This window comes from Pseudomonas fluorescens (assembly GCF_902497785.1).
In the GTDB taxonomy this organism is placed as follows: domain Bacteria; phylum Pseudomonadota; class Gammaproteobacteria; order Pseudomonadales; family Pseudomonadaceae; genus Aquipseudomonas; species Aquipseudomonas fluorescens_BO.
Genome location: NZ_CABVHK010000008.1, coordinates 1 through 114,645, shown reverse-complemented (window position 1 = coordinate 114,645; position 114,645 = coordinate 1). Strand labels below are relative to the sequence as shown.

Sequence of the window (114,645 nt, the reverse complement as noted above, 5' to 3'; positions counted from 1 at the left end):
ACGGCCTTTAAAATAGATAAATCAGCATTTCTAATTGAGATGTCTGTGGGTAACAGCGCGATAACGCCGGCGGCCAGCAAGAACAGTGCGCCGCACAGCGCGATGCTGGTTGCGAAACCCAGTACGGTCGCCGCCGAACCGAGCGCCAGAGGCGCAAAAGCGGAGATTCCTCGCCCGACGTTAAAGCAGAATCCCGTGCCTGTTGCGCGAAGGTGTGTAGGAAACATTTCGGCGAAATAAGCGGCTGCCAATCCGACAAAAGCCAGAAAAAAGGCGAAGACCGGGCCGATGATCAGCAGACTCGCATGGTCCGTCGCAACGGTATAAACAGGCAGCATCAGACCGCTGCCCGTCAGCGAGATAATAATGGTGCGTTTTTTACCGATGAAGTCGGCGAGCAAACCGAATGCGTTGTAGCCCAGAAATGCGCCTGCATTAAGCAGAACCATGAAGCCAGCCATGGTGGCGGCGTCGAGCCCGCGTTCCGCGACGAGGAATGTTGGCAGCCAGGTCATGGAGCCCCAATAAGCGGTGAGTACCAGCGCAGAGGCGAGGGTTCCGAGCAAAGTCTTACGTCGCAAAACCGGTGAAAACAGCTCGGAAAGGTTTGCTGCGGATTGCTGTCGGTCCGCTCTTTGCGCCAGCCATGCTTTTGATTCCGGGACACAAAACCACACGTAGACCATCGCAATGGATACCATCGCCCCGCTGATGAAGAACAACACTCTCCATCCATACAACGGCAACAGGTAAGCGGCCATGGCGGCAGCCAGGGCTGCCCCTAGCGAAAAGGCGCTGAGCACGAACGAGGTGGCCCGGGCGCGCTGATGAGACGGCCAGGTTTCATTGACGTAGGCTGCGGCGATACTCCAGACCCCGCCAAGCCCCAGTCCAGCCAGAAACCGCAACGTCAGGAATTGATACCACTCGCTAGCGCCAGCGGTGGCCATGGTCAGCAGTCCGAAGCTCGCCAGGGAAAGCAACAGGGCCGGTCTGCGCCCCAAAGTGTCGGCGACTTTCCCCATTATGATGCTGCTGAATCCGATCCCCAGTAGCGTCGCCGTGACCAGTAATCCCGCTTGGGTTTGAGTGATTTGCAGGGATTGAGTGATGTCAGGAAGGGCGATGACCAGCACAATGATTTCGAGCGCATCGAACAGGTAGCTGAGAAAGCAGCCAACCAGGACATGCCACTTCAATACCGAAGGGTTACGGTTCATGGTGTAGACGGACTCTGAAATCGGTCAGGACGGCTGAACATCCGTTGTTCCTTTTCTGCAGTGAAGGGGAGCGGGCTCGATTCGACCAAGGCTAACAAGTCGTCGAAACTATCGATGTAGGAAACTTCAGAAGATTCAGGGGAAACTTCGTCGTGCAACGTCAAGCCCCAGCCAAGCGCGGCCAACGGTAATTGCTTACCCGCGCCCGAAAATGAACCTTTGCACAGGAGCAGATGGTGGACCGATTCCAGGAAATGCAGGTCTTCGCCGCGGTCGCCCAGGAGCAAGGCTTCTCCACGGCGGCGCGGCGTTTAGGCTTGTCCGCGGCGAGCGTGACCCGTGCGGTGGCGGCACTGGAAAAACGCATCGGCACACAGCTGCTGACGCGCACCACTCGCAGCGTGCATGTGAGCGAAGCGGGTCAGCGGTATCTTGAAGATTGTCGGAGAATTCTCGCCGAGGTGCAGGAAGCGGAGGATTCCGCGGCGGGCAGTCACGCAGAGCCTCGTGGGCAACTGACGATCACGGCGCCGGTGTTGTTTGGCGAGTTGTTCGTGACCCCGGTGGTGGTGAGTTATCTGACGCAGTTTCCGCAAGTCTGCATCAATGGGGTGCTGGTCGACCGTGTGGTGAGCATGGTCGAGGAGGGGATTGATGTTGCCGTGCGGATTGGCGAGTTGCCGGACAGCAATCAGCATGCGATTCGCGTGGGTGAAGTGCGGCGGGTGATCTGTGGCGCTCCGCAAGTTTTGGCGGCGCATGGCAGGCCCCTGCACCCGCAAGATCTGGCGGGGGCACCGGTTATTGCAACGTCCGCGATCGGTCAGTTAAAGAGCTGGCCATTCCTGGAGGCCGGCCAGCCCATCAGTGTTCGGCCTGAGCCGCGGCTGGTGGTGACGGCGAATCAATCTGCCATCAGTGCGGCGTGTCTGGGGTTGGGATTTACCCGGGTGCTCTCTTATCAAGTGGCGAAAAAAGTCGCTGCCGGTGAACTGGAAATTGTACTGGCCGACTTTGAATTGCCGCCGTTGCCTATTCATGTGGTGTATCAGGGCGGGCGCAATGCCCCGGCGCGGATTCGCAGTTTTGTAGACTTTACGGTGAACGCCCTGCGGGAACATCCGGAATTGAACGGATGATGGTTTATTGCGCTGGTTGAAATAATTGATTGCGTTTGCTGGGTATTCTGTTGTTTTGGCTGCGGGTGGAAGATAGCGCCCCATCGGTGCTGATCTCTCCTGAACGGCGCCACCCTCAGCGGAGTCGACCATGCAAGCGATCAAACTCTACAACTTCCCGCGTTCCGGCCATGCGCACCGTGTGCAACTGATGCTGTCCCTGCTGCAGTTGCCGACCGAGTTGATCCTGGTCGACATGGCCAAGGGCGCGCACAAACAGCCGGAGTACCTGGCGATCAACCCTTTCGGTCAGATTCCAGCCATCGACGATGAGGGCGTGGTGCTGGCTGATTCCAACGCCATTCTGGTGTATCTCGCACAAAAGTACGGTAACGGCCGCTGGCTCCCGACCGACCCGGTGGGCGCGGCCAAGGTTCAGCGCTGGTTGTCGGTGGCGGCCGGGCCCATTGCTTTCGGTCCGGGCCGCGCTCGGCTGATTACGGTGTTTGGTGCACCGTATAAGGCCGAAGAAGTGATCCCGTATGCCCACACCTGGCTCAAGCTGATCGATCAGGAACTGGCGAACACCACTTATCTGGCCGGCAGCGAGCCGACCATCGCCGACGTCGCGGCTTACAGCTACATCGCCCATGCACCCGAAGGCAATGTGTCGCTTGATGACTACGCGAACATTCGAGCCTGGCTGGCACGTGTCGAAGCCTTGCCAGGATTCGTCGGTATGCCGCGCACCGTCGCTGGCCTGCAAACAACGGCCTGATGCTTGCGGCCCGACAATCCCGGGCCGTCCATGCTGCACCCATCACGCGGGGAAACGCCGTTATGGACCGTTCACCTTGGCACGCTGGCGAACAACAGTTGCAGGCACATGTCGGCGTTGCCGAGCGAATGGAAGTGTTGGGGCGTAGGGTCATTCGCACCGAGATGCCGGATCAGCACCGCAAGTTTTATCAGCAACTGCCGTTCATGCTGTACGGCGCAGTGGACGCTGATGGCAACCTATGGGCCAGTATTCTCGAAGGGCCACCTGGTTTCGCCCACTCGCCCGAGTCGGATGCGTTGCAGTTCCAGAGACTGCCAGGGCCGGATGATCCTGCGCAATTGGTCGATGGCGCGGCGATCGGTTTGCTCGGCATCGAGCTGCATACCCGACGGCGCAACCGTCTCAACGGCCGAGTGGGAGCGATCACAGCAGATGGCTTCGAGGTAAGGGTCGAGCAATCCTTCGGCAACTGTCCGCAATACATTCAATTGCGTCAGTTTCGCTCGGTGCCGCTGGCGGATTCTGCGACGCGCATCGCGCAGCACTTGAGCAGCCTCGATGACGCGGCCAAAGCCATGATTGCCGGCGCGGATACCTTCTTTGTCGCCAGCTATGTGGATGTCGATGGCCGACGCTCAGTGGACGTTTCGCACCGTGGCGGGCAGACAGGTTTCGTACGAGTGGAGGGAAATCGCCTGACCATCCCGGACTTCGCCGGCAACCTGTTTTTCAATACGCTGGGCAACCTGTTGAGCAATCCTCGCGCGGGGCTGTTGTTTATCGACTTCAACTCCGGGGACTTGCTGCACCTGAGCGGTCGCACTGAAATCATTCTTGAAGGACCGCAGATTGGCGCGTTTCAAGGCGCTGAGCGTCTGTGGACATTCGAGGTGGAGCGTGTGGTACGTCGGCCCGCCGCATTGGCTTTGCGCTGGCGCTTCGACGGCGTTTCACCCACCAGTCTGCTGACCGGCACCTGGGAGCAGGCGAATGCACGGCTGCAAGCCCAGGCCCTGGGGGATCGTTGGCGGCCACTGCGAGTAGTGCGGATCGAAGCGCAAAGCCGCAACATCCGTTCGATTTATCTGGAGCCGGCCGACGGCGCCGGGTTGCCGCTGTTTCAGGCCGGGCAGCATTTACCGCTGCGATTCAACCTCGGCGGTGAAGTGCATATCCGCACCTACAGCCTGTCGAGCGCGCCGTCCGATGATTTTTTCCGCATCAGCGTGAAGCGTGAGGGTCGCGTGTCTTCGCACCTGCATGAACAGATTCGGGTCGGTGACCTGCTGGAAGCCCGCGCGCCGCAAGGGCATTTCACCGTGGCGCCGAATGAGCGTCGACCGCTGGTGCTGTTGGCGGCGGGCGTAGGCATCACGCCTTTGTTGTCGATGCTGCGGGAGGTGGTCTATCAAGGCCTGCGCACCCGGCACATTCGGCCTACCTGGTTTTTCCAGAGTTCACGCACGCTGTCGGATCAACCGTTCCGTGGCGAGCTGGATCAGTTGCTTGAAGAGGCCGGTGACGCGGTCAGGGTAGTGCGGCTGCTCAGTCAGCCGGAAGCCGATGCTCACGAGGGTGAGGACTATGACCTGACCGGACGAATCGACACGGCGTTGCTGCAGAACATCCTAGAAGTGGAGGACTACGATCAGCTGGATTTTGTGCTGTGCGGTCCCGGCAGTTTTACCCAAGGGCTGTACGACAGCCTGCGAGAATTGCACATCCGGGATGCGCGGATTCACGCCGAAACCTTCGGCCCGTCGACCTTGCGTCGTCAGCCTGACCCTGACGCGGTCGTCATCGAACAACCGCCCGCCGCCACCACGTCGGTGCCGGTGGTGTTTGAGCGCTCGGCGAAAGAAGCGCGCTGGCAACCCGACGGCGGCAGTTTGCTGGAGCTGGCTGAAAGCCGCGGCTTGCACCCGGAATTCAGCTGCCGCGGCGGTTCCTGCGGCACCTGCAAGACTCGCCTGATCAGTGGGCAGGTGAATTATCCACAGCCGCCAGCCGAAGTACCGGAGGCAGGACATGTGCTGATTTGTTGTGCGATTCCGGCGCAGGGCTCGCAGACTTTGGTGCTCGACCTGTAGCATCTTGCGCACGCTGCCTTCGGCAGCTTCAAAGGATGCTTTATGGTTTTGCTCGTTCGTCTGTCGGCCATGCTGGCGCTGGTTTTGTTACTCAACGGCTGCGACAGGCCAGACGTGCCGCCGCTCGATCAGCAACTGTATGTCTGGCAACGGCAATGGACGCCGGCTCACGAAGCTGCCCTGAAAGACAGCCGCGCGGATTTTTCGTCCCTGCGGGTGCTGGCGTTGCAGGCATTTCCCCAAGCGGGTTGGAGTCGCGCCCGAATCGATACGGCGCTGCTCAAACGCGATGCCCGGCCGCTGATCGCGGTGATTCGGCTAGATGGCCAGCTCAAGTCGCTGGATCAGGACGAGGTGAGCGCGCAGATCCAGCGATTACTCAGCGAGTGGCAGGCGCTAGGGCTGAACCTCGCCGGTGTGGAAATCGACCACGATGCCGGTAACGCTCGACTACCGGCCTATCGGAAATTCCTCACGGATTTGCGCGCGGTTCTGCCAGCCTCCTTGCCGCTGAGTATTACCGCGCTGCCGGCCTGGCTCGACAGTCCCGAATTGCCCGCCTTGTTATCCACAGCCGACAGCAGTGTGCTGCAAGTGCACGCGGTGAGCGATCCGCGTCGGGGTCTGTTTGATCCGGATCAGGCCAGGAAATGGGTCACTGCGTGGGCCCGCATCACCTCGAAACCATTTTATCTGGCCCTGCCGGCCTATGGTGTGGCGTTGTTGCCAGCCAACGGCGTACTTGAGGTTGAAAGCGAGGTGCCGATCAACCGCGGCGGCGAGCGTCGGGAACTGCTGGCCGACCCGCAACAATTGAGCACACTCGCCCTCGAATTGCGCAACGCTCCACCGCCTCATCTGGCCGGGCTGATCTGGTTTCGCCTGCCACTGCCCGATGATCGCCGGGCCTGGAGCCTGGCGACCTTGCGCGCCGTCGTCCGTGGCGATGCCCTCGACAGCCATCTGACGCTCAAGCTCTCGGCACACGATGGCCTCTATGACATCAGCGTCAGCAACCAGGGCAATCTCGACAGCGCATGGCCCGAACGCCTGACGCTCGCGGTGCAAGGCTGTGATGGCGCCGATGCGCTGGCCGGTTATGCGTTGCAACAGCGCCCCGATCTGCTTACCTTCACCCGCCTGCGCGACGGTCGGATTCCCGCCGGCGGGCAGCGCGCCATCGGTTGGGCGCGCTGCGCACACGTTGACCAAGGAGATTCACATGTTTACCCGTAACTGGCCGCGCCATTTGCTGTGTCTGAGCCTCAGCTTGCCGCTGGGTACGGCGTTGGCTTGTGGGCCGGATTTCCCCATGCGCCTGCTCGACAACCGGGGCCAGTCGCTGGCTGAATTGCCGGAGGGTAATTTCCAGTTCGAGATCAATCGCCTCGGGCATCTGATTGCGGGTCTCAAGCCAGTCACCGGCATCGCCTACAGCAGCATGGAGGCGCTCGATTATGCCGAGCAGCGGGACAACGCCGAACAGGCCGGTTTGACGGCTGAGCAGCAAACCCGGGTCAAACAGTTGCGCACGTTGACCGACGCTCATCAGGTTGAAACCGAGGGCGCGAGCCTGCCGACCGAACTCAGGCTTTATCTGGCGGGCGCCGTGGCGTTCAACGCCGGTGACTATGGCTTGGCCGCCGACTACTTCAACAAAGTGTTGGCATTGCCGGCGGATCAACGCGGCTTGCGCAGTACCTGGGCCGCTTATTCGCTCGGTCGGGCGCTGTTCGCCATGAGCGCTGAAGCCGACGCAAATCCGGACCTGTTGGCGCAATCGCGCACGGCCTTCAAGCAAGCTCGGCAATTGAGCATCGACGGCTTCAACGACCCGCTGGAACTGGGTGTCGCCAGCCTCGGCGAAGAAGCCCGGGTGGCGCGCGCGGCGGGGGACTGGAACAGCGCCATCGAACTGTATGCCACGCAAAACCTGCACGGTTCCGCAGTGGGCTATACCTCGTTGAAGATGCTGATGGCGGACCTGGCGGCTATGCCTGAGGCTCAACTGAGTACTTTGCTGAACGGTAAACCGGTGCAGCAATTGGTCACCGCGTCCCTGATCAGCCGGCTGGGCTGGTCCTTTGGGGATCAACCGCCCACCGAACAGAAGTTGATCAAATTGCTGCAAGCCAGCACTCGCGGCAGTCTGGAAAACGCCGACCGTCTGGCGGCGATGAATTATCAACAGGGCGATTACACCAGCGCCAAAGCGTTTCTCGATCATGCCGGCGACGGTGGTCTGGCGTGGTGGCTGCGGGCCAAACTGGCCCTGCGCGAGGGCGACAAAACTGCGGCGGCCGCCGCCTATGCCAAGGCCGCCCAGGCGTTCCCGCAGAATGAATCCTGGGGTGAGCGACGAACCCCGGATTGGGATTTCGAAACGCTCCAGCCCAAGTGTCGGGTCGAGGGTGAAAGCGCAATTCTGGCCCTGCAACGCGGGGATTATCTGCAAGCATTTGATCAGCTCTATCGCAGCAACGGCATTTACTGGTTCGACGCGGCAACTGTTGCCGAGCGTGTACTGACCGTCGAGGAGCTCAAGCAGTACGTCGACACCCAAGTGCCTGCGCCCGCGCCGCTGACCCAGCAGGAACGCGATAACTATGTGCCGCTTCCGGTGGCGGCGAAGCTGCGCAACCTGCTCGGGCGGCGGTTGCTGCGAGAAGAGCGTTATGACGAAGCACCGGCGTACTTCGACAGCTTTGCGCTGCAGCAACAGGCCAAGTCCTACGGGGAATTGCGTCACGACGCTGAATCGAAATGGTGGCCGAGCAAGCGTGCCTTCGCTTACTACAACGCTGCGACCCTGGCTCGTTTCCAGGGTATGGAATTGTTGGGGTACGAGATGTCCCCGGATTACGCGACCTTTGGTGGCAACTACAGCCTCGAAAGCGCTGCACTCAAGGTCGGTCCGCTGGTCGCTGAAGGGGAGGTTGAGCGCCAGCAGGCCAGCGTTGCTCGACCCGATCAGCGTTACCACTACCGCTACGTTGCGAATGAATTGGCCAGTCGCGCCGCCGACCACTTGCCTCATACCAGTCAGGCCTTCGCGGCCGTGCTGTGTGCGGCGACGGGGTGGAACAGCGGTCAGGAAGAGAAAACTGCGTTTTATCAGCGTTACGTCAAAGAAGGTCCCTACGTGGGTTGGGCATTATTCTTCGGCGAGCGCTGCCCTTATCCGGACTTTCAGAATGCCGATAAGCGTTACGTTACCCAGGCATTGAGCCCGATTCGCGCAGTATTGCGGCCTTATAAAAAGTGGCTGGAGATGGGCTGCGTCGTGGTGTTTACCGCTGTCGCCCTGTTGCTGATCAATCGCCGCAAGCGTAAAGCGCGGAATTAATTACGCCTGTTGGACGAACGTCAGCCGCACCGCGAAACCGATCAACAGACTGCCAAATACCCATTGCTGCACGCGTTGGGCCGAGGGACTGCGTTGCAGCCACCGGCCCAGCGCGGCGCCGGCCAACGCGTAAGCACTGTCAAACAACAAACCAGTCCCCACCAACAACATGCCCAACGTCAGAAATTGGGCGAGCACCGGCCCCGCCTGCGGATCGATGAACTGCGGCAACAGCACCGAACAAAACAGCAGCGCCTTGGGGTTGAGCAGGTTAGTCAATAAACCGCGCTGAATCGCATCGCGCCAGCGTGGTTTTCCACAGGCCGAGTTGGCTCCGTTGATGTTCGGCAGCAGGGTGGTTCGCAGGCACTGGATGCCGATCCACAGCAGGTACGCAGCCCCGAGAAGACGTACCGCATCGAACGTCCAGGGCGCAGCCTTGAACAAGGCCGCCAAACCCAGCGCAGCCAATACCACGTGGCAACCCCGGGCAATGGCCAAACCCACGGCAGTCGCCAGCGCCGCCCCTTTGCCCTGCCGTGCGCCAGTCTGCAACAGCAGAATCATGTCCGGGCCCGGCAACAGGTAAACCACAGTCAGCGCCATGAAAAACAGCCAGAGTTCTGCCACGTTGCACCCCTTCGTCGTCGAATCGGAACGTTGATTCTAGGATGGGAAGGCAGGGCAGGTGGTTGCGTAGTTCGCTTCTATTGCGTCGAGGTTTGGCATAACCTGCCAAAAAATGGCGTCTCAACCATCAGGATATTTCAAATCATGAAACTGGATGCGTACGACCGCAAGATTCTCGCAGCCCTGCAACGTGATGGCCGGCTCAGTAATGTGCAACTGTCAGAGGAGATCGGTCTGTCGGCATCGCCCTGTTTGCGGCGGGTGCGGATGCTTGAGGAAACCGGGGTCATTCGTGGTTATCAGGCCAATCTGGATCGCGATGAAGTCGGGCTTGGGTTGACGGTGTTTGTCGGGGTCAAGGTCGAGCGCCATAACGACGAGCAGGCGGATGCCTTTCGCGTGGCGGTAATGGCGTTACCCGAAGTGATCTCGGCGTTTATGGTCTCCGGGGAGTCGGATTTTCTGTTGCAGGTGGTAGTCCCGGATTTGCGTGCGTACGACCGTTTTCTCACGGGTCGTTTGCTGAAGCTGCCGGGGGTGAGTGACATCCGTAGCAACTTTGCGATTCACACAGTGAAGGCGCCGGGAGCGTTGCCGTTGGAGCATCTCCCCGGCTGAAAGCAAAAGATCGCAGCCTCCGGCAGCTCCTACGGGCGTGATTGTGTAGGAGCTGCCGAAGGCTGCGATCTTTGATTTTTTTCTACATCTGCGTCGCCATCCCTTCGACATTCATTGCCGCCTGGCGCAAGGCCTCAGAGCGAGTCGGATGCGGATGACAGGTCAGGGCGATGTCTTCGGCCGAAGCGCTGAACTCCATAGCCACGCAGTATTCGCCAATCATTTCACTGACGCTTGGGCCCACCAAATGCACGCCGAGTATTTCGTCAGTGCGCTCATCGGCCAGCACTTTGGCGAAGCCTTCGGTCTCATGGTTGATTTTCGCCCGGCTGTTGGCGGTGAACGGAAATTTTCCGACCTTGTAAGCGCGTCCCTCAGCCTTCAACTGCTCCTCGGTTTTGCCGACGCTCGCCAGTTCCGGCCGGGTGTAAATCACGTTAGGGATCAGGTCGTAATTCACTTCACCCGCCTTGCCGACGATCTGCTCGATGCAGGCCATCGCTTCGTCTTCCGCCTTGTGCGCGAGCATCGGCCCGGACGTGACATCGCCGATCACCCACACGCCCGCGGCGTCTGTGCGATGGCCTTTATTGGCGAGCATGCCGCGTTTGTCGGGGGACAGGCCGACGTTCTCCAGGCCCAAACCCTGGGTGTAAGGCCGGCGTCCGATGGCGACCAACACGTAATCGGCTTCCAGCAACTCGGCAGTGCCGCCAGCGGCCGGTTCGACGCTCAGTTGAACGCCGTTAGCCGATGTCGTGGCGCTGGTGACTTTCGAACTCAACTTGAAGCTGATGCCTTGTTTGCTCAACGAACGTTGCAAGGCCTTGCCGGCTTCAGCGTCCACGCCAGGGCAGATGCGGTCGAGAAACTCGACTACCGTTACCTGTGCACCCAGTCGTCGCCACACCGAACCCAGTTCCAGGCCGATGACCCCGGCGCCAATCACCACCAAATGCTTGGGCACTTCGCTCAGCGATAGCGCGCCGGTGGAATCGAGGATGCGTTGGTTGTCGATGTCGACGCCGGGCAGGGGAGTGGGTTCGGAACCGGTGGCGATGATGATGTCCTTGGCGCTCAGTTCGATCTTGCCGCCCTCGCTGTCGGTTACCGTGACTTTGCCCGGGCCGTCGATATGGCCCCAACCCTTGATCCAGTCCACTTTGTTTTTACGAAACAGGAACTCGATACCCTTGGTCAGCCCGGTCACGCTCTCGTCTTTCTGCTTCATCATTTGCGCGAGGTTGAGCGTGGGTTTGACGTCGATGCCCAGGTTGGCGAATTCCGCGCCCATGGCAGCGTCGTACAATTCGGACGCGTGCAGCAACGCCTTCGATGGCATGCAACCGACGTTCAGGCAGGTGCCGCCGAGGGTGGCGCGACCTTCGACGCAAGCGGCTTTGAGGCCCAACTGACCTGCGCGGATCGCTGCGTTATAACCACCGGGGCCTGCGCCTAGAATTACGACGTCATAGCTGCTCATGGATTTGCTCCTGGATTGAATGGGAATCGGGCTGGATAAACGTAGTTCCTGGACAAAATTACCGACGAAATATGTGCGCCTTCCAGCCTTTCGGTCAAGGCTTCCCAGAAGTGAACATGATCAGCTGATCACGAATTAACCGACTTAAATGAATAGGTTCCACGTGGAACATATGGATTTAGCCAACCGTGAACTCAGGTCGGGGATCGCCTTTCCTCGCACTCCGTACGTTGACCGTTATAAATGAATCATAGAAATCGGTTATCAAATCGATAGCCAGCTATTTTTCAAGGATGGTCTAACCTCAAATCAGACGTCTGAAACAAGGGGGATATTCCATGCTCGCGCAACTTCCACCGGCCTTACAGAATCTGCAGCTACCGCTACGCCTGCGACTCTGGGACGGCCATGAATTTAATCTGGGGCCGACGCCCAGCGTTACGATTGTGGTCAAGGACCCACAAATGGTCACCCAGCTCACGCATCCCAGCCTGGAAGCGCTCGGGACGGCTTTTATCGAAGGAAAACTTGAGCTCGAAGGTTCCATCAGCGATGTGATCAGCGTCGTTGATAAGTGGAGTCAGGCGTTGCTGGGCGACATGGACAGTCAGCCTGTGCGCACCGCCCACGACAAGGAAACCGACGCCAAAGCGATTTCCTACCACTACGACCTTTCCAACGCGTTTTATCAGCTGTGGCTCGACAGCGACATGGCGTATTCCTGCGCCTATTTCGAGACCGGCAGCGAGACACTGGAACAAGCCCAGCAGGCAAAATTTCGGCACCTGTGTCGCAAGCTGCGGCTGCAACCGGGCGAGTACCTGCTGGATGTCGGTTGTGGCTGGGGCGGGTTGGCCCGCTACGCGGCACGTGAGTTCGGCGCGAAAGTATTCGGGATCACGCTGAGCAAAGAGCAACTGGCCTTGGCCCGTGAACGGGTGACAGCGGAAGGCCTGGATGATCTGGTCGAATTGCAATTGCTGGACTACCGCGATCTGCCTCAGGACGGGCGCTTCGACAAAGTAGTCAGCGTCGGTATGTTCGAACACGTTGGCCACGCCAACCTGGCCGAGTACTGCAAAACCCTCTTCGGCGCAGTGAAAGAGGGCGGCCTGGTGATGAACCACGGCATCACCGCCAAGCACACTGATGGTCGTCCGGTGGGGCGCGGTGCGGGTGAATTCATCGAGAAATATGTCTTCCCTAACGGCGAGTTGCCGCACCTGTCGATGATTTCTGCAGAGATCAGTGAAGCGGGGCTGGAAATCGTCGATGTCGAGAGTCTGCGCCTGCACTACGCGCGCACGCTGGATCACTGGAGCGAACGCCTCGAGGACAATCTGGAGGCCGCTGCCAAACAAGTACCGGAGCAGGCACTGCGTATCTGGCGGTTGTACCTGGCGGGATGCGCCTACGCGTTCGCCAAGGGCTGGATCAACCTGCACCAGATTCTCGCGGTGAAAGCCCATCCCGATGGCAGCCATGAACTGCCCTGGACCCGCGACGACATCTACAACCCTTAGAGAATTGGCGAAATGAGCCGGGCAATCCGCATGCCGACCTGTTGCAGGCGGCGGGTTTCCCGGCTTTCTTCTTTGGCGATTTCATGGGCTTGGGCGAAGTCGTCGTTGAGCATCTGTTCCACCTCGCCGGCGAACGCGCTGTCGACGGTCAACAACATCACTTCGAAATTCAGCCGGAACGAACGGTTGTCCATGTTGGCGCTGCCAATCGCGCTGATTTCGCTGTCGATCAACACCACTTTCTGATGCAGAAAACCCGGTTGGTAACGGAATACCCGCACGCCGGCGCGCACGGCTTCGAAGGCGTACAGGCTGGAGGCGGCGTAAACGATCCGGTGGTCTGGTCTCGACGGCAGCAGAATCCGAACATCTATACCGCGCAGTACCGCCAGGCGTAACGCCGCGAACACCGCTTCATCGGGGATGAAGTAGGGGCTGGTTATCCACACCCGCTCGGTCGCCGCGTGAATGGCTTCGACAAAGAACAGCGAACAGGTTTCGTAGGAATCTGCCGGGCCGCTGGCCAGCATTTGGCAGAGCACACCGTCGTCCGGGTACACATCAGGGAGGATTAACGGCGGCAACGATCGCGCGGCCCAGAACCAGTCCTCGGCGAAGGACTCCTGCATGCAGGCCACCACCGGACCGCGCACCCGCACGTGGGTATCGCGCCACGGTGCCAAGGGCGGTTTTTCGCCCATGTATTCGTCGCCTACGTTGTGCCCACCGACAAAGCCCAACACGCCATCCACCACGACGATTTTGCGGTGGTTACGGAAGTTGACCTGAAAGCGATTGAGCCAGCCGCTGCGCGTCGCAAACGCTTTGACCTCGACCCCGGCATCGCGCAATGGCTGCACGTAACTGTGGGGCAGGGAGTGGGAGCCGATGCGGTCGTATAACAGATAAACCGCGACGCCTTCGGCGGCTTTCTTCAGCATTAACGCTTGCAGCCGTTGACCCAGTCGATCGTCATGGATGATAAAGAACTGAATCAGCACCGCTTCTTTTGCGTGGCTGATGGCTTCGAAGATTGCTTCGAAAGTTGCCGGGCCATTGATCAACAGTCTGACTTCGTTATTCGCCAGGCACGGCATGCGTCCCAGCTTCGGCATTGCCCTCAAAGAGGCGTAGGCATTTGAGGCGCGGGCGGTCAGCGCTTCTTCCACCCAGGGTCGCCAATTCAACTCGGAAATGGCTTTGCGCATTTCCTCGTTGGCCTGCCGCCGTGCCTTGATGTAACCGTCGAACGTACTGCGGCCGAACACCAGGTAGGGAATGAGCGTCAGGTAAGGAATGAACAGCAACGACAAGGCCCAGGCGATCGAGCCTTGGGCGGTCCGAACGGTCAATACGGCATGGATGGCGGCGATCATGCCTAACGAGTGCAACAGCGCGATCAGATAACCGAAAACATGCGGTCCAAAATAATCCATGGGGCAGCCTTGCTCCTGAAGATTCAATGCTTAACAGACCATGTTCCGTGCAGAATGTCGCTATTTAATTGGCCCATGAACCGAAGCCCGAGGCTGACGTCTAACGGCCACTACTGATCAGGAGTTACACGATGAATGTTCGTCTGCTGGGTTTGGCCGTGGCTTTTGGTTTGGCACTTCCTGTGGCTGCTCAGGCGCAGATGCTTCAGCCGGGTTTGTGGGAATTGACCTCGAGCAACATGAAGGTCGATGACCAGAACCTGCCGGATCTACAACTGATCCTTGGGCAGATACAGAGCCAGATGACCCCTGAGCAGCGTGCGCAACTGGAGAAGCAGGGTATCACCATGGGCGGCAAGGGTATTCGCGCCTGCCTGACTCCGGAGCAGGTGAAGAGCGACAATATTCCGCTGACGGATCCGCAATCGGGCTGCAAGCAGGAAATCACCGAGCGTACCGGCAATCAATGGAAATTCCGCTTCAGCTGCCCGAAAGCGCAGGGTGCGGGTGTGGCGACCTTCCTCAGCGATCGTGAGTTCACCACTAAAGTAAACGGCACGTTCAACGCGACCGGCATCCAGCAGAAGGGCAGTCTTGATACGCGCGCCGTTTGGTTGGGCCAGGATTGCGGTACGGTAAAACCAAGAGCATAAGCAGCTTCGTCACCAGGCATGCTTCCACGGGGTGTAGTCAATTTCCTGTGGGAGCGAGCCTGCTCGCGAATGCGTCTGTGCAGACGCCGGCAATGCCTGTTGATTTCAGCCAGGCACCGACATCATCAACCGCCATCCTGCCGAAATCCTCCCCGGTGCAACTCCGCACACTCACAAACCCACCCGCTTGTTCTTTCTCCCCGATCACCACCAGATACGGCACTGCCTGACTGTGTTCGCGAATCTTGTGCCGGACTTTCTCATGGCGCAGATCAGCCCGGGCGCGCACGCCACTTCGGCGTATGGCATCGGTCACCGCCTGTGCATAATCCGCCTGTCGATCATCCATGCTGACAACGATCACGTGCGGCGGCGTCCTCCAGTCGTCCAGCTCCTGTTGGCACGACCAGCAGGTGCCATAGATCCGCTGCGGTGACGTACCGCTGATGTGTTCCAGCGCAAATGCCTGCAACACTCGAGTGGAGGGAATATGCGGACCCAGCGAAACACATTCAAAATCCGCGATGAGATAGAGCGATGAATTGTGCGGATTTGTCGCGAGTCGGCGGATCGAATGATTGGTCGCTGCCAGGGTTTTCATGCGGGCTTCGATGCCGGCCAAGTCGATCAGGTTTAATGCGCGCTCCAACTCGAATTCATAGAAGAAGCCATCACCGAGCGCCGATCCGTTCTGCAAATGCACAGTTGGGTGGAGCTGTTTCAAGGCCATTGCCAATAGCAACGCACAGGAGCGGCGAACGATCTCCAGGCCGTCGGGTTCTTGCGGCGTGACGATGCCGACACGGGCATCCGCCGCGATCATGAACTCACAATCCACCAACACGCCATCCACACGCCCGGCGACCGCCGCTTTGGCTAATCCTGGACCGATGCTCGCGGCGAACTCCTGCACCGACAGCGGTTGGTCGAATTCGCGTGATGAGCCGTCGCTCAGGGTGATGTGGATCATGAAGGTGTTCTCGTGTGTTAGCGCATGAACCGTAGAGGCAAACCCTGGCCGTTGTCATTAAGACATTTGTCGCCCCATGCGATATGTCCTTGCATCCCATGTTGCCGAGGGAAACGTCCAGCCGCTTTGACGCTTGTCAGTTACCAAGGATTGCGTGCAGCAACAGGGGCCGGAATTTGGCTAGATCATGACACCTGCCAATTCCATCGGCTTTCGGCGACGGCATCGTGGGCGTGGAGGCTTTCGGCATGGACGACTTTCAGGTGGAAAGCGTTGATGCCGGGCGAACGTCTCAACGCCTGGTTCAGGCGTCGAGCGGCGTCTTCGCAAAACATCAGATTTTGTCCGTTGGCGAGTGCGAAGGCCTGTTCGTCGGCGCGTTTAACGGCGGTCTGGACGGCAGTGCCAAGGGCAGCCTCTGCGTCGTTGATGAGCGCAATCAGTGGCAAGTGGTCCAGATAGTCATCGAGACGAAGTTTTAATTGTGCGGTGCTGCGTTGGCTATGGGGCGTTGCAACGATGCCTCGGGTTGAGCCAAGCCACGTCAGAACGTCGGCGTGTTGCAGTGACTGGTTGGCAAAGTCATCCACAAATTGCTGCTGGATTAACTGTCGGGCGAGAGCGGCCGAACAAGGGCACGTGGAGGAATAAGGCACATCGATTTTTAGTTCCACGTGGAACATCGCGTTTTTCAATCGAGTTTCAATGCTGACTGGATAGGTTTTCCAGCCGGACAATGAGCTGACAAGCGCAGGTCGATTGAGCAATAAACCCGTGTGAATTGTCAGGTACGCGCAGTTGGACAGACCTGCATGTGTGTCGAGAAATCGCTGCAAGACACGCCGCATCAGTGCGGGTGTGAGGTTCTCCCGTTCGAGCATTTCCAGGGCCAGGTACAGCCGTGACATGTGGATGCCCCGCGCTTCACCCTCATCAAGGCTCACGCCTGCGTCGGCCTTCGCACTCAGTCGTTGGTCATCGAATAAAACCGGAAGTGCAATGCCACACATGCCCACCCATTCAAGCGGCAAGGTTTGACGTGAGGCCTGCGCGGCGATGTCCGGCAGAGTCAGTGCATTCATGAACAAGTCCATCATGAGAGTTGGTTTTGCATGTTATGTTATTACATAAAACCCGACTATGATTTTTTCCTTGTGAGGAATACCTGATGCCCCATCGTCTCCCTGTAACCGTCCTGTCGGGCTTTCTCGGCGCCGGCAAAAGCACGCTGCTCAACTACGTGCTGCGCAATCGCGAAAACCTGCGAGTCGCGGTGATCGTCAACGACATGAGCGAAATCAACATTGATGGCAGCGACGTTCAGCGTGACGTCACCCTGAACCGTGCCGAAGAGAAGCTCGTGGAAATGAGCAACGGCTGCATTTGCTGCACCTTGCGTGAGGACCTGCTCGAAGAAGTCAGCAAACTCGCCAGGGACGGTCGCTTTGATTATTTGCTGATCGAATCCACCGGCATTTCCGAGCCGCTGCCCGTGGCCGAAACGTTCACCTTCCGCGACGAGGCCGGGCAGAGTCTGGCGGACATCGCAAGACTCGACACTATGGTCACCGTGGTCGACGGCATGAACTTCCTTCTCGATTATCAAGCCGCCGACAGTCTCGCCTCGCGTGGCGAAACGTTGGGCGAGGGCGACGAACGCTCGATCACCGACTTGCTGATCGAACAGGTCGAATTCGCCGATGTCATCCTGATCAGCAAGATCGATTTGATCAGCAGCCGCGAACGCCAGGAGCTGATCGCGATCCTTGAGCGACTGAACTCGCAGGCCGAAATTATCCCGATGGTCATGGGTGAAATCCCGCTGCAGAAGATCCTCGACACCGGGCGCTTCGACTTCGAAAAAGCCGCACAGGCCCCCGGCTGGTTGCAGGAATTGCGTGGCGAACACGTACCGGAAACCGAGGAATATGGCATCGCGTCCACGGCCTATCGAGCACGCAGGCCCTTTCATCCGCAGCGTTTTTTCAGCTTCATCGACCGACCTTGGGTGAATGGAAAACTGCTGCGCTCCAAGGGTTTTTTCTGGTTGGCCAGCAAGCCCATGGATGCGGGCAGTTGGTCCCAGGCGGGTGGTTTGATGCGCCACGGTTATGCGGGGCGCTGGTGGCGTTTCGTGCCGAAAACCCAGTGGCCGCAGGACGAAGAAAGCACCGTCGCGATTATGCAAAACTGGACAGCCAGCAGCGGCGATTGCCGGCAGGAATTGGTATTCATCGGCCAAAACATAGACTTCAGCCTGCTCGTCGAAGAGCTCGATGAATGCCTGCTGACGGATGATGAAATGGCCTCAGGTGAGGAGGGCTGGCGCCTGCTGCCCGACCCGTTCGGCCCTTGGTATGAAGAAGACTCGGCTTCGGTTGGCTGATCAGCGGGTCAGGGCTTGCGCCATTGGCCCTGACTCTGGCTTTCGCAAAACGGCTTCAGATACGCCGCGTCGGTGGCCACGCCGTAATAGTGAATATCCTGCCGGTAAGGCATATTGGCGACTTGAGCGTTGCTGCACAGACCGAATGCGCCACCGGGGCATTGGTCGACGTACTGCACGTCGACTTTCTGGCCGGGAAGGTTGGGCTGACAGAACCCGTCGGCGAAGAGCTTTTGCGGGATGTTACGGTTCTGTTGGCAGACTTTTATGTCGAGTCGTTCCGCCGTGCTATGTACCACACAAGCCTGGGCCAGCGCCTCGCCGGAAATGAGTGCGAAGAGCACTGACCATCCCATCAACCGCATCCTTACCTCCTCAGAAAATACCGACCATGTTGCAGAATATTCCCACTCACCTGATTGCCGGCCCGTTGGGCGCAGGCAAGACCAGTTTGATCAAGCATCTGATGACACAGCGGCCGGTTAACGAGCGCTGGGCGGTGCTGATTAATGAGTTCGGCCAGATCGGCATCGACGCCGCGTTGCTGACCCGGGACGCCGATGGTATCGCACTGGGTGAAGTGGCCGGGGGCTGTTTGTGTTGCGTCAATGGCGCGCCGTTTCAGATCGGGCTCGGTCGTTTGCTGCGCAAGTCACGCCCGGATCGGTTGTTCATCGAACCGTCCGGGCTGGGCCACCCGGCGCAGTTGCTCAGGCAATTGAGTGAGGCGCCGTGGGTCGGTGTGTTGGCGGTTCAACCCAGTGTGCTGGTGCTGGATGCCCAGGCGCTCGCGGCCGGCAGACCGCTGCCGACGTCGCAGCAGCAGGCGTTGAACAGCGCCGGATTGTTATTGCTGAACAAGTCGGAAAACCTCGACGACGTTGTTCGCCAGCGCATCATCGCGCAGTTGCCCGCACGATCGCTGTACTGGACGCAGCAGGCAATGTTGCCGCTCAGTGAGCTACCCGGTCTTGGAGCGCAAGCGGTGTCAGGTGTGGATAACTTCATCGCGCCCAAGGGGTTGGCGCAGCTGCCGGCTGTATGGACCGATCCCGCGCAGCCGATTTGTTTGAGTCAGGAACAAGAGAGCGGCTGGAGCGTTGGCTGGCGTTGGCATCCTGGCCAGGCTTTTGATTCAGCGCGCGTCAGCCGATGGCTCGAAAGCCTGACCTGGCGCCGGGCGAAGCTGGTTATCCACAGCAGCGAGGGTTGGGTTTCAGCCAATGCACTGGATAACTCGGCGCTGGTTTGGCAGCCGAGCGAATGGCGCAGGGATTCGCGGATCGAGCTGATTTTCAGTGAGCCGCAGGACGTTGAGTTGCTGCAAAAAGACTTGGCCGGGTGTCGGTCGGATTAAACATCAAAAGATCCCAGCCGATCAGATTTCAGACGTAGGAGCTGCCGAAGGCTGCGATCTTTTGAATTAAGGACGCCATTTCGTGTGTTCTTGTCGCCACTGGCTAAGCTCAATCACTTCAGCCCGCGGCTTCACCACGTCGACCACCGAAGCTGTGTCGTCGAACGGCATCGGGTAGGGCGCCAGTTCAATCTGCGCGCTGTGGGCGCCAAACTGGGTGATGGTGCCGTTGTGGCGCGTTTCGCCGGTCACCGTGAACTCGAAGTTATACACGCGGGCCAGCCGTCGCCGGCCGTTGGCGTCTTTGATAAAGGCGATTTTTTTCAGCGCCACGTTGCCGTCCAGCAACTCGATCTTCAGCTTGGCGCAATGCTGTTTGACCCGCTCCAGCGCACGCTCGCGCAAGCCATGGTTATGCCAAAGCCAAGCGCCGCCAGTGGCGAGCAGCATCAGCACGAGAATATTTCCAAGGGTCAGCATCAACAGGGTGCTCCAACTAGATAGTGTCAGCTTAACTGCGTCGCCGGTCTGTCGTACAGGCTGCGTTTAGTCGCATACTGCGCGGCTCGAATTTCAATCGTTTTACGGAAAACTCACCGCATGAAACGTACGCCCCATCTGCTCGCCATTCAGTCCCACGTGGTGTTCGGCCACGCCGGCAACAGCGCCGCTGTTTTCCCGATGCAGCGGGTCGGGGTGAATGTCTGGCCGCTCAATACCGTGCAGTTCTCCAACCACACCCAGTACGGCCAATGGGCCGGCGAAGTGCTGGCGCCGCACCAGATTCCCGACTTGGTCGAGGGCATTGCGGCGATTGGTGAGTTGGGCAATTGCGATGGCGTGTTATCCGGCTACCTGGGCAGTGCGGCTCAAGGCCGGGCAATCCTGACGGGCGTGGCGCGGATCAAGTCGATGAACCCCAAGGCGCTCTATCTGTGCGACCCGGTGATGGGCCATCCGGAGAAGGGTTGCAGCGTGCCGGCCGAGGTCAGCGATTTCCTGCTGGAGGAGGCGGCTGCCGTGGCAGATTTCATGTGCCCGAACCAGCTGGAACTGGACAGCTTCTCGGGGCGCAGACCCCAGTCGCTGTTTGATTGCCTTTCGATGGCGCGAGCGTTGCTGGCGCGGGGCCCGAAAGCGGTGTTGGTCAAACATCTGGCTTATCCGGGCAAACCGGCCGATGTGTTCGAGATGTTGTTGGTGACGGCCGAAGCGAGCTGGCATTTGCGCCGACCGCTGCTGGCGTTCCCGCGGCAGCCGGTGGGCGTAGGCGATCTGACGTCCGGTCTGTTCCTGGCGCGCGTGTTGTTGGGGGATAGCCTGGTGGCAGCGTTCGAGTTCGCGGCGTCGGCGGTGCATGAAGTGTTGCTGGAGACTCAGGCGTGCTCCAGCTATGAACTGGAGCTGGTGCGGGCACAGGACCGGATTGCGCATCCGCGGGTGCGGTTTGAAGCGACGGCAATCCACTTGTAACGGGTTTACGGGAAGAGATCGCAGCCTGCGGCAGCTCCTACAGGTCATGGGTACTCCTGTAGGAGCTGCCGAAGGCTGCGATCTTTTGCTTTAAGCGTCGCCCTTGATCTCCTGATACCGCTTTTCCAGTTCCTGCCGAATCTGCCGACGCTGTTGAGCCTGGATGAAGCGGCGCTTGTCTTCGCTGTTCTGCGGTTGCAGCGGCGGCACTGTGGCGGGTTTACGGTCGTCATCCACCGCCACCATCGTGAAAAAGCAGCTGTTGGTGTGGCGCACCGAGCGCTCGCGGATGTTCTCGGTCACCACCTTGATGCCGACCTCCATCGAGGTGTTGCCGGTGTAGTTGACCGAGGCGAGGAAGGTCACCAGTTCGCCGACATGGATCGGCTCGCGAAAAATCACCTGGTCCACGGACAGGGTCACCACGTAGCGGCCGGCATAGCGGCTGGCGCAGGCGTAGGCCACTTCGTCGAGGTACTTGAGCAGGGTGCCGCCGTGCACATTGCCAGAGAAGTTGGCCATGTCGGGGGTCATCAATACCGTCATCGACAGCTGGGCGTTTCCGGGTTCCATAGCGTTCTCACGGTTCAAGGCAGGTTTCGGAGGAGTGCACCTCTGCGGGTGCCCTGGTCGGTTTTTTCAAACCACAGTTATCGGGACGCCGGGCGGGTGGTCGCCGTCACGCCGGATCGATCTGTTTCCATATATTGCACCGCCTTTCTGGCGGAAGTCGCGGTGTTAACCTCCGAACGTCCCCCACAAGGAGCCCCACACCATGCATGCCATCAGTTTTATTCAGGATCTGGCAGTGATCATGTTGATCGCAGGTGTGGTGACCGTGCTGTTTCATCGGTTCAAACAGCCAGTGGTCCTGGGCTACATCGTCGCCGGCTTCATCATCGGCCCGCACACGCCGCCGTTCAGCCTGATTCACGACGAAGAAACCATCAAGACCCTCGCCGAACTCGGGGTGATTTTCCTGATGTTCTGCCTAGGCCTGGAGTTCAGCCTGCGCAAGCTGTTCAAGGTCGGCGCCACAGCGTTCATAGCGGCGTTTATGGAAATCGTGCTGATGATCTGGATCGGCTACGAAATAGGCCGCTGGTTCGACTGGAACACCATGGACTCGCTGTTCCTCGGCGCGATCCTGGCGATTTCCTCGACCACCATCATCGTCAAGGCACTCAACGACCTGAAGATGAAGAACGAGCGCTTTGCGCAGCTGATATTCGGCGTGCTGATTGTCGAGGACATCCTCGGCATCGGCATCATCGCCTTGCTGTCGAGCATTGCAGTCAGTGGCACGGTCAGTTCCGGCGAAGTGTTTTCCACGGTTGGCAAGCTGACGCTGTTCATGATCGTCGCGCTGGTCGTTGGCATTCTGCTGGTGCCGCGCCTGCTGGCCTATGTGGCCAAATTCGAAAGCAACGAAATGCTGTTGATCACCGTGTTGGGTCTTTGTTTCGGCTTCTGCCTGCTAGTGGTCAAACTCGAATACAGCATGGTGCTCGGTGCGTTCCTGATCGGCGCGATCATGGCTGAATCCCGGCAGTTGCTGAAGATCGAGCGCCTGATCGAGCCGGTTCGCGACCTGTTCAGTGCGATCTTCTTCGTCGCCATCGGGCTGATGCTCGACCCGATGATCCTGCTGCAATACGCCTGGCCGATCGCGGTGATCACCGTGGCCGTGGTGCTCGGCAAGATGCTGTCCTGCGGTCTCGGTGCTTTTATCGCCGGCAACGACGGACGCACCTCACTGCGCGTGGGGATGGGGCTTTCGCAGATCGGCGAATTTTCCTTCATCATTGCGGCACTGGGCATGACCTTGCAGGTCACCAGCAACTTCCTCTACCCGGTTGCCGTGGCGGTGTCGGTGATCACCACACTGCTGACGCCTTATCTCATTCGCGCCGCAGACCCACTGTCGATCAAGCTGGCTGGCGTCATGCCGCAGCGGCTGGGCCGCGTGTTGGGAATGTATGGCGAGTGGTTGCGCAGCATCCAGCCTCAGGGCGAGGGTGCGCTGTTGGCGTCGATGATCCGGCGGATTCTGCTGCAGGTGGGGGTGAACCTGGCGCTGGTGATCGCGATTTTCATTTCGGGCGCGTATTTCGCCGAGCGCATGTCCACTTACCTGCAAGACTGGATCAGTGACCCGAGCTGGCAGAAGGCATTGATTTGGGGTGGAGCGTTGCTGTTGTCGCTGCCCTTCCTGATCGCCGCCTATCGCAAGCTCAAGGCGCTTTCGATGCTGTTGGCGGAGATGGGCGTGAAGCCGGAAATGGCCGGTCGGCACACGCAGCGAGTGCGGCGGGTGATTTCCGAGGTCATCCCGATCCTCTCGCTGCTGGTGATCTTCCTGCTGTTGGCAGCCTTGTCGGCCAGTATTCTGCCGACCAACAAGTTGCTGGTACTGATCGCAGTGGTCGCGGCCGCCGTAGCGGCGTTGCTCTGGCGCTGGTTCATCCGCGTGCACACGCGGATGCAGGTGGCCTTGCTGGAAACCCTGGACAACCACAAGGAATCGTCCGGGCATTGACCCTGTGGCGCGTCAGACGACTCAGCTTTCCAGCCAGACGTCCCGCGCCCAGTGCCACACCGATTCCCAGGTTTCTTCGGCGATCAGCTCTTCCTCGGCCTGCCACAGCACCACGGTGCCGTCTTCTTCAACGAGGTAGTAGTCGTCGCCGTCCTGGCAGATCGGGATCATGCTGCGATCAACGCCGGCGTCCCAGGCGTTGGCGGCAACGTCCGGCAGGTAGGTGTGGGATTGCGGATCGGTGACGGTCACCGGCTCCAGGCTGCCGTAGACCACGTCGCTGACGGTCAGTAAAAATTCTCTGAAGACAAACGGAATGTCGATAAACAGTTGTTCTTCGATCTCGACGATCTGATCTTCGTCGGGCAACTCCAAGGGGACCGGTACCGGTTCGTTGGCTTCACGCAGTTGTTCGATGATTTCTTCCACGTCCGGGATCCTCTTGCTTGATGGCGCGGTTTAGTTGGGGCGGTTTATACAGTAGCTCGCTATGGATGTAACCGTGAAATAGAAAACCCCGGCGAGGCCGGGGTTTTCGTTACCGCATACTTAACGCAGGAGGGATCAGCCGTTCTGGCGGATACCGGCGACCAGCCAAGGCTGGTTTTCGCCCTGTGGACGTTCCATGTTCCAGCTTTCGCTGAACACTTCGCCCTGGTCGAAACGCGAGTTCTTCGACACACCGGTGAACGTCAGGGTGGCGATGGTCTTGTCGGCACGATCATCGACGCCATCCAGCTGAACATTGAGGTTATCAATGTAGGTGGACTGGAAGCTTTCACCCAGGTCGGCACGTTCGCGCTTGAGGAACTCCAGCAATTGCGGGGTCACGAACTCGGCGATCTTGTCCATTTCGTTGGCGTCCCAGTGTTGCTGCAGGGACTGGAAGTGGTTGCGGGCCGCTTCAATGAAGTTGTTTTCATTGAACCAGACCGGCGCGTTGATCACCGGACGAACGGCAGCAGGTGCAGCCGAACCACCGAAGATCGAACCCATGCCTGCCGGCTTCTGTTCGAACACTTCACGCTGCATCGGCGCGCCGGCTGGAGCCATGTGCTCCTGCTGTTTGCGACGACGGGCGGCGATGAAACGGAAGACCAGGAAGGCGATGACCGCCATGATCAGGATGTCGAAGATCTGCATGCCCTCGAAGCCGCCGCCCATGAACATGGACGCCAGCAGGCCACCGGCTGCGATGCCGGCCAGAGGGCCGAGCCAGCGTGAAGCACCGCCGGCCTTGGCGGCAGCGCCAGCGGCACCGGCCGCGCCCGCAGTGGCTGCAGCGCCGCCTGCAGCAGAAGAAGGAGCCATTTGGCTGGTCTGGTGAGTCGGCGCAGCGCCGGAGCTCTTGCCGCCACCAAAGCGCTTGGCGTTGGCGTCCAGGCTCATCGTCAGGCCGATGCACAACGCCATGGCGATGCTAAGAAAACGTTTCATATAGGGAATTCCCATTTGTGGAAGGCACGCGCGCCATGTTGCACAGCTGAAGTGTCACTGGCTAGCGGCAGAGTGTTTCGGGCTTTTGCCTGACAGTCGGGATTCAGCTTCAGTCAGCGCAATAAGGCTTGTTAACTTTGGTCTGTAGGAGGAGTGGATAAGTTCTGTAGGAAAAGGTGGGCCGCCCCGGTGTTCGCGGAGATTGATGGTGGCTTGGAAAAGATCGCAGCCTCCGGCAGCTCCTACGTGGATATGCCGATCCCTGTAGGAGCTGGCGAAGCCTGCGATCTTTTCAGCTTTAAATCGCTTCCAGCTTCGCGTACCCCAGCATCAGCCACTTGCTGCCTTCGCTGAAGTTCACCTGCACCCGCGCCTGAGCGCCGGCCCCTTCAAAGTTGAGGATCACGCCGTCGCCAAACACCGAGTGGCGTACTGTCTGGCCAAGGCTGAACCCGGTTTCCGGAATCTCGCTACCGGCGAACAGGCTGCTGGAGCTTTGCTGCTGACCACCGCCAAAAGGACGGCTGACGCTGTTGGACAACCGCACTTCCTGGATCAGGCCTTTGGGCACTTCACGTACGAAACGCGACACCTTGTTGTAGGTCTCGCTGCCGTAAAGGCGTCGGGTTTCCGCATAGGTCATCACCAGGTTCTGCATGGCCCGAGTGATGCCGACGTAAGCCAGACGCCGCTCTTCCTCAAGACGCCCGGGCTCTTCCAGGCTCATCTTGTGCGGGAACAGACCTTCTTCCATGCCCACCAGGAACACGTAGGGGAATTCCAGACCCTTGGCGCTGTGCAGCGTCATCAGCTGAATGCTGTCTTCGTGCTCGTCAGCCTGAGTGTCGCCGGCCTCCAGCGAGGCGTGACCGAGGAACGCCGCCAGCGGCGTCAAATCTTCGTCTTCCTCGGCGTTTTCGAAGTTGCGCGCAGCACTGACCAGTTCCTCAAGGTTTTCTACCCGGGCCTGGCCTTTCTCGCCTTTTTCCGCTTCGTGGTACGCGATCAGCCCGGACTGCTCGATGACGGTCTGGGTCATCAGGTGCAATGGCATCTCCATGCACTTGGCGGCGAGGTTTTCGATCAGTTCGATAAACGCCCCGAGCGCGCCGGCCGCCCGCCCCGTCACGCCTTTGTTGGCCACCAGCAGTCGCATGGCTTCCCACATCGACACATCGCTGTGGCGCGCGTGTTCGCGGATCGCTTCAACGGTTTTTTCGCCGATGCCGCGGGTCGGTACGTTGATCACCCGCTCCAGCGCTGCATCGTTGCCACGGCCTTCCAGCAACCGCAGGTAAGCCATGGCGTTCTTGATTTCAGCCCGCTCGAAGAAGCGCTGGCCGCCGTAGATGCGGTACGGAATGCGCTCGCGCAGCAAAGCTTCCTCCAACACCCGCGATTGGGCGTTGGAACGGTACAGAATCGCAATGTCGCTACGGGCCAGGCCGGTTTTCAGCGCACTTTCGATGGTTTCCACCACGTAGCGTGCTTCGTCGTGTTCGTTGAAGGCGGCGTAGAGATTGATCGCCTCGCCTTCACCGCCATCGGTCCACAGTTCTTTGCCCATGCGCCCGGTATTGTTGGCGATCAGGGCGTTGGCCGCTTTGAGGATGCCGGCGGTGGAGCGGTAGTTCTGTTCAAGACGAATGGTTTCAGCATCCGGAAAATCGTCGGAATACTGATAGATGTTCTCGATTTTCGCGCCGCGCCAGCCATAGATTGACTGATCGTCGTCGCCAACGACCATCAAGCTGTCGCCGCCCTTGGCCAGCAGTCGTAACCAGGCGTACTGCACGGCGTTGGTGTCCTGGAACTCGTCCACCAGAATGTGCCGGAAGCGCTTCTGATAATGCGCCAGCAACCCCGGGTGATCGCGCCACAGGTCGAGTGCGCGCAGCAGCAGCTCGGAGAAGTCGATGACGCCGGCGCGCAGGCACGCCGCTTCATAGGCTTCATAGATGCTGCGCATGGTGGCCAGGAACAGATCGCCGCTGGCTTGAATGTGTTGCGGACGCAGCCCTTCGTCTTTCTGCCCGTTGATAAACCACTGGGCCTGACGGGCGGGCCAGCGTTGCTCGTCCAGGCCCAACTCGCGGATCACCCGCTTGACCAGACGTTGCTGGTCGTCACTGTCGAGAATCTGGAAGGTCTGGCTCAGCCCGGCCTCCTGCCAGTGCGCCCGCAGCAAACGATGCGCCAGGCCGTGGAAGGTGCCGACCCACATGCCGGCCGGGTTGAGCCCCATCAGTTGCTCGATGCGGTGGCGCATCTCAGCTGCGGCCTTGTTAGTGAACGTCACCGACAGGATTGAATGGGGCGAAGCGTTTTCGACCTGGATCAACCAGGCGATACGGTGCACCAGCACTCGGGTTTTACCGGAACCAGCACCGGCCAGGACCAACTGACGACCCACGGAGGCAGCTACGGCCTGGCGTTGGGCATCGTTGAGGGAGTTCAGCAGAAGGGAGAGATCATCGCGCATCGGGGCATTCTAGGGGGCCGCGACACACCGGGCAAACTCCGCTTTGCTTTAGCCGATGAAAGATACGTGCAGGACGACCGGTCGGTCACTGGCTGCAGCCGTTGGCGGGGCTCGCTTGCAGGGTTTTGCGCGGGCAACGGGGCTTCGCGGTTTCGTCGAATTTATGATCTGGAGCAGTTTGGTAAGGGCATGGGCTTGTGTATGCTCCGTCCACGTTTCGGGCTCATGCTCATCATTATAAGAACAAGAACATTGTCTATGACCCTCAGCTCCGACCTGTCGGGCCCCACTGTGGAGCCCAGGGTTATCCGAAAACAGTACGCCCTCGAAATGGCGGTCGAGCGCACGCGCCTGCTTTATCAAGGCTCGCTGCTGCCAACGCTGTTCATGCTGATCAATGGTCTGGTGTGCGCCGGATTGCTCTGGAGCCCCCAGCGTTACTTCCTCGTCAGCGTCTGGCTGGTGTGGTTGCTGTCGCTGGTGGCGTTGCGGGTGATTCAGGTAGCGGCGTTCGATTCCGCAATCCCCAACCGCCAGGTCCATCCGGTCTGGCGACGCATGTTTCTGCTCGGTTCGGCCATGACCGGCCTGACCCTGGCTGGCGCCGGCATTGCTTTGGTGCCCGCCGACAATTTCATCCAGCAAGCCTGGGTGTTCGGCCTGATCGGCGCGGCAGCGCTCTCGGCCAGCGTGGCCTACGCGGTCAGCCTGCCGGCCTTCCTGTCCTTCACCTTGCCCTGTCTGCTGCCGGCCATCGCCTATTTATTCTGGGGCGGTGATGAACAGGGGTTGGGCTGGGGCTGGTTCGGTCTGATTCTGCTGGGGGCGTTGAGCGTGGTGGCCTGGCAGGTCAATCGGCTGATCGATCGCGGTTTGCTGCGCCGCTTCCAGAATCAGGCGTTGATCGAGCACTTGCAGCAGGCGCAAAGCCGCAGCGACCAGTTGAATCAGGAACTGGCCAGGGAAGTCGACCAGCGCCGACGTGCCGAAGACGAGTTGCGCGAAATCCAGATCGGCCTGCAAAGCAGCGTCGCCCAGCGCAGTCTGGAGCTGGACGTCGCCAATCAGGCGCTGAGCAAAAGCGAGGCGCGTCTGGCGCTGGCGTTGCAAGCCAGTGAGTTGGGGCTGTGGGACTGGAACCTGCAAACCGACGAAGTTCATCACACGCACATTCAGGAGTTGTTCGGCCTGGCGCCCGAGTTCGTGACGGCCATGCTGCGCCACCTCAAACCGCGCCTGCACCCCGACGACTTACCCGCGTTGAAGCGCGCACTGGTCGAGCATTTGAAGGGCCGCAGCGAGGACTATCAGATCGAATACCGCGTACGCCATGGCGATGGCCACTGGGTCTGGATCGAGGACCGTGGCCGGGCTGTCGAGCGCAGTGAGAATGGCCGGGTCATCCGTATGGTCGGCACCCGTCGCGACATCAGCATCAGCAAAAGCCTGGAAGTGCAGCAGCAATTGGCCGCCACCGTGTTCGAGGCGGCCAGCGAAGGCATTGTGATTTTCGATCCGAATTACGCGCTGATCGCGATCAATCAAGCCTTCAGTCGCGTGACGGGTTATGACATTGACGACATGCTCGGACGCAACATCGTGGAATTGCCGTGCAGTCGTGATGCCCGTCGCCACTACGGCGCGATTCATGAGGCGCTGGAACAGCACGGCAGTTGGCAGGGCGAACTGGTGGAAACCCGCAAGAACGGCGAGCTGTATCCGCAATGGCTGCAACTGAATGCCGTGCGCGATACGCGTGGGAATGTCAGCCATATCGTAGGATTCTTCGCCGATCTCTCGGCGCGGCGCGAATCCGAAGAGCGCATGCGCTACCTGACCCATTACGACGAACTGACCGGCCTGGCCAACCGTTCGTTGTTCCGCGAACGGCTGAACGAGGCCCATCAGCGAGTGCGTCAGGGTGGGCGTCGCAGTCTGGCGTTGCTGCACATCAACCTGGACCGCTTCAAGTTGCTCAATGACAGCCTCGGCCATGAAGTGGCCGATCAGCTGCTGCGCAAAATGGCCCGGCGGCTGGTCAATGCGCTGCCCGAGGCGGACACCATTGCGCGATTGTCCGGCGATGAGTTCGCGGTGCTGTTCGATGCGTATGTCAACCTCTCAAGCCTGGCGCGCGTGGCCACTCGCCTGTCGACCAAACTGCGCTTGCCGGTGACCGTCGACGGGCATGAGTTGGTGGTCAGCGCATCCATGGGCATCAGCATGCTCCCGGACAACGCGCGAGAAATTTCCGCGCTGGTGAGCCAGTCGAACATGGCCATGCAACATGCCAAACACCTGGGCGGCAACAACTTCCAGTTCTACACCGACAGCTTGCAAGCCAGCACGCTGGAGCGCCTGCAACTCGAAAACCAGCTGCGTAAAGCCATCGAAGAAAAACAGCTGAAAGTGTTTTACCAACCCAAGCTGTGTCTTGAAACGGGTCGGCTGAATGCCGCCGAGGCATTGGTACGCTGGGATCATCCGACCATGGGCAGCGTGCCGCCGGGAGACTTTATCGGCCTGGCCGAGGAAACCGGGCTGATCGGCCCAATTGGCGAATTCGTCTTGCGCCAGGCGTGCTGGCAGGCGTGCGAATGGCAGCGCCAGGGGCTGGAACCTATCCGCGTGTCGGTCAATCTGTCGGTGCATCAGTTGCGTCAGGGCAAGCTGGTGAGCCTGGTGCGTCAGGTACTGGAAGAAACCGGTCTGGCGCCGCGTTACCTCGAGCTGGAGCTCACGGAAAGCCAGTTGCTGGACAGCGTGGAACACATCATCGCGACCTTCCAGCAATTACGTGATCTCGGGGTAAAACTGGCCATCGACGATTTCGGCACCGGGTATTCGTCCCTGAGTTACCTAAAGCGCATCCCGGTGGATTACGTGAAGATTGATCAGGCGTTTATCCGCGGTCTGGGGGAGGGCAGTGTGGATGGGGCGATCACTCGAGCGATCATTGCGATGGCTCACGGGTTGTCGCTGAAGGTGGTCGCTGAAGGGGTTGAAAGGGCGGAACAGCTTGAGTTCCTGCAGGCTGAGCGCTGTGACGAAGTGCAGGGTTATCTGATCAGTCGACCGATCGAGGCGGATGGACTGGCGGCGCTACTACAGGCGCAAGGTAGCGAATGAGCCGAAGCGGGAGGCGTTTCCCGCCAGGCACAGTGTGCACGGCGGGAAACCCCGACGCATCAACTACCTGTTAGTCGGTAATCAAAACGTTATTAATGCTGTGCAGCAGTTTGTCGTTGTAGAAAATGCTGACACCTGAAACGCTGGAATTGCCCAGCGCTTTATATTCAACATATTTGTCCGTTTCAACTTGCAGCGCAACTTCGCTGGACTTTTCAAGTACCAACTCCAGGCGCAGATCAAAGGATTTATCCTGATGAACTGCCATCACCAGTTTTGGCGTGATGCCTGCGTGTGCAACGGTTACGGTGCCAAAGGTACGGAAAGAAGCTGCGCCAGGCATACGGTCAATTTGTGCGGTCCAGTTTTTGCTTTTAATGCTCATAGTGTGTAACTCCATTAGTTAAGTTAGATTGCGTCCTGCACGAGCAATATATATAAACCAATTTGGGCGCGGGAGAATTTGTTGGGTGTGATTGTAAGTCTGAATGTTGGGAGTGTTATTTGTTTTAAATAACTAACGGCCGTAACTTCTGATAGGTAGAGTTGTAGTCGTAGTCATCCTTTGAGAGGGGCTTGCAGCGCGATGAAGCTGCGCCAACGAGTGCTACATGGAGCACACACGCCTGAAAACGTGGGATTCGGTTACGCATTGAGCAGGCAAAAAGCCGATTCATGTAGTATAACTACAAGCTCGCTACATCCCCGGCGCCTGCCAATAACAAAGAGTCCAGCCCCTTGAATCTGCTGCAACACATCGCCCAGTCACGCCACCTGTTACGCAAGTCGGAGCTCAAGGTCGCCGACCACGTGCTGCTTGACCCAGCGGCGGTGATGCACAGTTCCATGGCCGACCTGGCCCACAGCGTGGGCATCAGTGAGCCGACCATCGTGCGGTTTTGTCGCGCCATCGGTTGCTCCGGTTTTCAGGATTTGAAACTGAAGCTGGCGCAGAGCCTGGCGGCCGGTGCGAGTTTCGGCCAGTTTGCGATCCATGAAGACGATTCGGTCGCTGACTACAGCCTGAAGATTTTCGACACTACCCTGCACACGCTGATGGAGGTTCGCGAGAATCTCGATCCGGTGGAGTTGCAGCGGGCGGTGTCGTTGATGTCCCAGGCTCAGCGAGTCGAGTTCTACGGCTTCGGTGCCTCGGGTGCGGTGGCGGCGGATGCTCAGCACAAGTTCTTCCGTTTATTGCTGACGGCCGCGGCGTATTCCGACCCGCACATGCAGGCGATGTCGGCGGTGACGTTGAAACCGACCGATGTGGCCATCTGCATTTCCCAGTCCGGGCGCTCAAAGGACCTGTTGATCACTGCGAATCTGGTGCGCGAAAGCGGCGCTTCGCTGATCACCTTGTGCCCCAGCCAGACGCCGCTGGCCGAGTTGTCGACCGTCAACCTTGCGATCGATGTGCATGAAGACACTGAAATCTATACACCGCTGACTTCGCGCATTGCTCACCTCGTCGTGATCGACGTATTGGCGATGGGCGTGGCCATGGCGCGCGGGCCGAGCCTGGTTAACCACCTCAAAAGCGTCAAGCGCAGCCTGCGCAGTTTGCGGTTGTCGCCCAAATCGGTGAAAGCGCTCGACGATTAAAAAATCAAGAGATCGCAGCCTTCGGCAGCTCCTACATTGGGACGAATTCCCAATGTAGGAGCTGCCGAAGGCTGCGATCTTTGCTTTTTCTACCGGCAAATTTCACATCCCTGTCACTCTCCCGCCCTCAAACCGTCATCCCCCGCGCCCATTCTGTAACTCCCGTACTTGCCTTGGGAGACTCGAAATGGCCCAGCCCTACGAAGAACGCAACAGCGCCGTCAAAACCCGCCGCCAGCAAGAAGACCAGCGCCGCATGGAGTTTCGCCGCGCCATTGAAGATCGCTGCGAACGCCGGCAGTTGCTGGCTGAGATCGGCGACTTTCCAGAGCTGGAACTCAACTACTGGCAGGCTGCTCCCGCAACTTCCCGTCGAAACGCTCAACCAGGGCGCTGATCTGCACGCGTTCGCTGCGGATAAACGCAAGGAATGCGTGGGCCACCGGCGATAGCCGCTTGGCCTTGGCCTGCACCAGGCACCAGCTGCGAAACAGCGGCAGTTCTTCGACCGGTAACTCGATCAGTCCGCCGGTCGCCAACTCCAGGTTCAGGGCGTGGCGCGTCAACAGCGCCACGCCCAGACCCGCCAGTACACACTCACGCTGAGCCTCGGCCGAAGCGACCTCCAGGGTCTGGTTGAAGTGCACGCGTTTCTCTTTGAAATACTCTTCGCACGCCAGTCGTGTACCCGAGCCGGATTCGCGCAGCAGCAGGGTGTACGGCTCAAGGTCCTGCAATCGCAGCGGGCCCATGTGGCACAGCGGATGGTCCGGCGGCGCCACGGCCACGATCGGATTGTTGAGAAACGGCAGAAACTCCAGGCCCATGTCCTGCGGCACCATGGACATGATCACCAAGTCATCGCGATTGTCGGAGAGTCGGCGGATCACCTGCCCGCGATTGACCACGGTCAGTTGCAAGTTCACTTCCGGATGCTGGCGCTTGAACGCGGCGAACAGGTGCGGGACGAAATACTTGGCGCTGGATTCCACCGCCAGTTTCAGCTGGCCTTGCAGTGATCCCTGCATGTCCGACAGTTGCATGTCGAGGTTTTCCAGGCGGCCAAAAATATCCCGGCTGGCCCGCTGAAGCGCTTCAGCGGCCTCGGTCATGTAGAGTTTTTTGCCGACGTAATCGAACAATGGCTGACCGATCAGCTCCTCAAGTTGACGAATCTGCAGGCTCACGGCAGGTTGTGTGAGCGACATTTCTTCTGCGGCGCGACTGTACGAACGCAAATCACACACCTCATTGAAGATCTGTAATTGACGCAATGTCATACGCATCAATGACTTACGCATATTTTGAAAGCTCCTGCCGCAGATTGATGGATCTACTATAAGTCTTTACTTATGTCTAACCCAATAATTAATCATTTTTGTTTATCCCTTGCGGGGACTAGTGTGGGGCTGCGACCAAATTGAAACATTTGGTCACGCGTCGACCTGGTCTAGCAGGTCGTGGGTACCACCGGCTCAAGGGAAACTCCAAGTGATAACAAAGATCCTGATCGCCAACCGTGGTGAGATTGCCGTGCGAATCGTGCGCGCTTGCGCCGAGATGGGCATTCGTTCGGTCGCGGTATATTCCGACGCCGACCGTCATGCCCTGCACGTGAAGCGTGCGGACGAGGCCCACAGCATCGGTGCCGACCCGCTGGCCGGTTACCTGAACCCGCGCAAGCTGGTGAATCTGGCGGTGGAAACCGGTTGCGATGCCTTGCACCCTGGCTACGGTTTTCTCTCGGAAAACGCCGAGCTGGCAGACATCTGCGCTGAACGCGGAATCAAATTCATTGGTCCATCGGCTGAAGTGATTCGCCGCATGGGCGACAAGACCGAAGCCCGCCGCAGCATGATCAAGGCCGGCGTGCCGGTGACGCCGGGTACCGAAGGCAACGTGGCGGACATCGCCGAAGCCCTGACCGAAGGCGACCGTATCGGTTACCCGGTGATGCTCAAGGCCACCTCCGGCGGTGGCGGCCGCGGTATCCGTCGCTGCAACAGTCGCGAAGAACTGGAACAGGCGTTCCCCCGAGTGATTTCCGAAGCCACCAAGGCTTTCGGTTCGGCGGAAGTGTTCCTTGAAAAATGCATCGTCAATCCAAAACACATCGAAGCGCAGATTCTCGGCGACAGCTTCGGCAATGTGGTGCATCTGTTCGAGCGCGACTGCTCGATCCAGCGCCGCAACCAGAAGCTCATCGAGATCGCCCCGAGCCCGCAACTGACCCCGGAACAGCGCGCCTACATCGGCGACCTGTCGGTGCGCGCAGCCAAGGCCGTGGGTTACGAGAACGCCGGCACCGTGGAGTTCCTGCTCGCCGAGGGCGAGGTGTACTTCATGGAGATGAACACCCGGGTGCAGGTGGAACACACCATCACCGAAGAAATCACCGGCATCGACATCGTGCGTGAGCAGATCCGCATCGCGTCCGGCCTGCCGCTTTCGGTGAAGCAGGAAGACATCCAGCACCGCGGTTTCGCGCTGCAGTTCCGGATCAATGCCGAAGACCCGAAAAACAATTTCCTGCCGAGCTTCGGCAAGATCACTCGTTACTACGCACCCGGCGGTCCTGGCGTGCGCACCGACACGGCGATCTACACCGGCTACACCATTCCGCCGTACTACGACTCCATGTGCCTGAAACTGGTGGTCTGGGCGCTCACCTGGGAAGAAGCGATGGACCGTGGCTTGCGCGCTCTGGACGACATGCGCCTGCAAGGGGTCAAGACCACCGCCGCGTACTACCAGGAGATTCTGCGTAACCCGGAATTCCGTAGCGGCCAGTTCAACACCAGCTTCGTTGAAAGCCACCCTGAACTGACCAACTACTCGATCAAGCGCAAACCCGAAGAGCTGGCCCTGGCCATCGCCGCCGCCATCGCCGCCCACGCAGGCCTGTGAGGAACACTACAATGTCCAAGAAAATTCACGTAACCGACACCATCCTGCGCGACGCCCACCAATCGCTGCTCGCCACCCGCATGCGCACCGAAGACATGCTGCCCATCTGCGACAAGCTCGACAAAGTCGGCTATTGGTCGCTGGAATGCTGGGGCGGCGCCACGTTCGACGCCTGCGTACGCTTTTTGAAAGAAGACCCATGGGAGCGTCTGCGCCAACTGCGTGCGGCGTTGCCTAATACCCGCCTGCAAATGCTCCTGCGTGGCCAGAACCTGCTGGGCTACCGCCATTACAGCGATGATGTGGTCCGAGCTTTCGTCGCCAAGGCTGCGGTCAACGGCATTGACGTGTTCCGCATCTTCGACGCGATGAACGACGTGCGTAACCTGCGCGTGGCCATCGAAGCAGTGAAAGCTGCCGGCAAACATGCCCAAGGCACCATCGCCTACACCACCAGCCCGGTGCACACCATCGATGCATTCGTGGCGCAAGCCAAGCAAATGGAAGCCATGGGTTGCGACTCGGTGGCGATCAAGGACATGGCCGGCTTGCTGACTCCATACGCCACCGGCGAACTGGTCAGGGCGTTGAAATCCGAGCAGTCGCTGCCAGTGTTCATCCACTCCCACGACACCGCTGGCCTGGCGACGATGTGCCAACTCAAGGCCATCGAAAACGGCGCCGACCACATCGACACCGCGATTTCGAGTTTTGCCTCGGGCACCAGCCACCCAGGCACCGAGTCGATGGTCGCCGCCCTCAAAGGCAGCGAGTACGACACCGGCCTGAATCTGGAACTGCTGCAAGAGATCGGCCTGTACTTCTACGCCGTGCGTAAGAAGTACCACCAGTTCGAAAGCGAATTCACCGCCGTCGACACCCGCGTGCAAGTGAACCAGGTGCCGGGCGGCATGATCTCCAACCTGGCCAACCAGCTCAAAGAGCAGGGCGCTCTGAACCGTATGGCCGAAGTACTGGCGGAAATCCCGCGCGTTCGCGAAGACCTCGGCTTCCCGCCGCTGGTGACGCCGACCTCGCAGATCGTCGGCACCCAGGCGTTCTTCAACGTGCTGGCCGGCGAGCGTTACAAGACCATTACCAACGAAGTGAAGCTCTACCTTCAAGGCGGCTACGGCAAGGCGCCGGGCACCGTGAACGAACAACTGCGTCGCCAGGCAATCGGCAGCGAAGAAGTGATCGACGTTCGACCTGCCGATTTGCTTAAGCCGGAAATGACCAAGCTGCGTGCCGAAATTGGCGCCGTGGCCAAGTCTGAAGAAGACGTGCTGACTTACGCCATGTTCCCGGACATCGGCCGTAAATTCCTCGAGGAGCGTGCTGCCGGCACCCTCACTCCGGAAGTGTTGCTGCCGATTCCAGAAGCGGGCGGCGTGGCCTCTGCCGGTGGCGAAGGTGTGCCAACCGAGTTCGTCATTGACGTTCACGGCGAAACCTACCGCGTCGACATCACCGGTGTCGGCGTCAAGGCTGAAGGCAAGCGTCACTTCTACCTGTCCATCGACGGCATGCCGGAAGAAGTGGTGTTCGAACCGCTCAACGAATTCGTCAGCGGCGGCAGCAGCAAACGCAAGCAAGCCACTGCGCCGGGCCACGTCAGCACCACCATGCCGGGCAACATCGTCGATGTGCTGGTCAAGGAAGGCGACGTAGTAAAAGCCGGCCAGGCCGTGCTGATCACCGAAGCGATGAAGATGGAGACCGAAGTTCAGGCTGCCATCGCCGGCAAAGTCACGGCCATCCATGTGGCCAAGGGCGACCGGGTAAATCCGGGCGAAATACTGATCGAGATCGAAGGCTGAGTTAACAGCCTCGATACACCGTTTTAAACCTCGGGGGGGCATGTGCTCCCCTTTTTTTTGTCTGATTTTTTGCAGAAAGATGTGGGAGCGAGCCTTGTGGTGAGGGGATTTATCCCCGTTCGGCTGCGAAGCAGTCGTATACGCGCACTAACTTTGAAATGCTGGGGCCGCTACGCGGCCCAACGGGGATAAATCCCCTCACCACAGGCCCGCTCCACAGGTACTGCGTTGTGTCAGTGGTGGGTTAGAACGCCATTCGCCACTGGCCCATTACGCCGTGATTGCGGCTGTCGCTACCGATGTCGCTGGTGAGGCCGACGCCCACGCTGTGGTGGGCCGAGACACCAAGATCCAGACCGGCATCCACCAGCAGGCTGTTGCGATCCAGTTCAACACCGTAAACGGTGTAGTCGCGGCCGCCAGTGACCAAGCGTTGGCTGGTTTTTGTGAAGACGTCACCGTACGTGTGTTTCCAGCCAGCGCTGAATCGAGGCGTGAGTCGCATGCCGTTACTCAGGGTGTCCACCATCGCCACCCGCAGTCCCAACGTGCTGTTCATGTTGGTTTTCGCCTGTTCGTTGACCTTAAGCGCCGCCGCCCCACCTTTTTCGGTGTAGCCGTCGCGTTGATAGCGTTGCACGCCAAGGCTGGCAAACGGCTCGATGCTGATGTTATTGCGGCCCAGGTTATAGCCGAGTTCAGCGAAGGCTTGCTGAGTGCTGGCGTCATAACGACCTTCAGGGCGATCACTAAACCCTGAGAAAGCTACCCGCCGTGCAGTGGTGCCATCGTGGTTGCTGTAAGTCGCGCCAAGCCTGATCGACAGCGGGCCGCTTTGAAGCAATGCGTAGGCGCCCAGGTGCCAGCTGTCGAGACCTCCCTCCAGTTCGCGACTGTCCAGCCGCGTCCGGGATTTGCCGCCCATGACGCCCAGGCGCCATTCCTCGTCGATGCTCCAGTCCGCGCCCATCAGCAGGCCTCGGGTCGAGTGTTGCAGCGGCTCTATATCGCGATCCAGCTTGCCTCCGTGCCCAAGTGCTTGCAGCCAGACCCTGCCGGTATCTGCATTGCCGGCCGCCTGACGAGGAGCATCGCGCATCGGGTTGGAACCGTGGGCGCTGTCCAGCTGGCGCATGGCCGAAAGCAGGCTGCCGCTGACGGGGGCGACACTGCTCAACGTCGTTTTGGCAAGGTTGGCGTTGCTGGAACCCGCCAATTGCTCGAGAGCCATAGAGGCTGTTGCCTTGTTGGAGACGAGCAGGGCGGTGATGGCCGCGTTCGTTGCAGTGGCTGGTATCGCTGCCGTGACGGGAATGTCAGCCGACGCGAGCGGTTCGGAATCGGCAGGCGACGAGCCAGAGGGAGTCGAGAGCGCTGTGTCGGTGCCGCCGGACATTGCACTGTCATCAGGCATTTGCGCATGGGTCGGCATCGGCGGCTCTGTGATGCTTTTGCCGAACTCCATTGCGTTATCGGATGTGGCGAGGCTCTCGATGGGAACATCGTTACGAGCGTAAATCAGGCCAACACTCTGTTCACGGTATTGCGGGGTAGCGTCCATGAAGGCCAGATCGTGGAGGATCTTGCCAAATTCGCCCTCGATCTTTTGTGCCTCAATCAGGGTGTACAGGCTGCTTTGCGGATAGTCGCCCGGTACTGTGTCGATCTTCAGCGTAGCGCCGCCCAAGCTGGCAGTGCCGGCGACTCTGATGGTTTCTGCGCTGCTGTCGGGATGCACCTCATAGGCCAGAACGGCCTTGCTGGAAAGGTTCATATCGCCGTTCACCGTTGGGGCGCCCGCCTTACGGTCGACCATAAGCTGCCCATGCACTTCAAGAGATCCCACGGCTCCCTTGCCACTGAACGTGCCTTTTTCATCCACGAAGACATGGCCGCCAATCGAGCCGTTATTGACCAAGGTGCCTTGCGTGATCGCTCCGCCGATGATGGTTCCATCATTAGTCAGGGTTGCATCGGGGCGTACCAACACGCCGACTTCGAAATCACCAGCGCCACTGGCCGTCCATTTACCCTTTGTGACGTCCAGTGCGTGGAAATTTCGAGTGTCACCAAATGAGCCCCCTTTGGCGGCATTGAGTTGCAAGACGTTCATGCCCCCGCCGCCATCCGCTGACTTTTTAGACGCCCCTTTACTGACTACCGAGACCAGATCATCGCGCTCGTCCAGTTTCAACTCGTTCCATTCAGCTGCTTTATTGATGGACGTTCGCTCGATGTCTACGCGGCTGATGAAAGCATCGAGTCGGGTGATGAGATCGTCTGGCGCCGCATCAGCGAGGGTTTCGGCGAACGCAGATTCAGCGCAGCCCAGCGAAAGCGCTATCGCCATGGCGAGGTGTTGCAGTCGGTATTTGTGTTGAACGGGCATCGAGTTCGGCCTCTTTTGACAGGAGGCCAAACTCTAAAAGACGGCTGATTTTGTTGATGTCAGCCCGTTCCGGCGGGCGGCGCGGGCATCTTCCGAGGGTTTTGCGGAAAAGACGCTGGCTGCAATGCAATCAGGGCTTCTGCCGATGCCTCAATGCTGCTTCTACCTACAACCCATCCGCGAACGAGCCCTTTTCATACAATCAAAAACTCATTTGCCACTGCGCGATCAAGCCATGATTACGGCTGTTGCTGCCGATTTCGCCACTGTACCCAAGCCCCACCGAATGCCGCGCCGAAATGCCCAGATCCAGCCCGGCCTCCAGCACCAGACTGTCGCGATCCAGCGAACTGCCCTCGACGCTGAACGCTGTGCCGCCCACCACGAAGGCCTGGCGGGTGGAGTTGCTGACATCGCCATAGGTGTGCTTCCAGCCCGCGGTTATGCGCGGCGTCAGGCTCATGCCGTTATCCAGGCTGCTCAAGTGCGCCAGCCGCAGGCCGAAGGTGCTGCTGAAGTTGTCTTGGGTTTGCCCGTCGACCTGCAACGCAGCGGCGCCACCTTTTTCCTGGTAGCTGTCGCGGTGATAACGCTGGTAGCCGAGGTTGGCAAAGGGTTCGGCGCTAAGTCGGCCGCTGCCCAGTGCGTAGCCCAATTCCGCGAACGCTTGCTGGCTGTCAGCGTCGTAATCGCCTTTGGGCCGGTCGTTGAAACCATTGAACGCGATGGTGCGTTTGCTTTCACCTTGATGGCCGCTGTAAGCCGCGCCGAGGCGCAACGCGATGGGTCCGCTTTGACGCAAGGCGTAGACCCCGGCGTGCCAGCTTTCGACATTGCCATCGACGCCGGTGGCATCCAGATCGGTCTTCGAGTAACCGCCGAGCACACCCAGGCGCCATTGCGGATTCAGCGCCCAGTCAGCACCCAGCACGCTGCCTTTGGTGCGTTGCTCAAGGCCGCTGCTGCCCTGTTCGCCGTCGAGCTTGCCGTAGCCGCCGATGGCTTGCAGCCAGAGTCGGCCCTGGGCGTTCGGGTCATTGAGATTGCGCGCCTGGGATGGAACGCCGCTGGCCGCCAGGACCGGTGTGTCGCGCTGATCGAGACCCACCAGCAAGCCTGCGCCGCCGCCCATTTGTTGCATGGCCGAGAGCATGCTGCCACCCACCTGGCTGCTGGCGCCGAGGGTAGCGCTGGTCAGATTGGCGTTGCTCGCGCCGGCCAGTTGCTCGATTGCCGCGCCTGCCGTGGCATGGGTGGTGTTGAGCAGTGCGTTGTAGAGCGCGCTGTTTTTGCCCATCGACGCCAGGCTGTTGGCGGCGCTGCCGCCGTTGCCGGTGGCGGCGAATTCGTTGAAAGCGATGTCGTTGCGCGTGTACGTCAGATCGACCTGAGTCGGGGTGTAAGCGAGCGTCGGGGTCAGGAATGCGTAGTCGCTGGTGACTTTGCCAAACGTGCCGTTGACGCTTGCGGCTTGCAGTACGGTGTATTGGCTTTGCCACGGGTAGGTGCCGCTGCCGGGATTCACGGCCAGGGTGGCGCCATTCAGGTGGGCGATGCCGCCGACCTTTATCGGGGCGCTGCTGCCGTCGGCATTGACGCCGTAGGCCAGCGTCGCTTCGTTGCCGAAGCTCAAATCATGAACGACCGTCGCGGTGCCCAGTTGCGTGTTGGTTTGCAGCGTGCCGTTGACCCGCAGATTGCCCACCGAACCACCGCCCGCATACACACCGCCTGCGTCCACCGTCAGACTGCCGGCGATGCCGCCCTGGTTGATCAGCATTGCGCCGTTGCGCACCGCGCCGCCATCGCTGAAATCACCGCTGCCGGTGAGCGTCCAGGCACCTTGTTTGACCTCCAGCCATTCGAAATTACGACTGGCGCCGAAGCTGCCGCCCGCCGTGTCGTCCATCACCACCCGGTCAATACCGGTGCCGCCGTCGACCGTGCCGATGAAGCGGCTGCCGTTGCGCAAGGTCAGGTTGTCGCTGCCGCCGCCGAGATCCAGCGCCAGGCCGTTGCTGGCGCTGATGGTGCCGCCGTTGATCACGCTGTCGGCGAACTCTCCGACGAATTTCACCCCGAAGCCGTCGAGCCCGCGAATGGTGCCGAAGTTTTCCAGCGTGGTTGCCGCCATGCCCGAACCGCCGCTGCCGTCGTCCACCAGGATGGCACTGCTGGCGCCGCTGATCAGCGCGTCTTTGGCGTTCAGCACATAACCGCCGCCGAGCGCGATGCCTTCACTGCCGTTGGCGAACCCGCCCTTGTCCACGCCGCCCGCGCCGACGCCCTGAATGGTGCCGTAGTTTTCGATGTGGGCGAGCTTGTCGATGTCCACCCCATCGCCATCCCCGTTGGGCTGCAACCCCGAGTAGGCGCCGGTAATCGTCCCGTGGTTGATCACCGTGCCGTCGCCATCGGAGCCGAAGCCCGAACCGTTGCGACCGGTGATTTGTCCGTAGTTGACCAGCGTGGCGCCAAGGTCGGTGGTGATGCCGTGGCGGCCGCCGGAAATCGTCCCGTAGTTGGTCACGTTGACGCCGGTGGCCGTATCAATGTCGATGCCGTCGAATTTCTGATCGGCGTTTAGAGCATCACCCGTGGAAATCTCGCCGTAGTTTGTGATCGTCGCGTTGGCGCCGGTCTTCATGCCGTCGCTGGCGTCCCCGCGAATCAGCCCGCCCGCGCGGTTGATAATGCTGGTCTGGACACCGGCGCTGCGCAGCGCGTCCAGGTCCAGCCCCTGGCCGGTGGTCGAGCGAATGAGGCCGCTGTTATCGATCAGCAAACGGCCGCTGACGAAGTTGCTGTCGACGCGTAGCGCATCGTTGAACCCGAGGATTTGCCCGCCGCTGCGGTTGTAGATGCGGGCCTGCGTAAGGTCGCCGTTGCTATCGATCGCCCGGCCACCGGTGGAAATGATCATGCCCGAGTTATCGATCACCACCCCCGCGCCGCTGGTGCTGTCCTTCAGGGATACGGTTTTGCCACTGTTGGAAATGCTGCCCGGCGCCGACACCGTCAACGTGTCGCTGCCACCGAGGGTTTGCGCAGCGGTGGTCGCGGTGTCGATCTGCACGGTTTTGGCGTGGACGGCGCTGGTGCTGATCAGCAGGGCGATAACAAGCGCCAGGCGCTGGGGCGAGAACGGCATGGGTGGACAGCCTTTTTGTTATAAGCGGGCCGTCTTGTATAGCGGAGGGTTTTTACAGAATGATGTCTGGAGGAGCAACCTCATGTGCAATGTAATGCGTGTGATCGTAATCAAATGGTGGTGAAATGCATTTTAATGCGTAATTAAGGGGTGTGAAGTGTTTATAACTGCACTATATTGCATCCAGAATTCGATTTATAAGTCTTGAAATGCAGTAAATTGCAGGTGGTGTCATGTACACATTAACGTTGCAGCTATACACCTCCGGTAACTGGCTGGATGCGATGACGCTGGTGTTCACCGATCCGGAAAAAGGTTTCGAAGGCCCGTGTCGGTTCGCTTATAAAACTGACTATGTGGCTAACAATCTTGAATCGATGCAATTGCCTTTTTCTAAAGCGGTCAGCGCCAGGCTGGCTTTGGATTGGGATAGTTTTTCGTTGAAAAAGGCACCTGCTTTTCTGTTCGATATCGCTCCGGCGGGAGCCGCCAAACGCTTTCTAATGGGACGTGTCGGTCAAGACAAACCTGACGGCATCAGCGCTGATTTGTTTCTATTGGGGCGCAGCACTCCGGCGCCTATCGGCCACCTGCGGGTCAAGGAGTCCGCTGAGTTTGCAGACGACAGGCCCGCCGTAGGTTTTCGTCGTGCGGAAGTAATCGCCCGCGACAATACCTTTCTGGAGTACGCCTATGAGCAAGGCGCAGCCATTGGGGGCGCAACGGGGGCGGGAGGCGAGGCTCCGAAGCTGCTGATGTCAGAAGGTCGCAATGGCCTGCTGTACCCAGATGCAGTGTTGAGCGACGACCAAGTCGTGCAGCACTGGTTTGTAAAGTTTGCCCGCAATAAAGCGGCTCATAATGATCAGGTCATTCTCAGAAGCGAGTTTCACTACTACAAGGCCTTGAATGTTCTGGGCATCGATACGATCGACGTAGAGGGGCTGGCGCTGGAAGAGGCGACTAAACCCAGTCTCTGGATGAAGCGCTTTGACCGTAAAGTGACCGCTCAAGGGGTTGAGCGGTCGGCAGTTGAATCCATCTATTCGCTGGCCGGCGTGACAGTGCCAGGCAGCTACATGAACCATCTTGAGGTGATTCAGCTACTTGTCGGACTGTGGACTCAAGCGGGCCAGGCCCACTTGGTTCCTGATCTGGTGTCCGATTATCTGCGCCGCGATTTGCTCAATAAAATTCTGGGCAACTCGGACAATCATGGACGGAACACATCAATCATTCGTGGTCCAGACTTCTTCCGCCTCGCGCCGATCTACGACCTGGCGCCTATGGTGATGGACGACGAGGGCGTTACACGCACCACAAAATGGCCCAAAGATCTGGAAGTGGCCGGCGAGGTCAAGTGGCGAGAAGTGTGTAATGCATTGGCAGTCATCGGCGACTCAGAGGGTCTGTATGAAAGATTGCGAGCGGATGCCGATCACTTGTCGGCTTTGCCGGACATTCTCACCGCCAGCGGTCTTCCCGAAGCCACGATGAATCACCCGGGGATTGCGTTGAAAAACCTGGAGCAGCGGTTGAAAAATTGGGGGCTGAAATGACCCTCTCCATTGATGTTCGGGCGCTTTTGATCGAAAGCATTCAACAGGGGCTTGGCGAAGGCACGATAGAAATAGGCGAAGCAGTGCGACGATTACGCGTGGAAGTAACGGGCCTGCACCAAACTCAATTCGCGAAGATGTGCAAAATTTCGGTGCGTACGCTGGTGCACATTGAACACGGGGAGGGGAATCAGACGCTGAAATCGCTGAACGCCGTGTTTCGCCCGTTCGGGCTTAAGATGGGTGTGGTGCGGATTCGACGGGATATTAGTTGAAATGGCACCGGTTAATGCGGAGCTAGCGTGCTCGCGATAAGAGCGTTTCCCCTCGAGAGGCCATTCGCGAGCAGGCTCGCTCCCACAGGTGTTTTGGGTTGGCCACAACATTTGGATCCACCCGAGCCACTGTGGGAGCGAGCCTGCTCGCGAAGGCGTCCGAACAGGCGCCGCTAATTTACCCGCGACACTCAGCCAGCGTTTTCACCTGCCCGTTCCCCGTCTGATTCTCCTCACTCAACCAGCGCTCAAACCCCGCGCCAATCGTCGGCCATTCCGAATCCAGAATCGAATACCACGCCGTATCCCGGTTCTGGCCCTTGACCACCATGTGCTGACGGAACACGCCCTCAAAACTGAATCCCAAGCGCTCCGCTGCATACTTCGAACGCGCGTTGCCGTTGTTGCACTTCCACTCCAGGCGCCGATAACCCAGGGCGAACGACTCCTTGGCCAACAGATAAACCGCTTCGGTACTTTTCGGCGAGCGCTGCATCGGTGCGCCAAACGTCACGTGGCCGATTTCTATGCGCCCCTGGGCCGGCACAATCGACATCAGACTCAAGATGCCCTGTACGTCGCCGCTGGCCCGGTCGATGACGCTGAAAAAATACGGGTCGCTGTTGGCTGCATGGTTGTTGAGCCAATCGTTGAAAGCGCTGCGCTCCGGGAATGGGCCGTAGGGCAAATAGTCCCAGAGTTTCGGGTCGGCGCCGGGGCCTTGTAGCGCCTGCCACAAACCGTCGCCATGACGCGCCGGGTCGAGTTTTTCCAGGCGGATGAAACGTCCTTCGAGGGTTTGAACCGAGGGCGCTGGAACACCTTTCCAGTCTGCGAGTGAAGTCGTCATGTCGTTCTCCTTGAACCTTAAATAGCTTTGCGAAACTGGATGTAACCAGGGCGTTCGGCGATGCGCTCGTAGAGCTGGATCGCGGTGGCGTTGGTTTCGTGGGTGAGCCAGTGGACCTTGTTGCAACCGTCAGCCTTGGCCGTGGTGTAAACGAACTCGATCAATTTGCGGCCGACGCCAGTGCCGCGTGTTTCGGGCGTCACCAGCAGGTCTTGCAGGTAGCAGGAATTTTCGATGGCCCAGTTCGAACGATGGTAGATGAAATGCACCATGCCCACTGCTTTGCCATTGGCCCAGGCCAACGCGGCGTGGGTCGGCTCGTGCGCATCGAGCATGCGCTGCCAGGAGCTTTCAGTCACCGCTTCGGGTAATTCGGTTTTGTAGAAGCGCAAGTAGGCTTGCCACAACGGCAGCCACGCGGCGTGATCGTCGGCAGTGACCTGGCGGATTTCAATCTGACTCATGTTGATTCCTTAACGCATCAGGTGGGCGAGGGCCCGGTCATGGGCATCGGGGCTGGCAGCTAGCCCCTCGCGCACGCCGGCGATGTCTGCGGCGCTGCGGTTCTGGCTGAGTTTGCGTTTGCCTTCCAGGCGCTGGATCGGCAGCGCAAATCCGACAATGGCCTTGAGCATGCCGTCGATGTAATCGGCAGGCGCGTCGGCGACTTTCCACGGTTGGTCACGGCCGGCTTCGTGACGATCAGTCAACGCGCTGACCAGGTTGAGCAAGCGCTCGGCTTCGGTGAACACTTCAGCGCTTCCGTAAGCGTGAACCGCGACGTAGTTCCAGGTCGGCACGACTTTGCCGTGCTCGGCTTTGCTCGGGTAAAACCCTGGGCTGATGTAGGCGTCGGCCCCGGCAAATATCACCAGCGCTTCAGCGCCGTTTTGCAGTTCTTTCCATTGCGGATTGGCCCGGGCGAAGTGCCCGTAAAGGGTGCCATTCGGACCTTGGTCAGGGCGCAGGAGGAGCGGCAAATGGCTGGCTTGCAGGCCGTGCTCACCGTGGGTGATCACAGTCGCGAGGCGCGTGGCGAGGATCTGCTCCTGCAGTTCATTCAATTCTTTAATGGCAAAGCTGCTGGGGTTGTACATGGAAATAGTCCTTGGCGAATGTCTCCATCCTAGGCAGGCTATTGGTCTGTTGTAAGAGCCATTAATGACCAATTTCATAGGTCCATTAGCATGAGCCAGGCGTCGCTTTCCCTCTCGTTCAACCCCGCCGGTATCGAACTCGATCGGCGACAGGGCCTGAGTCGTCAGCTTTATCAGGCGCTGCGCCTGCGGGTGCTGGATGGACGGCTGGCCAGCGGCACGCGATTACCGGCCAGTCGCGACCTTGCGGCAGCACTGGCGATTTCCCGCAACAGCGTGGTGCGGGCCTACGATCAGCTCTACGCCGAAGGGTTTATCGAAGGGCGCGTCGGCGACGGAACTTACATCGCTCAATTACCGCAAACCACGGCCGCATCCAAAAAACTATCCACAAATGTATCCACAGGGTTTTCAACAGGGTTACCCACAGCCTTATCCACAAATCGGCTGGATTTACCTGTGGTTTTATCCAGCAAGGTTATCCACAGCGGCGCTTTGGGGCGGGTGGAAAATAACCATTTGGCGCTGCCGCCGAGTGGTCCGCCGCGTGCTTTTCGCGTCGGCGTTCCGGCATTCGATCTCTTCCCTTTCGAGGTTTGGGCCAAGCTGAATGCGGCTTTCTGGCGTAAACCCGATTTACAGCAGCTGTGTTATGGCGATCCGGCGGGCGATGCGCGTTTGCGCGGGATGATCGCGGCGTATTTGCGCAGTTCTCGCGGCATGCAATGCACCGCTGAACAAATAGTGATCACCAGCGGCGCACAGCAGGGGATTAGCCTTTGTGCACAGCTGCTGGTGGAGCCGGGCGATGGCGTCGCGATTGAAAATCCGGGGTATCGGGCGGCCGGTCATGCGTTCGCGGTCGCGGGTGCGCGGCTGCATGGGGTGGCGGTCGACAGCGAGGGCATCGATTGTGCCGAATTGGCCGGGCTTGGCGATTGTCGTCTGGCCTATGTCACGCCGTCGCATCAGTACCCGACCGGGGTGGTGATGAGTCTGGCGAGACGCCTTGAATTACTCGCCTGGGCGGAGCGCACCCAAGGCTGGATCGTCGAGGACGACTACGATGGCGAATACCGTTACAGCGGCGCGCCCTTGGCACCGTTGGCGGCGCTTGACCGGCAGGGGCGGGTTTTATATGTCGGGACCTTTGGCAAAGTCGCTTTCCCGGCACTGCGTCTGGGGTATCTGGTGTTGCCGCCAGCACTGGTGCAGGCCTTCTCCCAACGGCGCGCGGTGGATGTCCGGCATTCGGAAGTCAGCACGCAAGCGGTGATGGCCGAGTTCATGGCGGCGGGGCATTTTCAGCGGCACATTCGTCGAATGCGCCGGGCCGCTCTGAGTCGGCGCAATTGTCTACTGGATGGTTGGCCGAAGAGTATTCCCGGCGTGGGCGACCTGCCTGCCGTCTCTGCCGGGTTGCACTTGACGGTGTCAGTGGACAGCGTTGCTCGAGAACGGCAATTGATCGAGCAGGCAGAAAAGGTCGGTGTGGAAATCAATGGCCTGAGCAGTTATTGGCTGCCGGATTCCCACACGCCGATCGATCAGCGTGCGGGTTTGGTGCTGGGTTTCGCCGCGGTGCCGGAGCCGGCGATCGAATCGGCTCTGGCACGTTTGCGACAGGTGTGGGGGGTTTTAACGAATCGCTGAGCCAGGAAAAAACAGACTGCTGGCGAGGGGGCGACTGATTTCACTGCGGTAGATGGCTATCAGTTCCTGATCACTTTCCCCGCGTACATCGAAGGCCCCTGCCAGCAGTCGCTGCGCTTTGGTCTTCAAATGTGCCGCAGTAAATGTTCCAACAGCGGCGGTTGCATCGGCGTAGTGAAAGTGGGCATACCACAGCACCTCGCGTGTTTTGAAGTCGAGCACCTCGTACTCATCCAGATAATCCTTGCGCGCCCCTTTAAGCCGTTTGCGTACAGGATTCTTTGAAATATCCACTTCTTTTTCACCCTTGAGCCATTCGATCCGGGCCGCCGTTGGAGGCTGTTGCTTGATCATCTGCACGCGAGTGCTATGGCCTTTTTCGTAAAGAGCGGTAGCGGCGGTGTCGAGACTCTTGCTCACGGTGCCGGCCGAGGTCACGGGATCATCGGTGAGATTGAGCGCGATCAACGCGGAATCAATCGCTCCAGCCGCCTCGCGCAGACGTGCGGCGTGCAGGTGGTACAGATCCTCAATTTCTACCGGGATGCGTTGGGTGCCGCTGACGTGGGTGTCGATGCGTCGGTTAAAAGCCGCCAGCCCATCGAGCAATGCCTGTCCGGCCCCAACGCTTTTGCCCAGGTCGGCTTTCACCTTGGCGGGTGGCGCTTTAGCCGTGTCTCTTACAACCCATACGCCTGGGGTCTTTTCGTGGAACGTGGTGATCTTTCCGGTGAGCGTCTCTTTTACATCGACCAGATCCTCCGCGTCTGTTCGCTGCTCGCCGATCAGTGTGCCTTTGTACCGGGTCTTGATGATCTTTTTGGCGGGCGCCTGTGGCCTGGACGGGCCCGCTACCGGTTCAACCAATCGCTGCTCGCGCAGCAGATTCGCCAGTTGGTCAACGGTGTCTTTGCTGAAGCTGGCAATACGGCTCTGTACCTGGTCAAGGCGTTCTTTAACGATCTGCTCTGGAAACTCTTCCACGATGTCGAGAAAGCGCTGGTCGATCACCGCAAACTGCTCCGCCAGATTACTCATTGTCTCGATTCGTTCGCCGAGATTAAGCAGGCTTTCATCATCGCTCACCAGGGAGCTCTGAATATTTAACGCCGCATCATTGATCAGGTTTTCAAGGGCCCGCTGTGCGTCCGGCGTTTGTGTCGGTTCGGCTTTGAGGCACAACTCCCGTCCCAAACTCACTTGCAGAAGTTTGAGGTCATTGAGCGAGTAATGCGGAAGCTTTTTCCGGTAGTGAAGGCTCACCTCGACAGCCTCTTTACCCAAGAAGCTCATTTGTTCGAAAAGTGAATGAGCGGTTTCGATCTTGTCGATCATTCCCCGGGTCAGGTCAGTCATCTTTTCGAAGGGCGCAATGCGCTCTGCCGATGGCGTAAAGTTTTCTTGGTCGACCAAGGCCAGCGTTGCCGACAGGCTACCTCGAAACTCCTCAGGACCCCGCCGAGCCACGCCTGCGTGAGGAACAGTTGGAGCGATAAGCGATCGATCATCGCCGTGCGGAAATTCGGAATCGGCTCCAGTGTGTTCAGTGCCTTGAGTTCCTGAATGTGCGCTTCATATTCCTTGAACTGTGAGTCCATCTTGTCCAGGAACTGTTTACGGGAGCTGGCGGCCGCCTCCGGAAGCGCATCGAGCATGAGCTTGTGGGCAGCAGTCCGCTCCTTTTGCATGGCATCCTGCCTCTGGTCGAACGCCGTGATCGCGGCCCTCTTTTCACTCAACTTCGCCCGGTTTTCCTGCTGCATTTTCTTCAGCCGCCCGCCCGGTCCGCCACCGCGCAAGCGTAATCGAAGATCGACAACCCACTGACCACTTGCGGTGTGGGTCAACAACGGTCCGATACGCGCAGGCTGCTGGCGTGAATCGATGATTTGTACCTGCTCGTTGTCGTTGATCACCACCTCGAACCAGCGTTCACCCACCTGCGCGTACCACTTGTGCTCATGAGCCTGAAGGTGCCGATAAGCCCCGACTTCGACGGGCTTGCCCAGTACTGCGGGTTTGGGGATCTTCAGGTTATCCAGTACCGAGGCCATCCCAGGTTGCGATCGATTCAACGCGTTGATCGCATTGAGCGACGTTTCATGGGCGGCGGAAAGTTCATGACCGGTGATGTCGGGCAGGCGCACGGTTTTGACGGTTTCAGGAATAACCTTTGTCGGGAGTTTTTCCGGGAGCGACACCGGCGTTTTTTCTGTCGCGGCCGTCGTTCGTGAGGGGGGGGCGCGGGTTGCCGCACGATGAGCGAGGACCATGCCCAACGTCATCAGGATATCGGTCAGCGCTGTCCAGTCGAGCCTGGCCTGCTCCTCGTTTGCGGCGTCGCTGAGGGCCTGCAAATCGTCCATCATCTGCCAGATCCACGCGGCAGCGCCGACAGTGCGCCCCAGGAACGGCAGCGCCGCATTGAACATCAACCAGCCGCCCTGTTTGAGCGTCGCCCAGCGTGCCTCCGCGTTGGAGACTGACTGGCGGTCTGCCTGGGTGATCATGGCTTGCACGGTTGCGTCGAACAGGGTGTCGAGCAGATCCTTTTCAATGGCCGTTGTCGACAGCGACACGGGCCCGCGCATGTCGAGCGCGACCGTGGGATCAACCAGCAACTGCGGCACTATCCAGATAGAGGGCAACTTCGCAGGAAACACGTACTGGCTGTAGTTGAAGCGCGCCTTGTCCGGCAACCAGGCCAACACCGATTCCCTGAGTGATCTGGAATGGGTGATCGCGTACAACACGTTGCTTCGGGACGGGTATTGAAGCAGTGGCGGGTTGAGCAACGGGCGATAGAGCAGGCAGGGGCCCTTGTCCGCGTCGCGTGGCCCGATGAGGAACATGTTTGCGACCTTGTCCGGCGTTGTGTCCGCACGATGGGGAGGGATGAAAGCCAGCGGCCGGATCACGATTTCCTGCCCGTCCACCTTTCGATCCGGGGCGGTGGCCGCGAACGCGGCGATCACGTACCGATACCCCTGTTCATCCAGCCCCGCCTGGCCGCGAATCTTGTGCTGCAAGGCCAGCAACGATAACTCCACCGGTAACTGCGCGGTGTAAAGCCGCTTGAGTTCACGCGCCTGGGTCAGGTTATCCAGCAGCCGGGTTTTGAGCATCTGGGGGTAGGTCGCGCCGATGTTGACCGTCGTGACCAGTTTCTCCAGGTAATCCGGTGTCATCCAGGCGGGCACCGGGGAATCGTCGGTGAAACGCACGGTTCTGATACCCCTTGGCAACCCCGCAAGGTTTTGCAGGGCCAGCTCGGTGAGCGATAACGTCAGGGTCTCGGTCTGGCCCGGCAAAACGAAGGTGCCCCAGACCACCAGGCTGGTGATTGTGATTTCGATGGTGTCGAGCTTGACGGTGCTTGCCTGCGGATGTTCCTTGCGCATCTGGTTGCCCAGCGTATCCAGGGTAAACGCATGAATGTCGGGGACTTCACCCTGGAACGTTTTGCCGCCGTTGCGGTGCTGTAAAAGGGTCAGATCCATCAGGTGCCGGCTGTAACTCGCCTGATCGGTGGGCGATGCTTGTTCCATCCATGACGGGAGCAAAGGTTGCATTCGGTCGAAATGGGGCTTGAGCCGCGCGGGCGGTTCGTCACTGGAACCGGCCGTGCCGAGGTGGGGGTAGGCATCGGCTTTGGCCGATGTCTGGAAAAAATTGATCGCCCCGATGGCATCCGCTTCCAGGGCAATGAGGGTGCAGGCCTGATGGTCGAAAAAGTTGCCTTCGGGTTCGACCAGTCGCCAGTTCAGGCTGCTGCCGGATGTGCCGGTCAGATGGGACTGCGACAAGGCCTGGCCCAATGCATCGAACGAGTCGAAGTGCAAAAATCCGCGAGTGACCGAGTGCGTGAGGATCAGCGTACGGTCGCCAAGGGAGCCCACCAGCACCGCGGTGTCGAGCACATCGAGGTGGGTGCGGCCGGCCCCGTCCGCCTGATCGATGTCGATAAGACAGGCCCGGGTTTTGAATGGGTCCGTGGCTTGGCGCTGCTGCTTGTCGGGTGTGGTGTAGACGGCCTTGGCCATCGCTTGCTGATCCGCGTCCCAGCCAACGGGCAGGTTGGCATTCCACAGTCCGCGCAGTGAGTCCGACAGTTGATACCAGCGCAGATCCCCGGCGCGAGTGGGCTCACTCCAGAAATCGACCTGTTGTTCCTGATAGGCCACAAACAGCAGGGGGGCGAGCTCATTGATCAGCAGTCCAATGGCATCGATTTTCACCGGCAGATGAGTCGCTGGTTCGACAGCCGGTTGCAGGGTCAGAAAGTGTTCGCCATCGATGAAGGTTACGCTGGTACCGGAGAGTCCGAGGCGCACAAGGATGTCGGTGAGTGATTCAATTTGCAGGGGGCCGGGAACGACTCGATCATCTTCGATCCACCAACTGGGTGTCATGACCATGGCCAGTTGCGGGTCGATCTCCAGGTCGGGGTACAGTTTTTTCAGCGCCGGGCGTAATGCTTTCGAGGCCACCTCTGTGAGTGAGGGGCCGGCCACCAGCTGGGACAGTACATCGACAGCGCTGGGGGCGGTGTTTTCGGACATGAGCCATTTCCTTCTCTAACCATTGAGGCGCTCGCAAGTGCGCCGGGAAGAGGCAAGGTAGAGGGCTCGGCAGCTCGCCCGGCGGTACATAAATATCGCGGGTAAAAAAAGACCCGCGAGTGCGGGCCTTGGGTCACAGTGCTTGCATCAGGTCCCGGACTTGATCTTGGTCCACGCCCGCGTCCGCGCTCGTTCGGCGTCGCGCGGCAACGGTTGCAGGGTGTAAAGCGTGCCCATCGCCGTTTCCGTCGGATACAGATTCGGGTTGTTGCGGATCGTTGGATCGACCCGTTCTGTGGCGTCCTTGTTCGGGTTTGGGTAGCCGACGAAGTCGCTGACCGGCGCGATCACCTGCGGCTGCAGCAAGTAGTTGATGAAGGTGTAGGCGTCCTCCGGATTCTTCGCACCTTTCGGAATCGCGAGCATGTCGAACCAGATCGGCGCGCCTTCCTTGGGCAGGCGCATGTCCACGGTCACGCCGTTTTTGGCTTCCTTGGCGCGGTTGGCGGCCTGGGAAAAACTGCCGGAATAACCGACGGCCACACAGATGTCGCCATTGGCGATGTCGGCCATGTACTTGGAGGAATGGAAGTAGGTGACGTACGGCCGGATCTTCATCAACAGCGCTTCAGCCTTGGCGTAGTCGGCCGGTGTCTTGCTGTTGGGGTCCAGGCCCAGGTGTTGCAGGGCCAGCGGCAGGATCTCCGACGGCGAGTCGAGCAGGGCAACACCGCACTGCTTGAGTTTGCTGAGGTTCTCTTCCTTGAAGATCAGGTCCCAACTGTCCACCGGCGCGTTGTCGCCCAATGCGGCTTTGATCTTGTCCGGGTTAAAGCCGATCAGAATGGTGCCGTACATGTAGGGCACGGCGAACTTGTTGCCGGGGTCATTGGTTTCGATCAACTTCATCAGCTTCGGATCGAGATGGTTCCAGTTCGGCAATTTGCTGCGATCCAGCGGTTGAAACACCCCGGCCTCGATCTGCTTGGCCAGGAACACGTTGGACGGCACCACCACGTCGTAGCCGGAGTTGCCGGTCAGCAGTTTGGCTTCCAGCGCTTCGTTGGTATCGAAGATGTCGTAGACCAGTTTGGTCTGTGCGTTCTGCACCTTGAAATCTTCGAGCGCTTTGGGGGTGATGTAGTCGAACCAGTTGTAGACGCGCAACGTTCGCTCTTCGGCGTGGGCGGCAGCGCTGAGCACCGTGGCGCACAGGGCTGGCGCGATAAACCGATTGAGTGTGTTCATTGTGGTTATTTCCCCTGAGCGCTTTCGAAACCTTCGAGCACGTTGACGGCATTGATGCCGATTTCTTCCACCGCGTAACCGCCTTCCATCACGAACAGCGTCGGCACGCCGAGCCTGGCGATGCGCTCGCCCATCGCCAGGTAATCCGGGCTGTCGAGCTTGAACTGGGAGATGGGATCGTCCTTGAACGTATCGACGCCCAGGGATACCACGACGATGTCGGCGCCGTACCTTTCGATCTCTTTGCAGGCGTGTTCCAGCGCTGCACTCCAGGTGTCCCAGCCGCTGCCGGCGGGCAACGGGTAGTTGAAGTTGAAGCCTTCGCCGGCGCCTTCACCAAGTTCATCGTCATAACCGAGGAAGAAGGGAAACTCGGCTTCCGGATGGCCGTGGATCGAGGTGAAGAGCACGTCGTTGCGCTCATAGAAAATCGATTGCGTGCCGTTGCCGTGGTGGTAATCGACGTCGAGGATCGCGACTTTTTTGTGGCCCTGATCGAGGAAGGCCTGGGCGGCGATGGCGGCGTTGTTGAGGTAGCAATAACCGCCCATCAAGTCACCGGCAGCGTGGTGTCCCGGTGGACGGCACAACGCGAAGGCACTGCGCGCGCCGCGCTGAATTTCTGCCTGAGCGGTCAATGCCACCTGCGCCGCGCTGTAGGCCGCTTGCCAGGTACCGGCAGTAATCGGGGCCCCGCCGTCGAAGCTGTAATAGCCGAGCTGACCGTGCAGGCTGGTCGGCTTGATGGCGCGCAAGGTGCGGGCGGGCCAGGTGTAGGGCAGCAAGTCACCGTCGGTGTTGAATTCGGTCCAGCGCGCCCACGCACCTTTGAAAAAGTCGAGGTAGTCGCGGCTGTGGATGCGTGCGATCGGGTCGAGGCCGAAATCCTTTGGCGCTTCAACGGCGCCAAGGTTTTGATGTTGCACCCGAGCCAACACGTGGTCGGCGCGCGAGGGCATTTCGAAACAGGGCTTGAGTTGGCCGTCGATCAATTCGCAGCGGCCGTGGTGCAGGTGGTGATCGTCCGAGTAGATAGTCAGCATTTTCTTGTTCTCCGCAGGCTGATTCGCTTGAACACAGTTTTGCGGTGGATGGCGATTCAGAGAACGGCAGGAAAGGCCAAAAGGGGATTGATATGGCCAAAAAATTTGACCGAAATTCGCCCCTTGTTGTGCATACAGGCCCAAAAGATCGCAGCCTTCGGCAGCGCCTACAGGGGAATGCATGCTTCTGTAGGAGCTGCCGAAGGCTGCGATCTTTTGCTGTTCAAGGCCTGAACTGGCTCGGCGCCACACCGCTCCAGCGCACAAACGCATGGCGGAAGCTCGCTGTTTCGCTGAACCCCAGCGATTCGGCGATCCGGTAGATCGGCATCTGGTCTTCGCGGAGCATTTGCTTGGCCTGCTCGAATCGCAGCTCATCCAGCAATTCCTGATAACTGCACCCGAGATCCTTGAGGTGCCGGCGCAAGGTTCGCGCCGAGCAGTTCATCTGCTCGGCCAACCCTTCGAGCCCTGGCGCTGCGTTGAGCTGAGCGCGGAGCAATTGGCGAATCCGCCCCAGCCACGCCTGGCGCCCGGTGAACTCGAGATTCTGCTTGCGACAGCGCTCGGCCATGGCCTGATGGGTGATGACGTCGGCAAGCGGCAAGGGCTGGTCGAGCCAATGCCTGTCGAAGGCGAACGCGTTGTCCCGCGCGCCGAAGTGCAGTGGGCAATTGAAGTGTTCGGCGTAGGTCGCCTGATAGTCTGGCGCGGCATGTTCGAAGCGCGCCGCGATGAGTGGGAGCGGGTGACCGAACAGGTCGTCGCAGATGACTTTCAACGACACCAGACAGAACTCGGCGTTGAACACCGCCATCGCCGGACTCTCCCGGTAACCGGCGGCGACGAACCAGACGCGCTCGCCGTCATTCTCCAGGCTCAGTTCGAAAAGTGTTCCCAACAGCGCCGGATAGCGCATTGCCAACCGTAAAGCGTCACCGAAGGTGGCACTGGTGAGCAGCGCATAACCGAGCATGCCATAGCAGGAAACGTGCATCCGCCGGCCCAGTTCGAGGCCGATGTCACGCTTGAGCGCGACCGCGTTGGCGCAGACCTGCATCTCCTGGTTGGTAGTGATGCGCGTGTCCGCGCGGTTCAGGTCGGCGGCACTGATACCGCTTCCTGCCAGCAGCGCCTCGCTGGACAAGCCTTCGGCCTTGAAGGCGTTGAGCACCAGAGAGACGGCGTTGAGCGTGGTGAGGTGGGAGTGGAGCATGGGATGTTCCAGCCTTGGGGACAGCCGAAACGCAGCAAGTTATATGCCGAGCAATGAACCTGTGGGAGCGAGCCTGCTCGCGATGGGGTCGGATCAGTCAATGCAAATGTTGAATGATTCACCGCTATCGCGAGCAGGCTCGCTCCCACAGGGTTTTGTGTTGGGTCAGGTCAGTTCGCCGCAGAGGTCGAGTTCGATCAGGCGCCGCACTTCAGCGTTATCCAGCCCCGCACCCAGCAACCCATGCAACTTGCCGAACGCCGCTTCACGGGTCATGCCGCCGCCCGACAGCACACCGGCACCGCGCAACCGGCTACCGGCCTCGTACACATCCAGCTCGACGCCCCCTTCATGGCACTGCGTCACCGCGACCACCACCACATCGTTGTCTCGTGCCCGCGACAGCGCGGCGAGAAACTCGGGGTTGTCGCTCGGCCCGGTGCCGCTGCCGTAGCACTCCAGGACCAAGCCCTGAATGCCGCTGTTCAACACACCATTAAGTTGCTCGGCGCCAATGCCGGGAAACAACGGCAGCACCGCGACTTTCGCCAGTTGCCTGGGCTGGTTGTAGCTCAGTTGTGCCGGTAGAGAAGCCGCCTTCACGCCACCGCCCTGACGCTCCAGACGCTTGAACGGATGCCGACCGAAGCTGCGCACCTTCGCGCAATGGGTCGGGTCCAGCTGTTCGCCGTGGAAGTACAAGTGAACGCCCGGCGCTAGACCTTTGCCCAGAGCAACCAAAGCACCGCCGAGGTTTTCCCAGGCGTCGCTGTCAGTGACCCCGGCGGGCAGCATCGAGCCGGTAAAGCACACGCGGGCCTGCAGGCCGAGCAATTGAAAGCTCATGGCGGCCGCGCTGTAAGCGAGGGTGTCGGTACCATGCAATATAAGCACGCTGTCGCAGCCCTGGACGTCGACGGCATCAACCACCGCCTCACGCAGTTGCTGCCAGTAGACCGGGCTCATGTTGGCGCTATCGATCAGCGGCGACATCTCGCGAAAACGCCACTGCGGTACGACCAGATCAGGCTGGCTGTGCAGATAGTCGCGCATCCGCGCTTCAAAACCGGACGCCGGGGCCAGGCCGTTGGCACTGGCTTGCATGCCGATGGTGCCGCCGGTGTAGAGCACCATGACGTGCTGGGCGGCAGGGTAGGTCGAGGAATTCATGGCGTTCTCCGAAACAATGACATTTCCCTGTGGGAGCGAGCCTGCTCGCGAATGCGGTTGATCATTCAACACTGATGTCGACGGATACATCGCTATCGCGTGCAGGCTCGCTCCCAAATGGGATTGTGCGCACTTTAACCGATCAGGAAGCGCAGGTTGTTCTGGGGTGCAAGATCAAAAGATCGCAGCCTTCGGCAGCTCCTACGGTTGAAATGCGATCCCCCGTAGGAGCTGCCGCAGGCTGCGATCTTTTCGCTTTCCAAAAAAAAAGGGCCTGGGGAATAAATCCCCAAGCCCTCAAAAGGTGAGAGGTGTCTAGTCCCTCGACCTGGTGAGCGGTACTACAACGTTTGGTCAGGCCTTCAACGGCACCAGACGCGGAGCAATCATGTTTTCCGGGCGCAGGATGTCGGCGAGCATTTCTTCGTCGAGCAAGCCTTCCTCACGCACCAGTTCCAGCACGCCGCGGCCGCTTTCGAGTGCGATACGGGCGATGCGGGTGGCGTTTTCATAGCCGATGTACGGGTTCAGCGCGGTGACCAGGCCAATCGAATGTTCGACCAGTTCGCGGCAGCGAGCTTCGTTGGCGGTGATGCCGACGATGCAGTGCTCGCGCAGCATGTCCATGGCGCGTTGCAGCAGGCGGATCGAGTCGAAGATCTTGAACGCGATCAGCGGCTCCATCACGTTCAGTTGCAGCTGGCCGCCTTCGGCCGCGATGGTCAGGGCCAGGTCGTTGCCGATGATCTGGAAGGCCACCTGGTTCACCGCTTCCGGAATGACCGGGTTGACCTTGCCGGGCATGATCGAGCTGCCTGGCTGACGCGCTGGCAGGTTGATTTCATTGATGCCGGTGCGTGGGCCGCTGGACAGCAGGCGCAGGTCGTTGCAGATCTTCGACAGCTTGACCGCGGTGCGCTTGAGCATCCCGGAAAACAGCACGAAGGCGCCCATGTCGGAGGTGGCTTCGATCAGGTCGGCGGCTGGAACCAGCGGTTGACCGCTGATCAGTGCCAGGCGCTGAACGGCCAGGTGCTGGTAACGCGGGTCGGCGTTGATGCCGGTGCCAATCGCGGTGCCACCCAGGTTCACTTCAGTCAGCAGCTCGGGTGCCAGCGTTTTCAGGCGTGCCAGGTCTTCGCCCAAGGTGGTGGCGAACGCGCGAAATTCCTGGCCGAGGGTCATCGGCACGGCGTCTTGCAGCTGGGTGCGGCCCATCTTCAGAACGTGATTGAATTCCACGCCCTTGGCGGCGAACGCCTGGATCAGGCTGTCGAGGCTGGCCAGCAAGGCGTCGTGACCCAGCAGCAGACCCAGACGGATCGCGGTCGGGTAGGCGTCGTTGGTCGACTGCGCCATGTTCACGTCGTTGTTCGGGTGCAGGTATTGGTATTCGCCTTTCTGGTGACCCATGGCCTCCAGTGCGATGTTGGCGATGACTTCGTTGGCATTCATGTTGGTCGACGTGCCGGCGCCGCCCTGAATCATGTCCACCACGAACTCTTCGTGGAAATCGCCGCGGATCAATCGTGCACAGGCTTCGCTGATGGCAGCGTGCTTGGCTTCGCTCAGGTGACCCAACTCGCGGTTGGCGTCAGCGGCGGCCTGTTTGACCATCGCCAGGCCTACAACCAGTTTCGGGTAATGCGAAATCGGAACGCCGGAGAGACGGAAGTTGTTCACCGCTCGCAGGGTCTGGATGCCGTAATACGCTTGAGCCGGTACTTCGAGTACGCCAAGCAGGTCTTTTTCTGTGCGGAAAGATGCAGCGGAGGACATGATAGAAATCATCTCGATAGGGACCCGGTCTGTGCCGGAACACTGCAAATGCTAGGCTTGTGGAGAATTTTCGGCCAATGCTGTTAAACACTGGGCTATGCATATTCGGCATAATGCCGGTGTGACGCCGTGTGTGCGGCGAGCGTGTGACCTAATTTGGTGCGTGTCCGGGAGGGCGTGATGAATCTGGAAAGTAAATGGCTGGAGGACTTCAGTGCCCTGGCCGCCACCCGCAGCTTCTCCCAGGCTGCGGAACGCCGCTTTGTGACCCAGCCGGCCTTCAGCCGGCGGATCCGCAGTCTCGAAACCGCACTGGGCCTGCAACTGGTCAATCGGTCGCGCACGCCCATCGAGCTGACGGCGGCCGGGCAATTGTTTCTGGTGACCGCGCGCACAGTGGTCGAACAGCTCGGCGAAGTGTTGCGACACCTTCATCACCTGGAAGGCGGGCAGGGCGAAGTGATGCAAGTCGCGGCGGCTCACTCCCTGGCACTGGGTTTCTTTCCGCGCTGGATCGCCCAGTTGCGCAACGAAGGTTTGAATATCGCCACGCGGTTGGTAGCCACCAACGTTGGCGACGCAGTGCATGCGCTGCGTGAGGGCGGTTGCGATTTGATGCTGGCGTTTTATGACCCGGACGCTGCGATGCAAATGGACCCCGAAATATTCCCCTCGCTGCACCTGGGTCACACCGAAATGCTCCCGGTGTGCGCGGCGGATGCCGACGGCAAGCCATTGTTCGATCTGGAAGGTGAGGGTAGCGTGCCGCTGCTGGCCTATAGCGCCGGTGCCTTTCTCGGACGGTCGGTGAACCTGCTGCTGCGCCAGCGAGCGCTGCGCTTCACCACCATTTACGAAACCGCCATGGCCGACAGCCTCAAAAGCATGGCGCTGGAAGGATTGGGCATTGCCTGGGTGCCGCAGCTCAGCGTCCGCGCTGAACTTGCCCGCGGTGAGCTGGTGGTCTGCGGCGGCCCGCAATGGCATGTGCCGCTGGAGATTCGCCTGTATCGCTGCGCGTTGGTGCGCAAGGCGAACGTGCGGTTGTTGTGGCGCAAGCTGGAAGGCGGTGCCGCGCAAGGCTCATAAATTGCGATGTGTCCACGGACGCCAAGATCGCAGCCTTCGGCAGCTCCTACGCCGGCCTCTGTAGGAGCTGCCGAAGGCTGCGATCTTTTGATCTTTTTGGCTGACCTTCAGGTCAATAAAACCGGCACTTTTCGTCGTATGACAGATGGTCGCATCGGGGGCTGTTTATCTGCTTCATTGAGGTATACTGCGCGGCCTTCGGCCGGTTCGCCCGGCCAATATTCGTACAATCAAGCCACGCATTTTGCGTGGCTTGTTGTTTTTTGACGCGCCTGCGGGCGCCCAGAGAGAAGAGGCACGACGATGAGTGCACTGGTTGGCGTGATCATGGGCTCCAAGTCCGATTGGTCCACCCTTAGCCACACCGCCGATATGCTGGAAAAGCTCGGCATCCCTTACGAGGTGAAAGTGGTTTCTGCCCACCGCACCCCGGATCTGCTGTTCCAGTACGCCGAAGAGGCCGAAGCGCGTGGCATCGAGGTGATCATCGCCGGTGCCGGTGGCGCGGCCCACTTGCCTGGCATGTGTGCGGCCAAGACCCACCTGCCGGTGCTGGGCGTGCCGGTGCAATCGTCAATGCTCTCGGGTGTCGATTCGCTGCTCTCTATCGTGCAGATGCCGGCGGGCATTCCGGTTGCCACCCTGGCCATCGGCAAGGCCGGCGCGATCAACGCCGCGTTGCTCTCGGCGAGCATCCTCGGCGCCAAGCACCCGCAGTTCCACGAAGTGCTGAAGACTTTCCGCGCTGAGCAGACAGACAGCGTCCTGGACAATCCAGACCCACGCATCGCCTGAGGTTGTTGACGATGAAGATCGGTGTAATCGGTGGCGGCCAGTTGGGTCGCATGTTGGCGCTGGCGGGGACTCCGCTGGGCATGAACTTCGCTTTCCTGGACCCCGCGCCGGATGCTTGCGCAGCCGCGTTGGGCGAACACCTGCGGGCCGATTACGGCGATCAGGATCACCTGCGCCAACTGGCCGATGAAGTCGATCTGGTGACCTTCGAGTTCGAAAGCGTCCCGGCCGAAACCGTGGCGTTCCTGTCGCAATTCGTGCCGGTCTACCCGAGCGCCGAAGCCCTGCGCATCGCCCGTGATCGCTGGTTCGAAAAGAGCATGTTCAAGGACCTGGGGATTCCAACCCCGGCGTTCGCCGACATCCAGTCGCAAGCCGATCTGGAGGCCGCCGTGGCGTCCATCGGTCTGCCGGCCGTGCTGAAAACCCGCACCCTGGGTTACGACGGCAAGGGCCAGAAGGTCTTGCGCACGGCTGAGGACGTGGTCGGTACCTTCGCCGAACTGGGCAGCGTGGCCTGTCTGCTGGAAGGCTTTGTGCCGTTCACGGGCGAAGTCTCGCTGATCGCTGTGCGTGCTCGCGATGGTGAAACGAAGTTTTATCCGCTGGTTCACAACACCCACGACAGCGGCATCCTCAAGCTGTCCGTGGCCAGCACCGATCACCCTCTGCAAGCGTTGGCCGAAGACTATTCCAGCCGTGTGCTCAAGCAGCTGAGCTACGTTGGCGTCATGGCTTTCGAGTTCTTTGAAGTCGACGGCGGCCTCAAGGCCAACGAGATTGCACCGCGGGTGCACAACTCGGGTCACTGGACCACCGAAGGCGCCGAGTGCAGCCAGTTCGAAAACCACCTGCGCGCCGTTGCCGGCCTGCCGTTGGGTTCGACGGCCAAGGTCGGCGAGAGCGCGATGCTCAACTTCATCGGCAAAGTGCCGGAGACCGACAAAGTCCTCGCCATCGCCGATTGCCATCTGCATCACTACGGCAAAGCGTTCAAGGTCGGCCGCAAGGTCGGCCACGCCAATCTGCGCTGCGCAGACCGCGAGACGCTGGCCGCGCAGATCCTCAAAGTCGAAGCGCTTATCGCTGAATAAGCAGTTTCGTGTGGCAGCGGCGGAACCATTCAGGGGCCGCCGTTCTCTCATGGCAGGATGCGAAAGTCTGACTAGGCTTTGGCATAGCTCATTCATTAGAGGGAAATGCCATGGGAATTATCGGAACCATCTTTATCGGCTTGATCGTCGGCCTGCTGGCCCGGTTCCTGAAACCGGGTGATGACAGCATGGGTTGGATCATGACCATCCTGCTCGGTATCGGCGGTTCGCTGGCGGCCACTTACGGCGGCCAGGCTCTGGGCATCTATCGCGCGGGCGAAGGCGCAGGCTTCATCGGCGCGCTGGTCGGCGCCGTGGTGTTGCTGGTGATCTACGGCTTGATCAGAAAGAACTGATTCAAGCGACAAAGCCCTCTCTGCCAAACGCGCGGGGAGGGCTAGAATGCTCGGCGTTGCACCGTCCTCTCCTTTGCCGAGCACCTTCATGCGCCGTCTTCTGCTGACTTTTCTTTTACTGGGAACGGGCCTTGCCCATGCCGGCGAACTGCCGGAAACCGACTGGCTTGATCTGATGCCCAAGTCGGACCAGAAAGCCCTCGAGGCCATGCCCGAAATCGACCACGACTCCCCCGAAGCCACTGGCACCTTTACCGAAAAGGGTGGCATGAAGCAGAGCAAGGGCTTGCCGGCGGTGATGTATTCGACCAAGACCGTGGCCTCGATGAACGACAAGAACATCCGCCTCGGCGGTTACCCGGTGCCGCTGGAATCCGACGCCAAGGGCCGCAGCACGCTGTTCTTCCTCGTGCCCTACCCGGGCGCCTGCATCCACGTGCCGCCACCACCGCCCAACCAGTTGGTGCTGGTGCGGTATCCGAAAGGGTTGAAGCTGGATGACATCTACACGCCGCTGTGGGTGACCGGCACGTTGAAGATCGAGCAGGTCAATAATGATCTGGCCGATGCGGCGTATGCGCTGGATGCGGCGAAGGTGCGAGTGGTGCAGGAGTCGGATTTGTAACGCGCGAAAGGCAAAAAAGATCGCAGCCTCGTTTCACTCGACAGCTCCTACGCCGTTCACTGTAGGAGCTGTCGAGTGTAACGAGGCTGCGATCTTTTGATCTTAAAAGGCTTTGCTACCGATGCTCACACCCAGCGTATGGCTTGCCCCCGGCGCCAGCGTCACCACATCATCCATCACGTTCGCCGTCTCGATGCACAACATCCGCTGCCAGCCATCGTCGGCCATGTCACTGAACGCCGCCGCGCGATCGATCCACGGGTTCCAGATCACCGCCGAGCGCGAACCCATGCTGGTCAGCTCAATGCGCCGTTCCCAGGCCGGGTCGACAATGCTCAGCGTCGCCGGGGTATCAAGGTAGATGCGATCGGTTTCACCGGTAAAACGCAAATCCCCGGTCTGGGTTACGGTTTTCCAGTCATCCAGCGTCTCGATGTAACTCAAGCCATCCAGCCCTTCAACCTGCACATTGCGCACATCGCTGACGGCAAAATAGCTGTGCAGTGCCTGGCTGATCGTGACTTCTTCCGCGCCCTGATTGTGGCTGGTCAGGCTGATGTGCAGTTGCTCATCCAGACGAATGCTCAGCTTCAAATCCACCTGATGCGGCCAGCCCGCAAAACCACCTTCGGGATAGGGCAGGATGAATTCCACCTTCAGGCTTTCACCTTCGGTTTCGATGCCGCCCAGTTCCCAATCCATCGCCCGCACAAAGCCGTGAGCGGTCGGCGGTTCCTGGCTGATGCGCATCGCCTGAACGCTCGGCGGGTTGCGCGACAGATTGCCAAACCACGGCCAGCACACAGGCACACCCGCACGGATGCTCTTGCCGGTCTTGAACACCGCCTCGTCGTTGAGCCAGATCAGCGGCGGTTGGCCGGCCAATTGATAACTGAGGATATGCGCGCCTTGCTGGGCGACCAGCAATTCGGCCTGACCGTGGCGGATGCGCCAGCAGTTCAGTTCATCCAGTTTCACGGCTTCAACGTTGGGCGTGTTCATGGGGCAATTCTCGAATCGGGAACAGGGCTGCAACGGACCGCAAAACGGCCGACGCGTTTAACGCGCGCGGGGCGGAACCGAACGAGTGCGGCCGCTGCCGTCGATGGCAACAAACACAAATACGGCTTCAGTCACTTTACGCCACTCGCTGGACAGCGGATCGTCGCTCCACACTTCGACCATCATCTGGATCGAGCTGCGGCCGATTTCCAGGGCCTGGGTATAAAAGGAAAGCTGCGCGCCCACCGCCACCGGAACCAGGAATGCCATGCGGTCGATGGCAACAGTGGCCACGCGTCCGCCCGCGACTTTGCTGGCCATTGCGGTGCCGGCCAAATCCATCTGCGCCACCAGCCAGCCGCCGAAAATATCGCCAAAGCCGTTGGTTTCACGCGGAAGCGCGGTGATTTGCAGGGCCAGGTCGCCTTGCGGAATTGGATCTTCTTGTTCGAGCTCTATCATGCCGGGGGTGCCTCTGACCCGTGACTCTTCTTTGGTACTTCAGGTTAATAGTCGTCTCAGAAAAAACGATTCAGCCCGAACATACTACGTTCGTCACGTTTTTCGTAAGGCGCCTAAAGGGAAACTCTGCGAAACCGCCTAAACCCCGGCAGGCGTTTTCGCACAGCAACCCTCGCAGACTGTCGCAAGATCGCGAGTATATCGGTCGGTAGACTCCGAGACGACCGTCCGGTTCTCATTTTGACCGGCAATTACGCACCTCTATGTGCTTTTTCGAACAATTTGCTATCGTGCCGGACCTGCCCAAGCCTCCGCCAGCGTTGTTGGGGTTGCAGATTCGACTATAAGAGAAGCCCTTGCCATGACCACAGCGCCTTCGAGCATCGCGCAGCCGACACAACCTGCACGCCCGCTGACCCGTAACGACTACAAGACTTTATCGCTGTCTGCGTTGGGCGGGGCGCTGGAGTTTTACGACTTCATCATCTTCGTGTTCTTCGCCACGGTGGTGGGCAAACTGTTCTTCCCGGCCGACATGCCCGAGTGGCTGCGCCTGATGCAGACCTTCGGCATTTTCGCTGCCGGCTACCTGGCTCGGCCGCTGGGCGGCATTGTGATGGCGCACTTCGGCGACCTGCTGGGCCGCAAGAAGATGTTCACCTTGAGCATTTTCATGATGGCCGTGCCGACCCTGATCATGGGTTTGCTGCCAACGTACGCGCAGATCGGCATGTGGGCACCGATCCTGTTGCTGCTGATGCGGGTCATTCAGGGCGCAGCAATCGGCGGTGAAGTGCCGGGCGCGTGGGTCTTCGTTTCCGAACACGTACCTCAGCGGCATATCGGCTACGCCTGCGGTACGCTGACCAGCGGTCTGACGGCCGGCATCCTCCTGGGTTCGCTGGTCGCCACCGCGATCAACAGCATTTACACCCCGGTGGAAGTGGCGGATTACGCCTGGCGGATCCCGTTCCTGCTGGGTGGTGTGTTTGGCCTGTTCTCGGTCTACCTGCGCCGCTGGCTGCACGAGACGCCAGTGTTCGCCGAGCTGCAACTGCGCAAGGCCCTGGCTGACGAAGTGCCGCTGCGCGCCGTATTGCGTGACCATCGCGGGGCGATCCTGATTTCCATGCTGCTGACCTGGCTGCTGTCTGCCGGCATCATCGTGGTCATCCTGATGACCCCGACCGTGCTGCAGACCGTTTACCACTTCGCGCCGACCACGGCGCTTCAGGCCAACAGTCTGGCCATCGTATTCCTGAGCTTCGGTTGCGTGGCCTCCGGCGCGTTGGCTGACCGCTTTGGTGCGGGCCGGGTGTTTGTGTTTGGCAGCGCGGCGCTGTTGATCAGTTCGTGGACCTTCTATCACAGCCTGTTCAATCACCCGGACTGGTTGTTCCCGATGTACGCACTGACCGGTTTCCTGGTGGGCACCATCGGCGCGGTGCCTTACGTGATGGTCAAAGCCTTTCCGGCGGTGGTGCGATTCAGCGGGTTGTCGTTCTCCTACAACCTGGCTTATGCGATTTTCGGCGGCCTGACGCCGATGGTGGTGACGTTATTGCTGAAGGAAAGCCCGATGGGGCCGGCGTATTACGTGGCGATCATCTGTGGTGTGGGGATTGTGGTCGGCGGTTATCTCTGGAAGAAAGGGCGCTAAGCCCACTGACGCCTTCGCGAGCAAGCTCGCTCCCACATTGGTTCTGTGTTCACCGCAGATCCCTGTGGGAGCGAGCTTGCTCGCGAAGGGCGCAACTCGAATCATCCTGTAAAACACCGAATGCTGGCCTTTCATCCAATTGTCATATTTCAGCCATAGAGTGTTCACACGGCCTGCTGATACTTGGCCCCGACTTAACACACCCTATCTGCTAGGAGTAAGGCATGAAACTGAAGCGTTTGATGGCGGCAATGACTTTTGTCGCTGCTGGCGTTGCGACTGCCAACGCGGTTGCCGCTGTTGACCCTGCTATCCCGAGCTACACCAAGACCACTGGTGTGTCGGGCAACCTGTCCAGCGTCGGCTCCGATACTCTGGCCAACCTCATGACCCTGTGGGCTGAGAACTACAAAAAAGAATACCCGAACGTCAACATCCAGATTCAGGCCGCCGGTTCTTCGACCGCGCCACCTGCGCTGACTGAAGGCACCGCTAACCTGGGCCCGATGAGCCGCAAGATGAAGGATAACGAGCTGCAAGCCTTCGAAACCAAATATGGCTACAAGCCAACCGCTATCCCGGTTGCCGTGGATGCCCTGGCTGTGTTCGTGCACAAAGACAACCCGATCCAGCACATGACCATGGAACAGGTCGATGCGATCTTCTCGTCCACTCGTCTGTGCGGCGCTAAAACCGACGTGAAAACCTGGGGTGACCTGGGCGTGACCGGCGACCTGGCCAACAAGCCGGTTCAACTGTTCGGTCGTAACTCGGTTTCCGGCACCTACGGCTACTTCAAAGAAGAAGCCCTGTGCAAAGGCGACTACAAGCCAAACGTCAACGAACAACCAGGTTCGGCTTCGGTCGTGCAGTCGATCAGCTCCTCGCTGAACGGCGTGGGTTACTCGGGCATCGGCTACAAAACCGCTAGCGTGAAGACCGTTGCACTGGCCAAGAAAGGCAGCACCGAGTTCATCGAAGACACCGAAGAAAACGCCCTGAACGGCAAGTACCCGCTGTCGCGCTTCCTCTACGTTTACGTCAACAAAGCCCCGAACAAGCCTCTGGCCCCGCTGGAAGCCGAGTTCGTGAAACTGATTCTGTCCAAGCAGGGTCAGGAAGTTGTGGTGAAAGACGGCTACATCCCGCTGCCGGCCAAGGTTGCTGCCAAAGCACTGGCTGACCTGGGTCTGGCCGAAGGCGCCAACGTAGCAAAAAAGTAAAACCCTAGGTCCGGGGTTCGCCCCGGATCTGTGTAGGAGCGAGCTTGTTCGCGATGGTAGTCCAACCACAGAAAATGTGTCGGATGTGCCCTTTTCGCGAGCAAGCTCGCTCCTACACAACCCCCGAATTTTTTCGATCCGCTGCCAGTCCCCTCAGGCGGCGGATTTGTTGCGTCACTGCATTGTCATCTTTCTGTCATACAGGATCGCTAGGGTGTGCGCATGAATGATCTGGCCAATTCCACCATGACTACTAATCCTCCCAAGCGAATTGATTTCAATACGCCTGAGCTGCAACGCAAGCGCCGCATCCGCGCGCTCAAAGATCGCCTGACCCGCTGGTACGTCCTCGTGGGCGGCCTTGCCGTTCTCGGCGCGATCACGCTGATCTTTTTCTTCCTTGCCTACGTTGTCTTCCCGCTGTTCCAGGGAGCCGACCTGACGTCGAAGGACGCCATCACCCCGGCCTGGATGCAAGACGCCGGCAAGCCGCTGATGATCTCTCTGGAAGAACAGAATCAGGTCGCCATGCGCGTTTCCGACAAAGGCCAGGCGCTGTTCTTCGACATCGACAGTGGCGCCGAACTCAAGCGCGTCGATCTGCCGGTTCCGGCCGGGGCCAGCGTCACGTCCATCGGCGAAGACCAGCCCGGTCAGCCGCTGGTAGCCGTCGGTTTCTCCAACGGCCAGGCCTTGGTGTTCCGTCACACTTATAAAGTCAGCTACCCGGACGGCAAGAAAACCATTTCGCCGGCCATCGAATACCCGTACGGCGAAACGCCGGTTGCGCTGAACGAGTCGGGCGGTGCACTTGAGCACGTCAGTCTCAACGCCACCGACGCCACGCTGATGCTGGTCGGCTCCACCGGTTCGCAACTCAATGTGCTGTCGCTGACCAGCGAAGAAAACATGATGACCGGTGAGATCGCCACCGAGCAGAAGCGCATTGATCTGCCGCAGATGACCGAGCCGGTGAAGAACATTTTCGTCGACCCGCGTCAGCAGTGGCTGTACGTGATCAACGGCCGTGCCCAGGCCGACGTGTTCAGCCTGCGCGACAAGAGCCTCAACGGTCGCTACAAGCTGCTCGACAACGGCGATGCCGAAATCACCGCCAGCACCCAATTGGTCGGCGGCATCTCGCTGATCCTCGGTGATTCCAAAGGCGGCCTGGCCCAGTGGTTCATGGCCCGCGACCCGGATGGCGAGCAGCGTCTGAAGCAGATCCGCACCTTCCAGATGGGCAGCGCGCCTATCGTTGAAATCACCGCCGAAGAGCGTCGCAAAGGCTTCATCGCCCTCGACGCCTCCGGCAAGCTCGGCGTGTTCCATAGCACCGCGCACCGCACCTTGCTGGTGGATCAGGTTGTAGAAGGCCAGGGCCTGTTCGGTCTGTCGCCACGGGCCAACCGCGTCATCGTCGAAGCCGGCGGCAAAATTCAACCGCTGCTGCTGGAGAACCCGCACCCGGAAGTATCGTGGAGCGCGCTGTGGAGCAAAGTCTGGTACGAGAACTACGACGAGCCTAAATACGTCTGGCAATCGACCGCCGCCAACACCGATTTCGAACCCAAGCTGAGCCTGGCGCCATTGACTTTCGGCACCCTGAAAGCCGCGTTCTACGCCATGCTGCTGGCCGCGCCACTGGCCGTTGCCGCCGCGATTTACACCGCGTACTTCATGGCTCCGGGCATGCGCCGCAAGGTCAAACCGGTGATCGAGCTGATGGAAGCGATGCCGACGGTGATCCTCGGTTTCTTCGCCGGCCTGTTCCTCGCGCCTTATGTAGAAGGGCATTTGCCGGGCATCTTCAGCCTGCTGATGCTGTTGCCGATCGGCATCCTGGTGGCCGGTTTTGTCTTCAGCCGCCTGCCTGAGTCCATCCGCCTGAGAGTGCCGGATGGCTGGGAAAGCGCGATTCTGATTCCGGTGATTCTGTTCGTGGGCTGGCTCTCGCTGTACATGAGCCCGTACATGGAAACCTGGTTCTTCGGCGGCGACATGCGCATGTGGATCTCCCACGACCTGGGCATCACCTACGACCAGCGCAACGCACTGGTGGTCGGTCTGGCCATGGGCTTCGCGGTGATCCCGAACATCTACTCCATCGCCGAAGACGCCGTGTTCAGCGTCCCTCGCGGCCTGACCCTCGGCTCCCTGGCGCTCGGTGCCACGCCGTGGCAAACCATGACCCGCGTGGTGATCCTCACTGCCAGCCCGGGCATCTTCTCGGCGCTGATGATCGGCATGGGCCGCGCGGTCGGCGAAACCATGATCGTGCTGATGGCCACCGGTAACACCCCGGTCATGGAAATGAACCTGTTCGAAGGCCTGCGAACGCTGGCCGCTAACGTCGCGGTGGAAATGCCCGAATCGGAAGTCGGCGGCAGCCACTACCGCGTGCTGTTCCTCTCGGCGCTGGTGCTGCTGTTGTTCACCTTCGTCATGAACACCCTCGCGGAGCTGATTCGTCAGCGTCTGCGCAAGAAATACTCGTCGCTTTAAGAAAGGTAGAAGTCTGTGAAACAGAACTCCCTGAACGGATGGTTCAAGAGCGGCGCCCCGGGCGTCTGGATCAGCGGTGGCGCGGTGTCCATCGCGGTCATCATGACCATTGGCCTGCTGGCAGTGATTGCCGTGCGCGGTCTGGGTCACTTCTGGCCGGCGGACTTGATCCACGCCAGCTACGACGTGCCGGGCCAGGCTAATCACCTGGTCATCGGCGAAATCGTGCAGAAAGAAGAAGTACCGCGCGAACGCCTGAAAAGCGCTGGCCTGCCGGTGCCCGACGTGGGCCCGGAGTTCATGACCCGCGAGCTGATCAAGGTCGGCAACCGTGACCTGAACGGCAATGACTTCACCTGGATCGTCGGCGAGTGGCTGACTAACCAGAAGACGCCGCCTGAGTTGATGGCGATCGAGCGTCGCGAGTGGGGCAATTTCTACGGTTACCTGGTCAACGTCAAACAGGACGGTAAGGTCATCGCTGAAGGCGAGGCCGCGTGGCCTGAGTTGCAAGCTCGTGTCGATCGTGTCAACAAGCTCGCTGCACAGCTCAAGACCCTGGAAAAGGTCGACATCGGCGCGATCAACGCCGGTCTCGAACGCATCCGCCTGCACGGTCGCAAACTGGAGCTGGACGGCAAACTCGACGCCACCGCACAAGCGGACATGGAATCCGAGCGCGCCGAGCTCAACGCCCGTTATCAGGACATCGAAGCGCGTCTTGGCGATCTGCATGCCCAGTTCAACCGCGACAGCCTGACGGCCCGCGATGCCAACGGCAAAGAAGTGGTCATCGACATCGGCAAAGTGGTGCACGCTTACCAGCCGAACGCCATGGGCACGCTGACCAAGATCGGTTTCTACTTCAGCAAGGTCTGGGAATTCCTCAGCGACGACCCGCGTGAAGCGAACACCGAGGGCGGGATCTTCCCGGCCATCTTCGGCACCGTAATGATGACGTTGATCATGGCGATGATCGTGACCCCGTTCGGTGTGCTGGCAGCGGTTTACCTGCGTGAATACGCCAAGCAGAACGCGCTGACCCGGATCATCCGCATCGCCGTGAACAACCTGGCGGGTGTCCCGGCCATCGTCTACGGCGTGTTCGGTCTGGGCTTCTTCGTTTATGTGTTGGGCGGCTCGGTCGACCGGTTGTTCTTCCCTGAAGCGCTGCCGGCCCCGACCTTCGGTACGCCGGGCCTGCTCTGGGCCTCGCTGACGCTGGCGCTGCTGGCCGTGCCGGTGGTGATCGTGGCCACGGAAGAAGGCCTGGCGCGGATTCCTCGCACCGTGCGTGAAGGCTCGTTGGCCCTCGGCGCGACCAAGGCTGAAACCTTGTGGAAGATTGTGCTACCGATGGCCAGCCCGGCGATGATGACCGGCATGATCCTCGCCGTGGCGCGCGCCGCCGGTGAAGTGGCGCCGCTGATGCTGGTGGGTGTGGTGAAACTGGCACCGTCGCTGCCTCTGGACGGCAACTACCCGTACCTTCACCTCGACCAGAAGATCATGCACCTGGGCTTCCATATTTATGACGTCGGCTTCCAGAGCCCGAACGTCGAAGCGGCTCGCCCGCTGGTGTACGCCACGGCGTTGCTGCTGGTGATGGTCATCGCGACACTGAACCTGTCGGCGGTCTATATCCGCAACCACCTGCGCGAAAAATACAAAGCGCTGGATAGTTAATCAACACCTGACTGTAGGAGCGAGCTTGCTCGCGAAAAGGGTACATCCGACACCTCTTCTGTGTCTGACAGACCATCGCGAGCAAGCTCGCTCCTACAGAAAGAATTGCGAAACCGCAGGCATAGCCTGCGGGCCGAACCGAATTTGTTAGCACAGGGGATTTCCCATGCAGCACGAAACACATACCCACGGCATCAACATGTCCGCTCTGGGCCGCGACAAACAGAGCCTGAGCCTGGCGCAGGAAACCGTGGCCATCGAAGTGCCGGGCCTGAGCCTGTTCTACGGCGACAAACAAGCCCTGTTCGACGTCAGCATGAACATCCCGAAACAGCGCGTGACCGCCTTCATCGGCCCGTCCGGCTGCGGCAAGTCCACGCTGCTGCGTACCTTCAACCGCATGAACGACCTGGTCGACGGTTGCCGCGTAGAAGGCGAAATCAACCTCTACGGCAATAACATCTACCGCAAGGGCGAAGACGTGGCCGAGCTGCGTCGCCGGGTCGGCATGGTGTTCCAGAAGCCCAACCCGTTCCCGAAAACCATCTACGAAAATGTGGTGTACGGCCTGCGCATCCAGGGCATCAACAAGAAGCGCATCCTTGATGAAGCCGTCGAGTGGGCACTCAAAGGCGCGGCGCTGTGGGACGAAGTCAAAGACCGTCTGCACGAGTCGGCGCTCGGCCTGTCCGGTGGTCAGCAACAACGTCTGGTGATCGCGCGCACCATCGCCGTGGAGCCCGAAGTGCTGCTGCTCGACGAACCGTGCTCGGCACTCGACCCGATCTCGACACTGAAAGTCGAAGAGCTGATCTACGAACTGAAATCGAAGTTCACCATCGTCATCGTTACCCACAACATGCAACAGGCCGCGCGGGTTTCCGACTACACGGCGTTCATGTACATGGGCAAACTGGTGGAATTCGGCGACACCGACACCCTGTTCACCAATCCGGCGAAGAAGCAGACCGAAGACTACATCACTGGTCGTTACGGCTAGGACAGCTGTGGTTGCTCACTGAACTGACGCTGCGGCCCACCGCACCTTACCGGACGCTCCAAGGACGCCAACATGATTAGTAAAGAAGGCCTTACCCATCACATTTCCGCGCAGTTCAACGCCGAGCTCGAGGAAGTGCGCAGCCACCTCCTGGCCATGGGCGGGCTCGTGGAAAAGCAGGTCAACGACGCGGTGACCGCGCTGATCGAGGCTGACTCCGGCCTGGCCCAGCAGGTCCGCGAAATCGATGACCAGATCAATCAGATGGAACGCAACATCGACGAAGAATGCCTGCGCATTCTGGCCCGTCGTCAGCCGGCGGCGTCCGACTTGCGTCTGATCATCAGCATTTCCAAGTCGGTGATCGATCTGGAGCGCATCGGTGACGAAGCGACCAAGATTGCCCGCCGCGCCATCCAGCTGTGCGAAGAAGGCGAGGCGCCGCGCGGGTACGTCGAGGTGCGTCACATCGGCGACCAGGTGCGCAATATGGTGCGCGATGCGCTGGACGCGTTTGCCCGTTTCGACGCCGACCTGGCGTTGTCAGTGGCGCAGTACGACAAGATCATCGACCGCGAATACAAGACCGCGCTGCGTGAACTGGCGACCTACATGATGGAAGACCCGCGCTCTATCTCGCGGGTTCTGAGCATTATTTGGGTGCTGCGTTCGCTGGAGCGTATCGGCGACCACGCGCGCAATATCGCCGAGCTGGTGATTTACCTGGTGCGCGGTACCGATGTGCGTCACTTGGGCCTCAAGCGCATGAAGGAAGAAGTTGAAGGCACAAGTGGCGAAACCGCTAATGTTCCGGGCAAAGTTGACGATAAGTAGTATTGCCCAAGTAAAGCGCCCGGCCTTTTGGCCGGGCGTTTTTGTTTGCGGGTTTACCAATTCGACAGCAGCACCCGCGAACGAAAAGTCCCGGCGTGACTGAAGGTTTTTGGCAATGTGCCATCAGTAAGACGGTATGCTTGCCGGGATTTTTTAAAGGGGTGATGGATGAGTAAGGTCAGTGTGTTGGTCGTGGACGATGCGTCGTTCATTCGTGACCTGGTGAAGAAGTGCCTGCGCAACTACTTCCCGGGGATCCGCATCGAAGACGCGGTCAACGGCAAGAAGGCTCAGGCCATTCTCGCGCGTGAAGCGTTCGACCTGGTTCTGTGCGACTGGGAAATGCCGGAAATGTCCGGCCTGGAACTGCTGACCTGGTGCCGCGAGCAGGACAACCTCAAGACCATGCCCTTCGTCATGGTGACCAGCCGTGGCGACAAAGAGAACGTTGTCCAGGCGATCCAGGCCGGCGTATCCGGCTATGTCAGCAAGCCGTTCACCAACGAACAACTGCTGACCAAGGTCAAGCAGGCGCTGAACAAGGTCGGCAAGCTCGACACCTTGATGAACAGCGCACCGACCAAAATGAACTCGGCGTTCGGCAACGACTCCTTGAGCGCACTGACCGGCGGCAAGGCCGAAGTGGTCGCCGCGGCACCTGCCCAAGTTGCGGCGCCGTCGCGAGGTCTGCTCAACAGCCCGCCGGTCAAGGCTGCGGTGGCTGCCAACCCAGGCTCCGGCGGTCGCGGGCAAGGCCAACTGCGCCTGCCGAACGGCATTCAGCCCTGCGTGATCAAGGCGCTGAGCCTCAAGGAAGCGCTGCTGGTGGTGAAGCGCACCGAAGCCCTCCCGCAAGTACTCGACAGCGCCGTGCTCGACATGGAGCAGGGCGACAACGCTGAAGTTGCGCGTCTCAACGGCTACCTGCACGCCATCGTCGCTCTCGAACAAAAGCCCGACAGCGAATGGCTGCAACTGACCTTCCGCTTTGTCGATCAGGACGCGCAGAAGCTCGACTACATCTCGCGCTTGATCGCCCGGGGTACAGCGCAGAAGCACTTCATTCCCGGCGCGTGATCTTCATCGCCTGAAAGACCGCCTTCGCGAGCAGGCTCGCTCCCACATTGGAATCTCTTTCCCTGTGGGAGCGAGCCTGCTCGCGAAGGGGCCATCAGATTCACCACACATCCGCTTGACTGCCCAATTTGAAACATCTGCCGACTACCCGGGTCCATTGCAGCTGCTAGGCTCCTATCCAAGACTCACTCGACAGAATCCTGACCATGCTCGCGCGCCTGTTGTTTTACTGCGGTCTTCTCCTGGCCTCCACCCCGGCGTGGGCCATGACGATCTACAAGTCCACCGACGCCAGTGGCGTGGTCTCTTATAGCGACCGCCCCACGAAAGGCTCCCAGGTGTTCACTTTTCGCGATCGCATGGTCGAGCACCTTGAGCGTCAGGTGTACCTCGTCATTACCAAGAAGAAGGGCGTGGACAGCGTTTACGTGCGCAATGATCTGTATGCGCCGGTGGAGATCGAGTTGAGTTTTGCCGGGCTGGAGAACGTCAGCGGTGCGCCGAGCCGACCGATCCGGCGGGTCATGCCGGCGCGCAGCAGCATCCGTCTGGCGCTGCTCACGACGAGGCAGGCCGAAAGGCCGCTCGCCTACGTGCCCAAGTTCGAATATTTCCTGGGCGATCCCTCAGGGGCCGCGATGGCTTATCGATACCCGTTCCCCTGGCGGGGTGGACCGTTTCGGCTGAGTCAGGGGGCCAATGGTCAGTACAGCCACTTTGGTCCGAGGAACCGCTACGCGATGGACATCGCGATGCCCGAAGGCACGCCGATCATCGCGGCGCGCGGCGGGGTGGTAGTGAAAACCGAAAATGCCCAGACCGGGCGCGGCACCGACCCGTCGGGCAATTTCGTGCGGGTGCTGCACGACGATGGGACGATGGGCGTTTATCTGCACCTCAAGCAAGGTTCGGTGAGCGTTCGCGAGGGGCAGCGGGTGTCGTTGGGCAGCCCGTTGGCACTGTCGGGCAATACCGGCAACAGCAGCGGGCCGCACCTGCATTTCGTAGTGCAGCGCAATACGGGGATGGGGCTGGTGTCGATTCCGTATCAGTTCAATCAGCCGGTGGGCGCGTTGCCCAACTTTGCGTTGGGCAAACAATAAAGATCGCAGCCTTCGGCAGCTCCTACAGGGGCATCGCAATCCCATGTAGGAGCTGCCGAAGGCTGCGATCTTTCAGGGGCCATGCAGTTCCCCGCATTGCACTCAATCCAGCATCAACACCTTGGCCAATATAATCTTCGGCCCTTTCATCTTCTTGATGATGATGCGCAAGCCTTCGACTTCCAGCACTTCTTCCTCTTCCGGCACCCGTTTCAGGGTTTCGTACACCAGCCCGGCGAGGGTTTCGGCTTCGATGTGGTCCAGGTCGATGCCCAGCAAACGCTCGACCTTAAACAGCGGCGTGTCACCCCGTACCAGCAACTTGCCCGGCTGATACGCCAGAATCCCGCGCTCGGCCTTGCGGTGTTCGTCCTGGATATCGCCGACCAGCACTTCGAGCACGTCTTCCATGGTCAGGTAGCCGATGATGTTGCCGTCGGCTTCTTCCACCACGGCGAAGTGCGAACCGCCTTTGCGAAACTGTTCCAGCAACTGCGACAGCGGCATGTGCCGCGACACGCGTTCCAGCGGCCGGGTCAGTTCGGCGAGGTTGAACGACTCGGGAATGTGGTCCAGGGCCGCCAGTTCCAGCAGCAGATCCTTGATGTGCAGCAGGCCGACGAACTCCTGGCTTTCGCTGTCGTACACCGGATAACGGCTGAACTTGTGGCGACGGAACATCGCCAGGATTTCTTTGAGCGGCGCATTGAACTCCAGCGTCACCAGGTCTTCGCGGGAGTTGGCCCAGTCGACCACTTCCAGCTCGCCCATTTCCACCGCCGAGGCCAACACGCGCATGCCCTGGTCGCTGGGGTCCTGGCCACGGCTGGAGTGCAGGATCAGTTTCAATTCTTCACGGCTGTAATGGTGTTCGTGATGCGGGCCGGGTTCGCCTTGGCCGGCGATCCGCAGGATCGCGTTGGCGCTGGCGTTGAGCAGGTAGATCGCCGGGTACATCGCCCAATAGAACAGGTACAGCGGCACCGCAGTCCACAGCGACAGCAACTCGGGTTTGCGGATGGCCCAGGATTTCGGGGCCAGCTCGCCGACGACGATGTGCAGGTACGAGATGACGAAGAACGCGGCGAAGAACGACACGCCCTTGACCACTTCGGCCGACTCTACGCCGACAGCTTCCAGCAGCGGTTCGAGGATGTGCGCGAACGCCGGTTCGCCGACCCAGCCAAGGCCCAGGGAGGCGAGGGTGATACCCAATTGACACGCCGACAGGTAGGCATCGAGCTGACTGTGAACGGTGCGCAGGATATGTCCGCGCCAGCCGTTTTTCTCAGCGATGGCCTCGACCCGGGTCGAGCGCAGTTTGACCATGGCAAATTCCGCCGCAACGAAAAAGCCGTTGAGCAAAACCAGGATCAGAGCAAAAAGAATCATGCCGAAATCGGCGAAGAGTGTCGCGAGGGTCAAGCCAGGGGAAGGGTCCATGATGGAGTTTTGCGGGTTCCGTGTATTCGAAAAGGGGGTGAATGCGGTGCCTGAAGGGCAGGCACAAGTCAGCCAATGTAGCGGCTGACTGTGCGATTGACTAGGGGGGAACGCTGGCCGGTATCAGTCGGCGGTGCTGATTACCCGGGATTTGCTGACCTGAGCCGGCGCAAAATGGCAGGTAAACGTACTGCCGTGGCCCGGCACGCTGCTGATTTCCATCCGTGCGCGGTGGCGCAGCAAAACGTGTTTGACGATTGCCAGACCGAGGCCAGTGCCGCCGGTGTTGGAGTTACGGCTGGAGTCGACGCGATAGAAACGCTCGGTCAACCGCGGCAAGTGCTTGCTGTCGATGCCGATCCCGGAATCCTGCACGCTCAGGTGCGCGCCTTGCTCGTCGCCCCACCAGCGGATACGGATATTCCCTTCGGCCGGGGTGTATTTCACCGCGTTGAACACCAGATTGGAGAACGCGCTGCGCAATTCGGCTTCGCTGCCCTTGAGCAGAATCGTCGGGTCGGCCTCCAGCGTGATGCCCTGGTTTTTCTGCCCGGACAGCTGCTGCGCGTCGCTCTTGATCGATTGCAGCAGGCCGTCGATGGCCACCGGCTGATTGTCCGACGGGTAATCAGTGGCTTCCAGTTTCGCCAGCAACAGCAGATCGTTGAGCAACGTCTGCATGCGCCCGCCTTGCTGCTGCATTTGCTGCAAGGCACGGGTCCAGCGCGGGTTTACTTCTTCAACGTTGTCGAGCAGGGTTTCCAGGTAGCCGCAGATCACCGTCAGCGGCGTGCGCAGTTCGTGGGAAACGTTGGCGATGAAGTCTTTGCGCATCTGTTCCAGTTGATGGATGCGCGTCACGTCGCGCACCAGCATCAAATGTTCGTTGTTGCCGTAGCGGGTGATGTACAGCTGAATGCGCAGGCGATCGTTGATCGGCGAGGGAATTTCCAGCGGCTCGGCGTAGCTGTCTTGCTCGAAGTATTCCTTGAAGCGCGGATGGCGTACGAGGTTGGTCACCGGTTGACCGCTGTCTTGCGGCGTTTTCAGGCCGAGGAGGGTTTCCGCCGCGCGGTTCCACCATTCGAGGTTGCCGTCGGTGTCGAGCATGATCACCGCGTCTTTGAGCGCGGCGGTGGATTCCTGAACCCGATCGATCACCGCTTGCAGACGCCCGCGCACGCGCTGGTCGCGGCGTTGCAGGTGATAAATGCTGTCGAACACCTCGCCCCACAGGCCATAGCCATCGGGCGGTGCTTCATCAGGTTTGTGCAGGCGCAGCCACTCGTGCAGGCGCAATAATTGCTTGAGCGTCCAGGCCAGGTACAAGCCCAGGCCCACTGCGAGGCTCCAGCCGTAATAGCCGGTGATCAGGCCGATCACCAGGCAGGCGGTGACCAGCAGCAGCATGTGGCGAATCAGGGTGCCATGCCAGTTTTGGTTCACTTAAACGCGCGTCCTTGTCAGCTTGTCGGGCGGGAAAGGTCCGGATCAGGCTTTGGTAGAAAAACGGTAGCCGGTGCCGCGCACGGTTTGTACCAGATTTTCATACGCATCGCCGAGGGCTTTGCGCAGGCGACGGATGTGCACGTCAACGGTGCGTTCCTCGACATACACATTGCCGCCCCAGACCTGATCCAGCAACTGGCCACGGGTGTAGGCGCGTTCCTGGTGGGTCATGAAGAATTGCAGCAAACGGTATTCGGTCGGGCCCATCTCGGCGGGTTTGCCGTCGATGGTCACGCGGTGGCTGATCGGGTCCAGCAGCAGGCCACCGACTTCGATCGGCGTCTCGCCATCGGTGGGCCCGGCACGGCGCAGCACCGCTTTCAGGCGCGCCACCAGCTCACGGGGGGAAAACGGTTTGGTGATGTAATCGTCGGCGCCGACTTCCAGGCCCTGGATCTTGTTGTCCTCTTCGCCCTTGGCGGTGAGCATGATGATCGGGATGTCCCCGGTCAGCTCATCGCGCTTGAGGCGCCGGGCCAGTTCGATGCCGGAGGTGCCGGGCAGCATCCAGTCGAGCAGGATCAGGTCCGGTTTGCGGTCGACAATGATCGCGTGGGCCTGCTGCGAGTTTTCGGCCTCCAGGCAGTCATAGCCGGCCATTTCCAACGCAACGGCGATCATTTCGCGAATGGGCGCTTCGTCGTCGACGATCAGAATGCTCCTGCCAACCATGCCTTTAATCCTCTTGTCATTTAACTGTCTTGCGCCGCATTAGATAACGGAATTATTGCAGTCGTGTGACAGTATTTTAGTCGCCCTGCGATTGGCGTGATCCTGAACTATTCTCTAAGTCCGAATCCTGACAACCACGAAAGGAAGGTTTCCATGAAGCACATCGCTCAATCCTGGAAGGCTCTACTGGTTACGGCCGTGCTAACGCTGCCGACAATGGCCTTCGCTGAAGACCCGGGCATGGTTAAAGACGGCATGATGGTCGACCACAAGGGCATGACGTTGTACACCTTCGACAACGACACCGGTGGCAAGTCGGCGTGCACCGGCAAGTGCGCAGAAAACTGGCCGCCGCTGAAAGCCACCGCGGCCGACAAGGATGAAGGCAAGTGGACCATTATCAAGCGTGACGATGGATCGATGCAGTGGGCGTTCGACGGCAAGCCGCTGTACTACTTCGTTCAAGACAAGAAGCCAGGAGACATGACCGGCGACAAGAAGATGGACAAGTGGCACATCCTCCAAGGTCCGAAGATGTAGCAACTGGCGATGTCTGTGGCGAGGGAGCTTGCTCCCGGTGGGCCGCGAAGCGGACCCAGAATTCTGCGAGTGCTGCGCACTCGAGCGGGAGCAAGCTCCCTCGCCACGGGTTGTCTGCGGTCAACGCAGGGCGTAATCCAGCACAATCCCCACGAAGATCGCCAAGCCCGCCCAGTGATTGTGCAAAAACGCCTTGAAGCAACGCATCCGGTCTTTGCCACGGGTGTACCAGAACTCCCAGGCAAAACAGCCCGCCGCCGCCAGCAACCCGAGGTGGAACCAACCGCCCAGCTCGAATTTCGACCCGGCCAGCAACAGACAACCCAACGCCAACCCTTGTAAGGTCAGGATGATCACCCGATCCGCCTCGCCAAACAGAATCGCCGTGGATTTCACTCCGATCTTCAGATCATCGTCGCGATCCGTCATCGCGTAATAAGTGTCGTAGCCGACCGTCCACAGTAAGTTGGCGATCCACAGCAGCCACGCCGCCGCCGGTAGTTCACCGGTCTCAGCCGTGAACGCCATCGGCATCCCCCAGGAAAACGCCGCGCCCAACACCACTTGCGGGTAATAGGTGTAGCGCTTCATGAACGGGTAAGTGAAGGCCAGCGCCAAGCCGCCGAACGACAGCCAGACCGTCGCCGCATTGGTGCACAACACCAGCAGGAAGCTCACGCCCATCAGCAGCGCGAAAAACACCAGGGCTTCTTTGGAGCTGATCCTGCCGCTCACCAAGGGCCGTTGCTCGGTGCGTTTGACGTGGCCGTCGACCTTGCGGTCCGCCCAGTCATTGATCACGCAACCGCCAGCGCGCGTCAGCACCACGCCGAGGACGAAAATCACCACGTTGGCCAGCGACGGCGAACCTTTGCCGGCAATCCATAGCGCCCACAGCGTCGGCCACAGCAGCAGATAAATGCCGATCGGCTTGTCCATGCGCGTCAGTTGAACGAAATCCCAGGCCCGTGGGTTCAAGCGGTTCAGGGACTTGAGCAGGCTCTGGTACATCAGCAGTTCTCCGGATGGGCGCGGGCGGCGCTCCACAAGGTCGGCAGGAAAATTTCGGCCACCAGCACGCTCAGGGCGCCACGGTCGAAGCGCGAGCGTCGACCCCACAAGTCAGCGGCCCGGCACTCAACCGGCAGCCATTGCTGAGGATAGTGACAAACCTCGAGGGCGCGGCGTTGAAACGCCCGGTCGCAAAACAGCAACTCGCCCAGCGAACGGCTGCCCAACTCGTCCATGTGCAAACCGTCGCCCTGTAAAGCACTGCGCGCCGCCACGCTGCGGGCAAACACCCAGGCTTCGCCGTGACCGCGCAGATACACCTCGCGCACCCAGCCTTCGCTGCCGTCGGCCAGGTCCAGGGCCGCACATTCGTCCGCCCGCAGCGCTTGCCAGCCTTCGAACAGCGGCGTGACGCTGAAGCCGTCGTTTGACAGGCGGGTCAGGCGTCGGGTCAGCGAGCCTTCATCGAACAACCAGTCGAGGGTAGGGGCGTCGGGGAGGGGAGTCAGTTGGCTTTGCGGGAGCCAGAGCGGGGCGTTTGTGTGTTGCACAATGAGTCATTATTGGCAGCAAATGAGGCGGCGAGCTTACCATGTCGGCCCGCGATTTTGATTGATCCGGCGCGCGATCGCGCTGAACAGGCTTGCATCTGCCGGGTCCGATCAGTACAAAACGCCCTGAGCCGCACGGCAACGCTGCAATCATCGACCGTGCGCGCCAGCAATGAGCCTGAATCCTGAGGAAGTACCTGAATGAAAAAGTGGCAATGTGTGGTCTGCGGCCTGATCTACAACGAGGCCGACGGCTGGCCGGATGACGGCATTGCGCCGGGCACGCTTTGGCAAGACGTGCCGGAAGACTGGCTGTGCCCGGACTGCGGCGTTGGCAAGATGGATTTCGAAATGATCGAAATCAACTAAGACTTGGAGGAGTAAGGCATGAACGCACCTGTCGTGATCGTCGGCACCGGCCTGGCGGGCTACAACCTGGCCCGGGAATTTCGCAAACTCGATGGCGAAACCCCGCTGCTGCTGATCACCGCCGATGACGGGCGTTCCTACTCCAAGCCGATGCTCTCCACCGGCTTCGGCAAAAACAAAGACGCCGACGGCCTGAGCATGGCCGAGCCGGGCGCCATGGCCGACACGCTGAAGGCCGAAGTGCGCACCCACACGCGCATCAGCGGCATCGACCCGGGCCACAAGCGTCTGTGGATCGGCGAGGAGTCGGTGATTTACCGCGACCTGATTCTCGCGTGGGGCGCCGAAACCGTGCGCGTGCCGATCGAAGGCGACGCGGCCGACGCGGTGTTCCCGATCAACGACCTCGAAGACTACGCCCGCTTCCGCGCATTTGCGGCCGGCAAGCGTCGGGTGTTGATGCTCGGTGTCGGCCTGATCGGCTGTGAATTCGCCAACGACCTGATCCTCGGCGGTTATGAGGTGCAACTGGTTGCACCGTGCGAGCAAGTGATGCCGACGCTGCTGCACCCGGCAGCGGCCGCTGCGGTCCAGGCAGGGCTGGAGAGTTTGGGGGCACGGTTCCATCTCGGGCCGGTGCTCAACCGTTTGCAGCGCGTTGAAGACGGATTGGAAGCCCACCTTTCCGATGGTCAGGTCATCCCGTGCGACGTAGTGGTGTCGGCCATCGGCCTGCGTCCGCGCATCGACCTCGCGGCCGCCGCCGGTGTGCAGGTCAATCGCGGCGTCGTCGTCGACCGTCACCTGAAAACCTCCCACGCCAATATCTATGCGCTGGGCGATTGCGCCGAAGTCGACGGGCTGAATCTGTTGTACGTCATGCCCCTCATGAGCTGCGCGCGAGCGCTGGCACAGACCCTCGCCGGAAACCCGACGGCGGTGAGCTACGGCGCGATGCCGATCACGGTTAAAACGCCGGTTTGCCCGTTGGTGGTTTCGCCGCCGCCACGGGGTTTGGAGGGCGTCTGGACGGTCGAAGGGCAGGGCGCTGACATCAAGGTTTTATGCCGCGATGCAGACGGCAAACTGCTCGGTTATGCCCTGACAGGCTCGGCCGTAATGGAAAAACTCGCGCTGAACAAAGAGCTTCCACCGCTGCTGGCGTAAATACTGGTCGTTCTGTCGGAATCACCCCGGTTTTGCTACCACAAACGTCGCGCCGAGACTGGCGCGGCTCTTCCGTGCGTGCCATCCTCACTCCCGTCTGCCGCAGAGTAGAGCACCTGCGGCGCTTTGGGCGCTGTTCCAACGAGAACAGCACGGACATAACAACAAAAAACCGTCAAAGGGGCTTCACTAATGCGTAAACCAGACCTCGCCGCCGCCATCGCGGAAAAAGCAGATCTCACCAAAGAGCAGGCCAACCGCGTCCTCAACGCCGTTCTCGAAGAAATCACCGGCGCCCTGCACCGCAAGGACAGCGTGACACTGGTCGGCTTCGGCACCTTCCTGCAACGCCACCGCGGCGCCCGTACCGGCAAAAACCCGCAAACCGGTGAGCCTGTGAAAATCAAGGCCAGCAACACCGTCGCGTTCAAGCCGGGTAAATCGTTGAAAGACAGCGTCAATCCGTAATCAGTATTCCCATCCCGCGTAGACGGGAGCGGAATAAAAAATGGGCACGCCAACCGGGTTGGGTGCCCATTTTTTGTGGGTGATGGTTTAACCGGCGCAGGCTTCCTGCCTGGCGAATATCGCCGCCATCTCCGGGTGATCAACGTAAACGGTAACGCTGGATTCCTGATTAAACCCCCACCCCTGTAGGAGCGAGCTTGCTCGCGATGAACCTGAGAACACCGCGGGGAATCAGACTTCCAGCGTCATCGTTAACCACCATCGCGAGCAGGCTCGCTCCCACAAAAGACCGCGTGTTTGGTGTTCATCCATAGGTCGCTAAAACCAAGTGGGCAAACTCTTTCTTGCTTGGCTGACGATCTGCGTGTTGCTCCAAGTACGTGCGCCATGCAGATTCAAGCATGGGTCCATCGAGATCGCCGTTGGTAGCGATATAAGCGGCGGCATCGTCTTTCATCGCCTGAATGAAGAGTTTGGAGAAGCCATTCTTTATGTCGTTCGTTGTCGCAGTAAACGGATAGACCGTTGTCATGTACGACAGGGATCCCGTGAACGATAGGTGATTATCGTAAGTGACACTTTCAGCCCGAACAGAGTCGCTACCTACGAGTGTGGCCATCGCCCCCCATAAGCTCCCGAGGGCCACAGCCCATTTTTTTTTGCGTCGAGTAGTCATGATCTGGTTGAACTCCCTGTCTGTGGTCGCCCTAAGCGTGAGCGCGCTGCCATCAACGATGTGCCGCACCGTCAGGATTGGGTTGTGCAAGTGCACAGTACCGAGGCAGAGAGGCACTTCAAGACCAAGCAGACCAAATCGGACGCGTCCTACACGTGTTCCGGAGACAGGGCAGATAACTGTGTTGGTTTTTGTGCTCTCAACTGTTTGCTAATTACCCTGACGAGAAAAACCCCGATGGGGAGGAACACTCCATCAGGGTTATTTACTGCCCGTTAGTTATCCGACCTGGCATTCTTGCTTGGCGAAAATCGCCGCCATCTCCGGCTCATCCAGATGATCCAACGCTCGCTCCACCAACAAATGAACCCCGTCGGCCATGCGGCTGAGCGCAAGGGCTTTGGAGCGGCGTGAGCCGTCCACACCGTCGGCTAGGTCGGCGGCGATGGCGCTGATGGATAGCAGGTCTTCCGAGGCGTTGGCGAGGAGGGTTTCGGTGTTGATGTTCGCGGAGACGGTGAAGAGTTGGCCGTTGCGTTTTGGAGGTTGCGGTGCGTTTGACGGCGAAGGCTGGTCGAGGGAATGTTCGGCTGCGGCTACTCCGTCGGTGTCTGGCGGGTTGGGCGTGACCTTGGGCATGATCTTCAATTCCTTGAGTGATGCTGCCCACACTTCGCCGACTAAACGAAGGGTGGCAGCTGTACGCAGGTTAGTCGGACCGGGGAATTGAAGAAGCCGGCGCACCCGAAGGTGCCCTACGCACAGCCACCATCGAATGCAGGTTGGAATACCTGTCTGACAGACGCCTGTGCAACTTCAATTACCAGCGAGCGACTAAACCCGATCACTGATGGGCAGTGACAGGAATCAAGTTACCGACCAGCCCCAAGGCGCACAAGCCGGCGGATTCTGGCGTAGCTGTAGGCAACGACGCAAGGTGTTGTAGCTCTCAGGAAGTAACCTACAAGGCTTTTAAACAGGCTCGGCAAGCGGTGTTTAAGTGGCAGCCAAACTACCACTGTTGTTGACTCGGGCAAGCGCTACACAATCGAATCAATATCCAAATTAAATGGCGCACCCACCGCATGCCCACCCGTCATTGCGGCAATTTCCGCGTCATGGTCTACGGCCGCTGGCGGGATCATTGCCAGTTGTTCCGGGACCGTGTTTTCCGAGTGAGCGTTCCAGCGATCCAGGCTCTCCTGCACCCATTCTGGTTGTTCGGCATAGCTGCCATACACATCAGCCTCGCTGACGGTCTGACTGTGCAGCGCCACTAAGCGATCCCGGGTTTCTTTTAGCTTTTTGAGTTCATTCTTAAGAGATGTCGTTTGAAGGATCCTTTCCTGGTGTCTTTCATTAGCGCTGGGGATCCGGTTGATACTCCGATTGATGTCGTTCAGTTGCTTTTCGATGTTTGCCAAGGCATCGCTCATCCAACTGAATTCCCGCCACGTCACTAATGACCGCTTGTGCTCCTGTGCTTGCTGCCAGCGCCGCAGGCTGGCCCAACAGCCGGGAATGTAGCTGCTGACCATAAAGTGATCGTTGGCTTCAAACAGCTGGCGCAGCCATGAGCCCCGATTGGGCAAACCATTCACCTGCTTTAGCGCCTTGGCGCAACCATGATCATTGATCGTGCTGCAACCCGGTTCCCAAAGAATAGAAGACTGCTCCCCTTCGCCAAATTCTACCGGCATGAAGTGACGCAATTTTCCGTGATGCCCATACGCGTCACCCCCGAAGTTACTGATCCCGACGATCAGGAGCGCTAAACCCGCAGCCGGATGAAGGGCAATGACCGTTCCGTGGCCGAGATACATCGACTTGGGATGGGACGGCGTGTTCATCCAGGTGGTGGGTATGCCCGGCACGGGATCATTATGGTTGACGATACGGTGATGAATCAGCGGCTTGGCGCTTTCGATGAATGTTGTGTCGCTGGAGCGTGGGGCTCCGTAGGTGTAGAGCACTATCTGCGGCGCATATCGACTGTTACGCCGCAACATTTCAGCCAGTATCAGCGCCACCGCCCCGCCCAAGCTGTGCCCGGTAATCACCAGTTTTTGCCCGATGTAGAATTTTTCCAAGTAGGCGGTAACGAACGAATAAGCCACCGTGGCGGCTTTGTAGAACCCACGGTGCACCTTACCGTCCCCTTCTTCAAAGGGCACCTGATAGGCATCCCCATCCAGCGCGGCGTCGGCTAACAGTTCGCTGGTTCCCCGTACGCAAACCAATATCACCTCGTCGTGATGGGTGATGAAGGCTTGTCCACCTGCTCGAAGCGGTCGTTGTTGATCAGGCTGTGGCTGTCGTTGAGGATCAGTTGCTCGATGTCGCGCTGTGCGCGCAGGTAGATTTTTTCCCGGCCTGCGCAGTCTTCAATCGACAATTCGTTGTAGCCGCCATTGCGCGGTGAGCTTTGGCTGCGCAACACCGTTCTGGTTTTGTGCTCGGGCAGTTGATGAGCGACGGACGTGACCTTGTTGACCACGCAACCGGTAATCAGCGGCTGATCCGGATCGCCCTCCTGAAAAGTGACGACCACTTCCATCCCGACGCGCGGGATCGTCACTGCCCCAAAACCCTCGCCCGCCCAACTGGACGCAACCCGTAGCCAGCAGCTGCTTTTTTCGCTGGCGAGTTCTGCCCGATCCCACGGCAGCTCAACGCGCACCCTGCCGTACTCATCGCAAAAAATGTCCTCGCCGGGCGGGCCTGTGACACGGGCGGTCTGGCAAACCAGCACAGGTTTTCGGGGGCGCAGAGGAGGGCGGTAGAGAACGTCCGACGGAATGGCGCTGAAGCTGTTGCGGTAGCCTTGAGTGAAGCCGTCCGCGGGTGGGTCGTCGCTGACGAATGCTTCTTCCAGAGTTTGTGGTTCTTTTCCTTCGTGACGAAGGCTCACCAGCAACCACATAGCGTTGCAGGTGGCGCGCGGGTGTTCGGTGAGATCAAACAGGTAACCGCTGCGCAGTGTCGGCTGATTGCTTTTCCCGTCAGCCAACTGATAGTCGCTACGGTGTCGCTCCAGCGCTTGGCGGACGAGCTGTTTACCGTGTTTCTCAGTCTTCATCAGCAGCGGATACCCGAGCTGAAAAAGCTGATGGAACTGCGCGACGCGCTGGTGGCGCTCAAAGGCCCACTCGGTAACGCGCCTGCGTTCCGCAAAGCCATCGAAGGCGTGCTCGCCGACGACGAATCCCGCGGTCGCGTATTGGGTGAGCTGGGCTTGAACGCCGCCGCCCAGGACGCCTGAGTCTTCATCAGCCAAGGAAGCCAACGCTATGAGCAAGAGTGCAGCGCAGCAAAAGACAAACGAGAACGGCGAATACAGCATTCTCGACAGCATCATCGCCGAAACCCGCCTGACGCCGGACGACGAAGCCTACGACATCGCCAAGCGCGGTGTGTCGGCCTTCATCGAAGAGCTGCTCAAGCCGCAGAACAACGGTGAGCCGGTCAAGAAAGCCATGGTTGACCGCATGATCGCCGAGATCGATGCCAAGCTCAGCCGTCAGATGGATGAAATTCTCCACCACCCGGACTTCCAGTCACTGGAATCGTCGTGGCGTGGCCTGCAGTTGCTGGTCGACCGCACCAACTTCCGCGAAAACATCAAGATCGAAATCCTCAACGTCTCCAAAGAAGACCTGCTGGACGATTTCGAAGACTCGCCGGAAGTGATGCAGTCTGGCCTGTACAAACACATCTACACCGCTGAATACGGCCAGTTCGGTGGCCAGCCGGTCGGCGCGATCATCGCCAACTACTTCATGTCCCCAAGCTCGCCGGACGTGAAGCTGATGCAGTACGTGTCCAGCGTGGCCTGCATGTCCCACGCGCCGTTCATTGCCGCGGCCGGCCCGAAATTCTTCGGCCTGGAAAGCTTCACCGGCCTGCCGGACCTGAAAGATCTGAAAGATCACTTCGACGGCCCGCAATTCGCCAAATGGCAGAGCTTCCGCGAGTCGGAAGACTCCCGTTACGTTGGCCTGACCGTGCCGCGTTTCCTGCTGCGTAACCCGTACGACCCGGAAGAAAATCCGGTCAAATCGTTCGTGTACAAAGAGACCGTCGCCAACAGCCACGAGCACTACCTGTGGGGCAACACCGCCTACGCGTTCGGTACCAAGCTGACTGACAGCTTTGCCAAATTCCGCTGGTGCCCGAACATCATCGGCCCGCAAAGCGGTGGCGCGGTTGAAGACCTGCCGTTGCACCACTTTGAAAGCATGGGCGAAATCGAAACCAAGATTCCGACCGAAGTCCTGGTCAGCGACCGTCGTGAATACGAACTGGCCGAGGAAGGTTTCATCTCCCTGACCATGCGCAAAGGCTCCGACAACGCGGCGTTTTTCTCCGCCAGCTCGGTGCAGAAGCCGAAGTTCTTCGGCATCAGCGCTGAAGGCAAGACCGCAGAGCTGAATTACAAGCTCGGCACCCAACTGCCGTACATGATGATCGTCAACCGCCTGGCTCACTATTTGAAAGTGCTGCAGCGCGAGCAACTCGGTTCGTGGAAAGAACGTACCGACCTCGAGCTGGAACTCAACAAGTGGATCCGCCAGTACGTCGCCGATCAGGAAAACCCGAGTGCCGAAGTCCGTGGTCGTCGTCCGCTGCGTTCAGCCCAGATCATCGTCAGCGATGTTGAAGGCGAGCCTGGCTGGTACCGCGTCAGCCTGAACGTGCGCCCGCACTTCAAATACATGGGGGCCGATTTCACCCTGTCGCTGGTTGGCAAGCTGGACAAAGAGTAAGCGGAGTTCATTCATGACTGGATACGGCAGCCTTTTCGAACGCCTGGGTGGCGACGCGGACAAACGCGTCGGCTGGAGCCGCGAGGTCTGCGCCATGGCGTCCGTGGCTGCCCATCTGGCCAAGATGCTCAGCACCCGTGCGGGCAGCGTGCAAACGCTGTCCGATTACGGGCTACCCGATCTCAATGACATGCGCCTGAGCCTGCACGACTCTTTGAGTCAGGCGCGCCTGGCCATCGAAAGCTTCATCGAAGCCTACGAACCACGCCTGAGCGACGTGCGTGTCATATCCCTGCCGCGTGAACACGATCAGCTTCGCCTGTCCTTCAGCATCGAAGGCCTGCTGGAAGTTGAAGGTTTCAAGCGTCAGGTCAGTTTCGCCGCGCGCCTGGATGGCAGCGGTCAAGTCAACGTCAGTTAATGACTTACAGGTAACCTCCGTGTCCTTTAACCACTACTACCAAAGCGAACTCACCGCACTTCGCCAGTTAGGTCGTCGATTCGCCGAGCGTAGCCCGGCGTTGGCGCCTTTCCTGGGCCAGGCCGGGCGGGATCCGGACGTGGAGCGGTTGCTGGAAGGGTTTGCATTCCTGACCGGTCGTTTGCGGCAAAAGCTCGATGACGAGTTGCCCGAGCTCAGCCATTCCCTGATGCACCTACTGTGGCCCAACTACATGCGGCCGCTGCCGGCGCTCAGCATTTTGCAGTTCGATCCGTTGAAGCGTTCGGGGCCAGCGTTGAGGGTTGAGCGTGATACGCCGGTCGAGAGCAAGCCTGTCGATGACGTGCGCTGCCGCTTCCGCACCTGCTACCCGACCGAGGTGTTAGCGCTGGATCTGGCCGCGCTGAATTACTCGGTGAAGGGCGACGGTTCGCTGTTGAGCCTGCGGCTGGAGATGAGTGCAGACGGTCACCTCGGTGAACTGGAGTTGAGCCGTCTGCGTCTGCACTTCGCGGGCGAGCGCTACATCAGCCAGATGCTATATCTGAGTCTGTTGCGCAATCTGCAAGGCATCGAATTGATCCCGCTCGACGGCGCCGGCAAAGCTATTAATGGTGTCAACGACACGCCGATGGCGTTCAAGCTGCCCGGCGACCGTGTGCAGCCGGTGGGTTTTGCCGAAGAAGAAGCGTTGATCCCGTATCCGCTGAACACCTTCCGCGGCTACCGTTACTTGCAGGAATACTTCGCCTTCCAGGACAAATTCCTCTTCGTCGACATCACCGGTCTCGACCTGCTCAAGGCGCTGCCTGAAGACACGCTGAAGCAGATGCGCGGCCTCGAATTGCGCTTCGACATTCGCAAGAGCGGCATCCAGCGTCTGCGCCCGACGCTGGACAACGTCAAGCTCTACTGCACGCCCATCGTCAACCTGTTCAAGCACGATGCATTGCCGATCCGCCTCGACGGCAAGCAGGACGAATACCTGCTGCTGCCTGCCAAATACGACCTGGAGAACTGTGGCGTGTTCTCAGTGGAAACCGTGACCGGCTGGAAGCCCGGCGGCCTTGGTTATCAGGAATACGTGCCGTTCGAATCCTTCGAGCACGACCCGAGTTTCGACGTGCCCACCAGCCGTCCGCATTACAGCATCCGTCAGCGTTCTTCTTCACTGCACGACGGCCTCGACACTTACCTGAGCTTCGGCATTCGCCACACCGAAGCCCACGAAACCCTGTCGATCGAACTGATGTGCACCAACCAGAACCTGCCGCGCAAACTCAAGCTTGGCGACATCTGCATGGCTTGCGAAGACACGCCGGAGTTCCTCAGTTTCCGCAACATCACCCCGGTCACTCCGAGTTACGCGCCGCCGCTGAACCGTGACTTCTTGTGGAAGCTGATCAGCAACATGTCGCTTAACTATCTGTCGCTGGCCGACGTCAATGCGTTGAAGGTGATTCTCGAAACCTACGACCTGCCGCGCTACTACGACCAACACGCGGCAAAGGTCAGCAAGCGCCTGCTGGGCGGGCTCAAGTCGATCAAGCACCAACACGTCGACCGGCTGCACCGAGGGTTGCCGGTACGCGGCTTGCGCACCGAGCTGACCATCGACCCGCAAGGGTATATCGGCGAGGGCGACCTGTTCATTTTCGCTTCGGTTCTCAACGAGTTTTTCGCGCTTTACGCCAGTCTCAATTCGTACCACGAACTGCGAGTAAAAAGCACACAGGGAGAGGTGTACCAATGGACACCACGTATGGGCCTGCAGCCCCTGCTTTAAGCGGGCTGACCCGGGTAATACGCGAGTACTCGCTGTTTCAGGCCGTGCTGCTGGTGGTTGACCGGCTGCGCGATGCACACCCGCACCTGAGCGAAGACGACCTGTACGACCAGCTGGAATTCCAGGCCAACCCGAGCCTGGGCTTCCCCGGCAGCGACGTCGACCGCGTGGAGTTTTTCCACGAGCACGGGCTGATGCGCGCGCGCCTGCGTTTCAACCTGATTGGCCTGGTCGGGTCCGGTTCGCCACTGCCGGCGTTCTACGGTGAACAGGCGCTCGGCGATAGCGAGGACGGCAACCCGACCCGCCACTTTCTCGACCTGTTTCATCACCGTTTGCAACGGCTGATGCTGCCGATCTGGCGCAAGTACCGTTATCGGGCGAGCTTCCAGAGCGGCGCGCTTGACCCGTTTTCGGCGCAACTGTTTGCGTTGATCGGCCTCGGCGGCGAAGAGATCCGCAAGGCCCAGGAACTGAACTGGAAACGCCTGCTGCCGTACCTCGGTTTGCTCAGTTTGCGGGCGCACTCGGCGGCACTGATCGAAGCGGTGCTGCGCTACTACTTCAAGCACGCCGAACTGACCATCGAGCAGTGCATCGAGCGTCGCGTGGAAATTCTCGACGAGCAGCGCAATCGTTTGGGCCGCGCCAACAGCCTGCTCGGTGAAGACCTGGTGCTGGGCGAACACGTACGCGATCGCAGCGGCAAATTCCGCATTCACATTCGCGAGCTCGACTGGCAACGCTTTCACGAATTCCTGCCGATCGGTTTCGGCTACCAGCCGCTGTGCGCGCTGGTGCGCTTCACCTTGCGTGACCCGCTCGACTACGACATTCGCCTGGTGTTGCGCCAGGAAGAAATCCGCGAACTGCGCATCGGTGAGCAGAACGCCTGTCGCCTGGGATGGACCAGTTGGCTAGGCCGCGAGAAAGCGGACGGCGTGGTGACCCTGGGCAGCAAAATTCATTAAGGCAGATGACCAATGATCAACGTAGACCTGCAACAACTTATCCAGGCGCTGGACGCCGAAACCCGTCGTGATCTGGAAAGTTCTGCCGAGCGCTGCGTCGCCCGTGGCGGCAGCAAGATCCTCGTCGAAGATTTGCTGCTGGGCCTGCTGGAGCGCCCGCAGGGCCTGCTCGCACGCGCGCTGCAAGACGCCGAAGTGGATGCTGGCGAACTGAGCGCCGCCTTGCAATCGCGGGGCGAGCACAGTGCTTCGCGCAACCCGGTGTTCGCGCCCGAGCTGGTGCAATGGCTGCAAGACGCGTTGCTGGTGGCCAACCTTGAACTGGGCCAGAGCCAGGTCGAGCAAGCTGCGTTGATCCTCGCGCTGCTGCGCAATCCGATGCGCTACGCCGGCAGCCGCTACCAGGCGTTGCTGGCGAAACTGAACATCGAGCGCCTGAAAGAATTCGCGCTGTCGCAGAAAGAACAACCGGCCACCGGCAAACCCGCAGTGCCGGGCGAATCGCTGCTGCAGCGCTTCACCCACAACCTGACCCAGCAGGCCCGCGACGGCAAACTCGACCCGGTGCTGTGCCGCGATGGCGCGATCCGGCAGATGGTCGACATCCTCGCCCGTCGCCGCAAGAACAACCCGATTGTGGTGGGTGAAGCCGGCGTCGGTAAAACCGCGATCGTCGAAGGTCTGGCCTCGCGCATCGCCGCCGGAGAAGTGCCGCACGTGTTGAAAGGCGTCGAGTTGCTGTCGCTGGACATGGGGCTGTTGCAAGCCGGCGCCAGCGTCAAAGGTGAATTCGAGCGGCGTCTCAAAGGCGTGATCGACGAAGTCAAAGGGTCGCCGAAACCGATCATCCTGTTCATCGATGAAGCGCACATGCTGATCGGCGCTGGCGGCAATGCCGGCGGTTCCGACGCGGCCAACCTGCTCAAGCCGGCGTTAGCCCGTGGCGAGTTGCGCACCATCGCCGCGACTACTTGGGCGGAGTACAAGAAGTACTTCGAAAAAGACCCGGCACTGGCCCGCCGTTTCCAGCCCGTGCAACTGCACGAACCGACTGTCAGCGAAGCGGTGACCATCCTGCGGGGTCTGGCTCAGGTTTACGAAAAGAGCCACGGCATTTACCTGCGCGATGACGCGGTGGTGGCGGCGGCTGAATTGTCCGCTCGTTATCTCGCCGGACGTCAGCTGCCGGACAAAGCCGTCGACGTCCTCGACACCGCCTGCGCCCGTGTGCGCATCAGCCTCGCCGCCGCCCCGGAAAGCCTTGAGCGTCTGCGCGGTGAACTGGCCGAAGGTGGCCGCCAGCGTCAGGCCCTGCGCCGTGATGCCGACGCCGGTTTGCTGATCGATCACGAAGCGCTGGACGCACTGGAAGACCGCCTGGGCGCCGCCGAAGTCGAAATGGTCGCGCTGGACACCCTGTGGACCAAGCAGAAAGAACTCGCCGAACGCCTGCTGGATTTGCGTCAGCAATTGGCCAAGGCTCGCGAAACGGCGGCCGCCGACCCGACCGTCGTGGTTGAAGAAGACGCTGAAGGCACGGTGATCGAAACCCTCGACGTGGACGAAGCGCAAAGCGTCGAAACGCTGGAAGCCGCACTCAACGAAACCCACACAGCCCTGACCGGGCTGCAAGCCAAAGAGCGTTTGGTCAGCTTTGAAGTTTGCCCGCGCCTGGTCGCCGAAGTGATCAGCGCCTGGACCGGCGTGCCCTTGGCGCAACTGGCTCGCGAACACAACGCCAAGGTCGCCAGTTTTGCCACCGACCTGCGCACGCGCATCCGTGGCCAGGAACAGGCCATTCGCGCACTCGACCGCTCGATGCGCGCCACCGCTGCCGGTCTGAGCAAACCCGATGCGCCGGTCGGCGTGTTCCTGCTGGTCGGCCCGAGCGGCGTCGGCAAGACCGAAACTGCGCTGGCACTGGCAGATCTGCTGTACGGCGGTGATCGTTTCATCACCACCATCAACATGTCCGAGTTCCAGGAGAAGCACACCGTGTCACGCCTGATCGGCGCGCCGCCGGGCTACGTCGGTTACGGCGAGGGTGGCATGCTCACCGAAGCGGTGCGCCAGAAACCGTACTCGGTGGTGTTGCTCGATGAAGTCGAAAAGGCTGACCCGGACGTACTCAATCTGTTCTACCAAATCTTCGACAAAGGCGTGGCCAACGACGGCGAAGGCCGCGAGATCGACTTCCGCAACACGCTGATCCTGATGACCTCGAACCTTGGCAGCGAGCGCATCAGCGAGCTTTGCGAAAACGGCGCGCGGCCAACCGCCGAAGTGCTCGAAAAAACCATTCGCCCGGTGCTCAGCAAGCACTTCAAACCGGCGCTGCTGGCGCGCATGAATATCAACCTGGGTGACTTTGATGGCTGAGCCAAAAAAATTTCCCAAGGTGAGCAGGATTTCTCTGATGAGTAAATTCCCTGTGGCGAGGGGATTTATCCCCGTTCGGCTGCGCAGCAGTCGCAATCCAACCAACGCGGTCTGCCTGAGTAAACGGGTTAGCCGGTTTTGGGGCCGCTTCGCGACCCAACGGGGACAAGTCCCCTCGCCACAGGCGTTCGGCTCAACATCCCTGACTAGAACCTTGAAACCTACCTCGTTCCCTTATTCCAGCACCGCCCGATCGGGCCGGCGCTTTGCTCTTTGCCTACCCCTGGAGACCCTCTGATGCCTGTTCGTCACTGGCACGCCGTCCTGCTGACCCTCGTCGTTCTATGCGGCCTCGGCGGCTGCAGCGGCAATTACAAATTCAACGACAACACCTATCGCCCCTTGGGTGATCCGCAGGCGGTCAATCGCGGCAAGTGACCGCAAGGAGTATCACCATGGAACTGGTTTTCGAAATGCTCAACACCAAGCAGTTCGTGCCCACGGAGTTGTGCCAGAAGACGTTCAAGCAGGCCGGTGGCGTGATTGGCCGGGGCGAGGATTGCGACTGGATCATTCCCGACCGCAAGCGGCACCTGTCCAACCACCACGCGATGATCAGCTACCGCGACGGCACGTTTTTCCTGACCGATACCAGCAGCAACGGTATTGCGCACAGCGAAAGCGGCGCGCGCCTGCGCAAGGGCGAAGCCATGCGCATCGAACACGGCAGCGTCTATGTGCTGGGTGACTTTGAAATCCGTGCGCGGCTGGTGCGCGACCCGGCGACCTTCGATGTCGAAGTCGGCCGTCCGCAAGCGGCAGGCAGCATCATTCCGGACGACGCCTTCCTCGACCTCGACCCGCTGAACGCCCTGGATCAGCAAGAGCGCGTGTATTCGGAAATCGACGAGCTGATGTCCCCAGGCACCACTATCGAAGACACCCGCCAGCGCGCCGACTATGCGCGCATCGACATGGAAAGCCTGATGGTGCCGGAGTTGATCGACGCGCCGGCCGAACCTGCGCCAGCCCCACCGCCGAAAGCCATCGAGCGCCAGAGCGAAGGTTTTTGGGAGCATTTCGGCGCAGCGCTGGGCGTCGACCTCAAGCGCCTCGACCATGACGCTCGCGAAGCCCTGGCACTGAACGCGGCACGTCTGCTCAAGCAAAGCGTCGGCGGTTTGCAGCAAAGCCTGCGCACCCGCAGCGAACTGAAAAACGAACTGCGCCTGGCACTGACCACGGTGCAAGGCACGAACAAGAATCCGTTGAAATTCGCCGTCGATGCCGGTGAAGCGCTGGGCATTTTGTTGCAGCCGAACAAGCCAGGCCAGTTGCCCGCCGAGCAGTCGATCTCCCGTGCGTTCCGCGATTTGCAGGCGCATCAGGTGGCGTTGCTGACCGCCAGCCGCGCCGCCGTTCGCGGCACGCTGGAGCACTTCTCGCCGCAACAATTGACCCTGCGTTTCGAGCGCGACAACAAGCCGTTGCTGGCCACGTCCGGCAGCCGCTGGAGAGCCTACGGCCGTTATCACCAGGCCCTGCGTCAGGACGATGACTGGAGCGAGCGCCTGCTGGCCCGCGACTTCGCTCAGGCCTACGAAGAACAGATTCGCCTGATTTCCACCCTTCACACCGACCACCAAGGATGATGCGCATGTCTCGCTGCACGACCGCTTTTTTCAAGATGCTGACAGCGCTCACAGCCTTGGTGCTGCTCGCGGCTTGCTCATCGTTGTCGCCGTATTCTCACGTGACCAAGGTCAACTTGAAGCTGACCGGCAGCGATCAACTGAACCCGGATCTCAACGGGCGTCCGTCGCCGATCGTTGTGCGCCTGTTCGAGCTCAAGCACCCGGTGACGTTCGAGAACGCCGATTTTTTCAGCCTCTATGAACGCGCCAAGGAATTCCTGGCCCCGGACCTGGTGGCCAGCGAAGAACTCGAGCTGCGTCCGGGTGAAACCGTCGAACTCAAGCTCAGCGTGGAGGAGGGCAGCCGCTATGTCGGCATCCTGGCCGCCTACCGCGATCTGCCGGAAACCAAGTGGCGCTATACGGTGCAAGTCACGCCAGTGGACGTCACCGAGGCTGACTTGACCCTCGACCAGGCCGGCATTCGCAACACCCATGAAACGCTCGCCAAGGCGGATGACTGATCATGAAATCCCATAAAGTCATTTGGCAGGAAGGCATGCTGCTGCGCCCGCAGCACTTCCAGCACAACGATCGTTACTACGATCACCAGATGAAAACCCGCACCCAGTTGCTCGGCAGTTACACCTGGGGTTTCCTCAATCTGGACATCGATTTGCAGTTCCTCAACATGGGCAAGCTGGTGGTCAGCCAGGCCTCGGGGATTCTTCCGGACGGCAGCCTGTTCGAACTTGGCGGCAACACCGAACCGCTGGCACTCGACGTCCCGCCGAACACCGGCAACACGCCGATCTACCTGGCGCTGCCGCTGGTCACCGGTAACCACATCGAGTCACGCCGCCCGGAGCAATCCGATGTGCTGGCGCGCTACACCGCGTACGAAGCGGAAGTGGCCGACTCCAACGCCGGTGATGACTCCGCCAGCCAGGTCAGTTGCGGCCGGCCGGACTTCAAGCTGTTGCTCGGCGAGCAGCAGAGTGACCAGGCTTACGTAAAGCTGAAAATCTGCGACGTGCTCGACACCACGCCCGACGGCGTGATCAGCCTCGATCCGGATTTCGTCCCGACGTACATTCAGGCGCATGCCTCCAGTTACCTGCTGTCGTGCCTGAAAGAAGTCATCAGCATGCTCGGCCATCGCGGCGACACCATCGCCGAGCGCATTCGCTCCAACGGCAAGGTCGGCGGTGCCGAAGTCGGCGACTTCATGATGCTGCAACTGATCAACCGCACCGAACTGCTGCTGCGTCACTACCTCGGCCTGGAACAGGTGCACCCGGAAGAGTTGTACCGCACGCTGCTGACCATGCTCGGTGATCTGGCGACGTTTTCCAGCGACAGCAAACGCCCGCGCCTGGACAGCCGCTACCAACACAGCGACCAGGGCGCGAGCTTCCGCAGACTGATGGAAGCAATTCGTCAGGTGCTGTCGATGGTGCTCGAACAGCACGCCATCGAACTGGTCCTGCAAGCGCGTCAGTACGGGATCATCGTCTCGCCGTTGCACGACCACAAACTGCTGGGTTCGGCCTCGTTCGTGCTCGCGGCCAGTGCCAACTGCGACTCCGAAGAATTGCGCCATCGTCTGCCGGCGCACCTCAAGGTCGGCCCGGTGGAGCGCATCCGCCAACTGGTCAACCTGCACCTGCCGGGCATCAAGGTCAAACCGTTGCCGGTGGCGCCGCGGCAGATCGCGTTCCACTCCAACAAAACCTACTTCATTCTCGAACTCAGTTCCGAAGACCTGGCACAACTGGAGCGCTCCGGCGGCTTCGCGTTCCACGTGTCCGGCGAATTCGCCGAGCTTGAACTGAAATTCTGGGCCATCAGGAACTGACCGACATGATCAAGGACATGGAACACCAGCAGGACGATAAAACCGTCTTGCTCGACCGCCAGGGCCACGGCCCGGCGCAAAGTCCGCTGACCGATTTCGCCGCACCGCCGCGTTTCGAACAGCTCGAAGAACGGATGATCTACGCCGCGCGCCTGCGCCCGGCGGAGTCCTTCAACATCAGCCTCAATTCGCTGGTTGCCGCAGGCTCCGACCTGCTCTCGGAAGTGGTACGGCTCAAGCACAGCGCCACCCGCGAAGACCTGTACGCTCTCAACAAGCTACTGACTGCTGGGCTGAAATTGTTTGAAGTGCGTGCACTGCACAACGGCGCCGAAAGCAGCCAGGTGATGGCCGCGCGTTATGTGCTGTGCACCGTGGTCGATGAAGCCGTCGTGACCACGCCGTGGGGCAACGAAAGCGAGTGGTCGCAGATGAGCCTGCTCAGCAGCTTCCACAACGAAACCTCCGGTGGCGAGAAGTTCTTCAAGCTGCTGGATCGGCTGTCGAAAAACCCGGCCAGGCACCTGCCGATGCTGGAGCTGATGTACCTGTGCCTGTCTCTCGGTTTTGAAGGCAAGTACCGCGTACAAGCGCGCGGCATGCTCGAACTCGAAGGCATCCGCGACGCCTTGTATCGGCAGATTCGTCAGCTGCGCGGCGACGTGCCGCGCGAACTGTCGCCGCATTGGGAAGGCTTGAACGACCAGCGCCGCAGCCTGGTGCGCATCGTGCCGGCGTGGATGGTGGTGTTGTTCACCGTGGTGTGTCTGGTGGTGATGTATTCGGGTTTCGCCTGGGTCTTGGGCGAGCAACGCGACACCGTTCTGCAACCTTATCAGCAGCTTGATCCGGCGGCGGTTCAGCCGCAGTCGAAGCCGTAAACAGGGACGTGTGATGAAAAAGTTTTTCAAGAAAGTCGGCGCATTCTTGCGCAAGACCTGGGTCTGGACCTTGCTGCTGGTGCTGTTTGTCGCACTGCTGGTGTGGTTCGTCGGGCCGCTGCTGGCGGTCGATGACTACAGGTTCTGGGAAGCCTCGACCTCGCGCCTGCTGACCATCAGTGTGCTGTTCCTAATTTGGGGCCTGACCATGGTCTTCGTCAGCTGGCGCGCCGGTGTGCGCAAGAAAGCGGTCGAAGAGACCGAAGACGGTCAGGATCGCATCCGTCGCGAAGAGAAGATGGACGAAGAGCAGAAAGAGCTGCGCGTGCGCTTCATGGATGCGTTGAAAACCCTGAAGACCTCGAGCCTCTATCGCGGCCGCAGCGAACGCTGGCGCAGCGATTTGCCGTGGTACTTGCTGATTGGCCCGCAGGGCGGCGGCAAGACCAGTCTGCTGGACTTCTCGGGCCTTGAGTTTCCGATCAACAAGATCGACCGAAAACTGACCCGCGACACCCTCGGCACTCGTCATTGCGACTGGTACTTCGCCGATCACGGTGTGCTGATCGACACCGCCGGCCGATACCTGACACAGGCGGATGCCGAAGTCGACGGCAGCGCCTGGAGCACCTTGCTTGACCTGCTGCGCAAGCGCCGCCGCAATCGTCCGTTGAACGGTGTGCTGGTGACCATTCCAGTGGAAACACTGCTAGGCGTCAGCGAGCCGGACCTGGAAATCTTGGCGCGCCAGGTGCGTGCACGTCTGCAGGATGTGCATCAAAAACTGCACGTCGATGTGCCGGTCTATCTGGTCCTGAGCAAGGCTGATCAACTGCTGGGTTTCGACGAATTCTTCGATCAACTGACCCGCGAAGAAAGCGATCAGGTACTCGGCACCAGCTTTCGAAAAGAGCAGAGTGGCGCCGACGTTACCGTGCTGCGCGCCGAGTTCGAAGAGCTGCTGCGTCGCCTGAACAGTCAGGTGATCATGCGCATGCACCAGGAGCGCGACACTCAGCGCCGTGGCCGCATCCTCGACTTTCCGCATCAGCTGGGGCAGATCGGCGAGCGCCTGTGCCTGTTCGTCGACATGGCGTTCACCGGCAACCGTTATCAGCGTGTCAGCCAGTTGCGCGGTTTCTACCTGACCAGTGCATCGCACCTGACTGAGCAAATGGACGCCGACACCGCCGGTATTGGCGCCAACCTGGGCATGAAAGCGGGTGTGCTGCCGACCTTGCGCAGCGGCCGTTCGCGATTCATTCACCATTTGCTCAGCCGGGTGATTTTCCCCGAGGCCGATCTGGCCGGTCTGGACAAGCGTGAACGCAGTCGCATCCATTGGGGCCAGCGTGCGTTGTACGTTGGCGCTTTGGCGGCGCTGGGCCTGTTCGGCCTGCTGTGGGCCGGTGGTTTCTCGGCCAACTACGAGCGCCTTGAAAACCTGCGCAACCTGGCACAAAACTGGACCCAGCAACGCTCGGCGCTGACCGCGCGTGATGATTCCATGGCGGTGCTCAAGCCTCTCGACACGAGTTATGCGGCAACGCAGGTTTTCCCGAAAAAAGGCGACGTGTCGTACCACGAGCGCGGCGGCCTGTATCAGGGTGAAGAGATCAATCCGGTGGTCAAGGCGGCCTACGAGCGCGAGCTCGAAAGCCAACTGCTGCCGAAGGTCGCGAGCCTGCTGGAAGGGCAGATCCGCGCCAACATGAAGGACCGCGAACGCCTGCTCAACAGCCTGCGCGCGTACCTGATGCTGAACATGAAAGATCGTCGCGACGCTACATGGCTCAAGGATTGGGTCGCCACCGACTGGTCCCTGCGTTACGCCGGCAACACTGCGGTGCAAAACGGTCTGAACACGCATTTCGAACGCTTGCTCCAGCAACCTTTTATCTACCCGCTGAACGATCAACTGGTGGCTCAGGTGCGTCAGGTGCTGCGCAGCGAGTCGCTGGCGAACGTGGTTTACCGGATGCTGCGCGAGCAGGCCCGTGACCTGCCGGAATACCGCTTCAGCCAACACCTGGGGCCTCAAGGCGCACTGTTTGTCGGCACCGATTACGTGATCCCGGGTTTCTACACGCAACAGGGTTACCAGCAGTATTTCTCGATTCAGGGCACGGCTCTGGTGACCGAACTTCTGCGTGACAACTGGGTACTGGGCGAAGGCTCGGGCATCAGCGGCATGGACTTGCGTCGCCTGATGGTCGAGCTGGAACAACTGTATTTCCGCGACTACGCCAACTTCTGGAGCGAAGCGGTCGGCCAGGTGGCCTTGCCGCCGATCACCGATGCAAGCGAAGGCGCCGAGCAACTGGCAGGCCTGACGTCGGCCAACTCGCCAGTGTTGCAACTGCTGGTGGAAGTGCGCGAGAACACGCGTTTCGCGGCCATCGCCGACAGCGCTGATGAAGCGGCCGAAGCCGCTGACAAATTGGGCGAGAAGGGCGGCAAGCTTGGCAAATTGGCCGCCGCTGCAGCGGACAAAGCGTCGGACATGGCGAAGAACTTACCGGACACCGCGAAGAAATCCCTTCAACGTCGCTTCGAACCGCTGCACCGTTTGCTGGATGAAAACAACGGCCCGGCCGCTGATCTGACCCCGGCACTGACGGCGCTTAACGATCTGCAAATGCAACTGGCGAGCCTCGCGCGTGCCAGTGCGCCGGAGCAGGCTGCGTTCGAGATGGCCAAGACGCGCATGAGCGGCCAGCGTGATGCGCTGAGCAGCTTGCGCAACGCGTCCAATCGCCTGCCGCGTCCCGTCAGCGTGTGGTTCAACGTGCTGGCCGAAGACACCTGGCGTCTGGTGCTCAACGATTCCTACCAGTACCTGAACCAGCGTTATCAGAGTGAGCTGTACAGCTTCTACGGCAAGGCGATCAACAAGCGTTACCCGTTCAGTGCCCACAGCACCAGCGAAGTGGCGATCAGCGATTTCCGCGAGTTCTTCAAGGCGCAGGGCATTGCCGATCGCTTCTTCGAGAACTACATGCGGCCGTTTGTGAGCGGCGATCCAGGCAACTACCGACTGCGCAGCATTGACGGTCACAGCATGCCGATCTCCAGGCTCTACCTCGACCAGATGGCCGCGGCTCAAGTCATTCGCCAGAGCTTCTTCTCGATCAACCCGGCCGAGCCGCAAGTGCAGTTCAAACTGGAGCCCTACACCCTCGATCCAGCGGTCAGCCGTTCCGAATTCAAGTTCGGCGACAGGACCATCGAGTACCGCCACGGCCCGATCGTGCCGGTGTCGTTCAAATGGCCGACCGATGCTGAAGACGGTCGCACCAGTCTGGTCCTCGACAAAATGGCCGGGCGCCCGATCGGCATCGAAAAGAACACCGGCCCATGGTCGCTGTTCCGACTGTTCGACCTGATGCAGACCGAGTACCTGAATGGTCGCGACGTGCTGGTATTGAAAGCGGACGTGGGCGGCCTGCGCGCCAACTACTTGCTGTCGAGCCAGCGCACACCGAACCCGTTCGACATGGGCGTGCTGCGCACCTTCCGTATGCCGGTGCAGCTCTGATGCTGGTTGCCAGTCCCTGGCGCAGCGCTGCGCGCACCGATGCCGGCAAGGTTCGGGCGCGCAACGAAGACGCTTTCCTCGACTGTCCACAGCAGGGGCTGTGGGTGGTCGCGGACGGCATGGGCGGTCATCAGGGGGGCGACGTTGCCAGCCAGTTGATCGTCGCGAGCCTGGCGGAATTGCCGGTGCGGGATGACTTCGACGAACGACTCACAGGCATTCGCCAGTGCCTGCACTGGCTCAACCGCCGCTTGGGTCAGGAGTTGACCGTCACCGCCGGGCGCCACGACAGCATCATGGGCAGCACCGTCGTGGCGCTGCTGGTGGAAGGCAATCGTGCGGCCTGCATCTGGGCCGGCGACAGCCGTTGCTACCTGTGGCGCGGCCAGCGTTTGTATCAACTGTCCAGGGACCATTCGCTGCAACAGCAACTGATCGACGAGCAACACATGAGCGTCGAAGACGCCCGCGCTCACCCCGCCGCTCACGCCTTGACCCGTGCGGTCGGGGCCGCCGAGCAGCTGACCCTGGACGTGCTCGAACTTGAGGTCTATCCCGGCGATGCGTTTCTGTTGTGCAGCGATGGTTTGTACAACGGGCTGAGCACCGATGCCTTGGGCAACGCCCTGAGCCTGACCGCGCCGCACGTCGCGCTGGAGCGTCTGTTCGACGGTGCGCTGCGCGGCTCGGCCCGGGACAACCTGACCGCCGTGGTGATCCGCCAATGACTCAACTCATGCCGCCGCTCGATGACCTGCTGATAAGCGAAGAGCAGGCCAATAACCTGACCTACTTTGCGTTTGCCAAGTCGCACACTGTCGAGCCGGCACTGGCGCCGACACGGGCCAGCGTCGGCGAATTGCCGGACGTGCTGGGCGGCCGTTACCGCATCGAACGCCTGCTCGGCGCCGGCGGCATGGGCGCGGTTTACCGCGCACGGGACTTGCTGAGCGAACAGTTCGGCGACCCCGACCCTTACATCGCGCTGAAAATCCTCAGCGAAGAATTTGCCGAATCGCCGGACGCCAGCGCCTTGCTCTACAGCGAGTTCGCTTTGACCCGACGCCTGCGCCACGACAACGTGCTGCGACCGCACACCTTTGAAGTGGACACCGACTGCCAGCGCGCCTTCATCACCATGGAACTCATGCGTGGGCTGACCCTGGACAAACTGCTCTGCGAGCGACCCCTGGGCCTGCCGTGGAAAGAACTGCGCGACATCGCGTTGCCGTTGCTCGACGCGCTGGCCTACGCCCACGAGCGCGGCGTGCTGCACGGCGACATCAAACCGAGCAACGTGATGCTCAGCGAAGAAGGCGTGCGCCTGTTTGACTTCGGTCTGGGCCAGGCTGAAGAAGGCATCCTGCCCGGCCTGCCACACCTCAGTCGCGACCGTTTCAACGCCTGGACACCGGGCTACGCCGCACCGGAACTGCTCGAGGGCCAGCCGCTGTCGGCCAGCGCCGATGTGTACGGCGTGGCCTGCGTGCTCTACGAACTCGCGGGCGGCAAACACCCGTTCCGGCGTTTGCCCTCAACCGAGGCCCGCGACACCCGGCTCGACCGCGAACTGCACGCGCCGCGCAATCTACCGAAACACTGCTGGCCAGCCCTGCGCACGGCGCTGGCATTCGATGCCGCTGATCGCACGATCAGCGCCGCACAACTGCGTGACGCCATGGGCGCCACCGCGTCTTTGCTGCAACGTCTGCGACTTCGGGCGTAACGGATGACTACCGAACAGGGAGCAAGCAATGTTCAACCTCGCTAACGAAATGCACTTCAGCCTGCCTGAAGCAGCTGACAAGTTTTCGCTTGAATGAGCTCATCTATCTCCGTACCGGTTTAATTGGAGATGGCTTCTACAAGGCGGTTTCAGTGGTTGACGAGAAGGCAACTGCAATGGATTACTCCAAAGCAGTTGAGTACGTCGGAGGGGAGGTAGACTTTGGCCCTCCCCTTTTTCTGCCCTTTTTCTGAAGATCAAAAGATCGCAGCCTTCGGCAGCTCCTACAGGATGGGGTTTCTTCAGGTGTGGGGGCGGATACTGAATGTGATGTGGTGCAGAGATGATCGACGGTGCGTGACTTGGTAGTCATTAGCGGCAAAAACCAGGGCATCTTCCTCTAACACTGCGCAATGGTGGCGTTCTCATTCGAAGTCGCTACACTGCGCCGGCCGTTCATTTCCCTTTTGAGGCTGCACGCATGAAATTTCGTTTTCTTCTGTGGATGCTGGGTTTGTTGATGGGTAAGGCCAGTCGGACTAATCCTGCGTTTCAGCAGCAGTTGGGTGACAAGGAGTTGGTGTTCCAGCTACAGACCCTGGATGGGAAAGTGGCGCGGCATTTCTTTGTGAAGGATCAGCGCATTACCAGTAAGTCGGGCGTGTATGCCGAGCCGGCGTTTGCGATTGCCTTTAAAGATGCGGCGTATGGCTTTGCGACGATGCAGGCGAAGAACAAGCAGTTGGCGTTTATGACGGGGATTCAGGACAAGTCGATTCAAATCAAGGGCAACCCGGCGCTGGTGATCTGGTTTCAGGGGTTGACCAAGTATTTGAAGCCGCGCAAGGCGAAAGCTAGAGCCAAGGCTTGAGCTCGATGATTAGCCATGTGGCGAGGGAGCTTGCTCCCGCTGGGCTGCGGAGCCGCCCTGAAGCCTGAGACTTGGTTGTATCTGACACGCTGCGTTGGCTGGGTTGCGACTGCTGCGCAGCCGGACGGGAGCAAGCTCCCTCGCCACAGGGGGTTGAGGTGGTCAGGTAGACCGGGTTGGATTCATCGCGGGCAAGCCCGCTCCCACAGGGATCGCGTAAATCCTGTGGGAGCGGGCTTGCTCGTAGTGCTTTAGGCCTGGCTGAATTGCGAAGCGAGTTCGCGTAGCAGGACTTCAGCTTCAAGGACTTTGCTGACGACGTCGTTGGCTTTTTCGCGGGTCAGGCCGACGCGTTCCAGCAGCGCGTCGGGGATGTCTTCATCCGGCCCGGACCCGACCCCGCGACTACGCAGCAAGCGCACAGCCAGACAAACCAGATTCGGGTACTCGGCGTGGGCGCCGTCGTAGCTCGGGTCGTGCTGGAAGCGCAGCGCGGTGGCCAGTTCTTCGGGCATGTCCCAATAGCGCATCAGCCATGAACCGATCTGTTCGCGGCTGATGCCCAGCAGGTGTTGCTCGACAAAGCTGTGGCACAGGTGCGGGTTGACCTCCAGGTGGCGGCAGATCAGCGAGAAGTGCGGCGGGAATACGTGGGCCAGCAGCAAGTAACCGAAGTTGTGCAGCAGGCCGGCGAGGTAGGTCAGGCCGGCTTCCGGGCGCTGGGCGCGGGGCATGGCGCGGGTCAGGCCTTCGATGACGGCGGCGGTGTAGATCGATTGTTGCCAGTACGGCGTGGTGTGTTGCGGATGGTCTTTCGGCAGGCTCAGGGTTTTGCCCAGTGCCAGGCCCAGCGCGAGGTTGATCACCAGGTCGAAACCCAGCACCCGCACGATCGCGTCTTCAACCGAACGAATCTTGCCCGGCGACGCATAGTAAGGCGATGCCGCCCAGCTCACGACTTGAGCAGCCAGGGCCGGATCGGTTTCCACGACGCCGGTGATGTCGTCGATGGTGGCGTTGGGGTCGACGCGCAGTTTGATGATTTTCTGCGCGGTCTCGGCCAGCGGCGGAATTTCGATGGTCGACTCCAGGCGTTGCTGGATGCGGCGCGCGGTGAATGCCTGGACGGCCTGGGTGATTTCCTTGCCGTCATCGTCGGGACGGTCGAGGTTGGGACGAATGCTGCTCAGGTTCTCGCCGAAGTTGGCGGCGCTGGCCTTGGTCAGCATGGACTTGAACGCTTCGCTGGTGATCTCCAGCAGCACATTTGGCTCGCCCGAGTTGATCAGCAACATCGGTTCGCGTAACAGGCTTTCTTCGTACAGGCACGGCGCGCTGGTCAGTGCCGGCAGACCGGGCAACAGGCTCAGGTTGTGCTTGCCGAGCATTTTTACCAGGCGCTCGGTGGGCACGGCGGTAAGGCGGCGACCAGTCAGTTCGGTGAGGCGATTGAGGTCGAGTAACTGGCTTTGGGGGAACAGCACCATGAGCGAGCCGACGGCGTCGTCGAGCAACACCGCCTGGACTTTGCGCGAAGCATTCAACCCGTGGTGGTCGAGGACTTCTTCGTAGGCGATGTCCAGTTTGCCGAGCAGCAGCCGAATAACGGACGGAGCGTGCGGGGTTTCGGGGACGAGGGCAGCTTCAGTCATGGTCCATATCCGTATTCAAACAATTGCACGAGTATAACCAGCTTGTTTACAGGCATCGTCCAGAATATGCGACGGTGCTCACACTTGGCCGTATTGCTGCCCATGGCGCAGCCAGCGGTCGAGCAGCGGGCTGACGTGATCCGGCCAGCGCTCCAGCAATGCCTGGGCAGCGTCGCGCACAGCGGGCAACAAATCGGCGTCGCGCATCAGGTCGGCGACCTTGAATTGCAGCAGGCCGGTCTGTCGTGTGCCGAGCATTTCGCCGGGACCGCGCAATTCGAGGTCTTTTTCAGCGATGACAAAACCGTCGTTGGTCTCGCGCATGATGCCCAGGCGCTGACGGCCGATCTGCGACAGCGGCGGATGGTAGAGCAGCACGCAATGGCTGGCGGCACTGCCTCGGCCGACGCGGCCGCGCAACTGGTGCAGTTGCGCCAGACCGAGGCGCTCGGGGTTTTCGATGATCATCAGGCTGGCGTTCGGGACGTCCACGCCCACTTCAATCACGGTGGTCGCGACCAGCAGTTGCAGGTTGCCGGCCTTGAATTCGGCCATCACCGCGGCCTTTTCGACCGGCTTCATGCGGCCGTGGATCAGGCCAACCTTCAATTCGCCGAGGGCGGCAGTGAGGTCTTCGAATGTGGTTTCGGCGGCCTGGCAGGTGAGCTCTTCCGACTCTTCGATCAGCGTGCACACCCAGTAGGCCTGACGCCCTTCGGCACAGGCGCCGCGCACCCGTTCGATGACTTCGACGCGCCGGGTGTCGGTGACCAGCACCGTGTTCACCGGGGTTCGGCCGGGCGGCAGCTCGTCGAGTATCGAGGTGTCGAGGTCGGCGTAGGCGCTCATCGCCAGGGTTCGAGGGATCGGCGTGGCGGTCATGATCAGTTGATGCGGGCACATGCGCCCGCCGACGCCTTTCTGCCGCAACGCCAGCCTCTGCTGCACGCCGAAACGGTGTTGTTCATCGATGATCGCCAGGGCGAGGTTCTTGAACTTCACTTCGTCCTGAAACAGCGCGTGAGTGCCGACCACCATTGGCGTGCCGCTGGCAATTTGCTCCAGTGCGGCCACGCGGTTCTTGCCCTTGAGTTTGCCGGCCAGCCACGCGACTTCAATGCCCAGCGGTTCGAGCCAGCGTTTGAACGTGATGAAATGCTGCTCGGCGAGAATTTCAGTGGGCGCCATCAGGGCGACTTGATAACCCGCTTCCAGTGCCTGGAGTGCGGCGAGGGCAGCGACCACGGTTTTGCCGGCGCCGACGTCGCCCTGAATCAGGCGCAGCATCGGTTCATGCTGACTGAGGTCGTAGGCGATTTCGTTGCCCACGCGCTGTTGCGCGCCGGTCGGAGCGAAACCCAGGTTGGCCAGATATTTGGCCGGCAGCCGGGTGGCTTTGGGCATCGCCGGTGCGCGCAGGGAGCGCATGCTTTCGCGCAGACGCTGTTGCGACAGTTGATGAGTCAGCAGTTCTTCAAAGGCCAGACGGTGCTGGGCCCAGTGATGACCGAGGGCGAGTTCGTCGACGTCGGCATCGGCGGGCGGATGATGCAGGTATCGAATCGCATCGGCCAGCGGCGCCAATTGATAGTCCCGCGCCAGTTCGGTCGGCAGCCAGTCCGGCAGGCTGGTCGGGCCGAGCATCGTCAGGGTCTGCATGCACAACTGGCGCAGGCGTTGTTGCGTCAGACCTTCGGTCAGCGGGTAAACCGGGGTCAGTGTTTCATCTACCGACGGCGGTTCGTCGCCAGTGATGGCGCGGTATTCCGGGTGGTAGATTTCCAGCCCCGACGCACCGGGCCGCGCTTCGCCGTAGCAGCGAATCCGCGTGCCGCGTTTGAGGGCTTCTTTTTGCGCGTTGCTGAAGTGGTAGAAGCGCAGACTTAGCCCGCCCGTGCCGTCCTGTAGGCGAACAACCAGGCTGCGGCGCCGGCCCATGACCACGTCGGCGCCGCTGACGGTGCCTTCGATCACCGCGTCCTGCCCGGGGCGCAAATGGCCAATCGGGACCACGCGTGTGCGGTCCTGATAACGCAGCGGCAAGTGAAACAGCACGTCCTGAAGATTCTCCAGGCCGACCTTGGCCAGTTTCTCGGCCATGGCCTCGCCGACACCCTTGAGTGCCGTCACCGACACTTGCGACAACTCGGTCATGGCAGAGACTTAGGCCGCAACCACGGGCGCAGGCGGCTTGGCCACCGAGCACAGGCGAATCGAGTCCGCGAGGATTTCAATCGCCTTCGGCCGCGGGAAGCTCGCGCGCCACGCAATGGCCACGGTGCGGAATGGCACCGGGGGGGTCAGTGGGCGCACTTCAATCACACCGGGAGCGTAATGATGGCTGTCCACGGCCGACAGCGGCAGGATCGAAATCCCGAGGCCGGAGGCGACCATGTGGCGGATGGTTTCCAGCGAGCTGGATTCCACCGTGGTGTGTTTTGCACCGTCGTTGCCTTTGGTCAGCGTCGGGCACGCTTCCAGCACCTGATCGCGGAAGCAATGGCCTTCGCCGAGCAACAGCAGGCTCTTGTCGTTGAGCAGGGCGGCGTCGATGGATTTCTTTTGCGTCCACGGGTGCTGGGCGGGCATCAGGACATAGAACGGCTCGTCGTAAAGCTGCAAGGTCAGCACGTCGGCTTCGTTGAACGGCAGGGCGATGATGATCGCATCGAGTTCGCCGTTGCGCAGTTTGTCGCGCAGCACGTGGGTGAAGTTTTCTTCAATGTACAACGGCATCTGCGGGGCGACCCGGTGCAGTTGCGGAATCAGGTGCGGAAACAAGTACGGGCCGACGGTGTAGATCGCGCCGACTTTCAGCGGGGCAGTCAGCTGGTTCTTGCCGGCCTGGGCCAGCTCGCGAATGCCTTGGGCCTGCTCCAGGACTTTCTGCGCCTGTGCCACGATGCCTTCGCCGACCGGCGTCAGGCGCACGGCGCTCTTGCTGCGCTCGAAAATCAGCACACCGAGCTCGTCTTCAAGCTTTTTCACGCCCACCGACAGGGTCGGCTGGCTGACATGGCAACGCTCGGCCGCATGGCCAAAGTGCTGCTCTTGGGCGAGGGTAACGATGTAGCGTAATTCTGTGAGAGTCATAGCAAGCGTCCGTGAAGTTGCGGGCCAAGCATACCGGCTGCAATCGATAGACGCACGTTATCAGAGAGAGTGTGTCGAGTGACACCGGGCAATGCGGGTTTGCCGCGGGCGGATACGCAAAAGGCACCTTTCGGTGCCTTCGGAAAAAAGATCGCAGCCTTCGGCAGCTCCTACATGGGATTACGTCACACACACACACACACACACACACACACACACACACCTGTAGGAGCTGCCGAAGGCTGCGATCTCTTGATCTCTGCTTTTTAACGTCGGCGTTTTTCCAGCGAGTAAACAAACGGTGCAACAATTTCGATGGAGCCGTTGTTCAGCATGTCGGCCGGTGGCTTGGGCAGCGGTTGGGCGCGGCGGATCATTTCCAGGGTGGCCCGGTCCAGATCGGCGTTGCCGGAGCGGCCCACCAGTTCGAACGACAGCACGTTACCTTCGGCATCCACCACAAAGCGCAGACGATTCAGACCTTCCTTGCCCCGCGCCTGAGCACTGGCCGGGTACTTTTTGTACTTGGCCAGGTGAGCGAGCAAGGTGCCTTGCCAACTGGCCTTGGCCGCTTGCTGTGCTGGCGATGGGCCCGGTGCCGGTTGCGCAGATTTTTCAGTCGGTGCCTGGGTCGGTTGCGCGTCGCTCGGTTTTTCCTCGGACGGCTTCTCCTTCGGCGGCTCCGGCTTTTTTTCCACAGGCTTGGGCGGCTGAGGCTTGGGCTTGGGTTTGACCGGCTTCGGCACGGCAATTTCGGCCTTCGGTGCTTCAGCCAGTTTCGGGATCGGCAGTTCTTCCACCGGGGCCGGTGGTTGTGGCGGCGTTATCACCTTCGGCGGGGCGGGTGGTGGCGGGGCCGGAACGGGTGCCAGCTCGACCATCATCGCCTGCGGTGGCAGCTCGATGGGTGGGCGCGACGACCAGTTCAACGCCAGCGCAATGGCCAGCGCATGGACGCCCAGCACCACGGCCAGGCTCCCGCTGTAACGCGTCAGCTTATGGCGCGTCGTGATCATTTCTTGACTGCCGTCTCGAGTCCGACCAGGCCGACCTTCAGGTAACCGGCGGAGCGCAGATTGTCCATCACGCTCATCAGGTCGCCGTAGTCCACGCCTTTATCGGCCTGGAAGAAGATCGTCGTGTCTTTCTTGCCTTTGGTTCTGGCGTCGAGTGTGGCGCCGAGCGCTTCGGCTTTCACTTCCTCTTCGCCAAGGAACAGACGCTGGTCAGCCTTGACGCTGAGGAACACCGGTTTTTCCGGCCGTGGCGCCGGTTTGGCGGTCGAGGCGGGGAGGTCAACCTTGATGTCCACGGTGGCCAATGGAGCGGCCACCATGAAAATGATCAACAGCACCAGCATCACGTCGATGAACGGCGTGACGTTGATTTCGTGGTTCTCGGCCAGATCGTCGTCCGCGCCTTCTTTCAAATGCAGGCCCATGGCCGATTACCCCACTTTCACCATGTGCGGTTGCGAGCTGCGCTCAGGCTGGTGGTCCAGATCGCGGCTGACCAGCAGCAGGACTTCAGCCGAGGCGTCGGACACTTGAGCCTTGTAACCGGCGATGGAGCGGGCGAACACGTTGTAGATCACAACGGCTGGAATTGCCGCGACCAGACCCAGCGCAGTGGCCAGCAGGGCTTCGGCGATGCCGGGAGCCACGACCGCGAGGTTGGTGGTCTGGGTTTTCGCGATACCGATGAAGCTGTTCATGATGCCCCATACGGTGCCGAACAGGCCCACGAACGGCGCGGTAGAGCCGATGGTGGCGAGTGCGCCGGTGCCACTGCTCATGTTGCGACCGCAGGCTGCCACCAAGCGCTCGAGGCGGAAGGCGACACGTTCCTTGATGCCTTCCTTTTCGCGGCTGTTGGTGGACAGGCGCATTTCTTCCAGCGCGTCGTGCACCAGCAGATTGGCGAGGGTGCCGGCCTTGGTGGCAGAGGCGCTGGCTTCTCTAAGGGTGGTGGCCTTTTTCAGGTGGACGATTTCGTTGCGCAGACGACGCTTGGCGCCCATCAGCTCAAAGCCCTTGGCGATCCAGATAGTCCAGGTGATGATCGAAGCGATGGCCAGGCCGATCATCACGATTTTCACGATAATGTCGGCGTTCTGGTACATGCCCCACGGCGACAGATCATGGGCCATGCCCAGGGTGTTATCGGCTTCGAGGACTTCGGGAGCGTCTTCACCGGTGGCGTCTACCGCCTGAATCGGGTCGGCGGCAACCGGCGCGGCGTGCTCGGCGGCGTGCTCGGCCGCAGCGGGTGCAGCGGCGGGAGTCGGGGTGGCTGGCGCTTGTGCGTCAGCGAAGGCGGCGGTTGGCGCCAGCATCAGGCTGAGCAGCAGAGCGGCCACCGCGCTCCAGGCGCGAGGTCGTTTGGTTGGCGAAGCGAGGAATTGATTGCGTGTCATGCTGGCCGGACCTGAGAGAAAAAGAGGGTAAATGTTCTTCCAGGCCTCGAAGGCCGAGAACAAAAGTGGCGGGCATTATTGCAAGTAATTCTTGTTAACAGAAGTAATAGAGTATCTTTTTTTCCATCATTGCTAGCCGCTCGTCCATTGCCGGCGCTAGTCTGTGGCTTTCCAATAGGAGTTTTTCGATGTCCGCGCCTTCTGTTTTGATCGCCGGTTGTGGTGATGTCGGCAGTCGTCTGGCGACACAATTGCTGGCTGCAGGGTGGGAGGTCTATGGCCTGCGCCGGGATGTTTCACGCTTGCCGGACGGAGTGATTGGCGTATCCGGCGACTTGTTCAACAAAGACTGTCCGCAAACCTGGCCGGTCGGTGCGGTGGATTACCTGGTGTACTGCGCCGCCGCCACCGATCACGATGAAGCTGGCTACCGTGCTGCCTATGTCGAGGGTCTGCAGCATGTGCTTGAGTGGCTGGGCGACTACGGCCAGGTGCCCAATCGCCTGCTGTTCGTTTCCAGCAGTAGCGTTTACGGCCAGCAAGACGGTGAGTGGGTCGATGAAGCCTCGCCAGCAGTGCCGGGCAGTGGTTATTCCGGTCGGTTGATGCTGGAGGCAGAGCAAGTGGCGCTCGACAGCGGCATCCCGGCGAGCATCGTGCGTTTGACCGGCATTTACGGACCGGGTCGTGAATGGCTGCTGACTCAGGTTCGTCGTGGTTATCGCGTGGCGATTGATCCGCCGCTGTACGGCAATCGGATACACGCCGACGACGCGGCGGGGCTAATGGCATTTTTGCTGGAAGCAGACCGGCGGGGTGTGGCGCTGGAAGAGGTTTACATCGGTGTCGACGATGCGCCCGCGCCGTTGGCCGAAGTGGTGGATTGGTTGCGTGAGTATCTGGGTGTGACGCAATGGTCCGAGGATGCGAGCGTTCGGCGCACGGGGAGCAAGCAGTGCAGCAATGCTCGAGCGAAAGCCTTGGGTTGGGTGCCGAAATACCCAAGCTATCGCGAGGGTTACGCCGCCATCCTCGAAGGCCGCTGCTGACTTCCAGCATCACAAATCAAATGTGGGAGCGAGCTTGCTCGCGATGGCCGCCTGACATTCAGCATAAATGTTGAATGTCAGGGCCTAATCGCGAGCAAGCTCGCTCCCACATGGTTTTTTGTTGCTATCAGGAAGTGGTTACTGCTTTTCCAGCACCCACTTGCGATCACCAGGAGTGAACTGAGGCTGTTCGTCCGCCTGGGCGGTATTCACCGTCTGGAAAATTTCCAGCTCCTTACCCTTGCGCGTAAAGATCCAGGCATTGCCTTGCCCGTTGAGTTGCAGCCACATGTTGTCGTTGCCGCCACTCATCGAGGCGCAATCGCCCGCCAGACACAGTGCATAGCGATCCGCCCCCGGCAGGCCGGTTACCTGGCCGTCGGCCTGGAATTGCACAGTGCTGCCTTCGCCGGGGCCGCTGACGACTGTCCAGCTGCCGCCCATGTAGGCGGAATACAGCGCGCGTTCGAAGCTCGCGCCCATCGGTGCGCCATCCGGCACCGGGATCGCTGCGCGGTCGAAGACCTGGGCGGGTTCGTTTTCGGTCGCGGCCTGGCTCAATTGTTTGCCGTCGCGCTTGAGTTCACTTCCGGAACTGCCATAGAAGTCGATCTTCCAGGCACCGGACTCTTCGCCCAGCAGCTTGCCTTCGACATTCTCAAAACCGTTGGTGTAGCGGGCCTGAGCGGCCTTGGTGTTGACGTCCCATTCCAGGTTCGGGCCATAGGCCTGGAGCGCTTCGCGCAGGGGGCCGCCTTTGGAGGCAGCATCGATCGCCACCTGGTTGATCCAGGTGCCGCTGATGTCACGGTCGGCAGGGTTGCTGGCACATCCGCCCAGGAGCAGGGCGAGCAGCGAGAGAGCAAGCGCATTGCGCATGGTGGAATCCTTTCAAAACGCTTTTTTTGCAGACATCAGCGGCGCAGCCTCATGAGGCTGCGCCGGACGCATTACTCGATGACCAGAATGGCATCCATTTCAACCTGCGAACCCTTTGGCAGGGCAGCTACGCCGATGGCGGCGCGGGCAGGGTAGGGCTGGTCGAAGTACTTGCCCATGATCTCGTTGACCTTGGCGAAGTGGCTCAGGTCAGTGAGGAAGATGTTCAGTTTGACGATGTCCTTGAACGAACCGCCAGCCGCTTCGGCCACGGCCTTGAGGTTCTCGAACACCTGGACGGTCTGGGCTTCGAAGCCTTCAACCAGTTCCATGGTTTTCGGGTCCAGAGGAATCTGGCCGGACATGTAGACAGTGTTGCCAGCCTTGATCGCCTGGGAGTAGGTGCCGATGGCGGCCGGGGCCTTGTCGCTGGTGATAACGGTCTTGGTCATGAATGACTCCTTGTAATAGTGGCTTAGGCGCGCATGCGGGTGATGCGAATCACCCCGGTCAGTGCGCGCAGTTTCTTGATCACGCGGGCCAGGTGCACTCGGTCATGCACGCTGACCACCAGTTGGACCACGCTGATGCGACCATCGCGCTCGTCCATGCTGATTTTTTCGATATTGCCGTCGGCGGCGTTGACGCTGCTGGCCAGCAGTGCGATCAGGCCGCGCTGGTGTTCCAGCTCGACGCGCAGCTCGACGTTGAATTCGCCGGTGACATCCTTGGCCCAGGAGAGCTGGATGCATTTTTCCGGGTTGTGGCGGATTTCGCTGATGTTGCGGCAGT

At 60.1% G+C, this 114,645-nt stretch carries 96 protein-coding genes and 3 pseudogenes (1 of these 99 only partly in view); 53 read left to right on the top strand and 46 right to left on the bottom strand.

Annotated elements, in window-relative coordinates:
* Window positions 1-1,220: the 5' portion of an MFS transporter gene (locus F8N62_RS13820; protein ID WP_150711436.1), read on the bottom strand. The gene continues 4 nt to the left of window position 1, outside the view; only the first 1,220 of its 1,224 coding nucleotides appear in the window; its start codon is at window positions 1,218-1,220; its stop codon lies off the left edge, out of view.
* Between the two features lie 236 nt (window positions 1,221-1,456).
* On the opposite strand from F8N62_RS13820, the gene F8N62_RS13815 reads away from it, so the two are divergent.
* From F8N62_RS13815 to F8N62_RS13795, 5 genes are all read left to right on the top strand, one after another.
* Window positions 1,457-2,359: a LysR family transcriptional regulator gene (locus F8N62_RS13815; protein ID WP_150711435.1), complete on the top strand. Its 903-nt coding sequence runs from the start codon at window positions 1,457-1,459 to the stop codon at window positions 2,357-2,359.
* Between the two features lie 130 nt (window positions 2,360-2,489).
* Window positions 2,490-3,116, top strand: a complete 627-nt coding sequence (locus F8N62_RS13810; protein WP_150711434.1) for a glutathione S-transferase family protein — start codon at window positions 2,490-2,492, stop codon at window positions 3,114-3,116.
* 62 nt (window positions 3,117-3,178) lie between these two features.
* Complete coding sequence (locus tag F8N62_RS13805) at window positions 3,179-5,209, top strand: pyridoxamine 5'-phosphate oxidase family protein (protein ID WP_150711433.1); 2,031 nt, start codon at window positions 3,179-3,181, stop codon at window positions 5,207-5,209.
* 42 nt (window positions 5,210-5,251) lie between these two features.
* Window positions 5,252-6,445, top strand: coding sequence for a DUF3142 domain-containing protein (locus F8N62_RS13800; protein ID WP_150711432.1), 1,194 nt, complete (start codon window positions 5,252-5,254; stop codon window positions 6,443-6,445).
* Window positions 6,432-8,555, top strand: coding sequence for a hypothetical protein (locus tag F8N62_RS13795; RefSeq protein ID WP_150711431.1), 2,124 nt, complete (start codon window positions 6,432-6,434; stop codon window positions 8,553-8,555). Before F8N62_RS13800 ends, F8N62_RS13795 begins: the two co-directional genes overlap by 14 nt.
* Here F8N62_RS13795 and F8N62_RS13790 read toward each other — a convergent pair whose 3' ends face one another.
* Complete coding sequence (locus F8N62_RS13790; RefSeq protein WP_150711430.1) at window positions 8,556-9,185, bottom strand: LysE family translocator; 630 nt, start codon at window positions 9,183-9,185, stop codon at window positions 8,556-8,558.
* A 144-nt stretch (window positions 9,186-9,329) separates the two neighbouring features.
* On the opposite strand from F8N62_RS13790, the gene F8N62_RS13785 reads away from it, so the two are divergent.
* Window positions 9,330-9,803, top strand: a complete 474-nt coding sequence (locus F8N62_RS13785) for an Lrp/AsnC family transcriptional regulator (protein WP_150711429.1) — start codon at window positions 9,330-9,332, stop codon at window positions 9,801-9,803.
* Window positions 9,804-9,885: 82 nt separating this feature from the next.
* Here the strand turns inward: F8N62_RS13785 and lpdA are convergent, their stop codons facing one another.
* Complete coding sequence (lpdA, locus tag F8N62_RS13780) at window positions 9,886-11,286, bottom strand: dihydrolipoyl dehydrogenase (protein ID WP_150711428.1); 1,401 nt, start codon at window positions 11,284-11,286, stop codon at window positions 9,886-9,888.
* A gap of 338 nt (window positions 11,287-11,624) precedes the next feature.
* Here lpdA and cfaB point away from each other — a divergent pair, with 338 nt between their 5' ends.
* Window positions 11,625-12,809 carry a C17 cyclopropane fatty acid synthase CfaB gene (cfaB, locus tag F8N62_RS13775; RefSeq protein ID WP_150711427.1) on the top strand — a complete coding sequence of 395 codons (1,185 nt, stop codon included), beginning with the start codon at window positions 11,625-11,627 and terminating at the stop codon, window positions 12,807-12,809.
* On the opposite strand, the gene cls is transcribed toward cfaB, so the two are convergent.
* Window positions 12,806-14,245 (bottom strand): cardiolipin synthase, encoded by a 1,440-nt coding sequence (cls, locus tag F8N62_RS13770; protein WP_150711426.1) that lies wholly within the window; start codon window positions 14,243-14,245, stop codon window positions 12,806-12,808. The two genes, cfaB and cls, sit on opposite strands and share 4 nt — an antisense overlap.
* A gap of 131 nt (window positions 14,246-14,376) precedes the next feature.
* Between cls and F8N62_RS13765 the strand changes: the two genes are divergently transcribed.
* The gene (locus F8N62_RS13765; RefSeq protein ID WP_150711425.1) at window positions 14,377-14,898 is read left to right on the top strand and encodes a DUF3617 domain-containing protein; all 522 of its coding nucleotides are present in this window, start codon (window positions 14,377-14,379) and stop codon (window positions 14,896-14,898) included.
* Between the two features lie 37 nt (window positions 14,899-14,935).
* Here the strand turns inward: F8N62_RS13765 and F8N62_RS13760 are convergent, their stop codons facing one another.
* Both F8N62_RS13760 and folE2 read right to left on the bottom strand, forming a co-directional pair.
* Entirely contained in the window at window positions 14,936-15,868 is a 933-nt protein-coding gene (locus tag F8N62_RS13760) for a His/Gly/Thr/Pro-type tRNA ligase C-terminal domain-containing protein (RefSeq protein WP_150711424.1), read from the bottom strand.
* Window positions 15,869-16,053: 185 nt separating this feature from the next.
* Complete coding sequence (folE2, locus tag F8N62_RS13755) at window positions 16,054-16,950, bottom strand: GTP cyclohydrolase FolE2 (protein ID WP_150711577.1); 897 nt, start codon at window positions 16,948-16,950, stop codon at window positions 16,054-16,056.
* A gap of 86 nt (window positions 16,951-17,036) precedes the next feature.
* Here folE2 and zigA point away from each other — a divergent pair, with 86 nt between their 5' ends.
* Window positions 17,037-18,254, top strand: a complete 1,218-nt coding sequence (zigA, locus tag F8N62_RS13750; protein WP_150711423.1) for a zinc metallochaperone GTPase ZigA — start codon at window positions 17,037-17,039, stop codon at window positions 18,252-18,254.
* An 8-nt stretch (window positions 18,255-18,262) separates the two neighbouring features.
* Here zigA and F8N62_RS13745 read toward each other — a convergent pair whose 3' ends face one another.
* Window positions 18,263-18,619: an NADH:ubiquinone oxidoreductase gene (locus F8N62_RS13745; RefSeq protein ID WP_150711422.1), complete on the bottom strand. Its 357-nt coding sequence runs from the start codon at window positions 18,617-18,619 to the stop codon at window positions 18,263-18,265.
* Between the two features lie 26 nt (window positions 18,620-18,645).
* Between F8N62_RS13745 and F8N62_RS13740 the strand changes: the two genes are divergently transcribed.
* A complete protein-coding gene (locus F8N62_RS13740; RefSeq protein ID WP_150711421.1) occupies window positions 18,646-19,611 on the top strand; it encodes a CobW family GTP-binding protein in 966 nt (321 codons plus the stop codon).
* Window positions 19,612-19,677: 66 nt separating this feature from the next.
* Here the strand turns inward: F8N62_RS13740 and F8N62_RS13735 are convergent, their stop codons facing one another.
* Window positions 19,678-20,091, bottom strand: a complete 414-nt coding sequence (locus F8N62_RS13735) for a DUF3301 domain-containing protein (protein ID WP_150711420.1) — start codon at window positions 20,089-20,091, stop codon at window positions 19,678-19,680.
* Between the two features lie 120 nt (window positions 20,092-20,211).
* Here F8N62_RS13735 and pdxY point away from each other — a divergent pair, with 120 nt between their 5' ends.
* Window positions 20,212-21,084 carry a pyridoxal kinase PdxY gene (gene pdxY / locus F8N62_RS13730; RefSeq protein WP_150711419.1) on the top strand — a complete coding sequence of 291 codons (873 nt, stop codon included), beginning with the start codon at window positions 20,212-20,214 and terminating at the stop codon, window positions 21,082-21,084.
* A 90-nt stretch (window positions 21,085-21,174) separates the two neighbouring features.
* Here pdxY and F8N62_RS13725 read toward each other — a convergent pair whose 3' ends face one another.
* Window positions 21,175-21,657 carry an acyl-CoA thioesterase gene (locus F8N62_RS13725; protein WP_150711418.1) on the bottom strand — a complete coding sequence of 161 codons (483 nt, stop codon included), beginning with the start codon at window positions 21,655-21,657 and terminating at the stop codon, window positions 21,175-21,177.
* Between the two features lie 202 nt (window positions 21,658-21,859).
* Between F8N62_RS13725 and F8N62_RS13720 the strand changes: the two genes are divergently transcribed.
* Window positions 21,860-23,623, top strand: a complete 1,764-nt coding sequence (locus F8N62_RS13720) for a cation:proton antiporter (RefSeq protein WP_150711417.1) — start codon at window positions 21,860-21,862, stop codon at window positions 23,621-23,623.
* 21 nt (window positions 23,624-23,644) lie between these two features.
* On the opposite strand, the gene F8N62_RS13715 is transcribed toward F8N62_RS13720, so the two are convergent.
* From F8N62_RS13715 to uvrD, 3 genes are all read right to left on the bottom strand, one after another.
* The gene (locus F8N62_RS13715) at window positions 23,645-24,052 is read right to left on the bottom strand and encodes an SMI1/KNR4 family protein (protein ID WP_007943369.1); all 408 of its coding nucleotides are present in this window, start codon (window positions 24,050-24,052) and stop codon (window positions 23,645-23,647) included.
* A 135-nt stretch (window positions 24,053-24,187) separates the two neighbouring features.
* Entirely contained in the window at window positions 24,188-25,060 is an 873-nt protein-coding gene (locus F8N62_RS13710; protein WP_150711416.1) for a Tim44 domain-containing protein, read from the bottom strand.
* Between the two features lie 298 nt (window positions 25,061-25,358).
* The gene (uvrD, locus tag F8N62_RS13705) at window positions 25,359-27,542 is read right to left on the bottom strand and encodes a DNA helicase II (protein ID WP_150711415.1); all 2,184 of its coding nucleotides are present in this window, start codon (window positions 27,540-27,542) and stop codon (window positions 25,359-25,361) included.
* Window positions 27,543-27,800: 258 nt separating this feature from the next.
* Here uvrD and F8N62_RS13700 point away from each other — a divergent pair, with 258 nt between their 5' ends.
* Window positions 27,801-30,671 (top strand): EAL domain-containing protein, encoded by a 2,871-nt coding sequence (locus F8N62_RS13700; protein ID WP_150711414.1) that lies wholly within the window; start codon window positions 27,801-27,803, stop codon window positions 30,669-30,671.
* A gap of 70 nt (window positions 30,672-30,741) precedes the next feature.
* Here the strand turns inward: F8N62_RS13700 and F8N62_RS13695 are convergent, their stop codons facing one another.
* The gene (locus tag F8N62_RS13695; RefSeq protein ID WP_150711413.1) at window positions 30,742-31,056 is read right to left on the bottom strand and encodes a hypothetical protein; all 315 of its coding nucleotides are present in this window, start codon (window positions 31,054-31,056) and stop codon (window positions 30,742-30,744) included.
* A 353-nt stretch (window positions 31,057-31,409) separates the two neighbouring features.
* Here F8N62_RS13695 and hexR point away from each other — a divergent pair, with 353 nt between their 5' ends.
* Both hexR and F8N62_RS13685 read left to right on the top strand, forming a co-directional pair.
* Complete coding sequence (hexR, locus tag F8N62_RS13690) at window positions 31,410-32,276, top strand: transcriptional regulator HexR (RefSeq protein WP_150711412.1); 867 nt, start codon at window positions 31,410-31,412, stop codon at window positions 32,274-32,276.
* A 187-nt stretch (window positions 32,277-32,463) separates the two neighbouring features.
* Window positions 32,464-32,673, top strand: a complete 210-nt coding sequence (locus F8N62_RS13685) for a PA3496 family putative envelope integrity protein (protein ID WP_008030742.1) — start codon at window positions 32,464-32,466, stop codon at window positions 32,671-32,673.
* Here F8N62_RS13685 and F8N62_RS13680 read toward each other — a convergent pair.
* Window positions 32,615-33,577, bottom strand: coding sequence for a LysR family transcriptional regulator (locus tag F8N62_RS13680; RefSeq protein ID WP_150711411.1), 963 nt, complete (start codon window positions 33,575-33,577; stop codon window positions 32,615-32,617). The two genes, F8N62_RS13685 and F8N62_RS13680, sit on opposite strands and share 59 nt — an antisense overlap.
* A 190-nt stretch (window positions 33,578-33,767) precedes the next feature.
* On the opposite strand from F8N62_RS13680, the gene F8N62_RS13675 reads away from it, so the two are divergent.
* Both F8N62_RS13675 and oadA read left to right on the top strand, forming a co-directional pair.
* Window positions 33,768-35,183, top strand: coding sequence for an acetyl-CoA carboxylase biotin carboxylase subunit (locus tag F8N62_RS13675; RefSeq protein ID WP_150711410.1), 1,416 nt, complete (start codon window positions 33,768-33,770; stop codon window positions 35,181-35,183).
* Window positions 35,184-35,194: 11 nt separating this feature from the next.
* Entirely contained in the window at window positions 35,195-37,003 is a 1,809-nt protein-coding gene (oadA, locus tag F8N62_RS13670) for a sodium-extruding oxaloacetate decarboxylase subunit alpha (RefSeq protein WP_150711409.1), read from the top strand.
* A gap of 244 nt (window positions 37,004-37,247) precedes the next feature.
* On the opposite strand, the gene F8N62_RS13665 is transcribed toward oadA, so the two are convergent.
* Both F8N62_RS13665 and F8N62_RS13660 read right to left on the bottom strand, forming a co-directional pair.
* Window positions 37,248-39,392, bottom strand: a complete 2,145-nt coding sequence (locus tag F8N62_RS13665) for an autotransporter domain-containing protein (RefSeq protein ID WP_150711408.1) — start codon at window positions 39,390-39,392, stop codon at window positions 37,248-37,250.
* A 202-nt stretch (window positions 39,393-39,594) separates the two neighbouring features.
* A complete protein-coding gene (locus tag F8N62_RS13660) occupies window positions 39,595-42,543 on the bottom strand; it encodes an autotransporter domain-containing protein (protein ID WP_150711407.1) in 2,949 nt (982 codons plus the stop codon).
* A 233-nt stretch (window positions 42,544-42,776) separates the two neighbouring features.
* On the opposite strand from F8N62_RS13660, the gene F8N62_RS13655 reads away from it, so the two are divergent.
* Both F8N62_RS13655 and F8N62_RS13650 read left to right on the top strand, forming a co-directional pair.
* Entirely contained in the window at window positions 42,777-44,102 is a 1,326-nt protein-coding gene (locus F8N62_RS13655; protein WP_150711406.1) for a HipA domain-containing protein, read from the top strand.
* The gene (locus F8N62_RS13650) at window positions 44,099-44,377 is read left to right on the top strand and encodes a helix-turn-helix domain-containing protein (RefSeq protein ID WP_150711405.1); all 279 of its coding nucleotides are present in this window, start codon (window positions 44,099-44,101) and stop codon (window positions 44,375-44,377) included. Before F8N62_RS13655 ends, F8N62_RS13650 begins: the two co-directional genes overlap by 4 nt.
* 178 nt (window positions 44,378-44,555) lie before the next feature.
* On the opposite strand, the gene F8N62_RS13645 is transcribed toward F8N62_RS13650, so the two are convergent.
* From F8N62_RS13645 to F8N62_RS13635, 3 genes are read right to left on the bottom strand one after another with little or no spacing between them, the layout of a single operon-like run.
* Window positions 44,556-45,227, bottom strand: coding sequence for a GNAT family N-acetyltransferase (locus F8N62_RS13645; RefSeq protein WP_150711404.1), 672 nt, complete (start codon window positions 45,225-45,227; stop codon window positions 44,556-44,558).
* Between the two features lie 17 nt (window positions 45,228-45,244).
* Complete coding sequence (locus F8N62_RS13640; RefSeq protein ID WP_150711403.1) at window positions 45,245-45,691, bottom strand: GNAT family N-acetyltransferase; 447 nt, start codon at window positions 45,689-45,691, stop codon at window positions 45,245-45,247.
* A gap of 9 nt (window positions 45,692-45,700) precedes the next feature.
* Complete coding sequence (locus tag F8N62_RS13635) at window positions 45,701-46,324, bottom strand: FMN-binding negative transcriptional regulator (RefSeq protein ID WP_150711402.1); 624 nt, start codon at window positions 46,322-46,324, stop codon at window positions 45,701-45,703.
* Between the two features lie 90 nt (window positions 46,325-46,414).
* Between F8N62_RS13635 and F8N62_RS13630 the strand changes: the two genes are divergently transcribed.
* Complete coding sequence (locus tag F8N62_RS13630) at window positions 46,415-47,977, top strand: PLP-dependent aminotransferase family protein (RefSeq protein WP_150711401.1); 1,563 nt, start codon at window positions 46,415-46,417, stop codon at window positions 47,975-47,977.
* Here F8N62_RS13630 and F8N62_RS32160 read toward each other — a convergent pair.
* The 7 genes from F8N62_RS32160 to aspA form a co-directional block, all read right to left on the bottom strand.
* Window positions 47,963-49,390: a hypothetical protein gene (locus tag F8N62_RS32160; protein WP_318181500.1), complete on the bottom strand. Its 1,428-nt coding sequence runs from the start codon at window positions 49,388-49,390 to the stop codon at window positions 47,963-47,965. The two genes, F8N62_RS13630 and F8N62_RS32160, sit on opposite strands and share 15 nt — an antisense overlap.
* Window positions 49,330-52,539, bottom strand: coding sequence for a dermonecrotic toxin domain-containing protein (locus tag F8N62_RS13625; protein ID WP_318181499.1), 3,210 nt, complete (start codon window positions 52,537-52,539; stop codon window positions 49,330-49,332). Before F8N62_RS13625 ends, F8N62_RS32160 begins: the two co-directional genes overlap by 61 nt.
* 147 nt (window positions 52,540-52,686) lie before the next feature.
* A complete protein-coding gene (locus tag F8N62_RS13620; protein ID WP_150711400.1) occupies window positions 52,687-53,787 on the bottom strand; it encodes a polyamine ABC transporter substrate-binding protein in 1,101 nt (366 codons plus the stop codon).
* Between the two features lie 5 nt (window positions 53,788-53,792).
* A complete protein-coding gene (locus F8N62_RS13615) occupies window positions 53,793-54,830 on the bottom strand; it encodes a histone deacetylase family protein (RefSeq protein ID WP_150711399.1) in 1,038 nt (345 codons plus the stop codon).
* Between the two features lie 223 nt (window positions 54,831-55,053).
* Window positions 55,054-56,046 carry an AraC family transcriptional regulator gene (locus F8N62_RS13610; protein WP_150711398.1) on the bottom strand — a complete coding sequence of 331 codons (993 nt, stop codon included), beginning with the start codon at window positions 56,044-56,046 and terminating at the stop codon, window positions 55,054-55,056.
* Between the two features lie 165 nt (window positions 56,047-56,211).
* Window positions 56,212-57,216, bottom strand: a complete 1,005-nt coding sequence (locus F8N62_RS13600) for an asparaginase (RefSeq protein WP_150711397.1) — start codon at window positions 57,214-57,216, stop codon at window positions 56,212-56,214.
* Window positions 57,217-57,570: 354 nt separating this feature from the next.
* Complete coding sequence (gene aspA / locus F8N62_RS13590) at window positions 57,571-58,995, bottom strand: aspartate ammonia-lyase (RefSeq protein WP_150711396.1); 1,425 nt, start codon at window positions 58,993-58,995, stop codon at window positions 57,571-57,573.
* Between the two features lie 180 nt (window positions 58,996-59,175).
* On the opposite strand from aspA, the gene F8N62_RS13585 reads away from it, so the two are divergent.
* The 5 genes from F8N62_RS13585 (at window position 59,176) to F8N62_RS13565 (ending at window position 62,954) form a co-directional block, all read left to right on the top strand.
* On the top strand, window positions 59,176-60,084 hold the full coding sequence (locus tag F8N62_RS13585; RefSeq protein ID WP_150711395.1) for a LysR substrate-binding domain-containing protein: 909 nt from the start codon (window positions 59,176-59,178) through the stop codon (window positions 60,082-60,084).
* A 303-nt stretch (window positions 60,085-60,387) separates the two neighbouring features.
* On the top strand, window positions 60,388-60,879 hold the full coding sequence (gene purE / locus F8N62_RS13580; RefSeq protein WP_090326730.1) for a 5-(carboxyamino)imidazole ribonucleotide mutase: 492 nt from the start codon (window positions 60,388-60,390) through the stop codon (window positions 60,877-60,879).
* An 11-nt stretch (window positions 60,880-60,890) separates the two neighbouring features.
* Window positions 60,891-61,973 carry a 5-(carboxyamino)imidazole ribonucleotide synthase gene (locus F8N62_RS13575; RefSeq protein ID WP_150711394.1) on the top strand — a complete coding sequence of 361 codons (1,083 nt, stop codon included), beginning with the start codon at window positions 60,891-60,893 and terminating at the stop codon, window positions 61,971-61,973.
* 110 nt (window positions 61,974-62,083) lie between these two features.
* Window positions 62,084-62,329, top strand: a complete 246-nt coding sequence (locus tag F8N62_RS13570; protein ID WP_131058957.1) for a GlsB/YeaQ/YmgE family stress response membrane protein — start codon at window positions 62,084-62,086, stop codon at window positions 62,327-62,329.
* A gap of 88 nt (window positions 62,330-62,417) precedes the next feature.
* Window positions 62,418-62,954: a DUF3299 domain-containing protein gene (locus F8N62_RS13565; protein WP_150711393.1), complete on the top strand. Its 537-nt coding sequence runs from the start codon at window positions 62,418-62,420 to the stop codon at window positions 62,952-62,954.
* A gap of 102 nt (window positions 62,955-63,056) precedes the next feature.
* On the opposite strand, the gene F8N62_RS13560 is transcribed toward F8N62_RS13565, so the two are convergent.
* Together F8N62_RS13560 and F8N62_RS13555 are read right to left on the bottom strand one after the other, a co-directional pair.
* Window positions 63,057-63,956, bottom strand: a complete 900-nt coding sequence (locus F8N62_RS13560; RefSeq protein ID WP_150711392.1) for a D-hexose-6-phosphate mutarotase — start codon at window positions 63,954-63,956, stop codon at window positions 63,057-63,059.
* Between the two features lie 57 nt (window positions 63,957-64,013).
* The gene (locus tag F8N62_RS13555) at window positions 64,014-64,418 is read right to left on the bottom strand and encodes an acyl-CoA thioesterase (RefSeq protein WP_007896491.1); all 405 of its coding nucleotides are present in this window, start codon (window positions 64,416-64,418) and stop codon (window positions 64,014-64,016) included.
* Between the two features lie 361 nt (window positions 64,419-64,779).
* Here F8N62_RS13555 and F8N62_RS13550 point away from each other — a divergent pair, with 361 nt between their 5' ends.
* The 8 genes from F8N62_RS13550 to F8N62_RS13515 all read left to right on the top strand — a co-directional run bounded on the left by F8N62_RS13550 (window position 64,780) and on the right by F8N62_RS13515 (window position 75,506).
* Entirely contained in the window at window positions 64,780-66,078 is a 1,299-nt protein-coding gene (locus tag F8N62_RS13550) for an MFS transporter (protein ID WP_150711391.1), read from the top strand.
* A 224-nt stretch (window positions 66,079-66,302) separates the two neighbouring features.
* Window positions 66,303-67,301 carry a phosphate ABC transporter substrate-binding protein PstS family protein gene (locus F8N62_RS13545; protein WP_150711390.1) on the top strand — a complete coding sequence of 333 codons (999 nt, stop codon included), beginning with the start codon at window positions 66,303-66,305 and terminating at the stop codon, window positions 67,299-67,301.
* A 222-nt stretch (window positions 67,302-67,523) separates the two neighbouring features.
* Window positions 67,524-69,806 carry an ABC transporter permease subunit gene (locus F8N62_RS13540; RefSeq protein ID WP_150711389.1) on the top strand — a complete coding sequence of 761 codons (2,283 nt, stop codon included), beginning with the start codon at window positions 67,524-67,526 and terminating at the stop codon, window positions 69,804-69,806.
* Between the two features lie 15 nt (window positions 69,807-69,821).
* A complete protein-coding gene (gene pstA, locus F8N62_RS13535; protein WP_150711388.1) occupies window positions 69,822-71,492 on the top strand; it encodes a phosphate ABC transporter permease PstA in 1,671 nt (556 codons plus the stop codon).
* A 166-nt stretch (window positions 71,493-71,658) separates the two neighbouring features.
* Window positions 71,659-72,492, top strand: coding sequence for a phosphate ABC transporter ATP-binding protein PstB (pstB, locus tag F8N62_RS13530; RefSeq protein WP_150711387.1), 834 nt, complete (start codon window positions 71,659-71,661; stop codon window positions 72,490-72,492).
* Window positions 72,493-72,564: 72 nt separating this feature from the next.
* Window positions 72,565-73,326 (top strand): phosphate signaling complex protein PhoU, encoded by a 762-nt coding sequence (gene phoU / locus F8N62_RS13525; RefSeq protein ID WP_150711386.1) that lies wholly within the window; start codon window positions 72,565-72,567, stop codon window positions 73,324-73,326.
* Window positions 73,327-73,494: 168 nt separating this feature from the next.
* Window positions 73,495-74,403, top strand: a complete 909-nt coding sequence (locus tag F8N62_RS13520; RefSeq protein ID WP_150711385.1) for a response regulator — start codon at window positions 73,495-73,497, stop codon at window positions 74,401-74,403.
* A gap of 206 nt (window positions 74,404-74,609) precedes the next feature.
* Window positions 74,610-75,506: a peptidoglycan DD-metalloendopeptidase family protein gene (locus tag F8N62_RS13515; RefSeq protein WP_150711384.1), complete on the top strand. Its 897-nt coding sequence runs from the start codon at window positions 74,610-74,612 to the stop codon at window positions 75,504-75,506.
* Window positions 75,507-75,608: 102 nt separating this feature from the next.
* Here F8N62_RS13515 and F8N62_RS13510 read toward each other — a convergent pair whose 3' ends face one another.
* From F8N62_RS13510 to phoB, 3 genes are all read right to left on the bottom strand, one after another.
* The gene (locus tag F8N62_RS13510) at window positions 75,609-76,949 is read right to left on the bottom strand and encodes a hemolysin family protein (protein ID WP_150711383.1); all 1,341 of its coding nucleotides are present in this window, start codon (window positions 76,947-76,949) and stop codon (window positions 75,609-75,611) included.
* Between the two features lie 123 nt (window positions 76,950-77,072).
* Complete coding sequence (gene phoR, locus F8N62_RS13505; protein WP_263597214.1) at window positions 77,073-78,359, bottom strand: phosphate regulon sensor histidine kinase PhoR; 1,287 nt, start codon at window positions 78,357-78,359, stop codon at window positions 77,073-77,075.
* An 81-nt stretch (window positions 78,360-78,440) separates the two neighbouring features.
* Window positions 78,441-79,130: a phosphate regulon transcriptional regulator PhoB gene (gene phoB, locus F8N62_RS13500; protein ID WP_008150066.1), complete on the bottom strand. Its 690-nt coding sequence runs from the start codon at window positions 79,128-79,130 to the stop codon at window positions 78,441-78,443.
* A gap of 153 nt (window positions 79,131-79,283) precedes the next feature.
* On the opposite strand from phoB, the gene F8N62_RS13495 reads away from it, so the two are divergent.
* Window positions 79,284-79,670 (top strand): hypothetical protein, encoded by a 387-nt coding sequence (locus tag F8N62_RS13495; protein WP_150711381.1) that lies wholly within the window; start codon window positions 79,284-79,286, stop codon window positions 79,668-79,670.
* Window positions 79,671-79,790: 120 nt separating this feature from the next.
* On the opposite strand, the gene ubiA is transcribed toward F8N62_RS13495, so the two are convergent.
* Both ubiA and F8N62_RS13485 read right to left on the bottom strand, forming a co-directional pair.
* Window positions 79,791-80,681, bottom strand: coding sequence for a 4-hydroxybenzoate octaprenyltransferase (gene ubiA / locus F8N62_RS13490; RefSeq protein ID WP_150711380.1), 891 nt, complete (start codon window positions 80,679-80,681; stop codon window positions 79,791-79,793).
* A complete protein-coding gene (locus F8N62_RS13485) occupies window positions 80,681-81,232 on the bottom strand; it encodes a chorismate--pyruvate lyase family protein (protein WP_150711379.1) in 552 nt (183 codons plus the stop codon). Before F8N62_RS13485 ends, ubiA begins: the two co-directional genes overlap by 1 nt.
* Window positions 81,233-81,433: 201 nt before the next feature.
* Here F8N62_RS13485 and F8N62_RS13480 point away from each other — a divergent pair, with 201 nt between their 5' ends.
* The 3 genes from F8N62_RS13480 (at window position 81,434) to F8N62_RS13470 (ending at window position 83,236) form a co-directional block, all read left to right on the top strand.
* Window positions 81,434-81,601 (top strand): rubredoxin, encoded by a 168-nt coding sequence (locus F8N62_RS13480; RefSeq protein WP_007954349.1) that lies wholly within the window; start codon window positions 81,434-81,436, stop codon window positions 81,599-81,601.
* 18 nt (window positions 81,602-81,619) lie between these two features.
* On the top strand, window positions 81,620-82,768 hold the full coding sequence (locus tag F8N62_RS13475) for an NAD(P)/FAD-dependent oxidoreductase (RefSeq protein WP_150711378.1): 1,149 nt from the start codon (window positions 81,620-81,622) through the stop codon (window positions 82,766-82,768).
* Window positions 82,769-82,960: 192 nt separating this feature from the next.
* Entirely contained in the window at window positions 82,961-83,236 is a 276-nt protein-coding gene (locus tag F8N62_RS13470; protein ID WP_003195589.1) for an HU family DNA-binding protein, read from the top strand.
* A gap of 304 nt (window positions 83,237-83,540) precedes the next feature.
* On the opposite strand, the gene F8N62_RS13465 is transcribed toward F8N62_RS13470, so the two are convergent.
* From F8N62_RS13465 to tssI, 4 genes and pseudogenes are all read right to left on the bottom strand, one after another.
* Window positions 83,541-83,912, bottom strand: a complete 372-nt coding sequence (locus F8N62_RS13465; RefSeq protein ID WP_150711377.1) for a DUF2388 domain-containing protein — start codon at window positions 83,910-83,912, stop codon at window positions 83,541-83,543.
* Window positions 83,913-84,191: 279 nt separating this feature from the next.
* Window positions 84,192-84,551 (bottom strand): DUF6124 family protein, encoded by a 360-nt coding sequence (locus F8N62_RS13460; RefSeq protein ID WP_150711376.1) that lies wholly within the window; start codon window positions 84,549-84,551, stop codon window positions 84,192-84,194.
* A 401-nt stretch (window positions 84,552-84,952) separates the two neighbouring features.
* Window positions 84,953-86,152 (bottom strand): lipase family protein, encoded by a 1,200-nt coding sequence (locus tag F8N62_RS13455; RefSeq protein WP_224791368.1) that lies wholly within the window; start codon window positions 86,150-86,152, stop codon window positions 84,953-84,955.
* A gap of 23 nt (window positions 86,153-86,175) precedes the next feature.
* Window positions 86,176-87,003: pseudogene (gene tssI / locus F8N62_RS13450) on the bottom strand (type VI secretion system tip protein TssI/VgrG); the annotation flags it as partial.
* Here tssI and F8N62_RS13445 point away from each other — a divergent pair.
* The 15 genes and pseudogenes from F8N62_RS13445 to F8N62_RS13370 all read left to right on the top strand — a co-directional run.
* A pseudogene (locus F8N62_RS13445) lies at window positions 86,995-87,174 on the top strand (type VI secretion system contractile sheath small subunit); the annotation flags it as partial. The pseudogenes tssI and F8N62_RS13445 overlap by 9 nt on opposite strands.
* A 28-nt stretch (window positions 87,175-87,202) precedes the next feature.
* Window positions 87,203-88,678 carry a type VI secretion system contractile sheath large subunit gene (gene tssC / locus F8N62_RS13440; protein ID WP_150711374.1) on the top strand — a complete coding sequence of 492 codons (1,476 nt, stop codon included), beginning with the start codon at window positions 87,203-87,205 and terminating at the stop codon, window positions 88,676-88,678.
* Window positions 88,679-88,691: 13 nt separating this feature from the next.
* Complete coding sequence (tssE, locus tag F8N62_RS13435; protein ID WP_150711373.1) at window positions 88,692-89,099, top strand: type VI secretion system baseplate subunit TssE; 408 nt, start codon at window positions 88,692-88,694, stop codon at window positions 89,097-89,099.
* Between the two features lie 19 nt (window positions 89,100-89,118).
* Window positions 89,119-90,906 carry a type VI secretion system baseplate subunit TssF gene (gene tssF / locus F8N62_RS13430; RefSeq protein WP_150711372.1) on the top strand — a complete coding sequence of 596 codons (1,788 nt, stop codon included), beginning with the start codon at window positions 89,119-89,121 and terminating at the stop codon, window positions 90,904-90,906.
* A complete protein-coding gene (tssG, locus tag F8N62_RS13425) occupies window positions 90,870-91,877 on the top strand; it encodes a type VI secretion system baseplate subunit TssG (protein ID WP_150711371.1) in 1,008 nt (335 codons plus the stop codon). Before tssF ends, tssG begins: the two co-directional genes overlap by 37 nt.
* A gap of 12 nt (window positions 91,878-91,889) precedes the next feature.
* A pseudogene (tssH, locus tag F8N62_RS13420) lies at window positions 91,890-94,232 on the top strand (type VI secretion system ATPase TssH); the annotation flags it as partial.
* A 321-nt stretch (window positions 94,233-94,553) separates the two neighbouring features.
* Entirely contained in the window at window positions 94,554-94,694 is a 141-nt protein-coding gene (locus tag F8N62_RS13410) for a type VI secretion protein (RefSeq protein ID WP_150711370.1), read from the top strand.
* Window positions 94,695-94,711: 17 nt separating this feature from the next.
* A complete protein-coding gene (gene tagH / locus F8N62_RS13405; RefSeq protein WP_150711369.1) occupies window positions 94,712-95,908 on the top strand; it encodes a type VI secretion system-associated FHA domain protein TagH in 1,197 nt (398 codons plus the stop codon).
* A 5-nt stretch (window positions 95,909-95,913) separates the two neighbouring features.
* Entirely contained in the window at window positions 95,914-96,414 is a 501-nt protein-coding gene (gene tssJ, locus F8N62_RS13400) for a type VI secretion system lipoprotein TssJ (RefSeq protein ID WP_150711368.1), read from the top strand.
* Window positions 96,415-96,416: 2 nt separating this feature from the next.
* Window positions 96,417-97,748 carry a type VI secretion system baseplate subunit TssK gene (tssK, locus tag F8N62_RS13395; protein WP_150711367.1) on the top strand — a complete coding sequence of 444 codons (1,332 nt, stop codon included), beginning with the start codon at window positions 96,417-96,419 and terminating at the stop codon, window positions 97,746-97,748.
* Between the two features lie 5 nt (window positions 97,749-97,753).
* Window positions 97,754-98,629 carry a type IVB secretion system protein IcmH/DotU gene (icmH, locus tag F8N62_RS13390; protein WP_150711366.1) on the top strand — a complete coding sequence of 292 codons (876 nt, stop codon included), beginning with the start codon at window positions 97,754-97,756 and terminating at the stop codon, window positions 98,627-98,629.
* A 13-nt stretch (window positions 98,630-98,642) separates the two neighbouring features.
* Complete coding sequence (gene tssM, locus F8N62_RS13385) at window positions 98,643-102,167, top strand: type VI secretion system membrane subunit TssM (protein WP_150711365.1); 3,525 nt, start codon at window positions 98,643-98,645, stop codon at window positions 102,165-102,167.
* Window positions 102,167-102,895, top strand: a complete 729-nt coding sequence (locus F8N62_RS13380) for a PP2C family protein-serine/threonine phosphatase (protein ID WP_150711364.1) — start codon at window positions 102,167-102,169, stop codon at window positions 102,893-102,895. The genes tssM and F8N62_RS13380 overlap by 1 nt, the downstream gene beginning before the upstream one ends.
* Window positions 102,892-103,893 carry a serine/threonine-protein kinase gene (locus F8N62_RS13375; RefSeq protein WP_191632383.1) on the top strand — a complete coding sequence of 334 codons (1,002 nt, stop codon included), beginning with the start codon at window positions 102,892-102,894 and terminating at the stop codon, window positions 103,891-103,893. The genes F8N62_RS13380 and F8N62_RS13375 overlap by 4 nt, the downstream gene beginning before the upstream one ends.
* A 481-nt stretch (window positions 103,894-104,374) precedes the next feature.
* Window positions 104,375-104,764 (top strand): helicase, encoded by a 390-nt coding sequence (locus F8N62_RS13370; RefSeq protein WP_150711363.1) that lies wholly within the window; start codon window positions 104,375-104,377, stop codon window positions 104,762-104,764.
* A gap of 251 nt (window positions 104,765-105,015) precedes the next feature.
* Here the strand turns inward: F8N62_RS13370 and F8N62_RS13360 are convergent, their stop codons facing one another.
* The 6 genes from F8N62_RS13360 to exbB all read right to left on the bottom strand — a co-directional run bounded on the left by F8N62_RS13360 (window position 105,016) and on the right by exbB (window position 111,925).
* Window positions 105,016-106,416, bottom strand: a complete 1,401-nt coding sequence (locus F8N62_RS13360; protein ID WP_150711361.1) for an aminoacyl-tRNA deacylase and HDOD domain-containing protein — start codon at window positions 106,414-106,416, stop codon at window positions 105,016-105,018.
* A gap of 78 nt (window positions 106,417-106,494) precedes the next feature.
* Window positions 106,495-108,570 (bottom strand): ATP-dependent DNA helicase RecG, encoded by a 2,076-nt coding sequence (gene recG, locus F8N62_RS13355; RefSeq protein ID WP_150711360.1) that lies wholly within the window; start codon window positions 108,568-108,570, stop codon window positions 106,495-106,497.
* A gap of 9 nt (window positions 108,571-108,579) precedes the next feature.
* Window positions 108,580-109,509: a hydrogen peroxide-inducible genes activator gene (locus tag F8N62_RS13350; RefSeq protein ID WP_150711359.1), complete on the bottom strand. Its 930-nt coding sequence runs from the start codon at window positions 109,507-109,509 to the stop codon at window positions 108,580-108,582.
* 266 nt (window positions 109,510-109,775) lie between these two features.
* Window positions 109,776-110,525, bottom strand: coding sequence for a TonB family protein (locus F8N62_RS13345; protein WP_150711358.1), 750 nt, complete (start codon window positions 110,523-110,525; stop codon window positions 109,776-109,778).
* Window positions 110,522-110,950 (bottom strand): TonB system transport protein ExbD, encoded by a 429-nt coding sequence (gene exbD / locus F8N62_RS13340; RefSeq protein WP_150711357.1) that lies wholly within the window; start codon window positions 110,948-110,950, stop codon window positions 110,522-110,524. The genes F8N62_RS13345 and exbD overlap by 4 nt, the downstream gene beginning before the upstream one ends.
* A 6-nt stretch (window positions 110,951-110,956) precedes the next feature.
* A complete protein-coding gene (gene exbB, locus F8N62_RS13335; RefSeq protein WP_150711356.1) occupies window positions 110,957-111,925 on the bottom strand; it encodes a tonB-system energizer ExbB in 969 nt (322 codons plus the stop codon).
* A 188-nt stretch (window positions 111,926-112,113) separates the two neighbouring features.
* Here exbB and F8N62_RS13330 point away from each other — a divergent pair, with 188 nt between their 5' ends.
* On the top strand, window positions 112,114-112,974 hold the full coding sequence (locus F8N62_RS13330) for an SDR family oxidoreductase (protein ID WP_150711355.1): 861 nt from the start codon (window positions 112,114-112,116) through the stop codon (window positions 112,972-112,974).
* 138 nt (window positions 112,975-113,112) lie between these two features.
* Here the strand turns inward: F8N62_RS13330 and F8N62_RS13320 are convergent, their stop codons facing one another.
* The 3 genes from F8N62_RS13320 to F8N62_RS13310 all read right to left on the bottom strand — a co-directional run.
* Window positions 113,113-113,853, bottom strand: a complete 741-nt coding sequence (locus F8N62_RS13320) for a hypothetical protein (protein WP_150711354.1) — start codon at window positions 113,851-113,853, stop codon at window positions 113,113-113,115.
* Between the two features lie 71 nt (window positions 113,854-113,924).
* Window positions 113,925-114,305 carry a RidA family protein gene (locus F8N62_RS13315; RefSeq protein ID WP_003229509.1) on the bottom strand — a complete coding sequence of 127 codons (381 nt, stop codon included), beginning with the start codon at window positions 114,303-114,305 and terminating at the stop codon, window positions 113,925-113,927.
* A 23-nt stretch (window positions 114,306-114,328) separates the two neighbouring features.
* A partial coding sequence (locus F8N62_RS13310) for an ACT domain-containing protein (RefSeq protein WP_150711353.1) occupies window positions 114,329-114,645 on the bottom strand: 317 nt, incomplete at its 5' end.

What these genes read in the sequence shown, in the direction of transcription:
- F8N62_RS13810 (WP_150711434.1), top strand. Translation starts at nt 2,490, where the DNA reads ATGCAAGCGATCAAACTCTACAACTTCCCGCGTTCCGGCCATGCGCAC.
- F8N62_RS13805 (WP_150711433.1), top strand. Translation starts at nt 3,179, where the DNA reads ATGGACCGTTCACCTTGGCACGCTGGCGAACAACAGTTGCAGGCACAT.
- F8N62_RS13800 (WP_150711432.1), top strand. Translation starts at nt 5,252, where the DNA reads ATGGTTTTGCTCGTTCGTCTGTCGGCCATGCTGGCGCTGGTTTTGTTA.
- F8N62_RS13795 (WP_150711431.1), top strand. Translation starts at nt 6,432, where the DNA reads ATGTTTACCCGTAACTGGCCGCGCCATTTGCTGTGTCTGAGCCTCAGC.
- F8N62_RS13785 (WP_150711429.1), top strand. Translation starts at nt 9,330, where the DNA reads ATGAAACTGGATGCGTACGACCGCAAGATTCTCGCAGCCCTGCAACGT.
- lpdA (WP_150711428.1), bottom strand. Translation starts at nt 11,286, where the DNA reads ATGAGCAGCTATGACGTCGTAATTCTAGGCGCAGGCCCCGGTGGTTAT.
- cfaB (WP_150711427.1), top strand. Translation starts at nt 11,625, where the DNA reads ATGCTCGCGCAACTTCCACCGGCCTTACAGAATCTGCAGCTACCGCTA.
- cls (WP_150711426.1), bottom strand. Translation starts at nt 14,245, where the DNA reads ATGGATTATTTTGGACCGCATGTTTTCGGTTATCTGATCGCGCTGTTG.
- F8N62_RS13765 (WP_150711425.1), top strand. Translation starts at nt 14,377, where the DNA reads ATGAATGTTCGTCTGCTGGGTTTGGCCGTGGCTTTTGGTTTGGCACTT.
- F8N62_RS13760 (WP_150711424.1), bottom strand. Translation starts at nt 15,868, where the DNA reads ATGATCCACATCACCCTGAGCGACGGCTCATCACGCGAATTCGACCAA.
- folE2 (WP_150711577.1), bottom strand. Translation starts at nt 16,950, where the DNA reads ATGAATGCACTGACTCTGCCGGACATCGCCGCGCAGGCCTCACGTCAA.
- zigA (WP_150711423.1), top strand. Translation starts at nt 17,037, where the DNA reads ATGCCCCATCGTCTCCCTGTAACCGTCCTGTCGGGCTTTCTCGGCGCC.
- F8N62_RS13745 (WP_150711422.1), bottom strand. Translation starts at nt 18,619, where the DNA reads ATGCGGTTGATGGGATGGTCAGTGCTCTTCGCACTCATTTCCGGCGAG.
- F8N62_RS13740 (WP_150711421.1), top strand. Translation starts at nt 18,646, where the DNA reads ATGTTGCAGAATATTCCCACTCACCTGATTGCCGGCCCGTTGGGCGCA.
- F8N62_RS13735 (WP_150711420.1), bottom strand. Translation starts at nt 20,091, where the DNA reads ATGCTGACCCTTGGAAATATTCTCGTGCTGATGCTGCTCGCCACTGGC.
- pdxY (WP_150711419.1), top strand. Translation starts at nt 20,212, where the DNA reads ATGAAACGTACGCCCCATCTGCTCGCCATTCAGTCCCACGTGGTGTTC.
- F8N62_RS13725 (WP_150711418.1), bottom strand. Translation starts at nt 21,657, where the DNA reads ATGGAACCCGGAAACGCCCAGCTGTCGATGACGGTATTGATGACCCCC.
- F8N62_RS13720 (WP_150711417.1), top strand. Translation starts at nt 21,860, where the DNA reads ATGCATGCCATCAGTTTTATTCAGGATCTGGCAGTGATCATGTTGATC.
- F8N62_RS13710 (WP_150711416.1), bottom strand. Translation starts at nt 25,060, where the DNA reads ATGAAACGTTTTCTTAGCATCGCCATGGCGTTGTGCATCGGCCTGACG.
- uvrD (WP_150711415.1), bottom strand. Translation starts at nt 27,542, where the DNA reads ATGCGCGATGATCTCTCCCTTCTGCTGAACTCCCTCAACGATGCCCAA.
- F8N62_RS13700 (WP_150711414.1), top strand. Translation starts at nt 27,801, where the DNA reads ATGACCCTCAGCTCCGACCTGTCGGGCCCCACTGTGGAGCCCAGGGTT.
- F8N62_RS13695 (WP_150711413.1), bottom strand. Translation starts at nt 31,056, where the DNA reads ATGAGCATTAAAAGCAAAAACTGGACCGCACAAATTGACCGTATGCCT.
- F8N62_RS13685 (WP_008030742.1), top strand. Translation starts at nt 32,464, where the DNA reads ATGGCCCAGCCCTACGAAGAACGCAACAGCGCCGTCAAAACCCGCCGC.
- F8N62_RS13680 (WP_150711411.1), bottom strand. Translation starts at nt 33,577, where the DNA reads ATGCGTAAGTCATTGATGCGTATGACATTGCGTCAATTACAGATCTTC.
- oadA (WP_150711409.1), top strand. Translation starts at nt 35,195, where the DNA reads ATGTCCAAGAAAATTCACGTAACCGACACCATCCTGCGCGACGCCCAC.
- F8N62_RS13665 (WP_150711408.1), bottom strand. Translation starts at nt 39,392, where the DNA reads ATGCCCGTTCAACACAAATACCGACTGCAACACCTCGCCATGGCGATA.
- F8N62_RS13660 (WP_150711407.1), bottom strand. Translation starts at nt 42,543, where the DNA reads ATGCCGTTCTCGCCCCAGCGCCTGGCGCTTGTTATCGCCCTGCTGATC.
- F8N62_RS13655 (WP_150711406.1), top strand. Translation starts at nt 42,777, where the DNA reads ATGTACACATTAACGTTGCAGCTATACACCTCCGGTAACTGGCTGGAT.
- F8N62_RS13650 (WP_150711405.1), top strand. Translation starts at nt 44,099, where the DNA reads ATGACCCTCTCCATTGATGTTCGGGCGCTTTTGATCGAAAGCATTCAA.
- F8N62_RS13645 (WP_150711404.1), bottom strand. Translation starts at nt 45,227, where the DNA reads ATGACGACTTCACTCGCAGACTGGAAAGGTGTTCCAGCGCCCTCGGTT.
- F8N62_RS13640 (WP_150711403.1), bottom strand. Translation starts at nt 45,691, where the DNA reads ATGAGTCAGATTGAAATCCGCCAGGTCACTGCCGACGATCACGCCGCG.
- F8N62_RS13635 (WP_150711402.1), bottom strand. Translation starts at nt 46,324, where the DNA reads ATGTACAACCCCAGCAGCTTTGCCATTAAAGAATTGAATGAACTGCAG.
- F8N62_RS13630 (WP_150711401.1), top strand. Translation starts at nt 46,415, where the DNA reads ATGAGCCAGGCGTCGCTTTCCCTCTCGTTCAACCCCGCCGGTATCGAA.
- F8N62_RS13625 (WP_318181499.1), bottom strand. Translation starts at nt 52,539, where the DNA reads ATGTCCGAAAACACCGCCCCCAGCGCTGTCGATGTACTGTCCCAGCTG.
- F8N62_RS13620 (WP_150711400.1), bottom strand. Translation starts at nt 53,787, where the DNA reads ATGAACACACTCAATCGGTTTATCGCGCCAGCCCTGTGCGCCACGGTG.
- F8N62_RS13615 (WP_150711399.1), bottom strand. Translation starts at nt 54,830, where the DNA reads ATGCTGACTATCTACTCGGACGATCACCACCTGCACCACGGCCGCTGC.
- F8N62_RS13610 (WP_150711398.1), bottom strand. Translation starts at nt 56,046, where the DNA reads ATGCTCCACTCCCACCTCACCACGCTCAACGCCGTCTCTCTGGTGCTC.
- F8N62_RS13600 (WP_150711397.1), bottom strand. Translation starts at nt 57,216, where the DNA reads ATGAATTCCTCGACCTACCCTGCCGCCCAGCACGTCATGGTGCTCTAC.
- aspA (WP_150711396.1), bottom strand. Translation starts at nt 58,995, where the DNA reads ATGTCCTCCGCTGCATCTTTCCGCACAGAAAAAGACCTGCTTGGCGTA.
- F8N62_RS13585 (WP_150711395.1), top strand. Translation starts at nt 59,176, where the DNA reads ATGAATCTGGAAAGTAAATGGCTGGAGGACTTCAGTGCCCTGGCCGCC.
- purE (WP_090326730.1), top strand. Translation starts at nt 60,388, where the DNA reads ATGAGTGCACTGGTTGGCGTGATCATGGGCTCCAAGTCCGATTGGTCC.
- F8N62_RS13575 (WP_150711394.1), top strand. Translation starts at nt 60,891, where the DNA reads ATGAAGATCGGTGTAATCGGTGGCGGCCAGTTGGGTCGCATGTTGGCG.
- F8N62_RS13570 (WP_131058957.1), top strand. Translation starts at nt 62,084, where the DNA reads ATGGGAATTATCGGAACCATCTTTATCGGCTTGATCGTCGGCCTGCTG.
- F8N62_RS13565 (WP_150711393.1), top strand. Translation starts at nt 62,418, where the DNA reads ATGCGCCGTCTTCTGCTGACTTTTCTTTTACTGGGAACGGGCCTTGCC.
- F8N62_RS13560 (WP_150711392.1), bottom strand. Translation starts at nt 63,956, where the DNA reads ATGAACACGCCCAACGTTGAAGCCGTGAAACTGGATGAACTGAACTGC.
- F8N62_RS13555 (WP_007896491.1), bottom strand. Translation starts at nt 64,418, where the DNA reads ATGATAGAGCTCGAACAAGAAGATCCAATTCCGCAAGGCGACCTGGCC.
- F8N62_RS13550 (WP_150711391.1), top strand. Translation starts at nt 64,780, where the DNA reads ATGACCACAGCGCCTTCGAGCATCGCGCAGCCGACACAACCTGCACGC.
- F8N62_RS13545 (WP_150711390.1), top strand. Translation starts at nt 66,303, where the DNA reads ATGAAACTGAAGCGTTTGATGGCGGCAATGACTTTTGTCGCTGCTGGC.
- F8N62_RS13540 (WP_150711389.1), top strand. Translation starts at nt 67,524, where the DNA reads ATGAATGATCTGGCCAATTCCACCATGACTACTAATCCTCCCAAGCGA.
- pstB (WP_150711387.1), top strand. Translation starts at nt 71,659, where the DNA reads ATGCAGCACGAAACACATACCCACGGCATCAACATGTCCGCTCTGGGC.
- phoU (WP_150711386.1), top strand. Translation starts at nt 72,565, where the DNA reads ATGATTAGTAAAGAAGGCCTTACCCATCACATTTCCGCGCAGTTCAAC.
- F8N62_RS13520 (WP_150711385.1), top strand. Translation starts at nt 73,495, where the DNA reads ATGAGTAAGGTCAGTGTGTTGGTCGTGGACGATGCGTCGTTCATTCGT.
- F8N62_RS13515 (WP_150711384.1), top strand. Translation starts at nt 74,610, where the DNA reads ATGCTCGCGCGCCTGTTGTTTTACTGCGGTCTTCTCCTGGCCTCCACC.
- F8N62_RS13510 (WP_150711383.1), bottom strand. Translation starts at nt 76,949, where the DNA reads ATGGACCCTTCCCCTGGCTTGACCCTCGCGACACTCTTCGCCGATTTC.
- phoR (WP_263597214.1), bottom strand. Translation starts at nt 78,359, where the DNA reads ATGCTGCTGCTGGTCACCGCCTGCCTGGTGATCGGCCTGATCACCGGC.
- phoB (WP_008150066.1), bottom strand. Translation starts at nt 79,130, where the DNA reads ATGGTTGGCAGGAGCATTCTGATCGTCGACGACGAAGCGCCCATTCGC.
- F8N62_RS13495 (WP_150711381.1), top strand. Translation starts at nt 79,284, where the DNA reads ATGAAGCACATCGCTCAATCCTGGAAGGCTCTACTGGTTACGGCCGTG.
- ubiA (WP_150711380.1), bottom strand. Translation starts at nt 80,681, where the DNA reads ATGTACCAGAGCCTGCTCAAGTCCCTGAACCGCTTGAACCCACGGGCC.
- F8N62_RS13480 (WP_007954349.1), top strand. Translation starts at nt 81,434, where the DNA reads ATGAAAAAGTGGCAATGTGTGGTCTGCGGCCTGATCTACAACGAGGCC.
- F8N62_RS13475 (WP_150711378.1), top strand. Translation starts at nt 81,620, where the DNA reads ATGAACGCACCTGTCGTGATCGTCGGCACCGGCCTGGCGGGCTACAAC.
- F8N62_RS13470 (WP_003195589.1), top strand. Translation starts at nt 82,961, where the DNA reads ATGCGTAAACCAGACCTCGCCGCCGCCATCGCGGAAAAAGCAGATCTC.
- F8N62_RS13465 (WP_150711377.1), bottom strand. Translation starts at nt 83,912, where the DNA reads ATGACTACTCGACGCAAAAAAAAATGGGCTGTGGCCCTCGGGAGCTTA.
- F8N62_RS13460 (WP_150711376.1), bottom strand. Translation starts at nt 84,551, where the DNA reads ATGCCCAAGGTCACGCCCAACCCGCCAGACACCGACGGAGTAGCCGCA.
- tssC (WP_150711374.1), top strand. Translation starts at nt 87,203, where the DNA reads ATGAGCAAGAGTGCAGCGCAGCAAAAGACAAACGAGAACGGCGAATAC.
- tssE (WP_150711373.1), top strand. Translation starts at nt 88,692, where the DNA reads ATGACTGGATACGGCAGCCTTTTCGAACGCCTGGGTGGCGACGCGGAC.
- tssG (WP_150711371.1), top strand. Translation starts at nt 90,870, where the DNA reads ATGGACACCACGTATGGGCCTGCAGCCCCTGCTTTAAGCGGGCTGACC.
- F8N62_RS13410 (WP_150711370.1), top strand. Translation starts at nt 94,554, where the DNA reads ATGCCTGTTCGTCACTGGCACGCCGTCCTGCTGACCCTCGTCGTTCTA.
- tagH (WP_150711369.1), top strand. Translation starts at nt 94,712, where the DNA reads ATGGAACTGGTTTTCGAAATGCTCAACACCAAGCAGTTCGTGCCCACG.
- tssJ (WP_150711368.1), top strand. Translation starts at nt 95,914, where the DNA reads ATGTCTCGCTGCACGACCGCTTTTTTCAAGATGCTGACAGCGCTCACA.
- tssK (WP_150711367.1), top strand. Translation starts at nt 96,417, where the DNA reads ATGAAATCCCATAAAGTCATTTGGCAGGAAGGCATGCTGCTGCGCCCG.
- icmH (WP_150711366.1), top strand. Translation starts at nt 97,754, where the DNA reads ATGATCAAGGACATGGAACACCAGCAGGACGATAAAACCGTCTTGCTC.
- tssM (WP_150711365.1), top strand. Translation starts at nt 98,643, where the DNA reads ATGAAAAAGTTTTTCAAGAAAGTCGGCGCATTCTTGCGCAAGACCTGG.
- F8N62_RS13380 (WP_150711364.1), top strand. Translation starts at nt 102,167, where the DNA reads ATGCTGGTTGCCAGTCCCTGGCGCAGCGCTGCGCGCACCGATGCCGGC.
- F8N62_RS13375 (WP_191632383.1), top strand. Translation starts at nt 102,892, where the DNA reads ATGACTCAACTCATGCCGCCGCTCGATGACCTGCTGATAAGCGAAGAG.
- F8N62_RS13370 (WP_150711363.1), top strand. Translation starts at nt 104,375, where the DNA reads ATGAAATTTCGTTTTCTTCTGTGGATGCTGGGTTTGTTGATGGGTAAG.
- F8N62_RS13360 (WP_150711361.1), bottom strand. Translation starts at nt 106,416, where the DNA reads ATGACTGAAGCTGCCCTCGTCCCCGAAACCCCGCACGCTCCGTCCGTT.
- recG (WP_150711360.1), bottom strand. Translation starts at nt 108,570, where the DNA reads ATGACCGAGTTGTCGCAAGTGTCGGTGACGGCACTCAAGGGTGTCGGC.
- F8N62_RS13350 (WP_150711359.1), bottom strand. Translation starts at nt 109,509, where the DNA reads ATGACTCTCACAGAATTACGCTACATCGTTACCCTCGCCCAAGAGCAG.
- F8N62_RS13345 (WP_150711358.1), bottom strand. Translation starts at nt 110,525, where the DNA reads ATGATCACGACGCGCCATAAGCTGACGCGTTACAGCGGGAGCCTGGCC.
- exbD (WP_150711357.1), bottom strand. Translation starts at nt 110,950, where the DNA reads ATGGGCCTGCATTTGAAAGAAGGCGCGGACGACGATCTGGCCGAGAAC.
- exbB (WP_150711356.1), bottom strand. Translation starts at nt 111,925, where the DNA reads ATGACACGCAATCAATTCCTCGCTTCGCCAACCAAACGACCTCGCGCC.
- F8N62_RS13330 (WP_150711355.1), top strand. Translation starts at nt 112,114, where the DNA reads ATGTCCGCGCCTTCTGTTTTGATCGCCGGTTGTGGTGATGTCGGCAGT.
- F8N62_RS13320 (WP_150711354.1), bottom strand. Translation starts at nt 113,853, where the DNA reads ATGCGCAATGCGCTTGCTCTCTCGCTGCTCGCCCTGCTCCTGGGCGGA.
- F8N62_RS13315 (WP_003229509.1), bottom strand. Translation starts at nt 114,305, where the DNA reads ATGACCAAGACCGTTATCACCAGCGACAAGGCCCCGGCCGCCATCGGC.